This is a genomic window from Nocardia rhizosphaerihabitans (assembly GCF_014646295.1).
GTDB classification, from domain to species: domain Bacteria; phylum Actinomycetota; class Actinomycetes; order Mycobacteriales; family Mycobacteriaceae; genus Nocardia; species Nocardia rhizosphaerihabitans.
In genome coordinates this window covers 977,738-1,093,080 of the sequence record NZ_BMNE01000001.1, presented here as the reverse complement: position 1 = coordinate 1,093,080, position 115,343 = coordinate 977,738, and the positions used below count along the sequence as shown (strand labels likewise).

Here is a 115,343-nt window from a genome sequence, read left to right as displayed (position 1 = left end):
AGGTGGCCCCTGCCGCCTCGTTCACCGAGCTGCTGGCCCGGGTGCGCGAGACCGATCTCGCGGCCTTCGGCCATGCCGACGTGCCGTTCGAGCGGCTCGTCGAGGTGCTGGATCCGGTCCGCTCCACCGCCCGCAATCCGCTGTTCCAGGTGATGCTGTCCCTCAACGAGGACACCCCGCGCACCCTCACCCTGCCCGGTCTCGCGGTGGCAGGATTCGACCTGCCCACCGGCGTCGCCAAGTTCGACCTCGAACTCACCCTCACCGAGCACCGCGACGACAACGGCGCCCCCGCGGGCCTGACCGGTGCTTTCCTCTACGCTACCGATCTGTTCGACGCCACCACCGTCGCCGGTTTCGCCACCCGCCTGCGTCGCCTGCTCGACGGCGTCCTCGCCGACCCGGCCCGTCCGGTCGGCGACATCGACCTGCTGGACCCGCCCGAATCCACCGAGGTCCTGACCACCTGGAACGCCACCGACCTGGCCCTCGACTCCGCGGCCACGCTCGCGTCGCTGTTCACCGACCAGGTCGCCGCGACACCGGATGCCATCGCGGTGGTTGTCGACGTCGACCCGGCGGAGGATCGAGACCAGCACGTCACGGGTGCTCGGCAGACCTCGGGAGACCTGGGGCTCGTCGGTCGTCAGGTCGACGGTGAGCGCCGGTCCGCGGGTGACGGGCAGTCCGTTGGTCATCGGACGGACAAGGGTGCTCAGCCGGCGAGGGATGACCGGCAAACAGCGGGCGAGCGGCGGCCGGACGGACGCGGATTCGCCTCCGCGAGCGACTATGTCCTGGCGCTGACCTATGTCGAGTTCGCCAGTCGGGTCGCCAGACTGGCGCGGCACCTCATCGGTCTCGGCGCCGGACCGGGATCGGTGGTGGCAGTTGCCCTGCGGCGGGGCGTCGACCAGCTGGTCGCGGTGCATGCCGTGCTCGCGGCAGGTGCGGCGTATGTGCCGGTCGATCCGGATCATCCGGCCGACCGGACCGCATATGTGCTGGCGCAGACGGCACCGGTCTGCGTGCTGACCGCTACCGATCACGGTGTGGCCGTGGGTGAGTCGGTCGTCGAGATCGATGCGCTCGACCTGTCGGAGCTGTCGGATCAGCCGATCACCGACGACGAGCGGCTCGCCCCGCTGCGTCCGGATCACCTCGCCTATGTGCTGTTCACCTCCGGTTCGACCGGCAGGCCGAAGGGTGTGGCCGTGCCGCATCGGGCGGCACGGAACCAACTGCTGTGGTTGCAGCGGGAATACGCGCTCACCGGCGACGATGTCGTCCTGCAGAAGACACCGTTCACGTTCGACGCTTCGGTGTGGGAACTGTTGTGGCCGTTGCAGACCGGCGCGCGACTGGTCCTCGCCACCGCCGACGGACACCGCGATCCGGCCTACCTCGCCGCCGCCACGGCGCGGCACGGCGTGAGCGTCGTGCAGTACGTGCCGTCGGTGCTGGCCGCCGTGGTGGCCGAACCGGTGCAGCCGGATTCCCTGCGACTGGTCTTCGCCGGCGGTGAAGCACTGACCACCGAGCTGGCGCAGCGGGCGCGCACGGCCACCGGCGCGAGGGTGGTGAACCTGTACGGCCCCACCGAAACCGCCATCCAGGTCACCACCCACGAGGTGGGCACCGAGCAGACGGCCGCCGCACCGATCGGCTCGCCGGTCGCCAATACCCGCGTGTACGTGCTTGATTCGCGCCTGCGTCCCGTGCCCGCCGAAGTCCCCGGCGAGCTCTATGTCGCGGGGACCCAGCTGGCCGACGGCTACTACGGCCGCGCCGACCTCACCGCCGAACGCTTCGTCGCCGACCCGTTCGGCACCGGCGAGCGTCTCTACCGCACAGGGGACCTCGTCGCCTGGCGCACCAGCCCCGACGGTGCCGCCCTGCACTACCTGGGTCGCACCGACTTCCAGGTGAAGCTGCGCGGCCTCCGGATCGAACCCGCCGAAATCGAGGCCGCCCTCGCCACCGTCCCCGGCGTCGGCCGTGTCGCGGTCCTGGTCCGCTCCGACGACGACCGCCCGGACCAGCTGGTCGCCTACGTCGTCCCCACCACCAGCGGAACTGTTCTCGCCGGCCGTTCTGTCGGCGTGACCGAGTCGTCGGCACGTGTCGTGCCGACGACGCTGTCGCCCGCTGACCTCGATGCCGCTGTCGCGGCGGTGTTGCCGTCGTACATGGTGCCCGGCGCCTACGTCTTCCTGGAGGCGCTGCCGATCAACAGTTCCGGCAAGCTCGATCGGCGGGCACTGCCCGCGCCGGAACTGCCGGAGCGCGACTACCGCGAACCTGTCACCGCCACCGAGCGGATCGTCGCCGCGACGTTTGCCGGAGTCCTCGGTCTCGACCGGGCCGGTGCCGACGACGACTTCTTCGCACTCGGCGGCAACTCACTGCTCGCCACCCAGGTGGCCGCGCGGCTCGGCGCGGCACTGGATGCCAGGGTGCCGGTGCGGGAACTGTTCGAGGCGAGCACTGTCGAGGGGCTCGCGGTGCGGTTGGACGCGCTGCGTGGCACCGGCAGCAGGCGGGGGCCGGTGGCGGGGCAACGGCCGCAGCGCATTCCGTTGTCGCCCGCGCAGCAGCGGATGTGGTTCCTGCACCGGTTCGATCCGGACTCGGCGGCGTATCACATCCCGGTCGCGATCCGGCTCAGCGGCGAGCTCGACACTGCCGCGCTGCGTGGTGCGCTCGGGGATTTGATCGCCCGGCACGAGACGCTGCGCACCACCTATCCCGAATTCGACGGGCAGGCAACGCAACTCGTCGGCACACCGTTCGTGCCTGAACTCGCCGTCACCGACACAGCCCCTGATGAGGTCCACGAAGCGGTAGTCGCCGTCCTCGACGGCGGCTTCGACATCACCTCCGAGGTACCCGTGCGCGCCGCACTGCTGCGGGTCGCGCCGACAGAGCACGTGCTGGTGCTGGTCGTGCACCACATCGCCGCCGACGGCTGGTCGATGGGCCCGCTGACCCGCGATCTGGTCGCCGCCTATGCCGCGCGCGCGGCGGGCACCGAGCCGCAGCTGCCCGCCCTGGCCGTGCACTACGCCGACTACGCGCTGTGGCAGACCGAGGGGCTCGGCAGCGCCGACGACCCCGACGCGCCGCTGGCACACCAGCTCGCCTACTGGACGGACCGTCTCGCCGGTCTCCCCGACGTCCTCACGCTGCCCGCCGACCGCCGCAGGCCCCTGGTCGGCTCGAATCGGGGCGCCACCTTCACCGCCACCCTCGACGCCGAGCTGCACCGGCGGATCGAGGAGCTGGCCCGCGCGCAGCGCGCCACGCCGTTCATGGTGTTGCACGCCGGACTCGCGGTGCTGCTGGCGCGGTTGTCCGCGGGCACCGACATCGTCGTCGGCACACCGGTCGCCGGTCGCGGGCACCGTGAACTCGACGACATCGTCGGCATGTTCGTCAACACCCTCGTGTTGCGCGCGAAGGTGCCGTCGGACGCACGCTTCAGCGAGTTGCTCGACGAGATCCGTGCGGGTGACCTCGACGCCTTCGACCATGCCGACGTGCCGTTCGAAAGCCTCGTCGACGCGCTGAATCCCGCGCGCTCACAAGGATATTCGCCGCTGTACCAGGTGTCGCTGGCCCTGCAGAACCAGCGCACCACCGCGTTCGAACTGCCCGGCCTGACCCTGTCGGGGCTGACTCTTCCGGACGCGCCGATCGAAGTGGATCTGGACTTCACCTTCGTCGATCACTACGCCGCCGACGGCACGGCAGACGGTCTCGACCTCGAACTGCGCTACGCCACCGATCTTTTCGACGCCGACACCATCGCGACCCTGTTCGGGATGCTCGAGCGCGTGCTGCGCGCCGCGGTCACCGAACCGGGAACCGCCGTCGGTGACCTTCCCCTGCTCGACGACACCGCGCGCACGGCGCTGCTGGCAGGCCCGCACGGAGACGTCGAACCGCTCGACTCGGCTCTCGCCGAACTCGGCATCCGCGCCCCGCTGGCCGCGCACCTGCTCGACGCGGCGGCCGCCCGCGATCCACACGCCGTCGCCGCCGTCTTCGAAGGCGAGGAAATCACCTACGGCGCGCTCGCCGCCCGCGCGAACCGCTTCGCGCGCAGGCTCGTCGACTGCGGCGTCGGCCCGGAGACCCCGGTCGCCGTCGCCGTGCCGCGTGGCATCGAGCTGCTGGTCGTGTTGCACGGTGTGCTCGCCGCCGGTGGCGTGTACGTGCCGATCGACCCGGCCCAGCCCGCCGACCGCATCGGGCATGTGCTCGAGACCGCGGCACCGCGACTGGTCGTCGCCGCGTCGGCGGGTGATCTCGACCATGTCGACAGCGGCATCCGATCCGCCACGGCCTCAGTTCATTTCGCGGCCGCCTCGCGGTCCGGTTTCCCGGTACTGACTGTCGCGCAGCTCGAGGACCCGGCCCAGCCGCCCGTCGCGAGCGGCCCGGTCACCGACGCCGAACGACTCGCGCCGCTGCACCCGGCGCACCCGGCCTATGTGCTGTTCACCTCCGGCTCGACCGGCCTGCCCAAGGGCGTGCTGATCTCGCACCTGGCCGTGGTCAACGAACTGTGCTGGCTGCGTGGCGAATACGACCTGACGTCGGAAGACCGGCTGTTGCAGCGCGCGCCGCTGACCTTCGACGTCTCGCTGTGGGAACTGCTGTGCCCGGCACTGCTCGGCGCCACCCTGGTCCTGCTGCGGCCCGGCGGCCACCTCGACCTGGCCTACCAGGCGCGCGTGGTGCGCGAACAGCGCGTCACCGTCGTCGAATTCGTGCCGTCGGTCCTGGCCGCCATGCTCGCCGAAGGGCTCGCCGACGACCTGGCCGGTTTGCGGATGCTGCACCTCGGCGGTGAGGAACTGCCGGCCGCGCTGGCGGCGACCGTGCTCGACACCGTTCCCGCCGAACTGCACAACACCTACGGGCCCACCGAGGTGACGATCACCAGCACCTTCCAGCACATCACCGCGCCGGTCGAGCAGACCGAGCTGCCGATCGGCAGGCCGACCTGGAACGTGCGCGCCTACGTCCTCGACGAACGGCTGCACCCGGTGCCCACCGGTGTCGCGGGTGAGCTGTATCTGGCGGGCGACCAGCTCGCCCGCGGCTACCTGGGCAGGCCGGACCTGACCGCCGACCGCTTCGTCGCCGATCCGTTCGCACCGGAAAGCGATGGTGCGACGGGCGCGCGCTCCGCTGCTGGGGCTGCGGTCGGTGCGCGCATGTACCGCACCGGCGACCTGGTGCGCCGCGACCGCTCGGGCGCGTTGGTGTACCTGGGCCGCAACGACTTCCAGGTCAAGATCCGGGGACTGCGGATCGAGCTGGGTGAGATCGAGGCCGCCCTCGGTGAGGCTCCCGGCGTCACCCACGCGACCGTGGTACCCGCGACCGACGACGCGGGCCGTCAGTGCCTGGTGGCCTACGTCGCCGGTGACGTCGATGCCGCCGTGGTGCGCGCGCACGTCGTGGGCCGGGTGCCCGCGTACATGGTGCCCGCCCACCTCGTGGTGCTCGACACCGTTCCGCTCAACTCCGCGGGCAAACTGGACCGCTCGGCGCTACCGGCCGCCGACCTGTCCGTCACCACCGCCTACTTGGCACCGCGACCGGGCGCGCAGACCGCGCTCGCTGCTGTAGTGGGCGATCTGCTCGGACTGGCGCGGGTCGGCGCCGACGACGATTTCTTCGCGATCGGCGGCAACTCCCTGCTCGCCATGCGACTCGTCGCCCGTGCCAATGCGGCGCTGGGCAGCGCGCTCGACGTGCGCGACGTCTTCGACGCCCCGACCGTCGCCGGTCTCGCCGAACGCGCCGTCGACCGCAGCGAACAGCTGCCGCCACTGACCGTGGCCGACCCGCGCCCGGACCGTATTCCGCTGTCGCTGGCCCAGACCCGCCTGTGGCTGCTGAACCGGATCGACCCCGACTCGGCCGTCTACACCCTGCCGATCGCCCTGCGCCTGACCGGCGAGCTGGACACCGATGCGCTGTGGGCCGCGCTGGGCGATGTGCTCGCGCGGCATGAATCGCTGCGGACCGTCTTCCCGGAAGACGCAGAGGGGCCGACCCAAGTTGTCCTCCCGGTCGACCGGGTACTGCCGGTCGCCGTCGTCCGCGAGGTCGTCGAAGCGGACCTGGCCGACGCGGTGCGCGAGATCGTCGGGGCGGGCTACGACCTGACGAGCCAGCCACCGGTGCGCGCCGCGCTGTTCCGGCGAACGAGCACTGACGGACAGCCGACGGCCGGCCACGTCGCTGCCGTGCGTAACGGTGTTTTCCTCGATGGTGCTGTAGCAGAAGGCGCCCCGCACAACAGCGCCGTGTCCAACGGTGTTGTTCGCGATGTTGCGGTGGCCAGCGGTGTCGTGCCCGAGGATGCGGCGGCCGATGGTGTCGTGCCGGATCACGCAGTGGCCGATCGTGTCGTAACCGGACTGCGCAACGGTGCTGTGCCCAGCGGTGTCCTTCGCGACGATGCGGTAGCCGAAAGCGTTGCGATGCGTGACGTGCGCGGCGCAGGGTTGCGGTCCGGTGAGGCGGTGCAGGACGTCGAGCACGTGCTGGTGCTCGCGGTGCATCACATTGCGGCCGATGGTGTGTCGACGACGCCGTTGGCCCGGGATCTGATCACGGCGTATGCCGCTCGGAGTGCCGGCCGTGCGCCGGTGTGGGAGCCGTTGCCGGTGCAGTATCCCGACTTCACGTTGTGGCAGCACGCGGTGCTCGGTGATGCCGCGGATCCGTCGTCGCGGCTGGCGCGGCAGCTGGCGCATTGGCGGGACGAATTGGCCGGGCTTGCACCGGCTTTGGAGCTGGCGACTGATCGGCCGCGGCTTGCTGTGCGTACGGGTGTGGGCGGGTCCGTCGGGTTCGAGGTGCCTGCCGGTGTGGTGGCCGGGATCGAGGAGCTGGCGCGTCGCCATGGCGTGTCCACGTTCATGGTGGTGCACGCGGCGTTCGCGGTGCTGCTGTCGCGGCAGGGTGCGGGTGCCGACATCGTGGTGGGTACACCGGTGGCGGGACGGGCCGATGCCGCGCTGGACGATCTCGTCGGCATGTTCGTCAACACGCTGGTGCTGCGGACCACGGTCGACGGTGGTGCCGGGTTCGCCGATCTGCTCGCGCGGGTGCGGGCCGCCGATCTGCGGGCGTTCGCGCATGCCGATCTGCCGTTCGAGCGGCTGGTCGACGAACTGAATCCGGTGCGGTCGACGGCGTATTCGCCGATCGTGCAGGTGATGCTGGCGTTCGAGCACCGCGACGACACCACCATCGAGCTACCCCGTCTGCGGATCGGCGAGTTCGCTCTGCCCGCCGCCACGACCCAGTTCGATCTGTCGCTGGCGATCAACGAGATCGCCGGTGCGGCAGGCGAACCCGGTCTGCGTGGCTGGCTGCGTTACGCCACCGATCTGTTCGACGCCGACACGGTCACCGCGTTCGGCGAGCGCTTCGTGCGCATTCTCGTGGCAGTCGTCGCCGACGACACCACGCCCGTCGGCGAGATCGACCTGCTCGATGCCGCCGAGACCGCCCAGCTGGCGGCGTGGAACGACACCGCGGCGCCGCTGGACACCGAGGCGACGCTCGTCTCGATGTTCGCCGCGCAGGCCCGGCGCACACCTGACGCCGTCGCTCTCGAATTCGAGGGTGAGCGGATCACATACGGCCAGTTCGCTGTTCGGGTCGCCAGGCTGGCGCGGATGCTGATCGCCGAAGGGGTCGGCCCCGGCGCCCTCGTCGGTGTCGGACTGCGCCGCAGCATCGACCTGCTGGTCGCCGTCTACGCGGTGCAGGCCGCGGGCGCGGCCTATCTGCCGCTGGACCCCGACCATCCGGCCGACCGGATCGCCGACGTCCTCGCCACCGCCGAGCCGGTGTGCGTGTTGGCAGCGGACGATTTCCCGGCCATCGATACCCGCACTGTCGACCCCGCCGGTCTGGACCTCTCCAGGTTCGCCGGCGGTCCGGTCACCGACGCCGACCGGATCCGGCCGCTGCGTGGCGCCGACCTGGCCTACGTCCTGTTCACCTCGGGCTCGACGGGCAAGCCGAAGGGTGTCGCGGTCAGCCACACCGCGATCGTCAACCGCCTGGTCTGGATGCAGGACACCTATCGGCTCGACGCCGCCGACACGGTGCTGCAGAAGACGCCGATCACCTTCGACGTGTCGGTGTGGGAACTGTTCTGGCCCTTGCAGATCGGCGCCACCCTGGTGATCGCCCGTCCCGACGGCCACCGCGACCCCGCCTACCTGGCCGAGGTGATCACCCGCACCGGCGTCGGAGTCGCGCACTTCGTGCCGTCGATGCTGGCCGCGTTCCTCGCCGAACCCCTCGCCGCCGACTGTGTGTCGCTGCGGCAGGTGTTCGCCTCCGGTGAGGCGCTGCCTGCCGCCGACGCGCAACGGTTGCGCGCGCTGGTGCCCGGGGTGGCCGTGCACAACCTGTACGGACCGACCGAGGCCGCCGTCGACGTGACCTTCCATGAGGTCACCGACGCCGACACCGTCACCGTGCCGATCGGCGCGCCCGTCGCCAACACCGCCCTGCACGTGCTCGACGCCCGCCTGCGGCCCGTGCCGGTCGGCACACCCGGCGAGCTCTACCTCGCCGGTGTCCAGCTGGCCCGCGGCTACCTGGCCCGCCCCGACCTCTCGGCGGATCGCTTCGTCGCCAACCCGTACGGCACACCCGGCGCACGCATGTACCGCACCGGCGACCTCGTCGTCCGCACCCGCACCGGCGAACTGGAATACCTGGGCCGCACCGACTTCCAGGTCAAACTGCGCGGCCTGCGCATCGAACTCGGCGAGATCGAAGCCGTCCTCGCCGGCCTCGACACCGTCGACCGTGCGGTGGTCACCGTCCGCGACGACGGCACCGGCGACTACCTCACCGCCTACCTCGTCCCCGCCAGCGCGGACGGCACCCACCACTTGCCCGCCGCCGCCACTGCGGTAGCTGTCGGCACCGTTGCTGTAGCGGTTGACGATGTGGCCAGCCGGTCGGACGCGGCGGCGACTGCGGCTGCTGTGGCACCCGACGCTGCCTACGCCGAGGTGGTTACCCAGTCGGACACTGTCGGGGGGATGGCCGCTGGGGTGGCCACCGCCACCACTGGTCGCGTGATCGATCTCGACGTGGTGAAAGCTGCTCTGCAGCAAGCGCTTCCGGCGTACATGGTGCCGACTGCCTTCGTGGTTCTCGATGCGCTGCCGGTGAACGCCTCCGGCAAGCTCGATCGGCGCGCACTGCCTGCGCCGGAGCTGGCGGTTCGCGAATTCCGTGCTCCCGCAACGCCGTCGGAGCAGGTGGTGGCCGGTGTTCTTGCCGAGGTGCTCGGGCTCGACCAGGTCGGCGCGGACGACGACTTCTTCGATCTCGGTGGTAACTCGCTCATCGCGACTCGCGTTGCCGCTCGGCTCGGGGCGGCGCTAAATCGGCAGGTGCCGGTGGCGCGGATCTTCGAGGCGCCCGTGGTGGCTGCACTGGCTGCGGCTCTCGACAGTGCCGAGGGCGTGGCCCGGCTGGCGCTCGTGGCGGGGGAGCGGCCCGCAGCCATCCCGCTCTCGCCCGCGCAGCAGCGCATGTGGTTCCTCAACCGGTTCGATCCCGACTCGGCCGGGTACAACGTGCCGATCGCGGTGCGCCTGAGCGGTGCGCTCGATATCGATGCCCTCGCCGCGGCTGTCGGCGATCTCGTCGAGCGGCACGAAGTGCTGCGGACGTATTACCCGGAGACCGCCGACGGCCCGGTGCAGCAGATCCTGCCCGCTGCCGAAGCCGGTGTCGCCCTTCGGGTTCGCGAGACCTCGGCCGATCAGGTCGTGGCGGCGGTGACCGCATTGGCCGCCACGACGTTCGATGTCACCGCCGGGGTGCCGTGGCAGGTCGTGCTCTACCGGATCACCGACGAAGAAGCCGTCCTGGCCATGGTCGTGCACCACATCAGCGCCGACGGTTCGTCCGTGCCGCCGCTGGTGCGCGACCTGATGACCGCCTACCTGGCCCGCCGCGACGGCACCGCGCCGCGGTGGACACCGCTGCCGGTGCAGTACGCCGACTACGCACTGTGGCAGCGAGCCGTGCTCGGTGACGAAGCCGACCCCACCTCGGTGGCCGCCCGCCAGCTCGACTTCTGGCGTGGCGAACTCGCCGACCTGCCGGACGAGCTCGCCCTGCCGCTGGACCGGCCGCGTCCGGCCGTGCGCACTCTCGCGGGTGCCACGGTGCCGGTCACCCTGGATGCCGCCACCCATGCCCGGCTCAGCGAGCTGGCCAGGGAATCCGGCGCCACGCTGTTCATGGTCGTGCACACCGCGTTCGCGGCACTGCTCGGACGGCTCTCGGGCAGCGCCGACATCACCGTCGGCACCCCGGTCGCCGGGCGCGGTGAGGCGGCGCTGGAAGACCTGATCGGCATGTTCGTCAACACGCTGGTGTTCCGTACCCGCCTGGTCGAGGGGGAGACGTTCGCGCAGTTGCTGGCCCGTCAGCGCGCCACCGACCTCGCGGTCTACGCCAATGCCGACGTGCCTTTCGAGCGGCTCGTGGAGGTGCTGGACCCGGCCCGCTCCACCGCCCGGCACCCGCTGTTCCAGGTCGGCTTCTCCTTCCAGAACTTCGAGCGCGCCGAACTGGCGCTGCCCGGAATCACCGTGTCCGGTCTGGACACCGACACCGAGCTGTCCCAGTTCGACCTGCACCTGATCGTCAGCGACGAGTACACCGACGGTGTCGCCGCGGGTGTCACGGGCGTGCTCACCTACGCCCACGACGTGTTCGACACCGAGACCGCCGTGGCGATCGCGGGCCGGCTGGAGCGACTGCTCACCGCCGTCGCCGCCGCGCCGCACACGCCGCTGGACACCGTGGACGTGCTCGAGCCCGCCGAGCGGACCCGCATCCTCACCGAGTGGAACGCCACCACACACGAGATCGACCGCACCGCGACCCTGCTCACCCCGTTCCGCGCGCAGGTGCGCTCGAACCCCGAGGCGACGGCGCTCGTCTTCGAGGGCACCGAGCTGACCTACGCCGAGCTCGACGCCCAGGTCAACCGCCTCGCGCGGTTCCTGATCGCCGACGGTGTCGGCCCCGATGTGCTGGTCGCGCTGGCCATCCGGCGCTCCGTCGACCTCGTCGTCGCCATGTACGCGGTACTCACCGCGGGCGGCGCCTACGTCCCGGTCGACCCGGATCATCCGGCCGACCGCATCGCCCAGGTGCTCGACACCGCACGACCGCACCTGGTTCTCACCACCGCCGGGGACGAGTTCGCTGTGCCGATGGTCGCAGGAGACGCGCCGGACGAGCCGGCCGCCGACCTCGGCTCGGCGACGGCGACGATGTCGGGTTCCGCTCCTCCTTCGGCAACGATCGGTGAGTCGGGCGCGCCGTCTACGGCGGCGACCGTCGGTGCCGGATCGCCGATCGCGAATGAGTTCGTGGGATCCGGTGCAGGCCACAGCTCGACAGGCGCTCGTCCTACGTCCACCGGTTCGCCGGCGCCCAGGATTGTCGTGCTCGACACCGTCGATTCGGCCGCCTACCCAGACCACGCGGTGGCCGACGCCGAACTCCGTGGCCCCCTGCGGGATTCGAACCTCGCCTATGTCCTGTTCACCTCCGGCTCGACTGGCAGGCCCAAGGGCGTGGCGATGAGTCACGCGGGTATCCGCAACCAGATCGCATGGCTGATCGCGCAGTACCGGATCGGCGAAGGCGATGCGTATCTGCAGAAGTCCGCCGCCGGATTCGACCTGTCGGTGTGGGGCTTCTTCGCGCCGCTGGCCGTAGGCGCGACGCTGGTGCTCGCGACACCCGACGGGCACCGCGACCCGCTGTACCTGGCCGAACTCGTTGCCGCGCAGCGGATTACCATCGCCGACTTCGTGCCGTCCATGCTGGCGATGTTCGCCGCGCACGCCGAGACCGACCAGCTGACGAGTCTGCGTCTGGTCTTCGCGATCGGGGAGGCACTCACCGCGGACACCGTGGCCGCGCTGAGCGCGAAATCGGATGCGGCAGTGCACAACCTGTACGGGCCCACCGAGGCCGCCGTATCGGTCACCGCCTGGCCCGCCGACGGCGCGACCGGGCAGACCGTGCCGATCGGTGTGCCCGAGTGGAACACCAGGGCCTATGTCCTCGACGAGCGGCTGCGGCCGGTGGCGCCGGGTGTCGCCGGCGAGCTGTATCTGGCGGGCGAGCAGCTGGCCCGCGGTTACCTCGGTCGCCCCGACCTCTCGGCCGATCGGTTCGTCGCCGATCCGTTCGGGGCGGCGGGCGAGCGCATGTACCGCACCGGCGACCTCGTGCGCTGGACCCGCGACGGCGTCCTGATCTATTTGGCGCGCAGCGACTTCCAGGTGAAGTTCCGCGGCCAGCGCATCGAACTCGGTGAGATCGAGACCGCGCTGGGCGGGCTGCCGATGGTCAGTCAGGCCGCGGCGGTGGTGTCGGCGAGCCCGACCGGTGACCGGCTCGTCGGGTACGCGGTGCCGGTGCCCGGCGCCGAACTCGATCCGGCGCAGCTGCGTTCGGCGGTGGGCGCGATGCTGCCGTCGTACATGGTGCCGTCGGTGATCGTCGTGCTCGACGCGTTCCCGCTCAACACCTCCGGCAAGCTCGACCGCAAGGCGCTGCCCGCACCGGAATTCGTGGTCAGGCCGTTCCGTGCGCCGATCACCCCGGCTCAGCGGGCGGTCGCCGAGGTCTTCGGTGAGGTGCTCGGGCGCGAGCAGGTCGGCCTCGACGACGACTTCTTCGAGCTCGGCGGCAACTCGCTCATCGCGACCCGCGTCGCGGCCCGCCTCGGCGCGGCACTGTCGACCCGGGTGCCCGTGCGCACCCTGTTCGAGGCGACCACCGTTGCCGATCTGGCGGCCGCGCTCGCCGCGCAGATGGGCAGCGGCGCCGGAGTCGCGCTGACCGCAGGTCCACGGCCGCACCGGGTTCCGCTCTCGGCGGCGCAGCAGCGGATGTGGCTGCTCAACCGGCTCGATCCGGCTTCGGCGGCCTACAACATCCCGATCGCGGTGCGTCTGCGCGGCGACGTGGACGCCGCGGCGCTGGCCGCCGCCGTCACCGATGTGCTCGACCGGCACGAGGTGCTGCGCACCGCGTACCCGGCGATCGACGGCATCGGCCATCAGGCGGTGTGGCAGTTCGTGCCGACCCCGGTCGTCGAGACCGTCGACCCGATCGCGGTGCCCGCCATGGTGGCCGCCGAGATCGGCCGCGGCTTCGACGTCACCGTCGCACCGCCCGTGCGGGTGCGGGTGCTGCGTTCGGCGCCCGACGAGGTGGTGCTGGTCGTGGTGATCCACCACATCAGCGCCGACGGATTCTCCGCGGGCCCGCTGCTGCGCGACACGACCGCCGCCTACCTGGCCCGGCGTGCCGGAGTCGAACCCGGCTGGGCGCCGCTGGAAGTCCAGTACGCCGACTACACGCTGTGGCAGCGCGCCGTGCTGGGCGGCGAGGACGACGCCGAGTCGGTCGCCGCCCAGCAGGTGCGGTTCTGGCGCGACGAGCTGGCCGGGCTGCCCGGACTACTCGAACTGCCCGCCGACCGGCCGCGGCCCGCGGTCGCCTCGCAGCGGGGCGCGAGTGTGGAAACCGTGGTGCCGCAGGAGATCTGGCAGCGGGTGGGGCGGCTGTCCCGGCGTGCGGATGCCAGTGCGTTCATGGTCGCCCATGCGGCGCTGGCCGCGCTGCTGGCCCGGCTCAGCGGAACCGGCGATATCGCCATCGGCACGCCCGTCGCGGGTCGTGGTGAGGCGGCGCTGGACGACCTGGTCGGCATGTTCGTCAACACCCTGGTGCTGCGGACCGCCGTCGACCCGGGCGCATCCTTCACCGACCTGCTGCGCCAGGCCCGGCGCGTCGACCTCGACGCGTTCGAGAACGCGGATGTGCCGTTCGAACGGCTCGTCGACGTGCTCGATCCGGTCCGCTCGACGGCGCACAGCCCGCTGTTCCAGGTGATGCTCGCCTTCCAGAACCTGGACGCGGCGCCGGCCGCGGTCAGCCTGCCCGATCTCACCGTGACCGGGCTCGACACCGACACCGCCGTCGCCAAGTTCGACCTGGACCTGGTGCTCGCCGACACGGCCGACGGTGGCTGCGTGGTGAGCCTCACCTACGCCACCGACCTGTTCGACGCCGCCACCGCGGCCAGGATCGCCGACGGGTATGTGCGGGTGCTCGATGCCGTCACCACCGACCCGGCCGGTGCGATCGGCGATGTCGACCTGCTGACCGATGACGACCGCAGGCTGCTCGAAAGCTGGTGCGGCACCGCACACCCGGTGTCCGCCGAGGTACTGCCCGTCGCGCTAGACCGTCAGGCCGCCGCGACACCGTCGGCGATCGCGCTCACCGACGGCGACACCTCGCTCACCTACGCCGAGTTCGCGGCGCGGGTGAACCGGCTCGCCCGGCACCTCGTCGACCAGGGCGTCGGGCCGGACACGGCGGTGGCTGTCGCCGCGCGCCGGTCGCCGGAGTTGCTGGTCGCGGTGCACGCCGTGCTCGCCGCCGGTGGCATCTACGTGCCGATCGACCCGGATCATCCCGCCGAGCGGGTCAGCCGCATCCTGCGGATCGCGCAGCCGGTGTGCGTGGTCACCACCTCCGGCGACCGCGCGGACCTGCCGGTCATCGGTACCCCGCTGGACGGGGTCGATGTGGTCGTGGCCGACACCGTCGACCTCACCGCGTACCCGGCCGGGCCGCTCTCCGATGCCGAACGGGTGCAGCCGCTGCTGCCCGAGCACACCGCCTACGTGATCTTCACCTCCGGATCCACCGGTCTGCCCAAGGGCGTCGGCGTGCCACATCGCGCCATCGTCAACCAGCTCGACTGGATGGCAGCCGAATTCGGGTTCACCGCGGGCGACACCGTGCTGCACAAGACACCGGTCACGTTCGACGCGTCGATCTGGGAACTGCTGCTCCCGCCGCGCGTCGGCGCCCGCACCGTCCTCGCCCGCCCCGGCGGCCACGGCGACCCCGCCTACCTGGCGGCACTGATCGCCGACCACGGCATCGACACAGTGCAGTTCGCGCCCACGCTGCTCGCGGCCTATGTCGCCGAGTCCACGGTTGCCGAGGCAGAGCGACAGACGAGGCAGCTTGTGGCGGCGCCGTCCGGGTTGCGGCGTGTGTTCGCCGGTGGCGAGGCGCTGCCTGCCGCCTTGGCGCAGCGGGCGCGGGAGCTGACCGGCGCCCAGGTGATCAACCTGTACGGGCCCACCGAGACCGCGGTGCAGGTGAGCAGCCACGTGGTGCGCGACGCCGACACGGCGTCGGTGCCGATCGGTGCGCCCGTGTGGAACACCGGGCTCTATGTGCTCGACGCGCGACTGCGGCCGGTGCCGCCGGGGGTTACCGGCGAACTGTACGTCGGCGGTGCGCAACTCGCGCACGGCTATGTCGGCGCGCCCGAGCTCACCGCCGAGCGATTCGTGTCCGATCCGTTCGCCGGTCCCGGTGCGCGGATGTACCGGACCGGTGACCTCGTCCGGCTGCGTACAGCCGAAAACGGCTCCGCCGCACTCGACTACGTCGGTCGCGGTGACCTGCAGGTCAAGCTGAACGGTCAGCGCGTCGAACTCGGCGAGGTGGAAGCCGTGCTGCTGCGGCAGCCCGGCGTCGCCCAGGCCGCGGCCGCGGTGGTGTCGGATGCGGGTGCGGATCGGCTCGTCGGATACATCGTCGCGGATTCGGCTGGAGCGCAGGATGATCCTGCCGCGGTGCGGGCCGCGCTGGCCGCGGAACTGCCCGCGTACCTGGTGCCTGCCGTGGTGCTCGTCCTCGACGAGTTCCCGGTCAACACCTCCGGCAAGCTCGACCGCGCCGCCCTGCCACGTCCGGAGCTGCGCCAGGCCGCCTACCGTGGTCCGGTCACCGAGACCGAACGGGTCGTCGCCGGCGAATTCGCCCGGGTGCTCGGGCTGGATCGGATCGGCATGGACGACAACTTCTTCGACCTCGGCGGCAACTCGCTGACCGCGGTCCAGTTGTCCTCGCGGCTCGGCGCGGCACTGGGCATCGTGGTGCCGGTCGCGTGGTTCTTCACCGACCCGACACCCGCCGTCGTGGTGCAACGGCTGCGCGCCCAGGACGATTCGGCCGACGACGCGTTCGCGGTGCTGCTGCCGCTGCGCGCGGGCGGCACCGGCGCACCGCTGTTCTGCATCCATCCCGTGGGTGGCGTGTCCTGGTCGTTCGCCGGCCTCACCCGCCACCTCGACCCGCAGCGCCCGATCTACGGTCTGCAGTCGCCCGCCCTCACCGCCGACGAACCGCTGCCCGCCACCATCGAGGCCTGGGCGCAGCGGTACGTCACTGCGATTCGCGAAGTACAGCCCGAGGGGCCGTACCACCTGCTCGGCTGGTCGCTGGGTGGTCTGCTGGCGCACGCGGTCGCGACCCGGTTGCAGGCCGAGGGCGCGGACGTGGCGCAGCTGGCGATGATGGACAGCTGGCTCGGCGACGAACCGGAGCAGACCCCGATGCCGACCGTCGGCGACCTGCTCGGCGGCCTGGCCGGTGACGCTCTCGACGTGGTCTTCGACGCCGCCGGACTCGCCGCCGCCGCGGCGGAGATCGGCGGCCCGCTGGCCGCGCTCGACCGGACCCGCATCGCCCGCATCATCGACGCCGCCACCGCCTCGATGAGCATGGTCGACGCCTACCGGCCCGACCGGTTCGACGGCGATCTCGTCTACTTCGCGGCCACCGTCGACGACCCCACCGGCGCGCGCGGCGCGGCGAGCTGGGCGACGGCGATCGGCGGCGACGTGCACCGCTACGGCATCGACGCCACGCACTGGGCGATGGCGGGCGAGGCCGCGCTGGCCCGGATCGCCACCGTGCTCGACGCCGCCGAACCGGCGCACGGCCGCATCGACGCCGCGAGGCCCGATGCGCGGGCGGGGGCGCCGGGCGCATAGAATCGCGGAGCCGGCCGTCGAGCCTGCTGCCTGCCCGCCCCAGGCATCCGCGCACGTCGCCAGCACCCGTTTCGAGAGGTTGGGAACCCCATGTCAGTACAGCCGTCCGGTGGGATCGGGTGACAGAGCCACAGTTGACCGAGTCGAGTACCGAAACCGCCGACGACGTCTTCACCGACGGTGGTGTGCGGCGCACCGTGCTCCCCGGCGGACTGCGCGTGGTCACCGAACACGTCCCCGGCGTGCGCTCGGCCTCCATCGGCGTGTGGGTCGGCGTGGGGTCCCGCGACGAAGGCCCCACCGTCGCCGGCGCGGCGCATTTCCTCGAACACCTGCTGTTCAAGGCGACACCCACCCGCTCGGCGCTCGACATCGCCCAGACGATGGACGCCGTCGGCGGCGAACTCAACGCGTTCACCGCCAAGGAACAGACCTGCTACTACGCCCACGTCATCGACGAGGACCTGCCGCTGGCGGTCGAACTCGTCTCCGACGTGGTGCTCAACGGGCTGTGCCGGGCCGTCGACGTCGACATCGAACGCCAGGTGGTGCTCGAGGAGATCGCCATGCGCGACGACGACCCCGAAGACCTGGTCGCCGACTCCTTCCTCACCGCCCTGTTCGGCGACCACCCGATCGGGCGACCCGTGATCGGCACCGTCGAATCCGTCGAAGGCATGCAGGCCGCGCAGCTGCGCGGATTCCACCAGCGCCGCTACCGGCCCGACCGGATGGTCGTCGCCGTGGCCGGCAATGTCGACCACGACCGCACGGTCGAACTCGTGCACCGCGCCTTCGCCGCGCACCTGGACTCCGCGGTCGAACCGGCGCCGCGCCGCGAGGGCAAGTTCCGCGCGCATGTCGCGCCAAGCCTGGTCCGGATCAACCGCGACAGCGAACAGACCCATCTCGTCTTCGGGGTGCGCGCGTTCGGCAGGCACGAAGGACAGCAGCGCTGGCCGCTGTCGGTGCTCAACACCATCGTCGGCGGCGGCCTGAGTTCCCGGCTGTTCCAGCGCATCCGGGAAGAACGCGGCCTGGCGTACTCGGTGTACTCGAGCGTGGACACCTTCGCCGACACCGGCGCGTTCTCCGTCTACCTCGGCTGCCAGCCCGAAAACCTCTCCCAGGTGGCGACTTTGGCGCGCGATGTGCTCGTCGACGTGGCGACCAACGGGGTCACCGACGCCGAATGCGCGCGCGCCAAAGGCGCGTTGCGCGGCGGTCTGGTCCTCGGGCTCGAGGACTCCGCCTCCCGGATGAACCGCATCGGCCGCAGCGAACTCAGCTACGGCAACCATCGCAGCGTCTCGGCGACCCTGGCCCGCATCGACGCCGTCACCACCGAGGAGGTCAGCGCGATCGCCCGGACCTTGCTCGCCCGGCCCTACGGCGCGGCCGTGGCTGGCCCGTACCGGCGCACCCGCGACCTGCCCGCCTCGGTGCGAAAACTGGTGGAGCACTGATCCTTTCGACCCCGACAGGGGAGGGGCGAGGTCGTGCCGGTACAGGCGGCGATCGAATGATGGCGTGGCTGCTCGCCTACCGGCCCGAACCCGACGAGACGCGGGCGCGGGCGGCGCTGGCCGAAGCGGCCGCCCTCCTGCCCGACGACGCCGATGTCCACTGCTCAGCGGCCGAGATCTACCAGCATCTGACCGATCGTGCCGGCCACCGACGACCACCGATCGCTGAGCGAACGCTCTATTCCTCGTGATGCGCGCGGTTGGCGGCTTCGACGATCGAGGTGAGCAGGCCGGGGACGGCGGCGTTCACTTCGGCGGTGCGCAGGCGCTGGTAGGTCTGGCCGTCGATGGTCAGGCGCTCGATCAGGCCCGCCTCGCGCAGGATCTTGAAGTGGTGGGTCGCCGTGGATTTGTTGATCGCGTCGTAGAGCGCCGCGCAGCGCAGCGGCTCGGCCGCGTTGCTGAGGCGGCGCACCATCTCCAGCCGCACCGGATCGTGCAGCGCACCCAGGACAGCGGGCAGCGCCGCGACCGGTAGGGTCGTCGCCGCGGAGAGGCCGTTAGCCTGAGTCATGATCTACCTCACTCCGGGGTTTGATAGCCATCATACTCGGCGTAGTGTCGAAGCCGTTCGATGGTTATCAAACTCACCTGATGGGGGCCGCCATGGCAGCGACAACGATGGCGCCGGTCGAATCCGGGCAGCGCTGGGCGTACGGGCTGGTGCTCGCCGCGACCGGCGTGGCGCTCGGCGTCTCGGGGGCGCCCGCCCCGCTCTACGGCATCTACGAGACCGAGTGGCATCTCTCGCCGCTCACCACGACCATGGTGTTCGCCGTGTACGCGGTGGCCGCCCTCGGCGCGGTGCTGGTCTCGGGCCGGGTGTCGGATGTGGTGGGGCGCAAGCCGGTGATCGTCGGCGCGTTCGCCACCATGATCCTCGGGCTGGTCGCGTTCCTGCTCGCCGATTCGGTGCCGATGCTGCTGCTGGCCAGGGCGCTGCACGGGGCGGCGGTCGGCGCCACCGTGGTGGCGGGCGCCGCGGCCCTGCTCGATCTGCGGCCCGAACGCGGTGCGCGCTCCGGGCAGCTCAGCGGTGTGGCGTTCAATGTCGGCATGGCGGTCGCGGTGCTGGGTTCGGCCGCGCTGGCGCAGTACGCGCCCTCACCGTTGCGCACGCCGTATGTGGTGATCGCGGTGGTCTGCCTGGCCGTCGCCGCGGGAATGCTCGCGCTGCGTGAACCGCACACCGCCCGGGTGAAGGGCCGCATAACCATTGCGAAACCGGCTGTGCCGCAAGAGATCAGGGCCGATTTCTGGTTCTCCGCGATCGGCGTGATGGCGGCCTGGTCGGTGCTGGGTGTGCTGCTGTCGCTGTATCCGTCGCTGGCCGCGGCCGAGACCGGGGTGCACAATCTGCTGTTCGGCGGGGTCGTGGTGGCCAGCACCGCGTTCGCCGCCGCCATGGTCCAGCTCTTCGCCACCCGGATTCCGGCGCGGCGGGCCGCGATCATCGGCGACCTCGGGATGGCGGCCGCGCTGCTGGCCACGGTGCCCGCTCTGGCCACCAGGCAACCGGTCGCGGTGCTGATCGCCGGGCTGGTGCTCGGCGCCACCTTCGGGCTCGGTTTCGGCGGTTCGCTGCGTCACCTGTCGGAGGTCGTGCCGCCGCACCGGCGCGGGGAGACCATGTCGGCCTACTATCTGCTCGCCTATTCCGCGATGGCGTTGCCGACGCTGGCAGCGGGGTGGGCGGCGACCACCTGGGGATTGTCGACGGTGTTCCCCTGGTTCATCGTGATCGTCGCGGTGGCCTGCCTGCTGGCCGCATTGCTCGGCGTGCGCGGAAGCCGTTCCTCGACAGCGCGATAACGACAACACCGGCCGGTCCGCGGGCTGCGGACCGGCCGGTGTCGTGGCGTCTTACGTGGGCCAGCCACCGTACGGAACGGTGAGCATCTCCAGGAAGTGCCCGTTGGGGTCGAGGAAATAGACTCCGCGACCGCCGTCGTTGTGGTTGATCTCGTTCACCCCGTGCTGCTGCGGATCAGCCCAATGGTCCAGTTTGTAGCGCTGGATCTTGGCGTAGGCCGCGTCGAACTCGGCCTCCGAGACGAGGAACGCGTAATGCTGCGGCTGGATTTCGGAAATGTGCGGCGGCACCCGAGCGAAATCGAACGTGACGCCGTTGTCGAGGGGGATCGGAATGAACGGACCCCACTCCTTTCCTATGTCCAACCCGAGGATGTCCGCCCAGAATTCGGCGGTTTCCCTATTATCGCGGCAACCGACAATGGTGTGATTGAACTGTACTGACAGGGGATTTCTCCTAGGTTCGTGATGGCGCCGACCCTGGGCACGGTACGAGGCGGCCGACAGGAGCACCATCACCGCGAACGAATTTAGCGCCGAATCCGCGGTCCCGCAACGGTCGTTTCGCGGTAGGTTCGCGCCATGAGGATTCGTGGAGCCGTCCTGGAACGCATCGCCGACCCGGCGCCGTTCGCCGCGTCGCAGCCGATCAGCGTGTGTGAGCTGGAATTGGCCGAGCCGGGTGCGGGTGAACTGCTGGTCCGGATCGAGGCGGCGGGACTGTGCCATTCGGATCTGTCGGTGGTCGACGGCAATCGGGTGCGCCCGGTGCCGATGCTGCTGGGGCACGAAGCGGCGGGCATCGTCGAGTCCGTCGGGACCGGTGTCGACGATGTGGCGGTGGGGCAGCGGGTCGTGATGACGTTCCTGCCGCGCTGCGGTGACTGCGCGGGCTGTGCGAGCAACGGGCGTACGCCGTGCGGGCCGGGCAGCGTCGCCAACAACGCGGGCGAACTCCTCGGCGGCGGGCGCAGGCTGCGCCGTGACGGCGAGGAGGTGCACCATCACCTCGGTGTCTCCGGATTCGCCACCCATGCCGTCGTCGACCGGCGTTCGGTGGTTCCCGTCGACGACGACGTGCCGCCGGAGGTCGCCGCGGTACTCGGCTGCGCGGTGCTCACCGGTGGTGGCGCGCTGCTCAATGCGGCGAAACCGGCGAAGGGTGACCGGATCATGGTCGTCGGGCTCGGCGGTGTCGGCATGGCCGCGGTGCTCGTCGCGGTCTCACTCGGACTCGGTGAGGTCGTCGCCGTCGACACCGTCGGCGAAAAGCTCTCGCTGGCACGGGAATTCGGCGCCACCGCGGTGTTCACGCCGGGCGAGATCGCCGAGCAGGGCGTGCAGGCCGACGTGGTGATCGAGGCCGCCGGCAATGTGCGCGCCTTCGAAACCGCCGTCGCCGCAACAGCTCCCGGTGGCGTCACCGTGACGGTCGGCCTGCCCGCTCCGACCGCCACCGCCACGATCTCCCCTCTGGCGCTGGTCGCCCAGGGTCGCACCATCATCGGCAGCTACCTCGGCTCGGCCGTGCCCGACCGCGACATCCCCGAATACGTGCGCCGGTGGCGCGCCGGCACGCTGCCGCTGGAGCGGCTCGTCTCGTCCCGGATCGGCCTCGACCAGGTCAACCAGGCGATGGACGAGCTCGCGGCGGGCGCGGCACTGCGGCAGGTGATCGTCTTCGACTGACCTCGCGCCGGGTCGCCCGCCGCTGCTCGATAGGCTTGCCGACAAGTGAGCAGCGAGACGAGGAGATGCGGGTGACCATTCGGGTCGGAGTGCTCGGAGCACACGGCAAGGTCGGACAGGCGATCTGCGCGGCCGTGGAGGCGGCGGCCGATCTGGAGCTGGTCGCCCAGGTCGACAAGGGTGACGCGCTCGAGACGTTCACCGAGACCGGCACCCAGGTGGTCGTCGACTTCACCCACCCCGATGTGGTGATGGGGAACCTGAAGTTCCTGGTCGAGAACGGGATCCACGCGGTCGTCGGCACCACCGGTTTCGACGAGGCCCGCCTGGCCGAGGTCCGGTCCTGGCTGGCGCAGCGTCCCGAGGTCGGCGTGCTGATCGCGCCGAACTTCGCCATCGGCGCGGTGCTGTCGATGCGGTTCGCCGAGCAGGCGGCGCGGTTCTTCGAATCGGTCGAGGTCATCGAGCTGCACCACCCGAACAAGGCCGACGCGCCCTCGGGCACCGCCTACCGCACCGCCGCGCTGATCGCCGCGGCCCGCGCCGAGGCCGGCGTCGGGCTCAGCCCCGATGCCACCACCACCGAACTCGAGGGTGCCCGCGGCGCCGACGTCGACGGTGTGCGGGTGCACTCGGTGCGCCTGGCCGGGCTCGTCGCCCACCAGGAAGTGCTGTTCGGCACCCAGGGCGAGACCCTGACCATCCGCCACGACTCCATCGACCGGAACTCCTTCGCGCCGGGCGTGCTGCTCGGCGTGCGTGAGATCGCCGGGCGCCCCGGCCTGACCGTGGGACTCGACCCCTTCCTGGATCTGTGAGCGCACCCGAACCCGCCGCGCGGCGACCTGATCGTCAGGTCGTGAAAATCGTTGCGCTGGTGGCGTTCCTGGTGCTGGCGCTGATCTACTACTTCATCCGCCTGGGCGGGCTCGCCATCGCCTACATCGCCGACGGCGGCTTCGCCGGCATCGCGATCGGCATCGGCATGCTGCTGCTGCCGACGGTCGGCGTGTGGATCGTGTGGACGACGCTGCAGGCGGCACTGGCCCATCAGCACCTGGCCCGCCGCATCCACGACGAGGGACTCGAGGTCGACACCTCGCAGCTGCCGCACCGCCCCTCCGGCCGCATCGAACGCGCGGCGGCCGACGCGTTGTTCGCGCAGATCAAGACCGAATGGGAAGCCGACCCGGACAATTGGCGGTCCTCCTACCGGTTGGCCCGCGCCTACGACTACGCGGGTGACCGCACCCGCGCCCGCGAGACCATGCGCCGCGCGGTGGCACTGGAGAAGCTGGAACGGGAGGCCTAGTGGCCCGGTTGCTCGTCGTCCACCACACGCCGTCGCCGCACACGCAGGCGATGTTCGAGGCGGTGCTCGCCGGGGCGACCGACCCCGAGATCGAGGGTGTGGAGGTGGTCCGCCGGGCCGCGCTCGCGGTCACCGCCGTCGACGTGCTCGAGGCCGACGGCTACCTGCTCGGCACCCCGGCCAACCTCGGGTACATGAGCGGTGCGCTCAAGCACGCGTTCGACACCATCTACTACCCGTGCCTCGACTCGACCCGCGGCCGCCCTTATGGCCTCTACCTGCACGGTAACGAGGGCACCGAGGGTGCCGAGGCGAGCGTGGAGCGGATCACCACCGGGCTGGGCTGGCAGCGGGCAGCCGCCGCGGTCGTCGTCTCGGGGCCGCCGAGCAAGGCCGATCTGGAGCGGTGCTGGGAACTCGGCGCGACCGTCGCGGCCCAGTTGATGGACTGAGCGGACGGCGGGAGCCCCGCCCGATTCCAGGATGCGGCCAGGCCGCGATCACCGGTGTTTCGGCTGCCTGGCGTGATCGCTTCGGTGCGAAGATGTGTGGTGTGCGGATCCTTGGCTCGATCCCCGTCAGCGCTCGTCCGGCGCGCTCCGTGCGCCGCGAGTGGACAGTCTGTCTCGCCCTGGCTTCGACCGTCCTGATGGCGGCCTGCGGTCCCTCTAGTTCGCCGCCGGACACCGCACAGTCTGCGACCATGCCGACGACAGCGGCCCACGCGCCGGCGAAACTGGAGCCGCGTGACTGCCCGGATCTGCCGGAACTGGCCGACGCGCAGTGCTGGACCATGGAGGTGCGGGCGAATCGCATCACCGGCCAGGGCACCGTCCGATTGCCGGTGGCGAGAATTCCGGCGGAAATCCAGCCGGCGGAGCCGGATCCGATCGTGCTTCTCACCGGCGGGCCGGGTAACGATGCGATCCTGGACCCGCCGATTCCGAATGGTGTGGGCCGAAATCGCGATCTGATCCTGATGTCGGCCCGGGGCACGCTCTCCGCGGAACCGGCGCTGACGTGCCCGGAAATCGATGCGTTCTACGCCGAACGGGTAGGTCTGGTGTTCGGCTCGCCCAGCACCGGCAGCAAGAATGCGGACGCGGCCAAGGCGTGCTACGACCGACTTTCGGATAGCGCGGACTTGGCGGCATTCAACACCGTGGAAATGAGCTACGACCTGGCGGAGTTGCGGGCGGCGCTGGAGATCGACCGGTGGAATATCTATTCGCATTCCTACGGCACCGACCTCGCGCTGGTCTACATGCGTCAGGACCCGCAGGCTATCCGGTCGGTGACCCTGGATGGGGTGACGCCGCCGTCGGTCGCCGCCCTCGGGTGGACCTGGGCCAGTGCGCGGGAAGCCTTCGACAACATGACCGCGGCATGCGAGGCGCAACCGCAGTGCGAAGCTGCCTACCCCGACCTCGCGGACAAGTTCGTCGACATGGTGAACAAGCTCGAGGCGCAGCCGATCACGACCACCGTCGACGTCCACGGTAGGAACACCACCGTGGTCCTCGACGGTGGCACGCTGCTGAACTGGTTCGTCCCGATGGCCACCCATTTTCCCGCGGAGTTTCCCGCAGCGATCTACGAACTGGCCGAGGGCAAGCCGGAGCGCATCGCCCAGGTCTGGGCAACGGTCTGGACGGATCCGGCCAAGGCCGGGAAGTTCGGCTGGGGCCTGGCGTTGAGTGTGTGGTGCAGCGAATGGGTGCCGTTCGAGACCCGCGAGGACGAACTCCGGATGGCGGCGGAGGCCTTCCCCGCGTTTCCCGATTCGGTGCGCGAGCAGGCGCCGCAATTGCCGTTCCTTCGCGAAGTATGTGCGGTGTGGCGGGTGCCGAAAGGGCCCGACGCCATCCGCGACGTCACGACAAGCGATATTCCGACGCTGGTGCTGTCCGGTAGCTACGACGGGCAGACCGGGGCCCGATGGGGACACTATGTCGCCGCGGACCTTTCGCGTTCCACGGAGGTGACCGTGCCGGGCGTCGCACACGGCATCTACACCGATCCCTGCGCGGCCCAGATCGCGGTCTCGTTCTACGAGAATCCGCTCGAGCCCGACACCGGTTGCGTCAGCGCGGTACAACCGCCCCCGTACGCCGTCAACCCGCCGCCGCCGTGACCCGGTCCGGTCCCGGCCCCGCCGCTACCGCGGTGTCGCGGCGTTCGGTGCTCGGTGGTGCCGTCGGCGGTGCGGCGCTGCTCGCGCTGCCGTCCTGTTCGCCGACGCCCTCGCCCGCCCCGGAAGCGACCGCAAAGGACTCCGCGTTCGGCGAACTCGACGCCAAGATCGAAGCGGGCATGCAGTCCTACGGGATACCGGGCGTGGCCGTCGGCGTCCTGGCAGGCGGACAGGAATACATCAAAGGGTATGGCGTCACCAATGTCGACCACCCGGTGCCGGTCGACGCCGACACGGTGTTCCGGATCGGTTCCACCACCAAGACATTCACGGGCACCGCCATGATGCGGTTGGTCGACGATGGCACGGCGGAGCTGGACGCGCCGGTGCGCCGCTACCTGCCGGACTTCGCTGTCGCCGATCCGGCGGTCGGCGCCGAGGTCACCGTGCGCCAGCTGCTGAACCACACCGCCGGCTGGCTGGGCGACGATCTGCAGGACTTCGGACGCGGCGACGACGCGCTGGCTCGCTATGTGGCCTCGATGACCCGCTTGCCGCAGCTCACGCCGCCGGGCAGCGTATTCGCCTACAACAACGCCGGACTGGTGGTCGCTGGGCGGATCATCGAGGTCGTCACCGGATCGACGTACGAGGCAGCGGTGCAGAATCTGCTGCTCGACCCCCTGGAGTTGAGCCGTACCCGATTCTTCTCGGACCAGATCATCGGCTTGAACATCGCCGCCTCCCATACCGTGGTCGACGGCAAACCGGTGGTGGACACGGGGTTCTGGGAATTCCCGCGCAGCTGCAACCCCACCGGGTCGTTGATCTCGAGCGTCCGGGATCAAGTGCGCTACGCGCGTTTTCACCTCGGCGACGGCACCGCGCCCGACGGCCTCCGCCTCCTGAGCAGGCAGGCCGTCGAGGCCATGCGCTCCGACCCGGGGGCGGGCGGGACGCTGCAGGTCGAGCTCACCGGCATGGGCGTGACCTGGATGCTGCGGCCCTCCGCCGAGAACGAGACGATCGTCCAGCACGGCGGGACCTGGTCGGGGCAACGCTCCGGCTTCTTCCTGGTGCCCGGCCGCGACTTCGCCATGACCGCGCTCACCAACTCCGAGGGTGGCGCGCAACTGCTCACCGACCTGTTCGCCGACGACTGGGCACTGCGCCGTTTCGCCGGGATCGGCAACCTGCCCGCGACGCCGCAGGTCCTCGGCGCGGGCGAGCTCGCACCCTACGAAGGGCGTTACGCGACCCAGCAGGTCGTCGAAACGGGCAGCCTCGAATCGGTCGTGATCGACTTCGTCGCCAGGGACGGCCGCCTGCACGGCACCATGAGCGACGGGGCAGACCCCAGCACGAATCCCGATGAGAACGGCGGCGCACAACTCGGACTCGCGTTCTACAAGGCCGACTACGGTCTCGACCTCGGGCCGGACGGCACACCGGTCGGCACCCGATCCGACTTCGTGCGCGGCGACGACGGGAAGATCGCCTGGTTCCGCAGTCACGGACGCCTGTACCGACGGCAATGACCGCGGCGGCCCCGAATTCTGGTGGGCTGACATGCCGGCCCCCGATGCGGTAGAACTCGACTCCGAGGTGTTGCGGGCTGGCCGCGGATGGGTGTTCGAGGATTGGGGAGTGGTCGGTGAGCGAGTTGCAGCAGACTCCGGCGGTACGGCGGATCGGACTGGTCGAGGACCACGAGTCCGTGGCGATCGGGCTGGCGGCCATGCTCGGGCCCGAACCCGACCTGGATCTCGTCGCGACCGCCGACACCGTGTCCGGGCTGCTCGCCGCCGACGCCGCCCTGGACCTGGTGGTGCTCGACCTGCGCCTGCCCGACGGCTCCACTCCCGAGGACAATGTCACCGCGCTGCGCGAACGCGGTATCGAGGTGCTGGTGTTCACCGGCGCCGACAACGCGTTCCTGGTCCGCTCGGCCGCCAAGGCCGGTGTGCTCGGGGTGCTGCGGAAGTCCGAGAGCGTGGCGACGGTGGTCGAGGCGGTCCGCCGGGCCGCCTCCGGGGAACAGGTCGTCACCACCGACTGGGCCGCCGCGATCGACGGCGACCCGCAGCTCTCCGACGTCGGGCTCAGCCCGCGCCAGGAGGAAGTGCTCATGCTGTACGCCTCGGGGGAGAAGGCGTCGCGGGTGGCCAGGCTGACCGGCCTGTCCGAACAGACCGTCAACGACTACCTGGGCCGCATCCGGCAGAAATACGCCGACGCGGGCCGTCCGGCCCCCACCAAGACCGATCTGTACAAACGGGCCGTCGAGGACGGATGGCTGCCCGTGCCGGAACGGCAGCAGCGCACGTGACCACCACCGCGGCCCGCGCGCAGGCGCCGGTGCCCGCCGCGGTGGACACCGAGCTCTCGCGGGCGGCGACCGATCAGATCCTGCGCAGGCTCGGGGTGGTGATCGGCGTCGGCGCGATGATCGTGATGACCCTCGAACTGCCCGCGGTGCTGATCCAGCCCGCCAACCGCTCGGTGTGGCCCGAAGTGCACCTGGTGGGGGCGTACCTGTTGTTCGCGCCGCTGGCGATCGTGTCGGCGCGCGGAGCGGTCACCGCGATCCGCCGGGTCGCCGGGGCGGCCGCGATCTGCTATCTCGTGGCGACGGTGACGACGCCGCTGGTGTACTCGGTGGTGACGATCGGTTCGTTCGCGTCCTGGCCGTATCGCGGGCTGGTCCTCGGGGTGATGGCGGGTGGACTCGCCTGGTCGGGCCAGGTGGCGGTGGCCTTCGCGGCGGTGCTCGCCGTGGCGACCAGTGCCTCCAATGCCGCTGTCGTCCCGGACAGTTCGGCGTGGGCGATGTTCGGTGACGTCACCAGGGCGCTCGGGGTAGCCGCCCTGTTCCTGTGGTGTGTGGTCTACGCGCGGACCGCCGCCGAACGCGTCGACCGGGAAGCGGTCCGGCAGCGTTCGCGGGCGGCGACGGTCGCGGCGACCGCGGCCCGCGAGCGCGAGGGCGCCCGGTTCGCCGCGCTGATCCACGACGCGGTCCTGTCGACGCTGCTGGAGGCCTCCCGCGAGCAGCAACCCTCCCAGGTCCTGCGCAAGCAGGCCGCGCGCACGCTCGAACAGCTCGAACAGGCCCGCAGCGCACCGGAACTCGACCATCTCGACGCGGCCGCCGCCGTGGATTTCGTGCGCGCCGCCGTGCGCGAGGTCGATCCCGAGCTGCCGGTCCAGGCCTCGCGGCGCGGCGCGGATCTGTGCCTGCCGCTGGAAGCCGCACAGGTGCTCGGCGCCGCACTCAGCGAAGCGGTGCGCAACAGCGTGCGCCACGCCGACGTCGCGGGCAGACAGGTGCGGCGCGAGGTCGCCGTCACCATCGCCACCGGCGGCATCCGGGTGGTGCTCACCGACGACGGCGCCGGCTTCGACCCGGCCCGGGTACCGGCCGACCGGATGGGGATTGCGGGCAGCATCCTCGGCCGGATGCGCACGCTGGCAGGCGGCGCGGCCTTCGTGGAGTCGGCGCCCGGCGCGGGCACCGTCGTCACCTTGGTGTGGGGCAGTCATGGCTGAGCGCGATCTGCCGTTCGGCATCCGCGATCTGTTCGGCCTCAGCGACGGCATGGCCTGGCTGTTCGTGGTGATCTTCGAGGCCACCATCATCATGTACCTGCGGGTGAACTTCGACATCGTGCCGCCGGTACCGGCCGCCGCGGCCCTCGTGCTGATGGCCGTGGCCGCGCTGGTGGTGCTGGTCTTCCCGGTGGACCCGCTGCCGTGGCCCGCCACCGCCTACGTCGCCTGCGCCGGTCCCGCCGCGATGGCACTGACCGTGCCGTGGGTCGAGAACCCCACCGGCTTCTCGCATCAGCTGTGGACCGCCTACCCGACGTCGTACCTGCTGGCGATGCTGGTGCTGCGCGGGCGGATCCTGTCGGCCTGGCTCGGTGTCGCCGCGGCCGCGACCGTGCTCGTCACCATGGGCGTGTTCACCACCTGGCACCCGGAGACCGTGGTGCGTGCCCTGACTCCGGTGGCCACCGTCGGCGTGGTGACGGTGTTCATGGCGATCGTACGGCCCACCCAGCGCTCGCTGCGGGAACTGCGCGACCAGGCCAACCGGCGCGCGGCCACCGAGGCGGCGCTGACCGCGGCCACCGCCGAACGCGACCGGCAGCTGACCAGGCTCGACCAGGTCGCCGGGCCGATCCTCGCGCGCATCGCCGAGGGCGCCCAGCTCACCGCCGACGAACGCGAACAGTGCAGACTGCTCGAAGCCGAACTGCGCGACGGACTGCGCGCCCCGGAACTGGTGACCGAACGGCTCAGCGCCGCCGCCCGCGGCGCCCGCTCCCGCGGTGTGGAGGTGACCCTGCTCGACGACGGCGGCTTCCGCGGCGTCCCGACCTGGGTGCGCCACAACGTGATCGACGCCGCCGTCGGCGAACTCGACACCGCCGAGGCGGGCACCGTCACCGTGCGCGTGCTGCCGATCGGGCGGCGATGGGTCGCGACCGTGCTGGCGGCGGCGCCGACCGGGGACCGGCGCACCGAGATCGACACCGCGGGGGTCGTGCGGGTCTCGACCTGAGCCCACATCACTTGTCGTACCCCTGTGCCAGGGTGAGGGGATGCAGCGGATGAATGCGGCGACGGCCCGGCGGATCGCGCTGGCCGCGCAGGGTTTCGGGAAACGCCGGCCGGCCAAGCCGAATCGACGGGCCGTCCTCGATGTCGTCGCCAGAACCCGTCTGCTGCAACTGGATTCGGTGTCGGCGGTGGTGCGCGCGCATTACGCGCCGGTGTTCAGCCGGATCGGCCCCTACGATCGCAGTCTGCTCGAGAGCGCGGCGTGGAGCGACAGCCCGCGGGCCCGCCGCGGCCTGGTCGAGTACTGGGCGCACGAGGCCGCGCTCATCCCGGTCGCGGACTGGCCGCTGATGCGCTGGCGGATGGCCGAGTACCGGAACGGGCGCTGGTCGGGCATGCGCAAGGTCGTCGAGCGCAACCCGACTCTGGGCAAGGACATCCTCGATGTCGTCACCGAGGTCGGCGCCGCGAGCGCGGGCGAGATCGAACGTCATCTGGAGCTGGACAAGCCGCGCCCCAAAGGCACCTGGTGGAACCTCAGCGACACCAAGATGATCTGTGAACAGCTCTTCGCCGCGGGGGAGCTGTCCATCGCGCGCCGGGCCGGTTTCACCCGCCTCTACGACCTCACCGAACGCGTCGTCCCGGCCGACGTCCGCGACCGCGAGGTCACCGAGGACGACGCCGTGCGCGAACTGCTGCGCCGCTCCAGCCGAGCGCTGGGTATCGGCACCGAGACCGACCTGCGCGACTACTACCGCCTGAACCGCCGCCAGACCGCGCCCGCGATCGCCGACCTGGTCGACGCGGGCGAACTGATCCCGGTCGACGTCGACGGCTGGGACGCACCGGCCTACCTGCACCCGGAGGCGAGCACCCCGCGCACGATCACCGGCGCCGCCCTGCTGTGCCCGTTCGATCCGCTGATCTTCTTCCGGCCGCGCACCCAGCGGATCTTCGACTTCCACTACCGCATCGAGATCTACACGCCCGAACCCAAACGGGTGCACGGCTATTACGTCTTCCCGTTCCTGCTCGACGGCCGCCTGGTCGGCCGCGTCGACCTGCGCGCCGAGCGCGGCAGCGGCAGGTTGCTGGCACCCGGCGCGTTCGCCGAACCCGGCTACGCCACCGCCGAGACCGCGGACGCACTGCGTGGTGCGCTGCGGGAGATGGCGGACTGGCTCGAACTCGACGACGTCGTCGTCGGCGAGCGCGGTGACCTCGCGCCGCTGCTGTGAGGGTGCCCGGCTACCAGCCCTTCGGGCCCTGGCCGCGCATCTGATCACGCAGCGCCCCGGTGACCGCGCCCGAGAGCCACGAGTTGAGCGATTGCCCGTTCTGCGCCGCCGCCTCCTCGGCCTTGGACTTGAGCTGTTCGACCAGGCGCAGGGTGACCCGGCTGATGTCGCCGGTCATCTCCTCGAAGGTCGGCGGTTCCTCGGAGCCCGACGGCGTGTTCTTGCGCACGTCGGCCACCGCCTCGGTGCCCTCCAGACGGACGTGCACGGTGCGGTCGCCGAGCTCGGTGCTGATCTCGGCGGCCAGTTCCGACAGCGCCGACAACAGCACGAGCCGGCTCGAACTCTCCACCGCCGCGGCCAGGGCGGCGGCGGTGGCCTGCGTTTTCTCGTCGCCGAGCGCAGCGGCGGCGATCAGTTCCTCGCGCAGCCGCGCGGTATGAGCGTTCAGATCCATGACATCAGTGTGCTGTCATATCTGACATCACGCAAGGGCGGCGGTGATGTCACCCTCGGGGCAGGCAGGCGGCGAAAGACACCCACCGGCAGATGGATCGGGCGCTAGGGTGTCGAGGCTCAACTGGGGACCGGGTAGCCTTTCTGACCATGACGAACGGTGAATCGACGCCAACGGAGCTGCACGCGTCCGGCACGGTGGGTGTCGCGATGGTGACCCCCTTCAGCGCTGCGGGCAAGGTCGACATCGATGCCGGTGTGGCCCTGGCGGCGCGCCTGGTCGACCGCGGCGTCGATCTGCTGGCCATCTCGGGCACCACCGGTGAGTCGCCGACCACCACCGAATCGGAGAAGTCCGACCTGCTGCGCGCCGTCGTCGACGCTGTGGGCGAGCGCGCCACCGTGATCGCGGGCGCGGGCACCTACGACACCGCGCACTCGCTCGAGCTGGCGCGCGCCGCCGAGAACGCGGGCGCGCACGGCCTGCTGGTCGTGACCCCGTACTACTCGCGGCCCACGCAGGAGGGCCTGATCGCGCACTTCACCGCGGTCGCCGACGCCACCTCGCTGCCGGTGACCCTCTACGACATTCCACCGCGGTCGGTGGTGCCCATCGCCATCGACACGATCCGCCGGCTCGCCGACCACCCGAACATCGTCGCGGTGAAGGACGCCAAGGGCGATCTGGTCTCCGGCGCCGATCTCATCGCGACCACCGGTCTGGCCTTCTACTCCGGCGACGACGGGCTCAACCTGCCCTGGCTCTCCGTCGGCGCCACCGGATTCATCAGCGTGATCGGTCATCTCGTGCCCGAACGCCTGCGCGAGATCCACCAGGCGTACACCGCCGGTGACGTTGCCCGGGCCAGGGAGATCAACGCGACACTGTTGCCGCTGTTCGCGGCCATGACCCGCCTGGGAGGTGTGGCGATGTGCAAGGGAGCTCTTCGATTGCTCGGTGTCGAGGTGGGTGAACCCCGGTTGCCCCAGCTGATGCCCACGCCGGCGCAGCTCGACGCGCTGGCGCTGGATCTGCAGGCCGCGGGGGTGTCGGCATGACCGAACCGGCCGCTCGCAAGCCCCGTCGCCGTTCCGCCAGCCGCGCTGCAGGCGCGCCCGAACCCACTCCGGTCGCACCGCCGCAGGCCGCCCCGAAGCAGCCCGAACCGGCCGCGACGCCGGTCGCCGAGATCGTCGCCGAGGCGAACCTGGTCGGCGAGGCCGAGGTGGGCACCGACCTGATCAGCGTCGCCGAGGAGCAGGTCACCGTGCCGAAGAAGGCCGGTTCGCGCCGCGCCAAGAGCAAGCCCGCCGCCGAGCAGGCGCCGCAGCAGCAGTCCCGTGGCGGTGGTGGTCGTGGCCGCCAGGGCGGTGGCCGCGGTCGTGGCGCAGCACCGGCCGCCGAACCCCGCGAGAAGGCGGCCCAGGACCGGCTCGGCGCCCCGCCGAAGCTGCCGAAGAACGGCCTGCGCGTGTTCGCGCTCGGCGGCATCGGCGAAATCGGCCGCAACATGACCGTTTTCGAGTACAACGGCAAGCTGCTGATCGTCGACTGTGGTGTGCTGTTCCCCGAGGATCAGCAGCCCGGCGTCGACCTGATCCTGCCCGACTTCCAGCCCATCGAGGACCGGATGGACGACATCGTCGCCATCGTGCTCACCCACGGTCACGAGGACCACATCGGCGCGGTGCCGTTCCTGCTGCGCAACCGCCCCGACATCCCCGTGATCGGCGCGAAGTTCACCCTCGCGCTGGTCGCCGCCAAGTGCCGTGAGCACCGGCTGCAGCCCAAGCTCATGGAGGTCGCCGAGGGCGAGACCACCGTGCACGGCCCGTTCGAGTGCGAGTACTTCGCGGTCAACCACTCGATCCCCGACGCCATCGCGGTCGCCATCCGCACTCCGGCGGGCGTCGTGCTGCACACCGGTGACATCAAGCTCGACCAGCTGCCGCTCGACGGCCGCCTCACCGACCTGGCCGGCTTCTCCCGCCTCGGCGACGAGGGTGTCGACCTGTTCCTGGTCGACTCCACCAATGCCGAGGTCCCCGGCTTCGTCACCCCCGAGCGCGAGATCGGTGGTGTGCTCGACAATGTCATCGGCAAGGCGCGCAACCGCGTCATCGTCGCCTCCTTCGCCAGCCACGTGCACCGCATCCAGCAGGTCGTCGACGTGGCGCAGAAGTACAACCGCAAGATCTGCTTCGTCGGCCGCTCGATGGTGCGCAACATGCAGATCGCGCAGGACCTGGGCTACCTGACGGTGCCCGACAATGTGGTCGTCGACCTGGATCAGGCCGCGAACCTGCCCGGCAACCGACTGGTGCTGATCTCCACCGGCTCCCAGGGCGAGCCGCTCTCGGCGCTGGCCCGGATGGCCCGCGGCGACCACCGCCAGATCAACATCCGCGCCGACGATCTGATCGTGCTGGCCTCCTCGCTGATCCCCGGCAACGAGAACTCGGTGTTCGCGGTGGTCAACGGGCTGGCCCGGCTCGGCGCGACGGTCATCACCCAGCAGAACGCGAAGGTGCACGTCTCCGGCCACGCCTCGGCCGGTGAGCTGCTGTACCTGTACAACGCGGTGCGCCCGACCAATGCCATGCCGGTGCACGGCGAATGGCGGCACCTGCGCGCCAACGCCGCGCTCGCGGTGGCGACCGGCGTTCCCGAGGAGCGGGTCGTGCTGGCCGAGGACGGCGTGGTGGTCGACCTGGTCGACGGCATCGCCTCCATCGTCGGCCGGGTGCCGGTCGGGCACGTCTACGTCGACGGCCTCTCGGTCGGTGACGTCGGCGAGTCGACTCTGTCGGACCGCCTTGTCCTCGGCGAGGGCGGCTTCATCTCGATCACCGTCGTCATCGACGCGACCACCGGCAAGGCGGTCAGCACCGAGATCAACGGACGCGGCTTCTCCGACGACCCGGCCGCGCTCAACGGCGCGAACGAACTGGTGGAGGCCGAGCTGCTGCGGCTGGCCGGCGAGGGCATCACCGACACCCACCGCATCGCCCAGGGCGTGCGGCGCGTGGTCGGGCGCTGGGTCGCCGACACCTACCGTCGCCGCCCGATGATCGTGCCGACGGTCATCGGCGTCTGACCTAGGCGAAACACGAAACCGCCGGGTGACAGTGTCGCCCGGCGGTTTTCGTTGTCTCGCGTCAGGCCTGGCAGGCCGCGGAGTCGAGCTTGGCCGACTTCACGATGTTGCAGGTGAACACGTGCGACACGCGCCAGCCGCCCTCGGAGGCCACGAATTCCACGGTCGCGCCCTGGACCGGGGTGCCGTCGATGGTGACGTCGGCGGGTGCCTTCACCTTGCCGTCGGCGGGCGTGCCGACACTGGTGATCTTGGCCTTGACGTTGTTCTTCTTCGCCGCCTCGACGAACTTGTCGACCAGGTTCGGGTCGCGCTCGGCGTCCTCGATGAAGGTCGCCTTCTCCTCGGCGGTCAGCTGACCCGCCATGGCCTTGTCCAAGCGGGCGTTGAGCTCGTCGACCGTCGGCGCGGGCAGTACCGGCACGGCGGTGGTCATCGGCGCGTCACCCTCCTGGGTGCCCTCCACCTTCTTGCCGTCCTCGAACGCGGCCCCCGCGGTGGTCGTCGGGGCCCCGGCGGAGGGCTCGCTGCTGCTGCTGCACGCGGTCAAGCCGAGCGCGGCGGCGGCCGCCGTCACGGCGACCGCCGTCTTGAACATGCGGTTGTTCACTGATCTCCCCAATTGAGATATGCCGCCGGAGTGAGTTTCCGGCGGGTCGTGCGCGACTCAGACCTCGTAGCCCGAAGTGCAGTTCCAGTTGATGATGGTGGCCGCGCCGCGGTTGGCGTTGAGCGCGCCGCGCTTGGCCGCCCGCAGCGAGGAGGCCGAGGCCCAGCTGTAGGAGCGGCTCGACTCGGCGAGCGCGCCGCATCCGTTGCGCCACGAGATCTTCACGTCGCACCCGGCGCCGCCCCCGCTACGCTGGCAGCCGGCGATGGCGGCCGACTCGGCCGCGGCGTAGCTGCCGTAATTGGCGGTGATGCTGGACGCGCCGTTACGCGAGAGCGCGAGCGCGCCGTAGTTGCTGGCCTGCGCCTGCGCCGGCGCGATGTGGCCGCCCAGTAGCGCGCCGATGGTCGCGGTCATGACCACCGCGCCGGTGAAAACTCTTTTCACTTGATTCCCCTCGTATTCCTGGCCACAACCTGGTGGACCGGGTGACAACGTACCGACCGTTGCGTCCTCCGCGCCACCCTGCGGCGCCCGGATTCGAGCCGATCACAAGGGATCTGAAAGGTTTTGCTCAGGTCGCGCCGGCGCCGAAACACCGCGAAACGCGGTCGCCGGCGAGATTTCCCCGCGCTGACCGGGGCCCCGCGACCTGCGCATCCAGGTGAGATCACGGTCGCAACCGGGGTGGGACCAGTGTTGCGGATGGTCCGGGCGGTGCTCGAGCGGCTAGCCTGATGGTCATGGCAGGTAAGTCCCGCAGCACCACGACCTCTCGGGCGCGGGCGGGATCGAGCAGGGGGCAGACGCCGTCGGCGCGATCTCGTTCGACGACTCCGCGAGCGTCGGCGGCGCCACGCGGGCGAACCGCACCCGCGCGCAGGCCGGTCAAGCGCGCGTCGGACACGGCGCCGCTGGCGGTGATCGGTCGCGGCGTCGGCAGCGGCTGGACCATGCTGGCGCGCGGCGTCGGCGCCACCACCCGCACCCTGAGCCGCGCGGGCGAGATCGAGCACGGGCACCGGCGCGACGGGATCGGCTTGGCGCTCATCGCGGTCAGCGCGATCATCGCCGCCGCCATGTGGATGTCGGCGGGCGGTCCGGTCGGGCGCTTCCTCGAAGACGTCGTGCGCGCGATCGCGGGAACGGCGGGTGGGCTGGCACCGCTGCTGTTCATCGCGCTCGCCGTACTGCTCATGCGCACCGAGCCGCATCCGGAGATCCGGCCGCGGCTGGTGCTGGGCGGGCTGCTCGTCGTGCTGCCCGCGCTGGGCGTGTGGCATCTGGCCGCCGGGTCACCCACCGACGCCCATGGCCGTTCGCGGGCGGCGGGCGCGCTCGGTTACGCCATCGGCGGTCCGCTCGGGCAGGGGCTCACGCCGTGGCTGGCGTTGCCGATCCTGCTGCTGGCCATGGTGTTCGGCGTGCTGCTGCTCACCGGGACCACGGTGCGTGAGGTGCCGGCGGCCCTGAGCGAGTACTTCGGCCTCGGCGAGCACGCAGGCGACGACGACCCGTACGACCCGGCCGACTACGACGCCGACGGATTCCCGGTGCACCGCAACCGGACCCGCCGCCGTGGCCAGACCCCCGACGACAACTATCCGCCCGACGAGTTCGGCGGCTCCGACGCGCTCACCGAGTCCCTCGGCGAACCGCCGCTGCGCGACGCCAAGCCGATCGTCGACGAACCGCCCGCGCCCGCACCGAAACCGGCGCGGAAACGCCCGCCCGCCAAGGTCGTCGACCAGACCCCGCCCGCGCCGCCGGAGCCGGAGTTCGTCACCGACCGCGTCGTCGACGGCGACTACACGCTGCCCCCGCTGACCCTGCTGCTCGACGGCGATCCGCCCAAGAAGCGTTCGGCCGCCAACGAATCGATGATCGAGGCGATCACCGAGGTGCTGGTGCAGTTCAAGATCGACGCCGCCGTCACCGGTTTCGTGCGCGGCCCGACCGTCACCCGCTACGAGGTGGAACTGGGTCCCGGCGTCAAGGTCGAGAAGATCACCGCGCTGGCCCGTAACCTCGCCTACGCCGTCGCCACCGAGAACGTGCGCCTGCTCGCGCCGATCCCCGGCAAGTCGGCCGTCGGTATCGAGGTGCCCAACGCCGACCGCGAATTGGTGCGCCTGGCCGACGTGCTCAAGTCGCCACACACCCGCAACGACCACCATCCGCTGGTGATCGGCCTCGGCAAGAACATCGAGGGCGAGTTCGTCTCGGCGAACCTGGCCAAGATGCCGCACCTGCTGGTGGCGGGCTCCACCGGTTCCGGTAAGTCCAGCTTCGTCAACTCGATGCTGATCTCGCTGCTGCACCGGGCCACGCCGGAAGAGGTCAGGATGATCCTGATCGACCCGAAGATGGTGGAACTCACCCCGTACGAAGGCATTCCGCACCTGATCACGCCCATCATCACCCAGCCGAAGAAGGCCGCCGCCGCGCTGGCCTGGCTGGTCGAGGAGATGGAACAGCGCTATCAGGACATGCAGGCCAACAAGGTCCGCCACATAGACGACTTCAACAAGAAGGTGAAGTCGGGTCAGATCACCGCGCCGCTGGGCAGCGAGCGCGTCTACCGGCCCTACCCGTACATCCTGGCCATTGTCGACGAGCTCGCCGATCTGATGATGACCGCGCCGCGCGACGTCGAGGACGCGATCGTGCGGATCACCCAGAAGGCGCGTGCGGCGGGCATCCACCTGGTGCTGGCCACCCAGCGTCCGTCGGTGGACGTGGTCACCGGCCTGATCAAGACCAATGTGCCCTCGCGCCTTGCCTTCGCGACCTCCTCGCTCACCGACTCGCGCGTCATCCTGGACCAGCCGGGCGCGGAGAAGCTGATCGGCATGGGCGACGGCCTGTTCCTGCCGATGGGCGCGGGCAAGCCGACCCGTCTGCAGGGGGCGTTCATCTCCGACGAGGAGATCCACGCGGTCGTCGAGTTCAGCAAGACCCAGGCCGAACCCGAGTATCAGGAGGGCGTCACCGCCGCCAAGGCCGGTGAGGTCAAGGACGTCGATCCCGATATCGGCGACGACATGGACGTGCTGCTGCAGGCCGTGGAACTCGTGGTCACCTCGCAGTTCGGCTCCACCTCCATGCTGCAGCGCAAGCTGCGGGTCGGCTTCGCCAAGGCGGGCCGGTTGATGGACCTGATGGAGACCCGCGGCGTCGTCGGGCCCAGCGAGGGCTCCAAGGCGCGCGATGTGCTGATCAAGCCCGACGAGCTGGACGGGTTGCTGTGGTCGATTCGTGGCGGCGACCCCGGCGGTGCCGAGGACGAATAGGTCGGTGCGCGTTGCTGGTTTGCTCTGACCGTGCCGGAAGCAGACGGCGACGAACGAGGAGGGACCGGAGGCGCGGAGGCGTACGGGTGTGGGAGAGGTGCCTGGATCAGGCCGGTGTGCAGCCGGTCAGCAGGCGCTACGAACGCGCGAAAGGCGTTGTGGCAGCCCGGCACCCAAGGGGTAGCCGGTGCATATCGACACGGCGTTCGTACTGCGCGGTGGATCCGTTCACGGCTAGCTCCTCTCGTGGTGCGGGGGTCTTGCGACGATGCGTCGACGGTAGCAGCGCGGGATGCGCCGCGAAACGGATTTTTCCGACGCGCCGACCGGGGCACGTGCAGGTCAGGCCGCGTGTGTGTGAAATCATGGCGGGCAATCGTTCCGCAAAGCCGACTGAAACGGACATTTCGGGCATGATGGGTCGCATGAACTTCATCGATCGGACCACCACATGCAGGTGACCACGCTCGAGTGGGTGATCACCGGTCTGGTGATCCTCGGCCTGTTCGTCTTCGACTTCTTCGCCCACGTGCGGACACCGCACGAACCGACGTTCAAGGAATCCGGCTTCTGGTCGGCCGTCTACATCAGCCTGGCCCTGTTGTTCGGCCTGTTCGTCGCCTGGAAATGGGGCGGCACCTACGCGGGGGAGTACTACGCGGGCTTCGTCACCGAGAAGGCGCTCTCGGTGGACAACCTGTTCATCTTCCTGATCATCATGAGCACCTTCGCCGTACCGCGGATCTACCAGCAGAAGGTGCTGCTGATCGGCATCGTGCTGGCGCTGGTGATGCGCGGTGTTTTCATCGCCGTCGGCGCGGCCGCGATCAGCGCGTTCAGCTGGGTGTTCTACCTGTTCGGCGCGTTCCTGATCTACACCGCGATCAATCTGCTGCGCGAGAGCGGGCACGAGGTCGAGCACGAGCAGCAACGTGACAGCCGGATCGTCGCGCTGGCCAAGCGGATCCTGCCGACCACCGACCAGTACGACGGCGACAAACTCGTCACCCGGATCGACGGCAAACGTGTGGTGACCCCGCTGCTGCTGGCGCTGCTGGCCATCGGCTTCGCCGACCTGCTCTTCGCGCTGGACTCGATTCCGGCCATCTACGGCCTCACGGAGCAGCCCTATCTTGTGTTCACGGCCAATGCCTTCGCGCTGATGGGCCTGCGGCAGCTGTACTTCCTCATCGGCGGTCTGCTCGACCGCCTGGTGTACCTGTCCTACGGTCTGGCCGCGATTCTGGCGTTCATCGGCATCAAGCTGGTCCTGCACGCCCTGCACGAGAACACGCTGCCGTTCATCAACGGCGGTGAGCACGTGAGCGTGCCGGAGATCTCCACCCCGGTGTCGCTGAGCGTGATCATCGGCATTCTGATCGTCGCCACGGTGGCGAGCCTGCTGAAGACCCGCAACACCACCTCCTCCTGAACACGCACTGCCCGGAACCATCGTGGTTCCGGGCAGTGCTGTGTCAGCGGCCGGTCACTCGGCGAAGGCGCCCATCACGGGCAGCCATTCGACGACGCGCACGGCGTCGATCAGGCCCAGCTTCGCGAACGGGTCGTCGGCGAGCAGCGTGGTCAGCGACGGCGCGTCCTCGGCGCGGAAGATCAGCAGCGCGCCGGTACCGTCCGGGTACGGGCCGCTGGTGAGCACCGTGCCCGCGTCGACGAGCGCGTTGAGCCAGCCGCGGTGCTCGGGGCGGTTGGTCGCCCGGTCGGCCGCGGTGGCCTCGGAATAGGTGTAGTGGACGGCGAAGATCGGCACGGTCGATCACTTTCTCGCGGTGGACTTGCGGAAATTCAGAGAGTCAGCAGCATGCGGGTGTTGCCGAGGGTGTTCGGCTTGACGTAGCTCAGATCGAGGAACTCGGCGACACCGGTGTCGTAGGACCGGCACATCTCGGCGTACACCTCGGCGGTGACGGGCGTGCCGTCGATCTCGACGAAACCGTGCCTGCCGAAGAAGTCCACCTCGAAGGTCAGCACGAACAACCGCTGCAACTGCAGCTCACGCGCGACCGCGACCAGCCGCTCGACGACGGCGCCACCGACACCGCGGCCCTTCACCACCGGATCGACGGCGACGGTGCGCACCTCGCCCAGATCGGCCCACAGCACGTGCAGCGCACCACAGCCGACGACCTGGCCGTCGAGCTCGGCGACCCAGAATTCCTGGACGGATTCGTACAGGGTGACCAGGTTCTTCTCCAGCAGGATGCGGCCCGCGTACTCGTCGACCAGGCGCTTGATCTCGGGGACATCCGAGGTTCGGGCTCGTCGGACGACCACGCCGGAAACAGGCGCCGCGGAGGGCGCGACGGGATGCGCGTCGCTGGTCGAACCACCCAGTGGTCCCCGTGAGGTCATGGGGTGCACAGTAGTCGGCCCGCTTACCGATAGTCTGAACGTGTGCCGCACATCCTGTCGATCCGCTCACCGCATCGCGCCGGGCTCGACGACCGGATCGGACGGCACTGTCCGCGCGAGCAAACCGCGCGCAAAACGTGTGGATTTCGGCGCAGTGCCGGTGAGTGCCGAGAGGGCAGGGCATGAGCGTGCGACCTGAAGAGATCGACCGCGGGTGGGAGGCGGCCGCGCCGCCGCGGGCGGTGCCGGACCGCGCCGAGGCGCAGGTTCCCGTGCTCAATATCGCGAACGTGCTGACCGTCGCGCGCATCGTGCTTGTCCCGTTGTTCGTGCTGGCGTTGTTCGTCGACGGCGGGCACGACACGCGCTGGCGCGTCATCGCCGCCGCGGTGTTCGGGCTGGCGGCGATCACTGATCGCTTCGATGGGCAACTGGCCCGCAAATACGGTTTGGTGACCGATTTCGGCAAACTGGCCGACCCCATCGCGGACAAGGCGCTGATCGGATCTGCGCTGATCGGGCTGTCGATCCTGGGTGATCTGCCCTGGTGGATCACCGTGGTCATCGTCGGACGCGAGATCGGCATCACACTGCTGCGGCTGGTGGTGGTCCGCCGTGGCGTGATCCCGGCGGGCCGCGGCGGCAAGCTCAAGACGCTGGTGCAGTCGATCGCCATCGCGCTGCTGCTGCTGCCGCTGTCGGGCGCCTTCGCGACCGCGGGCATGGTGTTGATGTACGCGGCCGTGGCGCTGACCGTGATCACCGGCCTGGACTACGTCGGCCAGGCGGCCCGGGTGTGGCTGGCAGGGGGACGCGGACGCGGCGAGTCCCGCTCGTGAGCGATCCGCTCGTCGACGGCGCTCCGGTCGCCGAACTGGTCCAGGCGCTGACCGCGGCCGGTCAGACCGTCGCCACCGCCGAATCGCTGACCGCGGGTCTGCTGGCGGCCACGGTGGCCGGTGTACCCGGCGCCAGCGTGGTGCTGCGCGGCGGTCTCATCGTCTACGCCACCGACCTGAAAAACCGGCTGGCCTGCGTCGACGACGACATCCTTCGGGTCGACGGGCCGGTCGCCGCGTCGACCGCCGAGCAGCTCGCGGTGGGCGCGCGGGAACGCTGTGGCGCCGACTGGGGTGTCGGCCTGACCGGGGTCGCCGGACCCGATTCCCAGGACGAGCACCCGGTCGGGACGGTATACCTCGGATTGGCCGGTCCGAGTCACAGCGAAGTGGTCCGGTTGAAACTGCACGGCGACCGGTGGACGATCAGAATCGGTGCGGTGCACAGCGCGGTGCGGGAGTTGCTGCGCTGTGTGACGACGAACTGACCGTGTCCGGGAACCACCGGCCGATGCTCGACGTTGTGCCAGAAAGAGGTGAGCACCGCTACGGCGGTGACACGAGGTGGAGGAGAACGAGATGACGCTGCTGCGGGAGGCAATCGGGGACAGTCTGCGGCGTGCGCGTCTCGCCCAGCATCGAACGCTGCGCGAGGTGTCGACCTCGGCGCGCGTGAGCCTCGGCTATCTGTCGGAAGTGGAGCGCGGCCGCAAGGAAGCCTCCAGTGAACTGCTCGCCGCTATCTGCGAGGCACTCGACGTGCCGCTGTCGCGGGTGCTGTGGGACGTGAGCACCATCATGGCGGGCGCGGACGGTTCCGCGCCGCGCGAGCCCGCGCTGACCGGCCCCGCCACCGAGCGCGAGCCCGTCGCGGCCGAGCCCGTCGCCGAACCGGCCGCCGCGCCCGAGTCGGCCGCCGCGAGCATGTCGGCCGACCAGGGCCCGCGAATCGGCATCGCCGAGGACACCCGCATCGTCATCCCGGCGCCGAGGGCCGAGATGCTGGTACTGGTGAAGGGAATGTGACGCGGCGAACCACGTGCCGGACACGCGAGACGCTGCACACCGCTGGTGAGAACGGATAGATTCTCATCAGGCGTCGATGGGGCCGGTCTCACCGGCTCGGGTGCCGCATGGTGAAGGATAAGCACATATCTGGTGCGTGACGGTCGCGCACCACCAGTCGCACGAGCGACGCACAGATGGAGGCGGGATCAATCGATGGCTAATCCGTTCGTGAAGGCCTGGAAGTACATGATGGCCCTCTTCGACTCCAAGATCGAAGAGCATGCGGATCCGAAGGTCCAGATTCAGCAGGCTATCGAGGAGGCGCAGCGTCAGCATCAGGCGCTGTCGCAGCAGGCGGCGTCGGTGATCGGTAACCAGCGTCAGCTGGAGATGAAGCTGAACCGCCAGCTCGACGAGGTCGAGAAGCTCAACGCCAATGCCCGTCAGGCCGTCACGCTGGCCGATCAGGCTGCCGCCGCGGGCGACACCGAGAAGGCGATCCAGTACACCAACGCCGCCGAGGCGTTCGCCGCCCAGCTGGTCACCGCCGAGCAGTCGGTGGAAGACCTCAAGGTGCTGCACGACCAGTCCCTGCAGGCCGCCGCACAGGCCAAGAAGGCGGTCGAGCAGAACGCGATGATGTTGCAGCAGAAGGTGGCCGAGCGCACCAAGCTGCTCAGCCAGCTCGAGCAGGCCAAGATGCAAGAGCAGGTCTCGGCCTCGCTGCAGCAGATGGACTCCACCCTGTCCGCACCCGGTTCCACCCCCAGCCTCGACGCGGTGCGCGACAAGATCGAGCGGCGCTACGCCAACGCGCTCGGTGCCGCCGAGCTGGCGCAGAACACGGTGCAGGGTCGCATGATGGAGGTCCAGCAGGCCAGCATCCAGATGGCCGGGCACAGCAAGCTCGAGCAGATCCGCGCCTCGATGCGTGGTGACGCCCTGCCGACCGGCAACAACGCCCAGGCGATCGACCCGGCCAAGCAGCAGCCCGCCCAGGCACCGCAGATCAACAAAGGACAGACCGCGCAGCAGTAATATCGGAGCGCTGGCGCGCTCGAGTCGCGGCCCCTTGTGTCCCGGCGATCAGGCACCGTTGCTTGCTCCTTCGTCGCCTACGCAACGGCGCCTGATCGCCGGGACGGCCGCGACCGCCGCTGCGCGGCGGACCCTTCTCGAGGTCGGGTCGTGCGGGGCTGGTCCGGCGGCTGTGGGCTTGTCAGGGGTAGGTGGTAGACCTGGGACGCTGCGGAGCTGGCCGGTGCGGCGGAAGGATGAGGGCATGAGCGGGAGAACACGGCGTGAGCGAGCCGAGATCGTCGATCCGGCGGCGTTGACGCGCCCCACCGCGACCGGTGGTGTGCCCGCGACCCTGCGGGAGGTCGGCGAGCAGGCGATGGTCGCCGTGCGGCGCTGGGCCGATCCGCGTGAACGCGAACTACGCCGTCGTCGGCGGGCGCGCAGGCGCAGTTTTCAGCTCGGCACCGCCTCGGGCATCACCACCGTCGGTGCGGTGGGTCTGGCCGTGGTGTCGGCGCCGGCCTGGGCGGTCGTCGTGATCGGTGGCGGCGCTGTCGCTTTCGTGACCGGTACCGCGTTGAGCGCCCGGCGGTATCTGCAGCTGCGCGGTCAGCCGTTGCCGCAGGCGGCCTTCGTCGCGCGCAAGTCACCCGGGCTGCGGTCGGTGGCCCGCGGTCCGATCCAGCGGTTGATCCGCGCCGAACGTGCCCTGCACGGTCTCGGCGCCCAGATCGCCCGTACCCGTCGCCTGCCCGAGGACGAGCTGCGCGACCTGCTCGAGACGGCCCGCTCCGGCGCGGCCGCGCTGCACGCGCTGGCCACCGACATCGTGGCGATGGAACAGGCCGCCGACACCGTCGGCCGCGCCAACCCCGAGACGGTGACCGCGTTGAAGACCACCGTCACCGGCGTGCTCGCGCGACTGGAGACCGGCGTCGTCGAGTACGAGCAGCTGGTCGCCGCCGCGGCCCGCATTCTCGCCGTTCCCGAGGACACCGTGGTCGCCTACCAGTTCAACGGCATCGTCGCCGACCTGCGCGAGGCCGCCGACCGCCTCGACGGCTGGGCCCAGGCACTGGCCGATCTGGCCGACCGTCCCGTCGGCCCGCGATAACCGGAGACGGACAACGACTTACGGCCCCGGCGACGGGGCCGTTTCTCGTCAGGCGATGGTCTGGCGCAGCGCGTCGAGTTCGGCCGATCGAAGGTCCTCGACCGTCGACGATTCCGGGGTGTCGAAGATGCGCACCCGCTTGGTCTCGCCGTCGAAGGCGGCCCACCCGGGATCGCCGCTGGTCGCGAATGCCACCCAGGCCGCGTGGATTTCGTCGGCCAGCGACTGCGGCGGGTTCGGTCCGGTGAGGGAATGCGCGTCGTCGATGGCGTCGAAGACGAACGGCACCTCGAGCACGTGGCACGCGCCGAGCCCGGGAAGACCGGTGGGCCAAGCGAATTCGTAGACGTGCGTCGGCGCGCCCGCGGCATTGGCCTCGGCGAAGTCGACGGTGCCGGCGCGGAAGCACCAGTCGGTGAGGATCGCGTTGAAGATCTCGTCGGGCGTCGCGTCCGGGCGCTGGGCCGAATAGGTCTGCGCGACAGCCGGATCGATGCCGTAGCGGGTGAGCACGAACGGCAGGGTGTCGGCGGTGACGGCGGCGGTGATGCCGGTCGGGACGGTGAAGAAGCGGAATTCTTCGGCGGTGGTGCCCGCGATGAGCGGGACAGCGCGCTCCGGATGCTCGGCCAGGACCGCGGTGGGCGCGCCGGGCACGATGTCGTCGTCGATCACCGGGAACAGGCTCATGATGCCCATGCCCTGCCCGATCACCGAGGTGCCCCAGCGCTGCGGATCCGGGTCGGTCATCATCGCGAGCGCGACCGCGTTCTGCGCGGTGCGCAGCTCGTCCGGCCCGAGCTTGCCGAAATCGGCCGCGGTCGGCGCGATGCCGAGCTCGTCGGCCAGCGCGACCGCGACCCTTCGGGCGTCCTCGGCGTCGGCGGCCACAGACCCGTTGCCGCTCTGCATGATCGCCCGCCGGAACAGCCCGGTCGACTGTGGCGCGGCGATCAGCGCCGCCACGCTCATCCCGCCCGCCGACTCGCCGAAGATGGTCACATTGTCCGGGTCGCCACCGAAGGCGGCGATGTTCTCGCGGACCCAGCGCAGCGCGAAGATCTGGTCGTGCAGGCCACGATTGAGCGGCGCTCCCTCGATCGCGGCGAACCCGGAGACCCCGAGCCGGTAGTTGATCGACACCATCACCACGCCGTCGCGCGCGAACGCCGCGCCGTTGTAGATCGCGCGCGCGTTGGACCCGCGCACGAACGCGCCACCGTGAATCCACACCAGCACCGGCAGCCCGCTCGCCGCCGGATCCGGGGTCCACACGTTCGCGTTGAGGTACTCGTCGCCGGGAATCCCGTCGCTGCCGATCAGGGCGTGGATCGGCGCCGGATACGGCGACTGCGCGCAGGTGGCGCCCATGTCCGTGGCCTCGCGCACCCCGTCCCACGCGGGCGCCGCCTCGGGCAGCTGGAAGCGTTTCGCGCCGACCGGCGCCGCCGCGTAGGGCACCCCGAGGAAACGGGTGACGCCTGCCTCGGTCCGGCCGCGCACCGTGCCGCTCGCGATCGTGACGATGGGTTCCATGGGCTCCTCCTCGCGCTGAGGCCCCGATTATGGACGTCCGCCCGGCTCGACGTGGTCGTTTGACGGGGACACGGTCTCGGGGTGAACCCTGAAATCGCCCCCGATATCGGTGCTGACCTGGTGATTTATCGGTTCGCCGGTGGCAGCATCGACAGTGTCGGATCGCCGGTCGGCGGTCGCGGAACTGGCGAGGAGCACATCATGGTCTGGAAAGTCATCGGCATCGTCGTGGTCGCACTGATCGCGTTCTGGATCCTCGGGGCGCTGATCGAGGCGCTGCTGCCGGTTCTGGTCATCGCGGCGATCGGTACCGGGTTGTACCTGTTGTACAAGGCGGTGTCCGGAGCCGACGACAAGGCCCCGCTCATCAAGCCGTAGTCCGGGCGTCTGCGCTTAGCATGGGCCGGGTGGATCAGGTACCTGAAGACTGGCAGCGCGGACTGGTGATCGTCGCGCATCCCGACGACATCGAATACGGCGCGGCCGCGGCCGTGGCGCGGTGGACCGCGCAGGGCAAGGACATTCGCTATCTGCTCGTCACCCGTGGCGAAGCGGGAATCGCGGGGATGCCGCCCGCGCAGGCCGGGCCGCTGCGTGAGGTCGAGGAGATCGCGGGCGCTCGCGAAGTCGGCGTGCACACCGTCGAATTCCTCGACCATCCCGACGGCCGGATCGAAGAGGGGCTCGCGTTGCGGCGCGAACTGGCCGCCGCGCTGCGCAGGCACCGCCCGGAGATGGTGGTGCTGTTCAACTTCGGCGACACCTGGGCGCCCGGGTTCGTCAACAGCGCCGATCACCGCGCGGTGGGCCGCTCGGCGATGGACGCCATCTCCGACGCGGGCAACGAGTGGATCTTCCCCGAGATCGCCGATCTGGCACCGTGGTCGGCGCGCTGGGCCGCCGTGGTCGGGCCGGTCATGACCCACGCCGTCGATGTCGGCGCCCACCTGGAGCAGGCGCGGGCTTCACTGTCCGCGCACCGGCGTTATCTGCAGGTACTCAGCTCGGTGCCGGTCGAGCAGCAGGTGGACGAGATCATTACGCGCGCAACGGGTCCCAAGGGCGGGTTCCCCGCAGCGCACGCGGTCGGCTTCGAGTTGTTCACCTTCGCCGGCTGATCGCGCCGCGCACCACCGGCCCGGTCGTCACACGCCGATTCCGCTGCGGCGCGGTGGACCATGTCGAGGGATATGGCAGTCTGGCGGCATGCGAGTAGCTGTGGTGGCCGGGCCCGATCCGGGGCATGCGTTTCCCGCGATCGCGCTGTGCCTGCGATTGCTGGACGCGGGAGACGAGCCGGTGCTGTTCACCGGTCCACGCTGGCTGGACGCGGCCAGAGCCGCCGGAATCAGCGTGCGCAGGCTCAAAGGGCTGGCCCCACGCCCCACCGACGACGACACCGACGCGGGCGCCCGGATCCACGAGCGCGCCGCCCACATCGCGACCGAGAACCTGCCCGAACTCAGCGCGATGCTGCCGGACCTTGTCGTCTCCGACGTGCTCACCGCGGGTGGCGGGATGGCGGCCGAACGGCTGACGCTGCCCTGGGTGGAACTGTCCCCGCATCCGCTGTACCTGCCTTCGAAATCCTTGCCGCCCATCGGCAGTGGGCTCGCGCCGGGGGAGGGCGTGCGCGGCCGGGTGCGCGACGGAGTGCTGCGCACGATGACCGCGCGCGCGGTCCGGGTGGGCACCCGGCAGCGTTCGGCCGCACGCGAGAGCATCGGCCTGCCCGCCGAGGATCCCGGTCCGACCGCGCGGCTGGTCGCCACGCTGCCCGCGCTGGAGCTGGACCGCCCGGACTGGCCCGCTGACACCCACGTTGTCGGACCGCTGCTGTGGGAACCGACCGACGCGATCCTGCCGGTGCCGCCGGGCGAGGCGCCCCTGGTGATGGTGGCGCCCTCGACCGCGCACACCGGCGTGGCCGCGATGGCCGAGACCGTGCTGGCAGGCTTGGCCGGACTCGGTGTGCGCGCGGCCGTCTCGATGCTCGACACCCCACCGGCCGACCTGCCCGACTGGGCCACCGCAGGCTTGGGCCGCCAGGACGAACTGCTCACCAAGGCCGCGGTGGTCGTCGGCGGCGGCGGACACGGACTGCTCGCCAAATCCCTGGCCGCCGGGGTGCCGGTGGTGACTGTCCCCGGCGGTGGCGACCAGTGGGAGCTGGCCAATCGCGCGGTGCGGCAGGGCAGTTCGGTGCTGGTGCGGCCGCTGACCCCCGAGGCGGTCGGTGCCGCGGTGCGCAAGGTGCTCGACGACCCGGCCTACGCCGCCGCGGCCCGCGAGGCCGCCGCGGGGCTGTCGCGGGTCGAGGATCCGGTCGACATCTGTCACGACGCCGCGAAGCGGTAGCGCGCACGCCGGGTCGGCCTGCCTTCCGATGGCCCTGTCGGGTGTCACCGAGCGCGAGTATCTTGGGCTTCGTGCGGTTGACCGAATTCCAGGAGCTGATGCACACCGAGTTCGGCGTGGCGCGCGCCGACGCCATGCTGGCCGATCACGTGATACCGGCGCTGGGGCGAACCGGCGCTGCCGCGATCGAGTCCGGTGTCGATCCGCGTGATGTGTGGCGCGCCCTCTGCGCCGACTTCGATGTTCCCCGAACCAGATGGTGAGCAGGTCATGGCAGTGACAGCGCAGAACCCGGACACCCGGCCGTATCGATTCGACGAGCGGCTGCGAATGATTCCCGCGGATCCCGAGACGCTCGCGGCCAGGGTCGCGGTCGCCGACCCCCACGATTTCGGCGGCCTCCGCAGGCTCGGCATCGCGCTGATGCTGCTCGGCCGCCACGACGAGGCCCTGGACCGGCTCGATCAGGCGCTGGAACTGGCCGACACCGAGCAGCGGCGGATCACCGTCTGGATCAATCTCGCCGACGTGTACCGCTACCAGGGCGAACCCACCCACGCCGAGACCCTGTACCGGCGTGCCCTCGAGGCCAGCCGCGCCCTCGATCCCGATCTCGTCTCCTTCGCCGCCCACCACCTGGGCAAATCGCTGGCCGAACAGCACCGCCCGCAGGAGGCGCGGGAGCTGCTCAACGAGGCGATGCGGTTGCGGGTGGCCGACGGCGACTCCGAACTCATCGAGTCCACCCGCGCGGCGCTGGACCACCTCGACGAGCTGGCCCTGCCGCTGCCGCCCGAGATCGCCGAGCTGCTCGGGCCGGTGCCGGCGTGGTCGGACGAGCACGAGGGCCGCGGGGGCAATCTCGTCCGCTCGGGCGGGTACTGGATCAAACGCGGACCGCGGGCCGTCGCCGAACACGATCGCTTGAACTGGTTGCGCGACAAGGGTATCGCGGTGCCCACGGTGGCGGCGTTCGCCGAGGACATCCTGGTGCTCGCCGACGCCGAAGCCAGGTCGCTCACCGACCTCGCCGGTGACGCGGCCGAGGTCGGCGCGCTGATGGGGCAGACCCTGCGCGCGCTGCACGCGCTGCCGGTCTGCGATTGCCCGTTCGACGGGGGCCTCGAGGTGACGCTGGCGCAGGCACGCCGCAATGTCGTCGAGGGTTTCGTCGACACCGCCGATTTCGACGCCGACCATCGTGAGCTCACCCCCGCCGCCATCCACGAGCACCTGGTGGCGCAGCGCCCCTCCGACGAGGATCTCGTCGTCGCGCACGGTGACTTCACCCCGGGCAATGTGCTCGCCGGTGGCGTGCTGATCGACGTCGCGGCGCTGGGCGTGGCCGACCGCTATCGCGACCTCGCCCTCGCCGAACGCGATCTGGCCGAGGACTTCGGCATCGACGCGGTGGTGGCGTTCTTCACCGCCTACGGGCTGACCGGCCCCGATCGCGCGAAACTCGAGTACTACCGGCTGCTCGACGAATTGTTCTGAGCTCGGCGCTCAGCTGCTCTTGGCGTAGTGGCGGGCGGCCTTGGTGCGGTTGCCGCAGGTCGCCATGGAATGCCAGCGGCGGGTGCCGTTCTTGGACGTGTCGTAGAAGAACAGCACGCAGTCGGGATGGGCGCACTGGCGGATCCGGTGCGGAGCCTCGGCGATGAGGTGCAGCAGGTTGTCGGCGGCGAGCCAGCCGGGCAGCCAGGCCGGGTCGGCGACCTCCGGGGTATCGCGCGGGCCGTCGTCGGTGAGCTCACGGCGGAGACGGCCGCGGTCGAGCACCCGGTTCAGGGCGGCGTGGTCGGCGGTCGTGACGGCCGCGTGGACGGCATCGCGGGCCGCGTGCAGCGCGGTCAGCGTGTGCTCGTCGACGGGGACGCGATCGGCGAGCCCGGTGAGCTCGAGCCACAACCGCAGACCGTCGAGATCGGTGAGCAGATCACCCGGGGTCGCGCCCGCCCAGCGGGTGTTGAGCAGGTCCAGGGCAGGTGGTTCGCCGGTGTGCGGACGGGGATCGCGCATGCCTGAGGTTACCAACTCCGCTCCTAACCACTGTCACGATTTCACGGGTTGACGGTGCTGCCCGGTCACCCTACTGTCTAACCTGTCAACATCGAATAGATAGTTATCATTCCGGGAGAGGTTCCACCATGCGACCGCCACTGCCACCCTTCGACCTCGAATCCGCCCGCGCCAAGGTCCTTGCCGCCGAAAACGCCTGGAACACCCGCGATCCCGAGCGGGTCGCCGCCGCCTACACCGAGGATTCGGTGTGGCGTAACCGTGACGAGTTCTTCGCCGGCCATGCCGCGATCGTCGACTTCCTCACCCGCAAATGGTCGACCGAGAACGGCTACGTCCTGCGCAAGGATCTGTGGGCCTTCCACGACAACCGCATCGCGGTGCGCTTCCAGTACGAATGGCACGACGAGACCGGACAGTGGTGGCGCAGCTACGGCAACGAGCAGTGGGAATTCGCGCCGGACGGGCGGATGTCGCGGCGCGAGGCCAGCATCAACGACGTGCGCATCGATGAATCGGACCGGCGGATCTTCGGGCCGCGCGCCGAGGGTGACGACTCGGTGCTGCCGCAGCGATAGGCGCCGGGCCTGCGGATGTGCGCCGGGTTTGCGGGTCCTCGCGTGTTGGGTGGGCGCGTCGCTTGACTCGAATGGGTGTTCGACTAATCTGGGCGCCAGAACTTGTCGGTGCCGGCCTCTACTGTGGGCGCCAACCAGAGAGACACTCACCTCGAGAAGGGGACCACATCATGGCACCGCAGGCCTACGATCGCGACAAAGCGCTGGAGCTGGCACTGGCGCAGGTGGAGAAGAGCTTCGGCAAGGGCGCGGTCATGCGTCTGGGCGAGGAGGCCCGCCAGCCCATCTCCGTCATCCCGACCGGCTCCATCGCGCTCGACGTCGCGCTCGGCATCGGCGGATTGCCGCGCGGTCGCGTCGTCGAGATCTACGGCCCGGAATCCTCGGGTAAGACCACCGTCGCGCTGCACGCGGTGGCCAATGCCCAGGCAGCGGGCGGTGTCGCCGCGTTCATCGACGCCGAGCACGCCCTGGATCCCGACTACGCCCGCAAGCTGGGCGTCGACACCGACGCGCTGCTGGTCTCCCAGCCCGACACCGGTGAGCAGGCCCTCGAGATCGCCGACATGCTGGTGCGTTCCGGCGCCATCGACATCATCGTCATCGACTCCGTCGCCGCCCTGGTGCCGCGCGCCGAGATCGAGGGCGAGATGGGCGACAGCCACGTCGGCCTGCAGGCCCGCCTCATGAGCCAGGCGCTGCGCAAGATGACCGGTGCGCTCAACACCTCGGGCACCACCGCCATCTTCATCAACCAGCTGCGCGAGAAGATCGGCGTCATGTTCGGCTCGCCGGAGACCACCACCGGTGGTAAGGCGCTGAAGTTCTACGCCTCCGTGCGCCTGGACGTGCGCCGCATCGAGACCCTCAAGGACGGCTCCGACGCGGTCGGCAACCGCACCCGCGTGAAGGTCGTCAAGAACAAGGTGAGCCCGCCGTTCAAGCAGGCCGAGTTCGACATCCTCTACGGCCAGGGCATCTCCAAGGAGGGCTCGCTCATCGACATGGGCGTCGAGCACGGCTTCATCCGCAAGTCCGGCTCCTGGTACACCTACGAGGGCGACCAGCTGGGCCAGGGCAAGGAGAACGCCCGCAAGTTCCTGCTGGAGAACACCGATGTGCGCGACGAGATCGAGAAGAAGATCAAGGAGAAGCTGGGCATCGGCGCCGACCTGACCGCCGAGGCCGACGCGCCCGCCGACTTCTGAGCCGATGCGCACGCCGAACCCCGGCCGCGCACCCCGCGACTCGACCGATCCGGTCGAGGACATGCGACGGCAGCTGGCTCGCCTCGGCATCGAGGTCGAGCCGCAGACGCTGACGTCGTCCGCGGATCGTGGGCGGGGAGCGGCCGCTGAACTCGTCCGATCGGCTCGTGACGAACGAGTCGATCCGGACGCGCAGGGAATTCGGTCGGGTGCGGGCGATCCGCAGCGCGCGCACCCGACCGGATTCGCCGATGGTGACAATCCACCCAATTCCGCTGCGCGGATCGGGGATGATCATGAAGAGTGGGGGAGCGGGGCACGACCCCGCCGCGCCCGGCGTGGACGCAGGTCCGCCCGGCGCGACGAAGACTCCCTGTCGACCGGCGTCGGTGGTGACAATGGACGACAGGCGGATCCGGTGGCGGCCGGATCCCAGCCGGGAGAGCCCGACCGGCGGGCCGGCACACGCCGGCTCGCCCCGGGCGACCGTCCCAAGGCCACCGTCGACCAGGCCAAAGACGCCTGCCTGAACCTGCTGGCCGTGCGCGCCCGCAGCCGTGCCGAGCTGGAGAAGCGCCTCGGGGAGAAGGGTTTCCGGCTCGAGGTGACCGCGGCCGCACTCGATCGGCTCACCGAGGTCGGCCTCATCGACGACAGCTCCTTCGCCGAACAGTGGGTGCACGAGCGCCACACCTACTCCGGCCGGGGAAAGCGGGCGCTGCAGCGCGAACTCCGGGACAAAGGCGTCGCCCCCGCCGACGCCGAGAACGCGCTGGCCATCGTCACCGACGATGCCGAGCGCGCCCGCGCCACCGACCTGGTCCGCCGCAAACTCCAGACCCTGCCGCGAGACCTGGACCGCGACAAGGCGGTCCGCCGTCTCGTCGGCATGCTCGCCCGCCGCGGTTACGACCAGTCCACCGCCTTCGCCGTCGTCACCTCCGCCCTCGACGAGGCCGGGTTAGACCGCACCCCGGCCGCACCGCGCAGCGCGGGCCGATCTCGCGCGGCGGTGGAAGCGATGACCCCGGCGGACACCGTCGACGAGACGACCGGCGACACACCGGAGCCGGAGACGGCGACCCTCCGATCTCCCCGCAGACCGGTCCCCGGCGACGACCAAGCCGCCGTCGACCTGGTCCGGCGCAAACTCCGCTCCATGTCCGCCGATCTCGACCGCGCCAAAGCCACCCGCCGCCTGGTCGACATGCTCGCCCGCCGCGGTTACAGCCCCTCCACTGCCTATGCCGTGGTGAAAGCCGAGCTGGCCGAAGCTGATCGGTGAGCGGGGGGACGAACCATGGTGCTGTCCGTCTCCTTCGAGGACGAGCCGCCGGTGGTTCGGCGACCGGCGGCCGATCTATCCGCTCGCGGGAATGGTCGTGGCGCGCTGATCTCGTCGGAGTGAGGTAGCGCCGTCGGCGAGGACGGCTCGAACCGCCACACAGCAGATGTGCGGCGCGTAGGATGATTCGTCGCCGGTGAAACGTGGTTTCGCGCAGGCGGATTCGTGCGTCGCAAGCTGCGGCGGGGTGTGGGAACGGGGTGTTTCACCCGATCTCGGGGTGGGCATCCCGGGGGACAGGGCCTGGTGTGGCTGCCGAACTAGGGGGAGGTGGACCCTGGACGCGTTGTGGTCGTTCGTGGTGAACCGGCGTGAGCAGTTGCTGGTCGATTCGTATCTGCATGTGTCGGCAGTGGTGCAGTCGCTGGCGCTGGCGACGATCGTGGCGGTGGTCGTCGGGGTGCTGGTGTACCGGAGCCCGCTCGGTTCCGCCGCCGCGACCGCGACGGCGGGGGCGATCCTCACCGTGCCCTCGTTCGCGCTGCTCGGGTTGTTGATTCCGATCCTCGGGCTCGGGGTCGGGCCGACGATCGTGGCGCTGGTGCTGTACGCGCTGCTGCCTATCCTGCGCAACACCGTGCTCGGGCTGTCGGCGGTGGATCCGGCGGTGGTCGATGCCGCGCGCGGGGTCGGGATGAACCGGCTGCGGCTGCTGACCGCGATCGAACTGCCGCTGGCATGGCCGTCGATCCTGGCCGGGATGCGGGTCAGCACCCAGATGATCATGGGCATCCTGGCCCTGGCCGCCTATGCGAAGGGTCCCGGCCTCGGCAATCTCATCTTCTCCGGGCTCTCGCGCCTCGGCAGCCCGAACGCGGTGCCCCAGGCGCTGACCGGGACCGTCCTCATCGTCGTGCTCGCACTCGCACTCGACGGCATCCTGATGCTGCTCGGCCGGCTCACCATCTCGAGGGGAATTCGTGACTGACACCGCAACCAGCACCGACACCGCGGCCGCCGCGGTGTCCGGGGTCGAGATCGTGCTCGACCGGGTCACCAAACGCTATCCCGACCAGCATGATCCGGCGGTCGAGGAGGTCAGCATGACCATCCCGGCCGGGGAGATCGTGGTCCTGGTCGGGCCGTCGGGCTGCGGCAAGACCACCACCATGCGGATGATCAACCGGCTGATCGAACCCACCTCGGGCACCGTCACCATCGGCGGCCGCGACGCCGCCGCCATCGACGCCGACGAATTGCGCCGCGGCATCGGCTATTCCATCCAGCAGGCTGGCCTGTTCCCGCACCTGACCGTGGCCAAGAACATCGCCACGGTCCCGGGCCTGCTCGGCTGGGACCGCCGCCGCACCAGCGCCCGCGTCGACGAGATGCTCTCCCTCGTCGGCCTCGACCCCGCCACGTACCGCAACCGCTTCCCGCGCCAGCTCTCCGGCGGTCAGCAGCAGCGCGTCGGCGTCGCCAGAGCGCTGGCGGCCGACCCGCCGGTCCTGTTGATGGACGAGCCGTTCGGCGCCGTCGACCCGATCACCCGCGCCCTGCTGCAAGACGAATTGCTGCGCCTGCAGGGCGAACTCGGCAAGACCATCGTCTTCGTCACCCACGACTTCGGCGAAGCCGTGAAACTGGGCGACCGGATCGCGGTGCTGGGCGATCGGTCCCGCATCCTTCAGTACGACACCCCCGCGGCGATCCTGGCCGCCCCCGCCGACGAGACGGTCGCCGGCTTCGTCGGCGCCACCGCCACCATCGATCGTCTCGGCCTCGCCGTCCTCGCCGACCTCGACCTGGACCAGGGCATCGCCGTCGCCGAGGACACCGCACCGGCCGACCTGACCGACCGCCTGCACACCGCGAAACAGGATTGGGGCATCGTCCTCGACACCCAGCGCAGACCGGTGCGCCGGGTCCCGGCGAGCGATCTCGCCCACGCGGATTCGCTGCGCGACCTCGGCGCGCCGATCCAGGCCACGCTGCCCGACGAAGCGACCCTGCAGGACGCGCTCGCGATCCTGCTGACCGAACGCACGGCCTCCGCGGTCGTCGTCGACGGCGCGGGCGCGTTCGTGGGAGTGGTCACTGTCGACACGCTGATCAGCCACCTGGCCGCCGCCGGCGCTGCCGAGACGGTGCAGGCATGACCACTCTGGACAGACCCGCAGTGGTCGCCGCGCCCGCCGCGCAGCGGCGCGCCGAATTCCTGCGGCTGCTCGTGCAACCGGTGATCGTGCTGTGCCTCTCCGTCGGCGTGCTGGTGTGGGCATTCCGGCGCGACCTCACGCTCACCCAGCAGGCCAGCGTCAACGTCGGCAATATCGCCGAGGTCACCTGGCAGCACATCCTGATCACCGCGGCGGTGGTGTTGATCGTGGTCGCGGTCGCCGTGCCGCTGGGCACCCTGCTCACCCGGCCCCGATTCCGCCGCCTCGCCCCGATTTTCGTCGGCATCGCCAATATCGGAGCGTCGGCGCCCGCCATCGGCCTGATCGTGCTGTGCTACCTGGTCACCCGCACCACCGGATTCTGGGTGGGTGTCGCGCCCATCGCGTTCTGTTCGCTGCTGCCGGTGCTGCGCAACACGATCCTCGGCTACCAGGAAGTGGAACCGACCCTCATCGACGCCGGGCGCGGGCAGGGCATGTCGGCGGTACAGGTGTTGCGGCGCATCGAGTTTCCGCTCGCGGTGCCCTACATCCTGGCGGGCCTGCGCACCTCGCTGGTGCTGGCCGTCGGCACCGCGACGCTGTCGTTCCTGGTCAGCGCGGGCGGGCTCGGCATCCTCATCGACACCGGCTACAAACTGCGCGACACCGTCACCTTGACGGTGGGCGCGGTGCTCGCGGTCGCCCTGGCTTTGTTCGTCGACTGGCTGGGCGCGCTGGCCGAACAGTTCCTCGGACCGAGGGGGTTGCGGTGAGGATCACCCGATGGCTGCGCGGGTTCGCGCCCGTGGCCGGTGTGCTGCTGCTCGCGAGTTGCGGTCTGCAGTCGGGCAGTTCGGTGCCGCTGCCGGTGGGGCCGGGCAGCATCGTGGCCGTGCCCGCCCTCGACGGGGTCGCGGTCACCGTGGGCTCCAAGGACTTCACCGAGGCCAACATCCTCGGCTATCTCATCGAGTTCGCGCTCACCGCGGCGGGCGCGAATGTGCGCGACCTGACCAATATCCAGGGTTCCAACAGCCTGCGTGACGCCCAGCTGCACGGACAGGTCGACATCGCCTACGACTACACCGGCACCGGCTGGATCAACTACCTGGGTAACGAGACACCCGAGCCGGACGAGGTGCGTCAATTCGAGCTCGTCCGCGACGCCGATCGCGCCGAGCACGACATGGTGTGGGCCGCGATGGCGCCGATGAACAACACCTACGCCCTGGTCGCGAGCAGGCGCACCGCCGAGGAGACCGGCGTGCGCACGCTGTCGGACTACGCGGCCCTGATCGCGAAGGACCCGGCCGCTGCCGCCACCTGCGTGGGCACCGAGTTCAATGTCCGCCAGGACGGCTACCCGGGGATGGCCCGCAAGTACGGCATCGATGTCGGCGCGGTGCGCAAACAGATCGTCCAGGACGCGCTGGTCTACCAGGCGACCGCCGACGCCGAGCAATGCCGGTTCGGCTCGGTCGCCGCCACCGACGGCCGCATCCCCGCGCTGGATCTGGTGCTGCTCGACGACGACCGCGGCTTCTTCCCGAAGTACAACGCCGCGCTCGTCATGCACGGCCCGTTCGCCGACGCCCACCCCGAGGTCGTCTCGATCATGGCGCCTATCTCCGCGCGCCTGACCAACGAGGTGATCACCGAGCTCAATCGTCAGGTCGACATCGGCGGTCGCGAACCGGCCGACGTCGCCCGCGACTGGATGGTCGCCGAGGGTCTGGTCACCGCCGGCTGATCCACCCGCGGTGGTTTGCCGAACTGTTACCGGCCTCTCGCCCGAGATGTCCGAAACGCGTGGGTCGTTCACATCGCGGGCTCAGCTTCCCGGGCCATGATGGACGGCGGTGGTGACACCGGAAACCGACTGGGAGGATGACGAATGACCATGGAATTCCGCAGGGTAACCGTTTTGGGTACGGGGGTGCTCGGATCCCAGATCGCTTTCCAGACCGCATTCCACGGGTTCGACGTGACCGCCTACGACATCGACGACAAGGCGCTCACTGCCGCCCGCACCCGCTTCGACGAGCTCGCCAAGGTGTACCAGCAGGACGTGGCCGGTGCCGATGCGAGCAACACCGCGGCGACCGCGGCGGGCATCACGCTGACCGCCGATCTGGCCGCCGCGGCCGCCGAGGCGGACCTGATCATCGAGGCGGTGCCGGAGGTACTCGAGATCAAGCGCGACCTGTACGGCAAGCTCGGCGCCCTCGCGCCCGAACGCACCGTGTTCGCGACGAACTCCTCGACGCTGCTGCCCAGCGACATCGTCGACTACACCGGCCGCGCCGACCGGTTCCTGGCGCTGCACTTCGCCAACCACGTCTGGAAGTTCAACACCGCCGAGGTCATGGGCACCGAGCAGACCGATCCGGCGGTGTTCCGCGCGGTCGCCGAGTTCGCGAAGGCCATCGGCATGGTGCCGATCGAATTGCACAAGGAGAAGGCCGGTTACGTCCTCAACTCGCTGCTGGTGCCGTTCCTCAACTCCGGAATCGAGCTCGCCGCAGGCGGCTACGCCGAGCCCGCCGCCGTGGACGAGACCTGGCGCATCGCCACCGGCGCCCCCATGGGCCCCTTCCAGATCCTCGACATCATCGGCCTGACCACCCCGTACAACATCCTGATCAACGGCAGAGACTCCGACAAGAAGCTCGCGGCCTGGCTCAAGGAGAACTACATCGACAAGGGCAAGCTCGGCGCCGCCACGGGCGAGGGGTTCTACCGCTACACCGCGTAGTCCCGCTCGTATGCCGGATCGGACAGACGAAAACACCGCGGGGCCCGATCGGTATCGGGCCCCGCGGTGTTCGCCGAACTAATTCTTGGTGATGTCGACGCCCGGAGCGGCGTCGGTGACGATCGAATCGGCGGCAAGGACGGTGCCGCCGCCCTTCTTGCGCCGGGAACGCAGTCGCTTCTCCAGCGTCGTCGCCAGGAAGGTCAGTGCCAGGTTCAGCGAGATCATGATCAGCGCGACGACCATCAGCGCGGGGATCGTGTTCTGCTGTGACGCACCCTCCTGCTGACCGGCGCGCACCAGCTCCACATAGGTGATCTGGTAGCCCAGCGCGGTGTCCTTGAGCACGACCACCATCTGCGAGACCAGGGCGGGCAGCATCGCCGTGATCGCCTGCGGCAGCAGGATCAGGCGCATCAGCTGGGTCTTGCGCAGGCCCAGCGCCACCGCGGCCTCGGTCTGGCCCTTGGGCAGCGACCGGATACCCGCGCGCACGATCTCGGCGATGACCGAGGCGTTGTAGATGACCAGCGCGATGACCACCGCGGCCAGCGCCAGGTCGTCGGACCGGAAGATCTTGTACTCGCCGAACACGGCGAACAGGAAGATCATCAGGATCAGCACCGGGATCGCCCTGGCCAGCTCGACGATCGCGCCCGCGGTCCAGCGGATCCACCGGTGATCCGACAACCGCAGGATGCCGAAGATCATGCCGAAGATCAGCGCGAACACGATCGAGATGGCCGCCGCGGTCAACGTGCCCCGCAGACCGGGCAGCAGGTAGGTCTCCCAGACTCCCGCTTCCAGGAACGGCTTCCACTTGGCCGCGGTGAACTGGCCCTGCTCGGCGAACGCGTCGAACAGCAGCCAGCCGAAAACGGCCAGCGCGAGGACGACCAGCACCGAGTAGAGGTGATGCCGGACGCGCGCGCGGGGGCCCGGCGCGTCGAACAGGACCGAAGGTGCGCTCATCGGGCTACCTCGTATCGCTTGGCCAGCCAGCCGAAGAACAGGCCGGTCGGCAGGGTGAGAATGACGAAGCCGAGGGCGAAGATCGCGCCGATCGCGAGCAGCGCTGCCTCGTTCTCGTTCATCTCGCTCATCAGGAACGCGGCCTCGCCGACGCCGATCACCGAGGCGATCGTCGAGTTCTTCGTCAACGCGATCAGCACACTGCCCAGCGGGGCGATGACCGCGCGAAACGCCTGCGGCAGCACCACCAGGCGCAGGTTCTGCGCGAAACCGAAGCCGAGCGAACGGCCCGCCTCGGACTGGCCGAGCGGCACCGTGTTGATTCCCGAGCGCAGCGACTCGCACACGAAAGCCGCCGTGTAGACGCTCAAGCCGACGATCGCCCAGCGATAGTTGTTGTCCGACAGCGAATCACCGGCCAGCTTCCAGCCCAGGGTGGTGTAGAGGCCGAGCGAGCAGAACACGATGATCAGGGTCAGCGGGGTGTTGCGGAAGATCGAGACGTAGACGGAGCCGATCCAGCGCGCGACCGGGATGGGAGACACGCGCATGGCGGCGACGAGGGTGCCCAGGATCAGCGCGCCGATCGCGGAGAAGAACGTCAGCTTGATGGTCACCCAGAAGGCGTCGAGGATTTGGGAGTCATACCTCGAGATCAGGTCGAACACGGACGCGCGTCCTCCGATCGGTGTGTAAGGGCCAGCAGGACATCAACCGTGACGGGTGGCCCGGAGCTTCCGGGCCACCCGCGGCGGAGGCGATCAGTAGCGGTCGACGGTGGGCGGCTGCGGGATCTCGAAACCGGTGCCGGGGAAGGACTTCTCCAGCGCGGCCTTCCACGAACCGTCGGCGATCATCGCTTCGATCGCGTCGTTGACCTTGGTGCGGGCCTCGGTCTCGCCCTTCTTGATACCGATGCCGTACTTCTCGGTGGTGAAGGGCTTGTTGACCAGCTTGTAGGAACCCGGCGACTGCGCGGCGTAGCCGGCGAGGATGACGTTGTCGGTGGTGACCGCGTCCATCGCGCCGCCACGCAGCGCCTCGATGCACAACGAGTAGGTGTCGTAGGTCTGCAGCTGCGCCTGCGGGTACTTGTCCTTGATGTTCTGGGCCGGGGTGGAACCCTTCACCGAGCACACCTTCTTGCCCGCCAGCGAGTCCGGGCCGGTGATGTCGGTGTTGTCGGCGCGCACCAGCAGATCCTGACCGGCGACGTAGTACGGGCCGGCGAAATCGACCTTCTCCTTGCGCTTGTCGGTGATCGAGTAGGTCGCGACGACGAGGTCGACCTGACCGTTCTCGAGCAGCGTCTCCCGCTGCGCCGACGGCGCTTCCTTGAAGGTGATGTTCTCCGGCTTCACACCCAGCTTGTCGCCGACGTACTTGGCCACCTCGACGTCGAAACCGCTGTAGGTGCCGTCGGTGTTGCGCAGGCCGAGGCCCGGCTGGTCGAACTTGATGCCGACGGTCAGCTTGCCGTCCTTGGCGTGGTCGAGCACCGACCCCTCGTCACCGCCGCCACAGCCCGCGGTGAGCGTGGCAGCCAATGCCAGTGCCGCGGCGCCGATTCCGACCCGCATCGCACGATTGATCCTCATCGAGTGTCCTTCTCCTGGTGATGTGGTGGGTGGGCTCAGTGACTGAGAATTTTGCCGAGGAAGTCCTTGGCGCGGTCCGAGGCGGGCGCGGTGAAGAAGGTCTCGGGTGCGGTGTCCTCGACGATCTCGCCGTCGGCCATGAACAGCACCCGGTCGCCGGCACGGCGGGCGAAGCCCATCTCGTGGGTGACGACGAGCATCGTCATGCCCTCCTTGGCGAGCGAGACCATCACCTCGAGCACCTCGTTGACCATCTCCGGGTCCAGCGCCGAGGTGGGCTCGTCGAACAGCATCACCTTCGGATCCATCGCCAGCGACCTGGCGATGGCGACGCGCTGTTGCTGGCCGCCCGAGAGCTGCGCCGGGTACTTCTCGGCCTGGTTGGCGATGCCCACCCGGTCGAGCAGGGCGAGGGCGTGCTTGCGCGCCTCGTCCTTCTTGATGCCGCGCACCTTCAGCGGCGCCAGCATCACGTTCTCGAGAATCGTCTTGTGCGCGAACAGATTGAACGACTGGAACACCATGCCGACCTCGGCGCGCAGCGCGGCCAGCGCCTTGCCTTCGGCGGGCAGGGCGACACCGTCGATGGCGATGTCGCCGGAGTCGATCGGTTCGAGGCGGTTGATGGTGCGGCACAGGGTGGACTTCCCCGAACCCGAGGGGCCGAGGACGATCACGACCTGCCCGCGCGGGACTTCCAGGTTGATGTGGCGCAGAACGTGGAGCTCACCGAAGTGTTTGTCCACGTTGCGCATCGAGATCATCGGCGGCGCGCCAGCAGTGGCGGCGGCGTCGGCTTTCCCGGTCGCGGGTGCGGCGTCGTCGGTCATGGTCAGAAACCTTAGGCGTTCTTCGGAGATTTGCCCGGGTTTCCGTGACTCGCCGTCGCGGCACGCCGAAACGACACCGGCCGGTAACCTGCCGGTACCGCGGGCGACTCCCGACCGCGACGCAGACCACATCAGGTGCGGCCCGTACCCTGGACGGGTGGATTCGAACGGACAGAACGCGACGGAGCGCGCGGCGACGCAGGCGCGCAGTTACGAGGTCCGCACCTTCGGCTGCCAGATGAACGTACACGACTCCGAACGCTTGTCCGGCCTGCTCGAAGACGCGGGCTATGTGAAGGCCGCGCCCACCGACACCCCCGACCTGGTGGTGTTCAACACCTGCGCGGTGCGCGAGAACGCCGACAACAAGCTCTACGGCACCCTCGGCCATCTGGCGCCGGTGAAGCAGGGCCGTCCCGGCATGCAGATCGCCGTCGGCGGCTGTTTGGCGCAGAAGGACCGCGAGACGGTCGTGCGCAAGGCGCCGTGGGTCGACGTGGTGTTCGGCACGCACAACATCGGCTCGCTGCCGGTCCTGCTGGAGCGGGCCCGCCACAACGAAGAGGCCCAGGTCGAGATCCTCGAATCGCTCGAGGCCTTCCCGTCCACGCTGCCCGCCAAGCGGGAATCGGCGTACGCAGGCTGGGTGTCGATCTCGGTGGGCTGCAACAACACCTGCACCTTCTGCATCGTGCCCGCGCTGCGCGGCAAAGAGGTCGACCGCCGCCCCGGTGACGTGCTCGCCGAGGTGCAGGCACTGGTCGATCAGGGCGTGCTCGAGGTGACGCTGCTCGGCCAGAACGTCAACTCCTACGGCGTGAACTTCGTCGACCCGGAGCAGCCGCGTGATCGTGGCGCCTTCGCCCAGCTGCTGCGCGCGACCGGGCAGATCGAGGGCCTCGAGCGGGTGCGGTTCACCTCGCCGCATCCGGCCGAGTTCACCGACGACGTCATCGAGGCGATGGCGCAGACCCCCAACGTCTGCCCGCAGCTGCACATGCCGCTGCAGTCCGGCTCCGACCGGGTGCTCAAGGCGATGCGCCGTTCCTACCGCAAGGAACGTTTCCTCGGCATCATCGAGAAGGTGCGCGCCGCGATGCCGCACGCCTCGATCACCACCGACATCATCGTCGGCTTCCCCGGCGAGACCGAAGAGGACTTCCAGGAGACCCTCGACGTCGTGCGCCGGGCGCGGTTCACCAGCGCGTACACCTTCCAGTACTCCAAGCGGCCTGGCACGCCCGCCGCCGAATTGCCCGACCAGCTGCCCAAGGCGGTCGTGCAGGAACGCTACGACCGGCTGATCGCCCTGCAGGAGCAGGTGTCGCTGGAGGCCAATCAGGCGCTGATCGGTACCGAGGTGGAACTGCTCGTCGCCGAGGGTGCGGGCAAGAAGAACGCGGTCACCGCCCGGATGAGTGGTCGCGCGCGTGACGGCAGGCTGGTGCACTTCCGGCCCGGCACCGACGCGGGGATCCGGCCCGGCGACATCGTCACCGTGGACATCACCGAGGCGGCGCCGCATCACCTGATCGCCGACGGTGTGGTCAAGTCGCACCGGCGCACCAGGGCAGGCGACGCGCACGAGCGTGGTGTCACGCCCAAGACCGAGCCGATCGGTGTCGGCCTCGGGCTGCCGCGGATCGGCGCGCCGGTCGTCGAGCCGGTGGACAGTGGCTGCTCGACCGGGTGCTCGTGACCTCCCCGGCCGAGGATCCCGAACCTACTACCGGTCGTAGTGGGTCGGGTGCGGGTGACTCATCCGGGGATGGCACAGTAGAGCCCGGCGCACACGAGCCCAGCAACGATCAGCCTGCGAACAGGAGTGACGACGCGGTGAACCGGGTGGACGACAAGGAATTCGAACAGTTCCGCGGCGAACTCGACGCGGTGGAACGCCGCATCGCCGGCGAGATCGATCCCGGCGCGCGGGCGCTGGTCGTGGCGGGCGCGGTCTTCGCGCTGCTGATCTCGCTGGTGCTGCCGACCGCGGGCACCGCGCGCGGCTTCGACGTGCTGCTCGACACCGATGCCGCCGGGGTCGAGCACATCGGTCTGCCGTCGCGGATCTTCGTCTGGCTGGTCATCGTCTTCGGTGTCGGCTTCTCGCTGCTCGCCCTGACCACCCGTCGCTGGGTACTGGCCTGGCTGGCGTGCGCGGGTTCGGCCGTCGGCAGCGTGTTCGGCGTGTTGTCGATCTGGCACCGCCAGACGCCGGGCCTCGGCAACTACGAGGGCGCGGGCCCCGGTATCGGCCTGATCCTGGGCACCATCGCGATCATGGTGCTCACCTTCCACTGGGTTCGCGTCGTCTGGAGCCGCACCGCCGTGCAGCTCGCTGCCGAAGAGCAGCGCCGCAACGCCGCCCGCGAAGCCGAGGAGCGCGACCGCAAGCGCCTGACCGGCGAGTAGGACCACGAACGAAAGAAACCCCCGACCGGTGGTCGGGGGTTTCTGCTGTTCTATCGGTTGCTGACCGCGCCCTCGGCGGCCTCGGCCCACTCGCGCCACTGCTTGGCCTGCTCGAGTGCCTTTTCCGCGTCGCGCTTCTTGCCCGCCGCGGTGGCCTTGGCGGCCTGCTCCTCGAACTGGGCGACCCGCTCGCGGAACTGCGCGGCACGGGCGACGGCCTCCGGATCGGTGCGGCGCCACTGCTGGTCGGCGGCGTCGCGCACGCGCTTCTCGATGGCGCGCAGCTTGCCTTCCAGCTCCTGCATGCGCTCGCGCGGGACCTTGCCGATGGCGTCCCACTTGTCCTGCAGTTCGCGCAGCGCGTTGCGGGCGGCGTCGAGCCCGGCGGCCGGGTCGATGTGCTCGTAGGCGCGCAGCAGTTCCTGCTTGGCGGTGGCGTTGTGCTCGAACTCGGCGTCGCGCTCGGACACCGCCGCGTTGCGGGCGGCGAAGAACACGTCCTGGGCGCTCTTGAAGCGGCGCCACAGTGCCTCGTCGGCCTCGCGCGGCGCGCGGCCCGCTGCCTTCCACTCGGTGAGCAGATCGCGGAACACCGCGGCCGTGCCGGTCCAGTCGGTGGACCCGGCCAGTTCCTCGGCGCGCACGCACAGCTCTTCCTTGCGGGTCTTCGCCGAGGCGCGTTCCCGGTCGAGCTCGGCGAAGTGCGCGCCGCGGCGGCGGTTGAACGCCTCGCGGGCCTTGGAGTAGCGCTTCCACAGCGCGTCGTCGACCTTGCGGTCGACTCCGCGGATGGACTTCCACTCGTCGAGGATCTCGCGCAGCCGGTCGCCCGCGGCCTTCCACTGGGTGGACTCGGCGGCGATCTGCTCGGCCTCGGCGGCGAGAGCTTCCTTGCGCTCGGTGTGCTCGTGCCGGGCGCGCTCCTTCTCCTCCTTGGCGTGCGCGGCGGCTTCCTCGGAGTGCTCGGTGATGGCCTGCAGGCGCGTGGCCAGGCCGTCGATGTCACCGATGACGGCCGCGGTGGGCAGCGTCTCGGCGATCGCGAGCGCGGCGGCCTTGGTCTTGCGGGCGTCGGCGCCCGCGGCCAGCCTGGCCTCGAGCAGCGCGACCTCGGTCGCCAGGTCGTCGAAGCGGCGGCCGAAGTGTTCGAGCCCCTCGGCGGCATCGCCCGCCTGCCAGGAGCCGATGACGCGCTCGCCGTCGGCGGTCTTCACCCAGGCGGTGCCGTCCTCGTCGACGCGGCCCCACTTGCTCGGGTCGGTGACGGTCGGCACGACCACGGGATGCGGATGGGGTTGATCGGGTCCCGGCGCCGGTTTGACGGCGTGCGGCTTCGGCGGACGCGGAGACTTTCCGCCGGGCTTGGGGGTAGCGGAGGGTCGCGGGCCCGGACCGGGGGTGGGCTTCGCGGTTCCGTTGCTGTCGGTCATTGCTCTCCGTCCCTGCCGCGCGTCACGGCTGCCTGGTTACGCCCTAGCACATCCCATTGAACCCGGTTCGAGCCGAGGAAACCATCGATCCCAGGGATCGGATGCCGGATTTCCTGGGATTTCGTCCCGGACGACGTGGGTAGTCGCACCTGAAAACACTAGCAATCTCGGTGCGCATCACCGCGCCGGACACTCGCAGACCGCAGCCGCGTCGCGGTGCGGTGGGTGCCGGACCGCCCACGCGGTACGGCTACGGTTACAACGTGTTCTCGATAGCGGCCCTGGTCCCGTCGCCGCCGATGCTGGTGCCCGAACTGTGCGGGCGGCCCGTCGCGTCCGGCAGCGATCCCGACGACCCGATCGCGGTGCTGCGCGCCGCGGCCGTCGACGCCGCGGCCACGCTCGCCGCGTCCGCCGACCGGTGGACCGTCCTCGGCGTCGGCGCGCACGACCAGAACTTCCCGGCCACGACCAGAGGGACCTTCCGTGGTTTCGGCGCCGACGTGGTCGTCGGCCTCGGTCCCGCCGGCGAGGAGCCGGGCCCAGCAGACGCCCAGCTTCCCCTGCCCGTGCTGGTCGCCGGGTGGTTGCGCGAGCAGGTGGCGCCGGGGATCTCGGTGCGGGCGCGGCTGCTCGCCGCCGACTCGGCACCGTCGGAGTGCGCGCGCGCCGGCGCCGCGTTGCGGGCCGAACTGGACGCCGATCCGGCCCCGCACGCGGTGCTCGTCGTCGCCGACGGCGCGGCGACGCTGACCGTCACGGCGCCGGGCTATCTGGACGAGCGGGCGGCGCCGGTGCAGCAGGCCCTCGACACCGCGCTGCGATCCGGCTCGCGGTCGGGACTGGCCGTGCTCGACCCCGCGCTGTGTGCAGAACTGCTGCTCGACGGACGCGCCGCCTACCAGGTACTCGGCGGTCTGTTCGCCGCCGATCCGGCCGATCCGCGGGTGCGTACCCTCTATCAGGGCGCACCCTATGGCGTCGGCTACGACGTGAGCGTGTGGCAACCGTGTGGACAGGAAGGTATCGACGAGTGACGAGCAGGCCAGGGCGCCCGATCGCGGTCGTCGGCCCCACCGCCACCGGCAAATCCGATCTCGCGCTCGATCTCGCCGAACAGCTCGGCGGCGAGATCGTCAATATCGACGCGATGCAGCTCTATCGCGGAATGGACGTCGGCACCGCGAAACTGCCGCCCGAGCAGCGTCGCGGTATCCCGCACCACCTGCTCGACGTCCTCGACGTCACCGAGACCGCGACGGTCGCGGCCTATCAGAGCGCCGCGAGCGCGGTCGTCGAGGACATCATGGATCGCGGACTCGTCCCGGTGATCGTGGGCGGTTCGATGATGTACGTGCAGGCGCTGCTCGACCAGTGGGATTTCCCGGCCACCGACCCCGAGATCCGCGCGCGCTGGGAGGCGCTGCTCGCCGAGGGCGGGGTGCACGCGGTGCACGCCGCCCTGAAGGAAGCCGACCCGGTGGCGGCCTCGACCATCCTGCCCACCGATGGCAGGCGGATGGTGCGCGCCCTCGAGGTCGTCGAGTTGACCGGGCAGCCCTTCGCCGCCTCGGCGCCGACGATCGGCACGCCACGCTGGGACACCGCCATCCTCGGCGTCGACCGGGAGACCGCGGCTCTGGATGCCCGGATCGAGGCACGCACCGCCCACATGTTCGACACCGGCCTGGTCGAGGAGGTGCGCGGTCTCGTCGAGGTGGGGCTGCGTGCGGGCCAGACCGCCCGCCGCGCGATCGGCTACGCCCAGGTGCTGGCCCATCTCGACGGCGAATACGACCTCGCCCACGCCCGCGAGCGCACCCTGATCGGCACCCGCCGGTATGTGCGCAGGCAGCGGTCGTGGTTCCGCCGCGATCCCAGGGTGACCTGGGTCGACGGCGCCGACCCCGAGCTCGCCGCGACCACGCTGGCACTGCTCTCCCATCACCGATCAGACCCGACAGGACGGACAGCGCAGTGACGCGTCGAGTGAGTACCCGCAACGCCTCGGTGCAGGTGTGGCAGGCCTACCTCAACAACCGGACAAAACGTCATCGTGACGGCCGGTTCCTCGTGCAAGGCGTGCGCCCGCTCACCCAGGCGCTGGCCAACGACTGGCCGCTGGAAACACTGCTCTACCGGCTCGGCACCCCCGAGCTGTCGAGCTGGGCGCGCGAGGTGCTCGACACCGCCGACGTGCCGCAGGTCGGGCTGGTGCCCGAGCTCATGGCCGAGCTGGGGGAGAAGGCGGCGAGCGTGCCGGAGATCGTCGCGGTCGCGGTGTCCCAGCAGCCGGACCTGGCCGACTACGCGCCCGGCGAACCGGGGGAGGACGCGCCGGTCGTCGTCGTGTTCGACCGCCCGAACTCGCCGGGCAACCTCGGCACGCTGATCCGGTCCGCCGACGCCTTCGGCGCGTCCGGGGTGATCGTCACCGGGCACGGCGCCGATCAGTTCGATCCGCAGGCCGTGCGCGCCTCCACCGGTTCGCTGTTCGCCGTCCCGGTCCTGCGCGCCGCCGGACCCGCGCAGGTCCTGGAATTCCGGGACCGCCAGGTGGCGCGCGGCATCCCCACCCGCATCGTCGGCACCGACGAGGCCGCGCCGAGCACCATCTACGACTACGACTTCACCGAGGCCACGATCCTGGTCGTCGGCAACGAGACCACCGGGATGAGCTCGGCCTGGGCCGAGGCCTGCGACGACCTGGTCACCATCCCGATGGGCGGCACCGCCAGCTCGCTGGGTGCGCCGTCGGCGGGCGCGATCAGCCTCTACGAGATCGCCCGCCAGCGGCGCACCTTCGCCCGGTAGCGCGGTGCTCGGCGGCGAAGAGGACAATGACGACCGTGTCCGACATCGAATTCAGCAAGGGCAACGGCACCCAGAACGATTTCGTCGTGCTGCCCGACCCGCAGGCCCGGCTCGACCTGACCGCCGACCGCGTCGCCGCGCTGTGTGACCGGCAGCGTGGCCTCGGCGCCGACGGCGTGCTGCGGGTCGCCACGGCGAGCGCGCTCGTCGACGCGGGTGTGCTCGATGCGCTGCCCGACGGCGTCGGCGGCGACGACTGGTTCATGGACTACCGCAATGCCGACGGCTCGATCGCCGAGATGTGCGGCAACGGCGTGCGGGTGTTCGCGCACTATCTGAACGCGTCCGGGATGGAATCGCGCACCGAGTACGTCGTCGGCAGCCGCGCGGGCGCCCGGCCCGTGGTGGTCCACGCGGCGGGACCGGTCGACGGCGAGGTCACCGTCGACATGGGTGTCGTGCGTGAACTCGGGCCGTCCACCGCGACCCTGGGCGGCTGGGCGCTGCCGGGGATCGGCATCGATGTCGGCAATCCGCATCTGGCCTGCGTCGACGAGGGGCTCACGGCCGACGCGCTGGCCAAGCTCGATCTGGCCGTGTCGCCCGGCTTCGATCCCGACCTGTTCCCGCACGGGGTCAATGTCGAGATCCTCACCGCGCTGGGTGCCGACAATGCCGTCGACATGCGGGTCTACGAACGTGGCGTCGGTGAAACACGGTCCTGCGGAACGGGAACCGTCGCCGCGGCGGCCGCGGCACTGACCGCCGCCGGTGTCGCGGTCGGGACCGGTTCCGGCGCGGTGACGGTGCGGGTACCCGGCGGACAGGTGCGCGTCACGATCGACCAGGGCCGGGCCTGGCTGCGCGGCCCGTCGGTGCTGCTGGCCTCCGGCACGTTGTCCCGGGAGTGGTGGGACGCGCAGTAGCCGGATAACCGGATGCGCACTGTCACCGTGACGTGGCAGCATGGAGGGCGTATGACGAAACCAGAAACCCCCACAGAGCCCACCTCGGCCGAGCACACCACCGCGGCCGATCCCGACGTGGCCGCCGACCGCGGCGACGTCGACGACGCGCTCGCCCGCCACGCGGCCCGCATGCAGCGTCCCGGCTGGGCGCCCGAACCCACCGTCGGCGAGATGCAGCTCGACGAGCGCTCCTCGCTGCGCCGGGTCGCCGGGCTGTCCACCGAACTCACCGACATCACCGAGGTCGAATACCGGCAGCTGCGCCTGGAACGGGTCGTGCTGGTCGGTGTGTGGACCACCGGCAGCTCCGCCCAGGCCGAGGCGAGCATGGTCGAGCTGGCCGCCCTCGCCGAGACCGCGGGCTCCGAGGTGCTCGAAGGCCTGATCCAGCGCCGCGACAAGCCAGACCCGGCCACCTACATCGGTTCCGGCAAGGCCGAGGAACTGCGCACCGTGGTTCTCGACACCGGCGCCGACACCGTGATCTGCGACGGTGAACTCACCCCGGCGCAGCTGACCGCGCTGGAGAAGGTCGTCAAGGTCAAGGTCATCGACCGCACCGCGCTGATCCTCGACATCTTCGCCCAGCACGCCACCTCCCGCGAGGGCAAGGCCCAGGTCGCGCTCGCGCAGATGGAATACATGCTGCCGCGACTGCGTGGCTGGGGTGAGTCGATGTCCCGGCAGGCCGGTGGCCGCGCCGGCGGCAACGGTGGTGGTGTTGGTCTGCGTGGTCCCGGTGAGACCAAGATCGAGACCGACCGCCGCCGCATCCGCGAGCGGATGGCCAAGCTGCGTCGCGAGATCAGGGAGATGAAGACCGCCCGCGACACCATGCGCGCCCGTCGCGCGGGCAGCGGCGTCCCCGCGATCGCCATCGTCGGCTACACCAACGCGGGCAAGTCCAGCCTGATGAACGCGCTCACCGGTGCGGGCCTGCTGGTCCAGGACGCGCTGTTCGCCACCCTGGATCCGACCACCCGCAGGGCCGCGCTCGACGACGGCCGCGAGATGGTGTTCACCGACACCGTCGGCTTCGTCCGCCACCTGCCGACCCAGCTGGTCGAGGCGTTCCGCTCGACTCTGGAAGAGGTCACCGGCGCCGATCTGCTGCTGCACGTCGTCGACGGCTCCGATCCGCTGCCGCTCGAACAGATCAGGGCGGTCCGCGAGGTGATCACCGACGTGATCAAGGAGCAGGGCACCGCCGCGCCGCCGGAACTGCTGGTGGTCAACAAGATCGACGCTGCCGACCCGAACGAGCTCACCCGGCTGCGCGGGCTGCTGCCCGACGCGGCCTTCGTCTCCGCCCAGACCGGCGCCGGGGTCGAGGAGTTGCGTGAGCGGCTCTCGGAGGTGCTCGGCGGGCTCGATGTCGACATCAGCGTGCTGCTGCCCTACAGCCGCGGCGATCTGCTCGCGCGCATCCACGCCGACGGCCGGATCATCTCCGCCGAGCACGAGGAAGGCGGCACCCGGGTCAGGGCGCGCGTGCCCCAGGCACTGGCCGCCGCCCTGTCGGAATACGCCCATTCGGGTCCGGCCGAAGTCGTGCCGAGCTGATCCGACCAGCCGGGTTTGCCGCGGTGTAGCGGCCAACATCGATGCGACACAGCCTTTTTCGGGCGCTATGGTCGATTGTCGACAGCAGGAGGGTGTTATGTCGAATGACCAGCGGGGTCCAGAGATTGTGAACGAGAACAGGACAGGATCGGTCGAGCAGGGCGACCGGATCCTCTCCGACAACGCGCCGTTGAACCCGACGCCGAGCGAGTGGGAGATCCGCGCGTTCGAGGCGGTGTTCGCGCCGGTGAGCGCGTGGGCCAGCCCGCGGTTCTACGGCCTGGAGAACATTCCGGCCGAGGGCCCCGTGCTGATCGTGGCCAACCACAACCTGCTCGGCGGGATCGATGCGCCGCTGCTGATGCCGGCGATCCTGCGGGCACGCGGGCGGCTGGTGCGCGGGCTGGCCGAGCATGTGCTGATGGTGCCGGGCGTGCGCCATATCCTGCACCGCTTCGGCGCGGTGCGCGGGACGCGCAACAACTGCCTGGCGCTGCTAGAGCAGGGGGAAGCGGTTGTCGTGTTCCCCGGTGGCGGCCGCGAGGCGATCCGCCGCAAGGGCGAGAAGTACGTGCTCAAGTGGGAGGGCCGGACCGGCTTCGCGCGGATGGCGATCCAGGCAGGGGTGCCGGTCGTGCCGCTGGCGATGATCGGCGTCGACGACGCGTTCGACATCGTCTTCGACGGCCAGCATCCGGTGATGCGTCCGCTGCGCTGGACGTGCAGCCTGCTCGGCATCAACCCCGAGCTGAACCCGCCGATGGTCAAGGGCATCGGCCCGACGCCGCTGCCGCGACCGGAACGGTTCTACTACTCCGCGGGTGTGCCGATCGACCCGACGCCGTGGCTCGAGGCCGAGGATCTCGATGCCGCGGCCGCCGACCTGCGCGATGTGGTCCGCAAGGGGCTCGAGGAGGAACTGCAGTTCCTGTTCAACGAGCGCGACCGCGATTCCGGCCGCACCCTGGTCGGCCGCCTGCGCGGCGCCCTGCCGTTCTGAGCCGGTCCGGCGCTGCGGAATGCCCGCGGCGCCGCCCGCGTTACCCGCTATACGGACCCAAGTCCGGATAGCGGAAGGTGGCGACGATGGTGACGGCCCAGGTTCAGGTGGTGCCCGGCGCGGACCGCGCGCACTGGTGGAACGAGTGGCTCGACTCGCGGCAGTCGTTCCCGGCGACCGGCAACTTCACGCTCGAGGACCATGCGCACGGTCTGCTCCTGGTGCACAACGAGGACACCGTCGGCCCGGGTGAGGGCTTCGACACCCATCAGCACCGTGACACCGAGATCCTCACCTGGGTCTTGGAAGGCGCGGTCGTCCATCAGGATTCGGCGGGCCATTCGGGCATGATCCATCCAGGCCTGGCGCAGCGGATGAGCGCGGGCACCGGCATCCGGCATTCCGAACGCAACGGCGCGGGGTATCGGGAACGCGAACGCCTCCATGTCGTGCAGATGTGGATTCCGCCGGATACTCCCGGCGTCACACCGGGCTATCAGGAACTCGACATCGAGGGCGACCTGCGCCGCAACACCCTGGTGCCCGTGGCCTCCGGCATGCCGAAGTACCGCGGCGAGGCCGCGATCGGCATCGGCAACCGCCACGCCACCTTCCATGTCGCGCGACTGGATCCCGGACAGGCGATCACCGTCCCCGACGCGCCGTACGGCCATGTGTTCGTCGCGCGCGGCTCCGTCGACTTCGAGGACAACGGCACCCTGGAACAGGGCGACGCCGTGCGCCTGACCGCCGCGGGCGGCCATCGCGTCACCGCGCTGACCGCCGCCGAGCTGCTGATCTGGGAGATGGACGCGTCCGTGCGCCGCTGAGCGAAATGCTCAGATCTTGCGGATGACGGTGACGACCTTGCCGAGGATTTGCGCGTCGTTGCCCGGGATCGGTTCGAAGTGCGGGTTGTGTGGCATCAGCCACACGTCCTTGCCGGTGCGCTTGAACGTCTTCACGGTCGCCTCGCCGTCGATCATGGCGGCCACGATGTCGCCGCCCTCGGCGACGTTCTGCTGCCGCACCACGACCCAGTCGCCGTCGCAGATGGCCGCGTCGACCATCGACTGGCCGACGACCTTCAGCAGGAACAGCGATCCGTCGCCGACGAGCTCGCGGGGCAGCGGGAAGACGTCTTCCACGGCCTGCTCGGCCAGGATCGGCCCACCGGCGGCGATCCGGCCGAGGACCGGGACGAAGGTCGGTGTCGGCCGGTTCGCGTCGACGTCGTCGGCCGGTTCGGCGGGCAGCGTGGTCACCGAGCGGACCGCCTCGTCGAGACCGCGGACGTTCACCGCGCGCGGGCGATTCGGGTCGCGGCGTAGATAGCCCTTGCGCTCGAGCGCCCGGAGCTGATGGGCCACCGAGGAGGTGGACGTGAGGCCGACCGCGTCGCCGATCTCGCGGATGCTGGGGGGATAGCCGCGCTCGGTCACCGAGGTGCGGATGACGTCGAGGACCGTGCGCTGACGCACGGTGAGATCCGCACCGGATCCCGATGTGACGGTGCCGGTAGCGCTTTCGTCACCCGTGTCGTCTGTGTGGGTCACCGTATCCCGCCCTTTCGCTGGTCGATTTCGCCTTTCCGAGGCTAGTCGTGCCACGCCGAAGTATCAAACATCTGTTCGAGCATGTCGGGCGTTTCGTGCTGACATCGCGGTTGCGGCATGGTAGAAATCGAACATCAGTTCGTCGCACACATGTTCGAACAATGTGTGACACAGCCGCTTCACCAGCGATTCCTTCAGCAGCGGAGCACACCACCCCGGAGGTTCTTCCGATGAGCACAGCGACCAGCGCCCTGCAGTCCTACGCCCCCGCCGCCTACCCCGAGCCGATCACCCGGCGTCGCCGCAACGCCCGTGCGCGGCGGCCGTTCTCACTCGTGCGCGGCGCGGGTGGCAGCCCGGTGGTGCGTCGTACCGCGCAGCCCGCGCCCGCCCGCCAGGAGGTGTCGCGCGGGCCCGCCGCGGAGGTTTTCGCCGCCTACGGAACGGACGGGCTGGCCGCCGCGCGTGGAGTGCTCGCGGCGGCGTCGACGCGGCCCGTCGACGCGGCGCTCGACATCGCCTTCGCCACGGTGCCGCAGACGGATTCGCCGCGGCCGCGGGTCGCACGCCCGGCTCGCGTCGATCGCGGTCCGCGAGCGACCGGACCGCGCAACGAGGCGGCGCTGTACGCCCGCGTCGGTGGTGTGCGGCCCGCCCGCGGCGTGCACCCGGTGCGCCGGGTCGAGCAGGCGCAACTCGGGTTCGCGGCGCTGGCCGTGACGGCGCTGGTGACCGCGCTGATCGTCGTCGCGTTCCTCGGCCTGGCGCACATGCGTGCGGGCAGTTTCGGCGACCGGTTCGATCCGGCAGGCTCGGGGATTTCCGGGCAGGTCGACGCCCCGTCGGGCGGACTGTCCGGGACAGTTCGATAGTACGAAAAGGCCTGTACAGGAACGGTTTCCGTGTGCGATGCAGGCCTGACCGGTCGGCGGCCTGAACGAAAAGCACACCAAAACTAGAACGTGTTGCTACGGTGACGTGCATCCTGAGCCGGGGCGGGTACGGCCCCTCGGCCGAATCCGGATGCGAGGTCACGTGCGCCGCTGCTCGATCGCCCTGCTGCTCAGTCTCGTTCTCGGCGCGGTGCTGGCGCCCGCCGCCCACGCGACCCCCGCGTACGCGGACTACCTCGATCTCCCGGCGGTCAATGCCGAGGGCGAATTCGGCGGTGGCCTGCATCCGGCGCTGCCACTGAGCGAACCACCGCTGCGAGCCGCGCTGACCCAGGCGAGGGCCGACGGCATCGCGCCGTCGCGCTATGGCACGCTGCTGCACCAGTATTGGCTCGTCGTCTCCACCGGCAACGCGGCCATCGACCTCGCCACCTGGGATCCCGCTCGCGGCACCGCCGCCAATGCGGCGACCTTCGCCCAGGTGTACGTCAACTACTTCCGCATTGCCGCCGCCCGCCCCGACTTCTACTGGGCGGGCCTGGCCGGCATCGCGGGCGGCTCCTTCGCCTCCGGCTTCTTCGACGTCGGCGACATCGGCACGGTGCTGTCCGTGGGGGGAATCCACGAACTCGGCACCGCCGTCGCCGACCTGCTGCGGGCCACCCCACCCGAACTCGTCGCGGCGATACCGGCCGATATCGCGGGCCTGGCTGCCAACGGGCCGCGACTGACCGCCGCCGACCTGGCCTGGTACCAGCACCGGCTGATGATCATGCAGAAGCACATCTTCACCGACCTGGTCCCGATGCACGAGGCCTATCTCGCCGAGGGGATGGCGGCCATCGACGAGATGTTCGCGGCGGGTGTGATCGACGACGACGTCCGCACCGCCTGGGCGGGCATCGACGGCGGCACCGCGGCGGGCCGCGCGGACGCGCTGGTCCGGATGACCGACCGGGAGCAGAACCACATCGTCGCCGATCAATGGGACGTGACCGCGGCCGGTCGCGACGGCATGGGCCGGGTCCTCACCTACGTCACCACGGTGGCGGGCAAACCCGCGGTTCCCGGTGTCCGCGCGCCCGGGGTGTACGCCCCCGTGACGGTGCGCGCCGGCGGGCTCGGCCTGCGAATGCCGCTGCCCGACTTCAACTGGGCCGACCGCGACGCGCGCTGGGCCTACATCACCACCGACCTGGTTCCCCGTCATCTCGATCTCGCCGCCGACATGGCGCACGCGGTGACGGTGTACGCCGAGCCCTTCCCCGCCAAGCTCACCCGCGGCCGGATGCTGGGCCGCCTGCCGGAGCTGATCGCGGACCTGACCACGCAGTGGCAGGTGGTGCACCAGTGACAGGTATTCTGTCAAGTGCCATGGAGTAGACGTCGCATCGACGAAGGAACCCTCGGATGCATTGCCCGTATTGCCGACACCCTGACTCGCGAGTCGTCGACTCGCGTGAAGTCGAGGAGGGCACGGCGATCCGCCGTCGGCGGTCGTGTCCGACCTGCGGTCGCCGGTTCACCACCGTCGAGACCGCGATCCTGTCGGTGGTCAAGCGCAGCGGCGTCACCGAGCCGTTCAGCCGCGAGAAGGTGATCGTCGGTGTCCGGCGGGCGTGCCAGGGCCGCGAGGTCGACGACGACGCGCTGAACCTGCTCGCCCAGCAGGTCGAAGACGCGGTGCGTGCCAAGGGATCTCCCGAAGTGCCGAGCCACGAGGTCGGTCTGGCCATCCTCGGTCCGCTGCGCGATCTGGACGAGGTGGCCTACCTGCGCTTTGCCTCGGTGTACCGATCCTTCACCAGCGCAGCCGATTTCGAACGCGAGATCACCGAGATGCGCAAGGCGCGCGCCGCCGCGGTCGCCGCGACCGACTGACGATCAGCGCCGGATCGCGCCGATCGCCTTCTCGATCCGCTTGGCCGACACGGGATATGGCGTGCCGATCTTCTGCGCGAACAGGCTGACCCGCAGTTCCTCGATCATCCACCAGATCTCGGTGACGTCGCGCGCGTTCCGACGGCCCTCGGGCAGGCTGCGCACCAGCTTGTCGTAGGCGGCCAGCATCCGGTCGACCTCGACCATGCCCTGGCGATCACGCAAGGCCGAGCCGGGCAGCGATTCCAGCCGTTGCGCCGCGGCGAGCAGATAGCGGGGGAGTTCGCGCAGCCGGGCGCGGCCCCACTCGGCGACGAAGCCAGGGAACAGCAGGTCGTCGAGCTGCTGGCGGACATCGTCGGCGATATCGGTCTCGGCGGTGTCGGCCAGGGCGGCCCGCGCCTGGTGCGCCGCCGACAGCACGGGCGCCACCGCGCGGATCAGGCCGGTGACCGCGGTCGCCAGCTGAGGGCGGACCGCGGCGACCAGCTTGTCGAACGCCTCGGGGGTGCGGACGGGACCACCGGCGGCTGCGATGAGCTCGTCGGCGGCCGCGACCCGGCAGTCCTCGACCAGCTTGTCCAGGGAACCGTCGGGATTCTGGCTCAGAGCCAGCCGGTCGGCGGCGGGCAGTCCGGCGGTGACCGCGCGGGTGGAGGTCGGGATCGCGGCCAGCAACAGGGTGCGCACCCCGGCGCGCATGGCGGCCGCCTGCTCGGCGGGGGAACTGAGCACGCGCACGGCCACCCCCTCGCCCTCGGGCACCAGCGCCGGGTATCCGGTCACCGTCTGACCGGCCACCTCGCGCCGCACCGTCGGGGCCACCGCGCCGAGGGATTCGGAGGTCCAGACCGTCGCGGGCGCGCGTTCGGCGCCCGCGGTGGCGCGGGCGACCGAGGCGGAAACCTGCTCGGCCAGGGTCGATTTCAGCTGTGCCAGGTTCTTGCTCTTGGCCAGTACCGTGCCGCGCTGGTCGACGGCGGCGAAGGTCATCCGCAGGTGATCCGGCAGCGCCGTGGGGGACAGGTCGTCGGCGGAGATGGTGACCGAGCCCAGTCGCGAGAGTTCCCTGGACAGGCCGGTGCGCAACGGCTCGGCGCGCGGGGTCAGCTCGCGCAGCGCCGCCGCGGCGAAGTCGGGCGCGGGAACGACGGTGCGACGCAAGGCCTTCGGGAGGGTCTTGATGTAGGCGGCGGCCAGTTCCTCGCGCATGCCCGGCACCAGCCAGTCGAAGCCGACGGCCCGTACGTGCGCGAGTTGTTCGACCGGGATCCGCACGGTCACGCCGTCGTCGTCCTGGCCGGGCTCGAATTGATAGGTCAGCGGGAAGCTGAGCTCGCCCTGGCGCCAGGCGTCGGGGAAGTCGGTCGGGTCGAGCGCGGCGGCGCCGGCGTTGACCACGGTGTCGGTCGAGAAGTCCAGCAGCGCCGGGTCGGTGCGTTCGGCCTTGCGCCACCAGCTGTCGAAATGGCGCACCGAGACGATGTCGGCGGGCAGGCGCTGGTCGTAGAACTCGAACAGCACTTCGTCGTCGACCAGGATGTCGCGGCGGCGGGCGCGGTGTTCGAGATCGGCGACGTCGTCGATCAGGGCGCGGTTGCGCACGAAGAAGCCGTGCCTGGTCTGCCACTCGCCCTGGACCAGGGCGTGGCGGATGAACAGTTCGCGGGAGAGTTCGGGATCGATGCGGCCGTAGTCGACCGGTCTGCCTGTCACCAACGGCACCCCGTAGAGCGTGGCCCGCTCGTAGGCGCGCGCCGCTCCGCGCTTGGACGACCAATGTGGCTCGGAATAGGTGCGTTTCACCAGATCGCCCGCGAGCCGCTCGGCCCACTCGGGTTCCACCTTCGCCGCGATCCGGCCCCACAGCCGGGACGTCTCCACCAGCTCGGCCGCCATCACCCAGCGCGGCGGTTTCTTCGCCAGCGAGGACCCGGGGAAGATCATGAACTTGGCGTTGCGCGCGCCGAGGAATTCTCGCGACTCCGCCTCGCGCACACCGATATGCGACAGCATGCCAGCCAGCAGCGACTGATGGATCTGCGCGCTGGGCCACGGCATCGCCGCCTCGGCGTCCGCGGCCGAATCCGCCGCGCCCCGACCGGCTTTCGCCGTGCCCGGACCGGCCTTCGCCGCGGCCTGCCCACGGCGGTCGGCCTGTTGGGCGCGCTGCGCTCCGGCACCACCGCGTCCCCGGGAGCGGCCACCGGACTGCCGTGAGCCGTCTCCGGCGTCGGTCGCACCGTCGGTGGCGGACGCCCGTTCGATATTCGCCCTGCCGCGGCGTCGACGATGGTCACCGGCCGTGGCGTCGTCGGGCGAAGCGTGGACGGCCTGGCCGCCCGCGTCGTTCCAGCCGAGCCCGCGGGTGATGGTGCGCAGCTGACCGTGCAGATCCTGCCACTCCCTGATTCGCAGGTAGTGCAGGAACTCGTCGCGGCACATCCGGCGGAACTGGTTGGACGACAGCGACTTCCGCTGTTCGGTCAGGTAGTCCCACAGCCGCAGATAGGCCAGGAAGTCCGAGCCGTCCACGGTGAAGCGGGCGTGTTGGGTGTCGGCGGCCTGCTGATGGTCGACGGGTCGTTCGCGCACATCCTGGATCGACAGCGCCGCCACGATCACCAGCACCTCGTCCAGGCACCCGTTGCGATGCGCTTCCACGAGCATGCGCGCCATCCGCGGGTCGACCGGCAGCTGCGCCATCTCCCGGCCGATCGGGGTGAGCGTGAGGTGCCCGCCCGAATGCGCTTCGCCGTCCACGGCTTTCGCGCTGCCGTGCGCCAGCGCGCCGAGTTCCTCGAGCAGCGCGATGCCGTCGCGGATGGCGCGGCGATCGGGGGCCTCGACGAACGGGAAGCTCTCGATGTCCCCCAGGCCGAGTGCGGTCATCTGCAGGATGACCGCGGCCAGATTGGTGCGCAGGATCTCCGGTTCGGTGAACGCGGGCCGCGACTCGAAATCGTCCTCGGAGTACAGCCGGATACAGATGCCGTCGGCGACACGACCACAACGACCCGACCGCTGCCGGGCCGAGGCCTGCGAGACCGGTTCGATCGGCAGCCGCTGCACCTTGGTGCGCATCGAATACCGGGAGATGCGCGCCGTGCCGGGGTCGATGACGTAGCGGATGCCCGGCACCGTCAGCGAGGTCTCGGCGACATTGGTGGCCAGCACCACCCGCCGGCCGGTGTGCGGGGCGAACACCTTGTGCTGCTCGGCGGCGGACAGGCGCGCATACAGCGGCACGATCTCGGTGCGGGGCAGTTTCAGGTCGCGCAGCGCGTCGGCGGTGTCGCGGATCTCGCGCTCGCCGGACAGGAACACCAGCACGTCGCCGTCGCCCTCGGCGAACAGCTCGGTGACGGCGTCGGCGATGGCGTCGGTGGGATCGCGGTCGACGACGCGGGTGTCCTCCTCGTCCTCGTCTTCGGAACCGGGCAGCTCCAGCGACAGCGGGCGATACCGCAACTCCACCGGATACGACCGGCCCGACACCTCGACGATCGGCGCGGGCGTGCCCTGCGCGTCGGCGAAATGGCGGGCGAACAGTTCGGGATCGATGGTTGCCGAGGTGATGATCACCTTGAGATCGGGGCGCTTGGGCAGCAGTTGCTTCAGGTACCCGAGCAGGAAGTCGATATTGAGGCTGCGTTCATGCGCCTCGTCGATGATGATCGTGTCGTAGCGGCGCAGCATCCGGTCGCGCTGGATCTCGGCGAGCAGGATGCCGTCGGTCATCAGCTTGACCAGGGTGCGGTCCGAGGCCTGATCGGTGAAGCGGACGGTGTAGCCGACCACGTCACCCAGTTCGGTGCCCAGTTCCTCGGCGATGCGTTCGGCGACGGTGCGCGCGGCCAGACGGCGCGGCTGGGTGTGGCCGATGGTGCCGCGGATCCCGCGCCCGAGTTCGAGGCAGATCTTCGGGATCTGGGTGGTCTTGCCGGAGCCGGTCTCACCGGCCACGATCACCACCTGGTGCTCGGCGATCGCGGCGGCGATGTCGTCGCGGCGCGCGGAGACGGGCAGTTGTTCCGGATACCGGATCGACGGAACCGCCGCGCGGCGATGGGCCACGCGGGTCGCGGCGGCGGCGATCTCGGCGTCCAGCGCGGGCAGATCGTCGGGGCGCGCCCGATCGAGCTTGCGCCGGAGCCGGTGTTCGTCGCGCAGCGAGACCTCCGCCAGGCGGGTGCGCAGCGCGCGGGTTCCGGTGCTAGCTGTCCTGGTCATTGCGCTTACCAGCGTAGCGAAGCCCGCCACCGGTTTTCCGCTCGCGCTCCCCGTGCGCGGGACGGCCGAGACCAACGACACACCGTGACGCTGTTTGGTCGCGCCCACGCGTCCACGACGCGGAGATCCGGCGCCGGTCATCTCCGCGTCCACGACGGTGGCGCGTGCGAAGATCCGGACATGAGCACAGCAGCGGGGACGGCGTGGTGGATCAGGGCCTACCGGATCGGGTTCGCCGCGCTGGGCGTGCTCGCGCTGCTGTGGATTCCCCTGCGCAACATCGACTCCGCGACGTTCTCGCTCACGAACTACCTCAGCTACTTCACCATCGAGTCGAACATCGCCAGTGTCGTGGTGCTGCTGGTCGGCGGTGTGCTCGCGCCGCAGAGTCCGCGCTGGCAGGCGGTGCGCGGCGCCGTCACGCTGTACATGGTGATCACGATGGTCGTGTACGCGGTCCTGCTGGCCAAGGTCGACGTGATGCTCAACGACAAGTGGATCAACGATGTGCTGCACCGCATCCTGCCGCTGGTGCTGCTGCTGGACTGGGTGCTGGTGGCCATGCCGCAGCGGTTGCGGCCCAGCCCCGCCCTGATCGGGCAGTGGCTGATCTTCCCGCTGATCTACGGCATCTACAGCCTGATCCGCGGCCCCATCGTCGACTGGTACCCGTACCCGTTCCTCGACCCGCGCCAGCAGGGGTACGTCTCGCTGGCCATCGGGCTCGTTGTGCTCACCGTCGTGTTCGCGATCCTGGCCGTTGCCATGGCGTCGCTGGGTGACCTGCTCGGCCGGTGGCGGGACCGCGCGCTCGCGGAATGAGACTTCCCGGCGCTGGAACGAGCGAGAACCGGCGGGGTCGGGTAAAGGTGTAGCCATGGATGCGCTCTGGCATGGATTCGCGGATATGGGCGCCGTCACTCGTGACGGTGCGTTCGTCGTCGCCCGCGGCGACGGTGCCTACGTCTACGACACCGCGGGCAGACAGTATCTCGACGCCACGGCCGGACTCTGGTTCGCCAATGTCGGGCACGGTCGCGCGGAGATCGCCGACGCCGTCGCCGAGCAGTTGCGCACCATCGCCCACTACTCGAACTTCGGTGACCTCACCGAACCGCCGACGCAGGAACTCGCCGAGAAGCTGTCGTCCATCGCGCCGGTCCCCGGCAGCAAGATCTTCTTCACCTCCGGCGGCTCGGACTCGGTGGAGACCGCGGCCAAACTGGCGCGCCGGTACTGGCACGAACTGGGCCGCACCGACAAGAAGATCCTGGTCGGCCGTCGCCTGGCCTACCACGGCATGCATTACGCGGGCACCTCGATCGGTGGGCTCGCGGGCAACACCGAGGGCTACGGCGAGCTCGTCGCCGACAGCCGCACCGTCGAATGGAACGACGCGAAATCGCTGCTCGCCCTGATCGAGGAGATCGGCGCCGAACAGATCGCGGCGTTCTTCTGCGAGCCGATCATCGGCGCGGGCGGGGTGTACCTGCCGCCGCAGGGCTACCTGGCCGAGGTGCGCCAGATCTGCCGCGACCACGACATCCTGTTCGTCGCCGACGAGGTGGTGACCGGCTTCGGCCGGATCGGCGGCACCTGGTTCGCCTCCACCCGGTTCGACCTCGAACCCGACCTGGTCACCACCGCCAAGGGCCTGACCTCGGGCTACCTGCCGATGGGCGCGGTGTTCATCGCCCCGCACCTGGCCGAACCGTTCTTCGCCGGTGGCGTGTGGTGGCGGCACGGCTACACCTACGGCGGGCACGCGGGCGCGGCCGCCGCGGCCCTGGCCAACCTCGCCATCATCGAACGCGAAGGACTGCTCGAGGAAGCGGCCCGGCTGGAGAGCACGCTGCACACCCTGCTCGCGCCGCTGGCCGAGCATCCCCGCGTCGCCGAAGTCCGCAGTGGGCTCGGTGCCGCGGCCGCGGTCCAGCTGGCCGACCCGTCCGAGGGACCCGCGCTGGTGAAAACCCTGCGCGAACACGGCATCTCGGGTCGCGCCGCCGGACAGGGCGCGATGCAGATCTCGCCGTCGTTCGTGATGACCGACGCCCAGGTCGCCGACCTGGTCGAGGGTTTCACCCGCGCACTGGGCTGACCCTCACGCGAGCGCGAGCGTGAAGAACTGGCTGTACGGGTCGAGGACGTAGTCGGCGAAGGGCTCGCACTCGGTGAAACCGTGGCGCAGGTAGAGGCGGCGAGCGGGCGCGAAGTACTCCTGTGAACCGGTCTCCAGGCTCAGGCGGGTGTATCCGCGTCGGCGCGCCTCGTCGACGAGGTGGTTCAGCACGGTCGCGGCGACCCCGCGGCCGGTGAATCCGTCGGCGGTGCGCATGGACTTGATCTCGCCGTGGTGTTGGTCGAGTTCCTTCAGCGCACCGCAGCCTGCCAGGTCGTCGCCTGCCCAGGCGCTCCACACCGTGACCGCCGGATCGCGCAGGCCGGTCAGGTCGAGGGCGTGCATGCTGCAGGCGGGGGAGTTGGCGGCCATCTCGGTGTGGTGGCCGGTCAACAGGTCGCGGATCGGGGCGCCGGTCAGGTCGTCGACCGTCACGCGCATCGCCTGGATCGAGGTGACGGACTGTGCATCGGACATCGGTCCATGATCCGTCATCGCTATGACGACGACGTTGCCCGGGGGGAAACGCGCCCGCGGGCGCCGCGTCGATGCGAGCATGGTGAGGCGGGGTGGCGACTCGAAGGTGGTGGGGTGTGGCCGAATTCGTTGAGCACTATGCACTCGTACGCTGGCCGGTGGTCGCCGCGTTCGTCCTCGCGGCCCTGATCGTCTCGGCCCGATTGACGAGGCGGCCACCACCCACCCACCGTGTCGACGCCGCGGTCGACAGCGCGCACCTGCTCATGTGCCTGGTGATGCTGGCCATGCTGGTGTTTCCCGCCGCGACCGACCCGCACGCCATGCGTGGCGTGCTCACCGCGCTCACCGTCGCCTTCGGGATCCTGCTGGCCGAGCGCGTCGTGGGGTGGCGCACGGGTGCGACGGCGGCCCCCGACGGGGTCATGGCGATCGGCTACCACACCGTGGCCGCGGCGGCCATGCTCTACGCGATGGCCGGTCACGGCGCTGACCATGCGACCGGACCGGCGCCCTGGGCTGCCCTGGCGCTGGCCGCCCTGTTCACGCTGGACGCGTTGGTCGCGCTCGGTACCGTCGGTCACGGCCCCCGCTGGCATCGGTTCGTTCACCCCGCAGGCGCCCACCCGCTGACCTCGGCGCTGGTGCCCCATGTGGTGATGGATATCGGTACCGCGTTCATGTTGATCGCCGCGATCGGCCGGTGAATACCGATCCACAACCGCTCGCGCTGCGAATTGCCGTTGTGTGGACAGGAATTCGACGATGAACCGGCAGCGCGGTCCCGACCCGGCGCCGGGTGGCGTCGCGCTGCCCGATCCCGAGATCCCGTCCGGCGCCGACGATCGCGACGCGCTGCGTGAGCTGTACCGCGCCACCGGCGCCGCCGCCTTCGGGCTCGCGCTGCGCGTCCTGCATCGCCGTGGATCGGCCGAAGACGTTGTCCGCGAGGGATATCGGCGCCTGCGTGCCGCGCCGTGGCCGATCGACACCGGCGCTACCACCCGCGCGGCCACGGCGCCGGTCGTCGATGCCCCGCCGGTCCCCGACCTCGGGACACCATGGGGCCGTTCGGCATTCGCTGCCCGCCTGGGGACCGAGCCCGACATCACCTTCGGCCGCGACGCCGTCTACGACCGCGACGGTGCCCGGACCGGACCGGACACCGAGCATCCCGGCGAATCACCGGCGGCCTCCTCGTGTGCGGGCCGCGACGACGCGGTGTTCAGCGCCGACCAGACGTGGCTGCTCGCCCAGATCCATCGGCTCGCGGTGCAGCGGCTACGGCTGGACCGCCACGACGGCGACGACATGCCCTGGCTCGCGGCCTCGGCTCGCCTCGGCTTCGCCGATCCGCTCGACAGTCACTGCGAAGTGTTCGTGCTCGCCTACTACGGCGGGCGTACCTACCGGGCGATCAGCCGGGAACTGGGCCTGCGCTTGCCCGTCGTCACCCGGCTGCTCGCCGAGGGCGTCGAACGGCTCGCCGAGCAGCGGATCGTCCGCGTCGGCAGCACCCAGACCTGGTGCCGGCCGGGCTCGATACTGGCCCTCGCCGACGCGTACGCCCTGGACGCGGTCGCCGAGCTCGAATATCACCACATCGAGAGCAAGCTCGCCGCGATCGCCCCGCACCGGCTCGCCCAGTTCGCCGCCCGGGTCCGCGGCGTGCATGCCATGCTCGCCCGCCTGGCCGTCGACGACCGGCGCACCCCGCCGCGGCATCTGGAGACCCGCATCCTCGCCGATCTGAGCACCGCCGCGCCGCGGCGCGGAAACTGGACCACCCGGCCGCCGTGGCTGCGCCGCTTCGGCGGGCAGCTCGGACCCTGAGCTCAGAGCACCACCACGTGGTCCTCGGTGACCCGGCCGCCCAGGCGCACCCAGCCGTCGGAATCCCATTCGGTGTAGAGCTGCGAACCCTGACCCTGGGTCACCACCAGCCCGCGCCGCAGCTGCGCGGTGAGCGCGACCGCGGCAGCCCCGGTCGCCTCGTCCTCGGCGATGCCCATCGCAGGCGCGAACATCCGTGACCGCAGCGCCCCCCGCGTTTCGTCGGTCCACACCCAGAAGAAGTGCTGGCCCTCGGTGAAGTCGTCGGGCCGCAGCAGCGCCAGCTCCTCGACCGAATCCAGTTGATGGAAGGTGAATTCCGGCGCCCACTCGGCGCGGGCGGTGATCCAGGTGATGCCGTCGGTCTGGTCGACCGCGACCGGGCCCGCGTGCTCCTGCAGGGTGTGCACCGGAGTGCGCTGCAGGGCCAGCCACCACGCGGTGCCCACGCTGGGGTGGCCGGCGAACGGCAGTTCCACGGTGGGAGTGAAGATGCGGATCCTGGCCACACCGTCGACGGGATCCTCGACGATGGTGGTCTCGCTGAAGCCGAGGCGCGCGGCCAGCTCCTGCTTGTCGAGCGCGACGACATCGCCCGCGCGGGCGATACCGAGCGCGTTGCCGAGCTGTCCGGCAGGGTCGGTGAACACTCTGACGACCTCGACCTGGATATCCGGGGCTTCGGGCACCTCGTGTGCGTTCATGATCGCGAGCCTACCGGCCTGCTGACGGGCCCGACAGGACCGCGCGAGCCCGGTCGTGTCCTAGGGAAACGACCGCGGCCCCCGACCGGAGAAGTCCGATCGGGGGCCGCGGCGACACGGTGCATCAGACGGCAGCGGCCGCCAGCGCCTCGGTGGACGCCACCGCCTGGCCGACACCGGCGACGATGGCCGCCGCGCGCAGCGACTCGAAGATCACCTCGCGCGACACACCGGCCTCGCGCAGCGTCTTCTCGTGCGCCTCCAGGCAGTGGGCACAGCCGTTGATCGAGGACACCGCGAACGACCACAGCTCGAAATCGGCCTTGTCGACGCCAGGGTTGCCGATGATGTTCATCCGCAGGCCCGCGCGCAGGTCGTCGTAGCGACCGTCCAGGAACGCCTTACCGCGGTAGAACACGTTGTTCATGCCCATGATCGACGCGGCGCCCAGCGCGGCCTCGTAGGCCTCGGCGGACAGCACATCGGCGGCTTCCTCGGCGATCTCGCGCAGCGTGGTCGCCGAGCGGGTCGCGGCGGCCGAGGCCAGCAGGGTGCCCCACAGCTGCTGCTCGTTGAGCACCGTGGTGCGGGCCAGCGAGGACAGGTTGAGCTTGAGGTCCTTGGCGTACTCGGGAAGGGAGTTCTTCAGGTTCTCGATGCTCATGACAGTCTCCTTTTCAGACGCTGGCCGAGAGCAGCTCGCCCGCGTTGATGGTCGGGTCGCCCTTCTTCCAGTTGCAGGCGCACAGCTCGTCGGACTGCAGGGCGTCGAGCACGCGCAGCACCTCGTCGACATTGCGGCCGACCGAACCGGCGGTCACCGAGACGAACTGCACCTCGTTGTTCGGGTCGACGATGAAGGTGGCGCGATCGGCGACACCGTCGGCGTTGAGAACGCCGGTGGCGGTGGCCAGTTCACGCTTGAGGTCCGACAGCATCGGGAAGGGGAGGGTCTTGAGATCCTCGTGCTGGGCGCGCCACTGGAAGTGCACGAACTCGTTGTCGACCGAGGCGCCGAGGACCTGGGTGTCGCGGTCGGCGAACTCGTCGTTCAGCTTGCCGAACGCCGCGATCTCGGTGGGGCACACGAAGGTGAAGTCCTTGGGCCAGAAGAACACCACGCGCCACTTGCCCGCGTAGTCGTCGCTGGTGATCTGGGTGAAGTAGTCGTCGGGCTGCTGCGCGTCGACCTTCGACAGGTCACCTCCGATGACGGCCTTGAGGTTGTATGCCGGGAACTGGTCGCCGATGGTCAGCAGAGCCATTACGCGTCTCCTCATTCGTGGTGTGGGTGCTCATCGTGTGAGCTCGTCGGTGATCTTGCCGAAAGCGTACTGAAAGGTAAAGCCGATTGCTTGCCCTACACTGATAGGCGTGACTGATCAGACTTATCAGCCAACCCTCTCGCAGCTGCGTGCGTTCGTGGCCATCGCCGAATACCGGCATTTCGGCACCGCCGCAGCGCGTTTGACTGTGAGCCAACCCACGTTATCGCAGGCCTTGGTATCACTGGAAAACGGACTGGGGCTCCAGTTGATCGAGCGCAGTACGCGGCGGGTGCTGGTGACCGCGGCCGGAATGCGCCTGCTGCCGCAGGCGATGGCGACGCTGGAAGCCGCCGACCGGTTCGTGGCCTCGGCGACCGGTGACGGCCTCGGCGGCGTGCTGCGTCTGGGCATCATCCCGACCGTCGCGCCGTATGTGCTGCCGGAGCTGCTGCCCGAACTGCGCCGCAAACTGCCCGGTCTGGTTCCGCACGTGGTGGAGGACCAGACCTCCCGGCTGCTCGACGGACTGCGTACGGGCGTGCTCGACGTCGCGCTGCTCGCTTTGCCGACCGGAGCGCCGGGGCTCGTCGAGGTCCCGCTCTACTCGGAGGAATTCGTGCTCGTCACCCCGCGCGGGCACGAATTGGCCGGGCGCACCGACCTGGCCGCGCCGGTCCTGGCCGACGTGCCGCTGCTGTTGCTGGACGAGGGTCACTGCCTGCGCGATCAGACCCTGGAGTTGTGCCGCAGCGCCGAGGTGCATCCCGGCGCGGTCGGCGACACCCGCGCCGCCTCGCTGACGACGGTGGTGCAGTGCGTGGCAGGCGGTCTCGGCGTCACCCTCATTCCGGAGATGGCCGTGGCCACCGAAACCGCGCGCGGCACTCTCGATACCGCCCGCTTCGCAGATCCGGCGCCGGGGCGCACCATCGGTCTGGCCTACCGCGGATCCTCGGCGCGGGCCGAGGATTACGAATACCTTGCGGCAGTGATTCGATCGAAGCGACCCTTCTGATTTCAACTGCACTAACGATTTCATCTGTTCGAACGACGCTATTCGCCTCCGCGAGTGCTGTTCTTGATTACGGTGACGGTCCCGCCACGGGCCCGGCACGACAAGTGTGCAGACAGTCTAAGGAATGGCTATGTACAAAGTTCGTTCAACCATCGCGGTGCTCACTTGTGCGCCGCTGATCGCACTCGGTGCCGGCGTAGCCGGCGCAGCACCCGCGGCGGATCCTGCCCCCGTCCCCGTCGCACCGGTGCCCGTTCAGGTAGAGCCCGTAGTGCTCTCGCCGTTCATCACGATCCCCCTCGCCTTCTTGGGGTGTCTTCCGGTCCTGGTGACGGTTCCGTTCCTCTACCCGGTGTGCGTGGTCTGACACGCTGATGCCGACAACAACAACGAGGAGTAATCGAGCCACTCCCGCACGACAGTGCGGGAGTGACCCTGTGGCATGGGGTAGGTGGTGGGCCATCGCCGCCGCACTCCTGATGCTTTGGGCAACAGCGGGGACGGCCCAGGCGGCCGCCCCGGTGACCCTCGGTGGCGGCTCGGGCATCGTCCTCGACGACGGCTCGACCTGCACACTCTCGACTATCGGCTGGGACGGCGCCGGTCGGCTGGTCGGCTTCACCGCCGGACACTGCGCCACCGCCGGAGCGGGCATGGGGGTGGCCGCCGAGGCCGATCCCGAGGCGGGGTCGGTCGGCACGATCGCCTCCGTGAGCAACGACCTCGACTACGCCGTCATCGGTTTCGACGCGGGCTCGGTGAACCCGGTCAACCGCGTCGGCTCCACCTCGATCACCGGTGTCGGTCTGCCCGCGCAGTTCCCGGCGTTCGCGTGCAAGGAAGGGCGAACAACAGGACAGACCTGTGGCCTGGTCTACGGGGATGTCTTCGGCGGAAACTCCTGGACCTTGACCCAGATCTGCGTGATCTCCGGCGATTCCGGCGCACCCGTCGTCGTCGGATCGACGCTGGTCGCGATCGTCAACGGCTACATCGCGGTGCCCTGCCTCGGCCCACAGGTCGGCGCCAATTTCTCCCTGATTCTGCAAGACGTGAATGCGCGCGGCGGAATCGGCGCGGGATTCCATCCGATGTGATCCGCCGGAATTACGGAGCCGACATCGCGGTGGTCAACAACAACCGGACCAATTCGGCCTGCCGGTGTGTTTTCGTCTTGGCGAAAATATGCTGCAGATGCGTGCGCGCGGTGAATACCGAGACCGAGAGCTGATCGGCGACGGCGGGCAACCCGTCGCCACGCAGAACCGCCATGGCCACCAGTGTTTCCGCCTCGGTCAGGCCGTAGAGGTCGTGCAGCGCTTCCGGTTCCGGTTCGGGATCGCGGTCCGGATCGGCGACCAGCAGCAGAACGGCCCGATGCCATTGACCGTCCCCGTCTCCGGAAATGCCGTCCAGCGGCGAGATCCGCACGATCAGCGGCCGATTGTCGAAAGGGCGCGCGACCGGGACATTCCCGCCACCGTCCGGTGACTCCGCGGCCTGTTCGATCAGCTCGCGCAGGCGCGCATGGGTGGCCGAGGACCTGGCCCGCAGCCGGCCGAAGGCATCCACGCTCAGCCCGTCGGTCTGCCGGATGATGCGCCCGGCCATGGAGTTGGCGAACACCAGTGCCGCGTCCGCGGTGACGATCATGATTCCGTAATGCGCCTGCTCCAGCGTCGCGAGCGCCAAGGCCCGCTCCCGGGACAGCTCGACCAGTCTGGACTGGGTGCGCAGTGCCCCGCGCAGATGCGGAACGAGCGCACGCAGCAGGGCAAGCCCGGCCGAGTGGCCGTTGATCGCGCCGTGGTCGGGCATGGTCAGACAGATCCATGAGGGCGGCAGATCGTCGGTGAGCCGGGCCAGGAAGCTGTTGGTCAGGCCGTTCGCGCTCGTGTGGTCGAACAGCTCGTCACTGGTGGTGGCCGATCCCGCGGGGAGGCGCTGCATGTGTTCGGCGACCCGGTCGAGCGAGGAAGTCAGGTCCGGGGAGCTGCCGTTGCCCGAGGTCTTGATCGCCCACCGTGCGCCTGCCGGTTCTGCGATGACCAAAAAGCCGTGTACCGCCCCGAAGGTGTCGGTGATCTCGCGGATCACTCCGTCCCATCGGTCCGGGTCGTTGCCGGCGCTGTAGATCGCGGCGATCAAGTTCGAAAAACGTTGTAGCGCAATCGACATGATGGCCCTTCCTCGGCCACAGTGGGTCGGCACGATGCCGTTGTGCGGCGAACGCCGTCCGAGAAGCTCCCAACCTTGGGATCCTAGTCGATCTTCGGGCGTGGCGAAATGTTCGTGCTCCACCTGCTACCTTGAACGTCGTTCAATTCCGTTGTGAAGGATGTTTGCCGTGCCCGATGTCGAGAAGTCCCCGAAGCCGGCACTCGGTTTCGCCGCCAGGGACATGGCGCAGATCGCGGTCTTCGCGGCGCTGATCGCCGCCCTTGGTCTGCCGGGCGCGATCACCGTCGGGTTCAGCGGCGTGCCGATCACGCTGCAGACTCTCGGGGTGATCCTCACCGGCGCGATCCTCGGCGCGCGCAAGGGCACGGCCGCGGTCGCGGTCTTCATCACGCTGACCCTGATCGGCCTTCCGCTGCTCTCCGGTGGCCGCACCGGCCTGACAGCCCTGGCCTCGCCGACCGCAGGCTATCTGATCGGCTGGATCCCCGCGACGCTGGTGATCGGCGCGCTGACCGCCGCGATCCTGCCGAAGTATCCGATCGTGCTCGGCCTGCTGATCAACGCCCTCGGCGGGCTCGTGGTCATCTACCTGTTCGGAACCGCCGGGCTGCTGATCCGCACCGATCTCGGGCTGTGGGCCGCGGTGTCGGCCAACTTCGCGTTCGTGCCGGGCGACCTGGCCAAGGTGGTCGTCGCCACGGTCGTCGCCAAGGGTGTGCACCGCGCGTACCCGGGGTTGATCCGTGGCTGAACGCGTGCGGTACCTGTCGTGAGCGAGATCGTCCTCGACTCGGTCGGCCACCGCTTCGGTGACCGGACCGTGCTGCGCGACATCGACCTGCGGATCACCGAACGGCGCGTCGGCCTCATCGGCGCCAACGGATCAGGGAAGTCGACGCTGGCGCGGATGCTCAACGGGCTGCTGAAACCGGCGTCGGGCACCGTCACCGTCGACGGGCTCGACGCTGCCCGCAAGGGCGCGCAGGTCCGGCGCAAGGTCGGCTTCGTGTTCACCGATCCCGACACCCAGATCGTGATGCCGACCGTCGCCGAGGACCTGGCGTTCTCGCTGCGGCGCAGCGGCCTGAGCCGGACCGAGATCGCGGCCAGGGTGGCGCGGATGCTCGACCGCTTCGGGCTCGGCGCGCACGCCGACCATCCGGCGCACCTGCTCTCGGGCGGGCAGAAACAACTCCTCGCGATCGGCTCCGCGCTGATCCGCGAGCCCGAGGTGATCGTCGCCGACGAGCCGACCACGCTGCTCGACCTGCGCAACGCCCGCCGGGTGTCGGAGGCGCTGAACTCCCTCGACCAGCAGGTGATCGTGGTGACCCATCAGCTCGCGCTGCTGGACGGGTTCGATCGAGTCGTGGTGCTGGACAACGGGTCCGTCGCCTTCGACGGCACGCCGGCCGACGCCGTCGGCGCCTATCGGCGACTCGTCGAATGATCGGTCTCTACAGCCCCGGCGACTCGCTGCTGCATCGGCTGCCCGCGGGCGTGAAGCTCGCGCTGCTGGTGCTCGCGATCGTCGCGATGACGGTGTTCGTACGCAGCTCGCTCGGTGTCGCGGGCGCCGTGGTCGTCGTGGGCTGCCTGTTCGCGCTCGCGCGGATCTCCTGGCGGGTGGCGCTGGCCCAGGTGCGCCCGGTGCTGTGGATGACGCTGATCATCGGGGTGTTCCAGCTGCTCACCACCTCGCCCGCGCGGGCGGTCGTCGTCTGCGGCGTGCTGCTCGTCTCGGTGGCGCTGGCGGCGCTGGTGACGGTGACGACCCGGGTCACCGACATGCTCGACGCGCTGACGCGCGCGCTCGGACCGCTGCGCCGCGTCGGGGTGAATCCCGAACGGGTGAGTCTGCTGCTGGCCCTGGCCATCCGGTGTGTTCCGCTGCTGGCGCAGATCGTGCACGAGGTCGCCGAGGCGCGGCGGGCGCGCGGGGTCTCCTGGTCGGCGACGGCGCTGGTCACGCCGGTGCTGGTGCGGGCATTGCGCACGGCCGACGCGATGGGCGAGGCGCTGGCCGCCCGCGGCGTCGACGACGACTGAACGGCCCTCTTGCCATTAGTAGACGACCGGTCGTATAGTTCGGCGCATGGCACGACCACGGCGCAGTGACGACACACGGGCCCTCCTCATCGAGGAGGGTGCGGCGGGCCTGCTGTCCAACGGCTACCACGGCACCGGCATCAAGCAGGTGCTCGACAAGGTCGGTGTGCCGAAAGGGTCGTTCTACAACTACTTCGACAGCAAGGAGGGCTTCGCGCACGCGGTGATCGAGCATCACTCGCTGTGTGTGCAGCGCAACCTGGCCGCGGCGTTCGCCGACGCCCCCGACGCGCTGACCGGACTGCGCCGGTTCTTCGCCGTGCTGACCGACGATTTCGTGGTCGCCGACTACACCGGCGGCTGCCTGATCGCCAACCTCGGCGGCGAGCTGGAGGGCAGCGAGGTGCTGCGGACGGCGCTGTCGGCCGCGTGGGCGTCCTGGCGGGACGGCGTGGCCGATGCGCTGCGCACCGCGCAGTCCGAGGGCTCGGTGCGCACCGACATCGATGCCGTCGAGCTCGCCGATCTGCTGCTCGAATCCTGGGAGGGTGCGGTGATCCGGATGAAGATCGACCGCACGATCGCGCCGCTCGAGAAATGCCTGCGGCGACTACTCGACGACTATTTCCGGCCGTGATCGCGCCGCCGCCCTGACCTGATCGCCTGGCCTGCCCGAAGTCTCGCTGGTTACCCATTTAAAGACGACCGGTCGTATATTTCCCCGAAAGGATCAGCTCATGTCCACACCCAAGACGGTCATCGTGACCGGCGCATCCAGTGGAATCGGACGCGATGTCGCCCGCGCCTTCGTCGCCCGCGGTGACACGGTCGTCCTCGGCGGGCGCGATGCGGACAAGCTCGCTGCCGTCGCCGCTGAACTGGCCACCCCGGACCGGGTGGTCACGGTGGTCGGCGATATCGGTTCGCCCGCAACGGGATCGGCGTATGTGCGGGCGGCGCTGGACCGGTTCGGCCGGGTCGACGCGCTGGTCAACAGCGCGGGCGTGTTCGGCGCGACCCCGTTCGTCGACGTCACCGAGGCCGAGCTCGACCGCTTCCTCGGCGGCAACCTCAAGGGCACCTACTTCACCACCCAGGCCGTGGTGCGACAGCTGCTCGCCCAGGGTGAGGGCGGCAGCATCGTGAACATCGGCACCGTGCTCATCGACCACGCCATGACCGGGTTGCCCGCCTCGGCGGCGCTGATCAGCAAGGGCGGCGTACACGCGCTCACCACCAGTCTCGCCGCCGAACTCGCTCCGGCACGGATCCGGGTGAACGCGGTCGCCCCCGGCATCATCCGCACCCCGCTGTTCGGTGACGGCGATACCCGCGCCGCCGCGAGCGCGGCACTGCTCGGCCGGATCGGCGAGGTCGCCGACACCACCGCGGCCGTGCTGTACCTGGCCGACGCCGAGTTCGTCACCGGCCACATCCTCCCCGTCGACGGCGGGTTCATTTCAGGTAGAGCGGCGTAGAAAGGAAACCAACCATGCCGTATGTCAACATCAAGGTCACCGACGAAGGGGTCACCCCGGAGCAGAAGGGGCAGTTGATCAAGGGCGTCACCGACTTGCTCTTCGACGTCCTCGGCAAGGCGCCCGACAGCACCTATGTCGTGATCGACGAGGTGCCGCTGACGGATTGGGGTGTGGGCGGGGTCAACGTCGCCGAGTACCGCGCTCAACGCGCGGCGCGCGGCTGAAGTCCTTCGGTGAGCCGGGTGCGGGTACTGCGCGCCCGGCTCACCGGCGTGTCAGGCGGGGCCGTCGAGCGGCACCGAGGCGTCGAGTGCGAACCAGCCCAGGGGGATTCGCTTGGCCCGCGTCGTGAAGTAGCTCGGGCCCAGCCACAGGTTCGGCTCGATCTCGCGCAGTTCGTCGTAGATCCGGCGGGCCGGTCGGCGCGATCCCACCCGCGGGTCGTCGTAGTCGAACAGCACCGCGGGCCGCCCGTCGATGACGGAATCACCCACCGTCGCCACGAAATTCAGCGCACGCATGCCACCCAGCAGGCGGAAGACATTGTGGCCGACCGCGACACCGCCGTCCACGTGACGAAACGACTTCGCGACCCAGAAGTACGACGGCCGCGCCATCACCGGCGCGAGCACCCGCTCGCCGGAACCGGGAAACGAGCGCATCGTCACGTCGCCGTCGAGCCGGGCGAAGCCGGCCGCCGTCACGTCGGGCGCGGCGGCGAACAACCGGCCGAACTCGGCGAGGCCTGCCGCGGACAGCGCCTCGAGGCGGGGCCGGTGGCCGGACGGGAAGGGGACCGGCATCAGACCGTCGGCGGACAGCGGTGTCTGTGTCATGGGCGGACTCGATTCTCCTCGGAGCTGCGCACCTCGCATAGTGCCAACATTCGGTGCCGCGCGGCACCGGAATCGAGCGCTCGGCCGCCGAAACGACGAAGGCGGTGACCCGGAGAACCCGGATCACCGCCTTCGGTGTCTGTCGCTCGCGCTCAGCCGCGCAGGGCGTACGGCTCGATCGCGCCGCGCTCGATGGCGCGGGCGTCGATGGTCTCGGCGCGGTAGGGGAGCAGGGCCAGGCGATCGGCCATGCCGCGCACCGGGTCCTCGATCTTCTCGTTCAGGCCGAACAGGAAGGTCCACTCGTGCTCGTCGCTGCCGTAGGGGACCACGGTGGCGAACTGCTCGTGGAACCGGCCCCACGACCGCTTGAGGGTTTCGTTGCGCCACATGGTCGCGCAACCGGCCTGGGCCGACAGCACGCCGCCGGGCGCCAGCAGTGCCTTACATCGGGACAGGAACTCCGACTCGTAGAGGCGGTTGTGCTGGGCGTCCTCGACGCGCTCGTCCGGCAGATCGATGACGATCACGTCGTAGCGGGTGCCCGCCTCCTGCGCCTTGGCCAGGAAGTCCCAGCCGTCGGCGTAGTGCACGTGCACCGGGCCCTCGCCCTTCACTGCGGCGGTGAGCTCTTCGGTGGTGTAGCCGTAGGGCAGGTGCTGCGCGCACAGCTCCACCTCGAGCTGATCGATGTCGACGTGGTCGACGTGGGTCGCCCCGGCCGCCACCGACATCTGCGAGGCGACACCCTCGCCGGACCCGATGATCAGCACCCGGTCGAGCTTCTCCGCGAGCACGAACGCCGGGACCATCATGGCCTCGTGGTAGGTGACCTGGGAGAACTCGGTGGACTGGCGATCGTCGTCGGAGAACAGGGAGATGCCCTGATCGGTCCGCGCGATCACCATGTGCTGGAACGGGGTATTGGTGTCCACGATCACCTCGTGCAGATCCCAGATCCGGGTCAGGCCGTCGCCCACCGGTTCGTAGATCTTCTCGGCGCCGTGGCCGCGCTGGACGACTTGCATCCGAACATTCTTGGGAGACAACTTGTCTCGCAGAAGTTCCACAGCCTTCGTCGCGCCCGCACCGATGCTGCCGCAGGTGAAGACGTCGACGAAGATGTCGCCGGACTCCGGATAAGTGTGAATCGAGGCGTGGGACTCCGACAACAGGGCGAGGACGGTCACCCCCTGCGGTTCGAACTTTTTGTGAACGACATCGCAGATGGTGACGCCCGCCGCGATCAGAGACTCACGCAACGCCGATTCGAGTCGTTCGAGATCGTCACACAGGTCTGTGTCGACACCACCGAACTCGGCCAGCACGTGCCAGCCGGTGAATTCCGCCGTCATGGGCAAACTCACTCTCGCTCAGCGCCCGAGACATGAACGGTCAAGGGCGGAAAACCATTGAAGGACACCGACGAATAACTCGCGGTATAGGCGCCGGTGTCGAGGATCTGGATCTGATCACCGGCTCGCAACGTGGTCGGCAGAAGGACCTTCGTGCGTTGATACAGTACATCGTCGCCGTCGCAGGTCGGACCCGCGACCACCGCCTCGCCCACCGGATCGCCGTCGCGATCGGTGACGAAACGGTAGGCGATGTACTCGTTCTCCGTCTCGGCCATACCGTTGTATCGGCCGATGTCGAGATACACCCAGCGCCGGCCATCCGGCGCGAAACGCACGCCGACGACCTCGGCGTGAATGGTGCCCGCGTTACCCACCAGCGCACGGCCGGGTTCGACGACCAGGCCGGTGGATTCGGGCAGGAACTCCGCGGCCGCGCCGGCCATGGCGGCGGCGATCGCGTCGAGTTCGGGGGCAGCGTCGGCGTAGGAGATCGGCAGACCGCCGCCCACATTGACCGCGGTGACGTGAATGTCCTTGTCCGCCAACGCCGTCACGATCTCACCTGCCTGCTGGATGCCGATCCGCCAGGCGGCGGGGTCCAGCTGCTGGGAGCCGACGTGGAAGTACGGGCCGCCCACCACCAGACCCAGATCGCGGGCGCGCACCAGCAGCCGTAGCGCCTCGGCGGGCGCGCACCCGAACTTGGTGCCGAAGGGGGTGCGCGACTCCGGCGCCGAGGACAGGAATCGGCACTCGACCTCGGAACCGGGGGCGTGCTCGGCGATGCGCAGCAGGTCGTCTTCGGTGTCGAAGGCGTAGCGGCGCACACCGAGGGCGAAGGCGCGCGCGATGTGGGCGCTCTTCTTGATCGGGTTGCCGTAGCAGAGCTTGCCCGGGTCGATGCCGAGGCGCACGGCCTGGTCGATCTCGCCGATGCTGGCGACGTCGAACTCCGCGCCTTCGGCGTCGAGCAGCGTCAGCAACTCGTCGACCGGTGCCGCCTTCACCGCGTACCTGATCCGGGTGCCCCGGGTGCGCCGCGCCGACACGGCGGCTGCGAGAGCTCGGTAATTGGCACGTACCCGTTCGGGGTAGATGACAAGGTACGGGGATTCGGGCATAGTTGAACTTTCGGTCGGCGGCCGGGAGAGACTATCAGCGGCGCCTACCCAACAACGAATCCGTCAAACATTCGTCATTTTTCGTGATAGCGAACAGGTATGGCTCAGCCCGCCGCTACCGTGACCTCGTCGAACACCACTTCCCCCGCGGCGTCGGACTCCTCCAGATCGACGATGGCCGCCAGCGCCCAGCCGTGGTCGCCCGCGGGGTCGTCGAGCACCTGGCGCACATGCCAGAAGCCGGGTCGCTGCTCCACCTGGAACAGCTGCGGGCCGCGCGCGTCAGGGCCGGTGCCGATCGAGGCGTACTCCTCGAAGTAGGGCGCGAAGTCCTGCGCCCAGTCGGGGCCCGGGCTGAGCTCCTCCAGGTCGTACCAGCGTTGCCGGGCGGCCAGCTCGACCCGGCGGAACATGGCGTTGCGCACCATCACCCGGAAGGCGCGCTCGTTGGCCGAGATCGGGCGCACCGACTCCGCGCCGAACGCGATCTGCTCGGCGTCGTTCTCCGCGCCGGGGTTGGTGAGCTGCTCCCATTCGTCGAGCAGGCTCGAATCCACCTGGCGGATCAGCTCGCCGAGCCATTCGGTGAGGTCGTCGAGTTCCTCGGTGCGGGCCGCGTCGGGCACCGTGCGGCGCAGCGCGCGGTAGGCGTCGGCGAGGTAGCGCAGCACCACGCCCTCCGAGCGGGCGAGTTCGTAGAACGAGATCAGTTCGGCGAAGGTCATCGCGCGCTCGATCATGTCGCGCACCACCGATTTCGGTGACGGCGCGAACTCCGAGACCCACGGATGCCCGGCCCGGTAGGTCTCGAAGGCGGGGTCGATCAGCTCGGCCAGTGGCTTGGGCCAGGTGACCTCTTCCAGGAGCTCCATCCGCTCCTCGTATTCGATGCCGTCGGCCTTCATCTCGGCCACCGCGGCGCCGCGGGCCTTGTGCTGCTGGGCCATCAGCAGCTGGCGGGGGTCCTCCAGGGTCGCCTCGATCAGCGAGACGACATCCAGGGTGTAGGTGGGGCTCTCGCGATCGAGCAGCTCGAAGGCGGCCAGCGCGAACGGTGACAGCGGCTGGTCGAGGGCGAAATCACGTTGCAGGTCGACGGTGAGCCGCGCCATCCGGCCCTTGGCGTCGGGTTCGGAGAGCTGTTGCACCACACCGGCATCGCGCAGGGCGCGGTAGAGCCGGATCGCGCGCAGGATGTGCTTGCGCTGGGCGGCGCGCGGCTCGTGGTTGTCCTCGAGCAGGTGCCGCATGGCGACGAAGCAGTTGCCGGGGCGGGCGATCACGTTGAGCAGCATGGCGTTGGTCACCGCGAAGCGCGACACCATCGGCTCCGGCTGCGCGGAGACCAGGCGGTCGAAGGTCTCCTCGCTCCAAGAGACGAAGCCCTCGGGCGGCTTGCGGCGCTGCACCTTTCGCTGCTTCTTCGGGTCGTCGCCCGCCTTGGCGATCAGGCGCGCGTTCTCCACCTCGTGTTCGGGCGCCTGCACGACGACGGTGCCCATGGTGTCGTAGCCGGCGCGGCCCGCGCGTCCGGCGATCTGGTGGAACTCGCGGGCCTTGAGCCTGCGGGTGCGCACACCGTCGAACTTGGTGAGCCCGGTCAGCAGCACCGTGCGGATCGGCACGTTGATGCCGACACCGAGGGTGTCTGTGCCGCACACCACCTTGAGCAGACCGTCCTGGGCGAGTTTCTCCACGAGCCTGCGGTATTTGGGCAGCATGCCCGCGTGGTGCACGCCGATGCCGTGCCGGATCAGGCGCGAGAGGGTCTTGCCGAAGCCCGCGGCGAAGCGGAACTCGCCGATGGCGGTGGCGATCGCGTCCTTCTCGGCGCGGGTGGCGAAATTCACGCTGGTCAGTGCCTGCGCGCGCTCCAGCGCGGCGGCCTGGGTGAAGTGCACGACATACACCGGCGCCTGGTTGGTGGTCACCAGCTCTTCGATGGTCTCGGTGATGGGGGTGCGCACATACGAGAACATCAGCGGGACAGGGCGTTCGGTGCCCGCGACGACCGCCGTGCTCCGGCCGGTGCGGCTTTCGAGATCGGTCGCGAAGAAGTCGACCTCGCCCAGCGTCGCCGACATCAGCAGGAACTGCGCGCGCGGCAGCTCGATGATCGGCACCTGCCAGGCCCAGCCGCGATCGGGGTCGGCGTAGAAGTGGAACTCGTCCATCACGACCTGGCCGACCTCGGCGGCCGCGCCCTCGCGCAGCGCCAGATTCGCGAGGATCTCCGCGGTCGCGCAGATGATCGGGGCGTCGGCGTTGACCGCGGCGTCACCGGTGACCATGCCGACATTCTCGGCGCCGAACACCTCGCACAGTGCGAAGAACTTCTCGCTCACCAGCGCCTTGATGGGCGCGGTGTAGTAGCTGCGCTGCCCGTTGGCCATCGCGAACAGGTGCGCGCCGACCGCGACGAGGGACTTCCCGGAGCCGGTCGGGGTGGCCAGGATGACATTGGACCCCGACGCCAGCTCCATCAGCGCCTCGTCCTGCGCCGGATACAGGGGGGTGCCCTGCTCGGCGGCCCACACCGCGAACGACTCGTAGAGTGCGTCGGCGTCGGTCCCGGGAATTTCGAGCAGGTCGGTCAGATCCACTCCGACCACCCTAGTGGGCGCAGCGGGCGTAGCCCTCGTCAGACCTGCGCACGGCCGGAGCGGAGGCGGAGGTACGCCCCGGGGGTCCCCTGGTCAGGCTTTGTCGTCGCCGGAGGTGTCGTCGTAGCCGCCCTGTTCGGCCAGGAAGCGCTCGAACTCCGCGCCGAGCTCCTCACCGCTGGGCAGTTCGCCGTCGCCTGCCAGCAGGCTGGACTGGCGTTCCTGGGCGGTGACGAAGCTGTCGTACTGGCGTTCCAGCGCCGTGACGACCGTCTCGACTTCCTCGTTGCCCGCGATGTGCTCGGCGACCTGCTCGCGGACGCGCGCCGCGGCCTCGCCCAGCGCCGCCAGCGGCAGTTCCAGGCCCGCGTTGTCGGCGACGTTCTCCAGCAGGGTCTGCGCGGCCTCGGGATAGTCGGTCTGGGCCAGGTAGTGCGGCACGTGCACGGAGAAGCCGAGCGACTCGTGCCCGTGCTGAGCCATCCGGAACTCGAGCAGCGAGGACGCGCTGCCCGGCACCTGCAGCTCACCGGGCCAGCGCTGGTGCTCGCCGATCAGCGAGCGATCCGAGGAATGCGCGGTCACGCCCAGCGGGCGGGTGTGCGGGATCGCCATCGGGATCGCGGACAGGCCGATCGTGCGCCGGACCCCGAGCTGTTCGGCCAGCAGCCGCACCGCGGTCGTGAACTTCTCCCAGCGCAGATCCGGTTCCAGGCCCGCCAGCAGCAGGAACGGGGTACCCGCTGTGTCGCGCAGGGCCCACAGGTTCAGCTCGGGCTCGGCGTAGTCGGAGAAATGATCGGTCTTGAACGTCATCAGCGGACGGCGCGAGCGGTAGTCGAGCAGCTCGTCCACATCGAAGGAGGCGACGAGCTCGGATTCGAGACTCTCGCGCAGATGGGTTGTGGCCAGGCGCACGGCATGACCGGCGTCGGTGAAACCCTCGAGACCGTGCACCAGCACGGGGCCCGCACCGTCGTCCGACGACAGCTGCGGTGCCGGGAACTCCAGCTCGTACATGTGCGACTGATCATCCATCGCGTACTCCTTCCTGCGCGGTCCACCAACGCTCGCGGCGGGGGAGGCGTTCTCCATTGTCCCCCACGCGAGCAGACGCATCGCACACGGCCGGAGGACGGCTCGTCCTGTGCACAACAGCCGCCGCCGCCTCGACATTCCCGCGCGGCGTGGCGGCGGCCCCCGGATCGGCCCGGTGGGGCACAGTGGGTGGTGTGAACGTGGCGGAAACGATACCGACCAGTCCGGTCCCGCGCTCCCGGACGCGGCGCCGGGTGCTCGCCTGCGCGGCGGCGGTCTCGGTCCTGGCGACGGCCGGGTGCGGGCAGAGCATCAGCGGGACGCCGGTCGCCGAGAGCGCGCTGGCGGTGCGGCACATCGACGGCGCGCTGCCTGATCTGTTGCCCGCTGCGCAGCAGTTCCCGGCCCGGTATCCGGCGGTGGTGCTGCCCCCGCAGGCGGCGGCCGCTGCCGCCGGTGATCTCGACGGGGTCGGGGCGGGCGCCACCGTCAGCCCGGCCACCTGCACCCCGCCCGAGCCCGAGGCGGGCGCCGAACCGGCGGCCGTCATGGTCGGATCCGACGACGCGAGCCGTGCGACGCTGACCGTCGAGCTGTCCAGGACCGCCGAACAGCTCGCGCGGCTGCGGGACCGGCTCGGTGGGTGCGAGCAGATCCGTGTCGGCCGGGCCGGCGCGGAGTCGACCGTCACGACCGTGCTCGACAACACCGTCCCGGCCGGCGCCGACGACGCGGTGTCGTTGCGGCGCACCGTGATTCCCGATGTCGGCGGGGCCGGGTTGACGCAGACGATGCAGACCTCGATCGGGCAGATCGGCGACGTTCGGATCACGGTGACGTCGATGACCTTCGGCACCGGGCAGCCCGACGGCGCCGCCGTCGAGGAGATGTTCGCGACCGCCGTTCGCGGCGTGCGTGGCAGCTGAGGGCGTCTACCACGCGGCGGTGACAGATTCGGTCCGGCGGCAGTGCTCGGACCGGGATCGTTCCACAGCCGCGGCATTGTCAACAGGGCAAGAGAAAGCCCAGGTCGCGGGTCGGGCGCGGGAGGAGGCGGCGGGCACGGTGGAGCCATGACACCGTCGACGAACTCCACCCGCCGCGCCAAGCGCACCGGACCCTTCCCCCGAGCGCTCACCTGCGCCGAATCGACCCCCGCCTACCCCGCCGACCTGCCACAGCCGCCCCTGCGAGTGCGGGACCCCGGCGAGCTGATCGCCGCGCTGCCGGCGATGCTCGGCTTCGTTCCCGAACGCTCGCTCGTCGTCGCCGTGCTGCACGAGCCGGGCCGCGGCGGCACCGCCGCGATCGAAGCCGTCGTGCGGTTCGATCTGGACGGGGTTTGCGACCCGGGGCGCATCGACCAGTTCACCGCGTGCGTCGGGTCGATCTGTGTGCGCGAACAGGCGACCGGGGTGCTGGCGATCTTCGTCGACGACCGCACGGAATCCGGTGTGCCGGATGCGCTGCGCGACGTGGCGCTGCTCGATGCGCTCGGCGCGGCGGGCATCGCGGTCCGCGGGGCCTGGTCGGCGCCCGCGATCGTGGCGGGTGCGCGTTTTCGCAGCCTGTTCGACCGGGCAGGCGGAGGTGTCGTCGGTGACCCGGCGGCCTCGCTGGTCGCGCTGTCGCACGTGCTCGACGGCAGGCAGATCCGCCGCTCGCGCAGCGAACTGACCGCTCTGGTCGTGCCCGACCGGCAGCTGCGCGCGCAGGTACTGACCCGGCTCGGCCCCGCAGTGGCGCGGTATCGCGGCGAGCTGTCCGCCGCGCTACGCGCCGGGAACGGCGTGGCGTTCCAGCGTCGTTCGCTGGAATGGGTGCTGTGGCAGATCGCCGACACCGCCTCCGGTGCGCCGCGGGGCGACCGCGACCTCGCGCGACTGGCCGCGACGCTGCGCGACCGGCCGATCCGCGACGCGATGTACGGCCTGGCACTGGGTGATCATGCCGAGGCGGCCGAGCAGCTGTGGGCCCAGCTCGCGCGGGCGACACCCGGCACCGATCGCGCCGAAGCCGCGGCGCTGCTGGGCTTCAGCGCCTACGTGCGCGGCGACGGGCCGTTCGCCGGCGTCGCCCTCACCGCCGCGGTGGAGGCCGATGCCGACCATCCGATGGCGGTGCTGCTGGAGACCTCGCTGCAGAGCGGTCTGCGCCCGGAACGGCTGCGCAAACTCGCCCACTGTGGTCGGCAGATCGCCGCGGACCTCGGGGTCGACATCGGCCCGATCGACCTGTGACGCCGTCGATTTCGCCGCCGGATCAGCGGGCGCTGTGTGCCTTGTCGCCGAGCGAACACAGGAATTCCCAGGCGTCGGTGACGATCTCGTCGAGATCGTTGTGCTCGGGCTGCCAGCCCAGCTCCGCGACAGCACGGTCGCTCGAGGCGATGAGCACCGCCGGATCGCCCGCACGGCGCGGCGCGTCGATCGCCTCGATCGGCAGGCCGGTCACCCGCTCGCACGCCGAGATCACCTCGCGCACCGAGAAACCCGTGCCCGAACCGAGATTGAGGATCCGGTGGCTGCCCGGCTGCGCCGAGGACAGCGCGAGCAGATGCGCCTGCGCCAGATCGCGGATGTGGATGTAGTCACGCACACACGTACCGTCCGGCGTCGGCCAGTCGGTGCCGTACACGGAGATGGCCTTGCGGTGGCCCAGCGCCACCTGCAACACGAGGGGGATCAGATGCGTTTCCACGACCCGGTTCTCGCCGAGACCGCCGTAGGCGCCCGCCACGTTGAAGTAGCGCAGGCTCGTCGCGGCCAGGCCGTGCGCCACCGCATACGAGGTGATGGCGTGATCGATGGCCAGCTTGCTCGCGCCGTAGGGATTGGTGGGGCGAGTGGGCGAGTCCTCGGTGATCGGCACCTGCTCGGGCTCGCCGTACACCGCGGCGGTGGAGGAGAACACCAGGCGCGGCGTCGCGGTCTCGCGGATCGCCTCGAGCAGCGTGAGGGTCTTCACCACATTGCCGTGCCAGTACTTCTCCGGCCGCTCCACCGACTCACCGACCAGCGACTGCGCCGCGAAATGCAGGACACCGTCGAAGGATTCGGCACGCAGCAGCTCCGGCGCCGCGACCGCGATGTCACCGTCGACGAACCGGGCGCCCGCGGGAACACCGTCGGCGTTACCGGTCGAGAGGTCGTCGACGACGACCACCTCGTGGCCTTCCTCGAGCAGGACGGCGGCGCAGACGCCACCCACATAGCCGGCGCCGCCGGTGACCAGAAGTTTCACGAATCAGACCAGCCTCACCTGGACGGCATGCGCCATCTCTTCGGACAGTTCGAAACCGGTGTGCCCCGGCACCGTGATCAGCACCGCACCCGGCTTGGTCTCCACGGTGACACGCGCGTCGGGCACCACACCCGCCTCGCGCAGCCTGCCGATGACCTCCGGGTCGGTCTGGATGTGCTCGGCCAGCCTGCGCACCACCACAGCGTGCAGCGTGCCGTTGGGCAGGTCGGACAGGCGAACGAGCGTCTCCTCGGCGGCGGGGGAATCGCTGAGACCGAGCTCGTCCAGGCCGGGAATGGGATTGCCGTAGGGCGAGGTGGTCGGGTGGTTGAGCACCTCGATCAGGCGCCGCTCCACCTCCTCGCTCATCACGTGCTCCCAGCGGCACGCCTCGGCGTGCACGTTCTCCCAGTCGAGGCCGATGATGTCGACCAGCAACCGCTCGGCGAGCCGGTGCTTGCGCATCACCGCGACCGCCATGGCGCGACCCTTGTCGGTCAGCTCGAGATGGCGGTCGCCCGCGACGAGCAGCAGGCCGTCGCGTTCCATCCGCGCGACCGTCTGGCTCACCGTCGGACCACTCTGCTCGAGCCGCTCGGCGATGCGCGCCCGCAGCGGCACCACGCCCTCTTCCTCGAGGTCGTAGATGGTACGGAGATACATCTCCGTGGTGTCGACCAGATCCTTCACCTGTTACCCCTTCGTCGGCACGAATTCTACCCACGCGCGAACGCCCGTCCGCCCGCCGGACCGGCGGCCCTATTTCTACTGCATGTCAACGCCACACGGGGCCCGCTGCTTCCGGCTAGCGTGGCGAGCATGGTCACGCCGTCGCGCAGCGCAGAGTCCGGGACCGTCGTGTGGACCGAGCGATTCCTCGGCTACACCTGGAGTCCCGAGCATCCGATGAAACCGGCGCGCTTGCAGTTCACCATGTCGCTGGCCGAAAGTCTGGGCGTCCTCGACGGTGTCGAGCCGCTGGCGCCCGACGCGGCGACCCGGACAGACCTGATGCGGGTGCACAGCAGCTCCTATATCGAGGTGGTGCGCCGGGCCGGTGACGGGCCGCCGACGCCCGAGGACACCGTGTACGGCCTGGGCACCGCCGACAATCCGCTCTTTCCGCACATGCACGAGGCGGCCTCGGTCATCGTGGGCGGCACTCTCGCCGCGGCCAGGGAGATCGCGGAAGGACGGACCCGGCGGGCGGTGAGCATCGCCGGTGGAATGCACCACGCCATGCCGGATTCGGCGTCAGGCTTCTGCATCTACAACGATGCCGCGATCGCGATCTCGTGGCTGCTCGATCACGGGTACGACCGCATCGCCTACCTCGATGTCGACGTCCACCACGGCGACGGCGTGCAACGCGCCTTCTACGCCGATCCACGGGTCCTCACGATCTCGCTGCACCAGCACCCGGCGACGTTGTGGCCGAATACCGGCTGGCCGACGGAGACCGGACTCGGCGCGGCGGAAGGCACCTCGATCAACCTTCCGCTACTGCCCGGCACCCGTGATGCCCAGTGGCTGCGCGCGTTCCACGCGGTGGTGCCCGGCGCGGTGGCGGCGTTCCGGCCGCAGATCATCGTCAGCCAATGCGGGGTGGACACCCATCGGGAGGATCCGCTGGCCGATCTCGAACTCACCGTGGACGGCCAGCGCGCGGCTTTCCTGGCCATGCGCGAGCTGGCCGACCGCCATGCCGAAGGGCGGTGGCTGGCCATCGGCGGCGGCGGATACGGCGTGGTGCGGGTGGTCCCGCGCGCCTGGACCCATCTGCTCGCCGCGGCACTGGACAGGCCGCTGGCACCGGAGACACCCGTCCCGGCCGACTGGATCGACCAGGTGCGCGCCGCGTCGCCGCGGGTGCAACCACCGACGAGCATGGGGGACGGGGGCGATACCGCCTACCGGCCGTGGGACGGACCCGGTGGCACCCCCGAGATCGGCGACGCCGGGCAGATCCGTGCCCAGCGGGCGGTCGACACCGCCATCACAGCCACCCGGCGGGCGAGTTTCGGCCTGCTCGGCCTCGATCCGGAGGATCCTCGTGACTGAACCCTTGCTGCCCGACACTCCTGATACACCGGCGAATCCGCCTGAGCCACCGCAACAGTGGTACGGCGATGTGCTCGCCGCCGACGGCGGTGTGGTCCGGGTGCGCCCGATCATGCCCGCCGACGCCGAGTCGCTGGCCGCGTTCCACACCGGACTGTCCGATCGCACGCGCTATCTGCGCTATTTCGGTCCGTACCCGAAGATCTCGCCGAAGGACATGTATCGCACCACCCACGTGGACTATCACGACCGCGTGGGACTGGTCGCGCTGCTCGGCGACGCGATCATCGGCGTCGCCCGCTACGAACTGCTCGACCGGCCCGGCCCGCGCGCGGCCGAGGTGGCCTTCGTCGTCGCCGACGAGCACCAGGGCCGCGGTCTGGGATCGGTACTGCTCGAACACCTCGCCGGCGCGGCGGCCGAGAACGAGGTGGTCGCGTTCGTCGCGGAGGTGCTCGCCGAGAACGAGGCGATGATCACGGTGTTCCGTGATGCCGGCTACCAGCTGCAGCGCAGTCGCGACGGCGCGGAGGTGCACCTGGAATTCGCGATCGACCCCACCGAAGCGCTGCGTACGGTGCGGGACGCGCGCGAGGCCGCCTCGGAGGCACGCAGTGTCGGCAATCTGCTCGCTCCCGGTTCCGTGGCGGTGATCGGCGCGTCGCCGGAGCGGACCAGGGTGGGCGGCGCGGTGCTGGCGAACCTGCTCGCCGGCGGGTTCAGCGGGCCGGTCTTCCCGGTGAACCCGAACCGGCGGTCGGTGCGCGGTGTGCGCGCCTACGCCACCGTGCGCGAGATTCCCGACGAGGTCGACCTGGCGGTGGTAGCGGTGCCGCCGGCGGCGATCGGGTCGGTCCTCGACGACTGCATGGCCAAGGGTGTGAAGGGCCTGGTGGTGCTGACCGCGGGCTTCGGGGAGACCGGTGCGGCCGGTCTGGCCGCCGAACACGACCTGGTCGCCGCGGCCCGCGGCCACGGGATGCGGGTGGTCGGCCCCAGCGCCCTCGGCATCGCCAACACCGACCCCGCGGTCGGCCTCAACGCCACCCTGGCGCCGGTGCTGCCCGAGCGAGGCCGGATCGGCTTCTTCTGCCAATCCGGCCCGCTCGGCGCGGCGATTCTCGGCGAGGCCGCGGCCCGCAACCTGGGCCTGTCGACCTTCGTCTCGGCGGGCAACCGCGCCGATGTCTCCGGCAACGATCTGCTGCAGTTCTGGGACACCGCCGCCGACACCGAGGTGATCCTGCTGTACCTGGAGAGCTTCGGTAACCCGCGCAAGTTCTCCCGGCTGGCCCGGCGGGTGGCGCGGGGCAAGCCGATCGTCGCGGTGAGCAGCGGCAGGCTCGCCGCGGGCGCCGACATGGATCGCACGGTGGTGCGTGACCTGTTCACACAGGCGGGCATCATCCAGGTGGACTCCATCTCCGAACTGTTCGACTGCGCCGCGCTGCTGGCTTGTCAGCCACTGCCGCGGGGCCCTCGGGTCGCCGTGGTCGGCAACAGCGCCGCACTGAACTGGCTGGCCATCGATGCCGCCAACAGCGAGGGCCTCGGCGTGCATCGGCCGGTGACCGCCGTGGACCGCGGGCCGGGCGCCCGGCCGACCGAACGCAGCCTCGGCAACGCGCCGGTCGACGGGCCGGTGGATCTGGGACCCGAGGCCACCCCCGCCGATTACCGCGAAGCGGTCCTGGCCGCGCTGCGCAGCGACCAGGTCGACGCCGTGATCGTCGTCGTCGCCCCGCCGGTACCGGTGCCCATGGGCGGGTTCGCCGACGCGCTGCGCGCGGCAGCGGCGGCCGCACCGGACCGGGACAAGCCGGTCCTGACGACCTTCGTCGCCGAGTCGGGTATCCCGCAGCTCCTGGCGGTCCGCACCACCGGCGGTGCGCCGGCACGTGGCTCGATCCCGTCCTACCCCGACCCGGAACGCGCGGCCAGGGCACTGGCCAGGGTCGAGCGGTACGCGCGCTGGCGCGACCGGCCCGTCTCACCGGTCGTCCGGCCGCCCGGCATCGACACCGCGGCCGCGGCGGCGCTGGTGGAGGGCTGGCTGGCCGAGTCGGGTGGGCGCTGGCTCACCGACGAGGAAGCGGCGCGGCTGCTCGAGTGCTACGGCATCGACGTGGTCGAGTTCCGGGCCGTGCGCGACGCCGAGCAAGCCGTCGCGGCGGCCGAGGAACTCGGGTACCCGGTCGCGGCGAAGGCGACGGGTGAGCTGTGGCGGCGCAGGCCGGATCTGCTCGGCGTGCGCCTGGATCTGTGGGGGCCCGACGCCGTCCGCCAGGCCTACACCGACCTGGTAGCGATCTGTGGCGATCCGCTGCTGCATGTGCAGAAGATGGCGACCAAGGGTGTCGGCTGTGTCCTGCGGGTCACCGACGATCCCTCGTTCGGATCGGTGATCGAATTCGGTCTCTCGGGCATGATCATCGACCTGCTCGGCGACCGCGCCTACCGGGCCCTCCCGCTGACCGCCGAGGAATCCGCCGCGCTGATCGACGCGCCGCGCGCGGCGCCGCTGCTGTCCGGCGGCCCGGCGGGCCCCGCGGTCGACAAGGTGGCGCTGGCCGAACTGGCGCAACGCATTTCGGCCTTGTTCGACGACATCCCGCAGATGCGGGAGCTGTCGTGTGACCCGGTGCTCGCCGCGCCCGCGTCGGCGGAGATCATCTACGCCCGCGCCAGGATCGGCCCGGAACCGAGCCGCTTCGACACCGGTCCGCGCCGGCTGGCCTGAACGAACAACGCCGACCGGCTCGCGGCCACGGAGGGGAGTGGTCGCGGACACCGGTCGGCGTTTCGGCAGACGACCCCTAGGGGGCCGTCGAGTAGGGGATCAGCTGGCGTAGGCGCGCAGCCGGTCGGCGCGCTCACCCTTGCGCAGCTTGGACATGACCTCGCGCTCGATCTGGCGGACCCGCTCGCGGGACAGGCCGAACAGCTTGCCGATCTGGTCCAGGGTGCGCGGCTGGCCGTCGTCGAGGCCGAAGCGCAGGCGGATGACCTGCTGTTCGCGCTCGTCGAGGGTGGCGAGGACGCTGCGCACGTCGTGGTGCAGCAGGCCCGCGATGACGGCGCTCTCGGCGGAGGTGGCCTCGGAATCCTCGATGAAGTCGCCGAGCGGGGCCTCCTCGTCGTTGCCGACGGGCATGTCCAGGCTTACCGGGTCGCGGCTGTGGTCGAGCAGGTCGGCGATCTTCTCCACCGGGATGCCCGACTCGTTGGCGAGCTCGGCGTCGGTGGCCTCGCGACCGAGCTGCTGGTGCAGTTCACGCTTGATCCTGGCGAGCTTGTTGACCTGTTCGACCAGGTGCACAGGCAGGCGGATGGTGCGGCTCTGATCGGCCATACCGCGGGTGATGGCCTGACGGATCCACCAGGTGGCGTAGGTGGAGAACTTGAAGCCCTTGGCGTAATCGAACTTCTCCATCGCGCGGATGAGTCCGAGGTTGCCCTCCTGGATCAGGTCGAGCAACGGCATGCCGCGGCCGGTGTAGCGCTTGGCCAGCGAAACGACCAGGCGCAGGTTGGCCTCGAGCAGATGCGAGCGGGCGGACTGCCCCTCACGGACCAGAATCGCCAGATCACGCTTGCGGGTCGCCGATAACCGCTTACCGGTCTCGAGCAGGTGCTGGGCATACAGGCCCGCCTCGATACGCTTGGCCAGTTCGACCTCGTCGGCCGCCGTGAGCAGTGCCGTGCGGCCGATTCCGTTCAGGTACACGCGTACCAGGTCGGCTGCGGGGCTCTGGGCGTCGATATCGGACTCGCTGGGGCGCACACGAGTAGTGGCGGGGCTTGTCATGACTTGCCTCCTGTCGGTGGTGTCTCACTCCGATCAACGGACCCGACTTAGAGAAAGTTCCCGATCCCGTCGGTGATAAACCGCTCTGAGCTGCGGATTCCTACCCTTACGGCTGAGAAGTTCCTGAGAAGAGCTCCGGGTGCGGAACTCGGCCCCACCGCCGTTCGGCTCAGACGGGCCGCACCAGTCCATGGCGTACCAGTCCGGCGACGACGCCGAGGGCCTGGGCGGCGAATTCAGGGGTCACCTGTTCGGCGCCGTCGGCCAGAGCGAGCAGTTCGAGCAGTTCGTACAACGGCAGACCATCGGGCCGCATTCCCGCGACCAGCGCGACCGTCGACTCGTCGACCTCGTGCTGCCAGCGGGGACCGTCACCGCGATGCAGCCGGGCCACCTCCTCGGTCCAGCCGTGTTCACCGGGCAGATACACCCGTTCGAGCGCGGTCGCCGGGCTCGGCGCGAAACGGGATGTCCAGGCGAGATTGTCGTCGGCGGCGACGGCGCGCAGCCACGCCGACCTGGCGAAATAGGCCGCCGCCTCGTTGCCGAGCGGATCGTCGAAACCGTGCACGAGGTCCTCGGCCATCAGTTCGGTCGGGCCGTCGATGGCGTGCAGGTAGACGAACCCGAAGCCGACGCCCTCGACCTCGGCGGCGTCGAACGCCTCCAGCCACTGCTCGGCGCGGGCCTGCGCGGCCGGATCGCGGGGGTCCAGACCCGCATCACGCAGCCAGGTGCCGACGTAGAGCGCCGGGTCGGCGACATCGCGCTGCACGACCCAGGCGTCGACGCCATGCTCGGGCAGCCACGACGACACCCGCTGCCGCCAGTCCTGGCCCTCGACATGCACCCAGGCGGCCAGCATGGCCGCGGTGCCGCCGGGCGCGAGCAGCTCGGGCGCCTGCCCGATGACCAGCTCGCTGGCGCCGTCGAGCGCGAGCCCGGAGTCGCGATAGGTGTGCTCGATGCGCGCCGGGCCGACGACGAACGGGGGATTGGCCACGATCTGATCGAAACGGCGGCCCGCCACCGGCTCGAACCAGGACCCTTCGAGCAGTTCGATGTCGAGTTCGTTCAGTGCGGCCGTGGCCTGCGCGAGCCACAGCGCCCGCGCGTTGACGTCGGTGGCGGTGACCCGGCCCGCGTATCCCGCGGCGTGCACGGCCTGCACGCCGCAACCGGTCCCCAGATCCAGCACCGTGCCCACCGGGACGGTCGGCGTGGCCCGCAGCAGCGACAGCGACGCGTGCCCGACGCCGAGCACGTGGTCCTCGGTCAGGGTGCGCCTGCGCATCGAATCGTCGAGGTCGGACAGGATCCAGCGGGTGCCCGAACCCGTGTCGAGCGGACGCAGATCCAGTGCGGCGCTGAGCTCGTCGCCGTCGCGGGTCAGCAGACCCGCCGCGACGGCGTCGTCGATGCGCACCGGTGCCAGCGCCGCAGCCACCTCGCGCTCCGGCAGCGCGTCGCCGAGCAGCAGCAGCCGGATCAGCGTGCCCAGCTCACCGGCCGCCCGCGCGGCCCGGCGCACCGGCACCGGCTCCGACCGGCCCAGTGCCGCATGCACATCGGGGCCGAGCGCCTCGACCAGCGTGTCGGCGTCGTAGCCGACCCGGATCAGCGCCGTGCGCAGGGCAGGGCACAGTGCGGTGAGCGGGGAACCGGAGGTGGCGGCGGGGTTCGTAGGCACCCGATTACTGTGCCAGGGCCGCGCACCGGGCGAACGACCCGCTCGGACCGCGTGTCGTGGCGTGGTGTGCGTGCCGGGCTCTCAGCCGGTGTACGGGTCGCGGCCGGTGACGCAGTAGAGCGCGCCGCCGGGATCGCGCAGGACGATCCAGCGCTCGCCGTCGGCGACGCGGTCCGCGCCCAGAGATTCGTGCCAGGCCGCCGTGGCGGCGATGTCGGTGGAGGCCAGATCCACGTGCGCGGCGGCCGGACGGGGGTCGTCGAGGCGCTGGAGCAACAGCTGCAGTGGCTCGTCGTCGCCGCGTAGCCGGGAGAATTCGGGGCGGCGGGACGGCTGGTGGGTCCAGCCGGTCAGCGATCGCCAGAAGGCGGTGTCGGTCGCGATGTCGGCGGGGGCCAGGTCGAGGCAGATCTGGTCGAGGCGGGTCACGGTGCCGTCCGGTGCTGTCGACACGGTGACCGGAGGGGGCACGTCGGTCTTGACCGGGGTGAAGCAGAACGTCTGTCCGGCAGGGGATTCGAGGACGGCGTAGTCGGGAGCGACCAGGACGATGTGTGCGCCGAGCCCGGTCGCGGTCGCCACCGCGGCGGGAATGTCGTCGACGTCGAGATCCAGGTGGATGCCCCCACCGTCACCGACCGCCTGCATCTTGACCCAGGCCGGTCCGGTGGCAGGCAGCAGTGTCACGAATTCGTCGTGCGCGCCGCGCGGCGCCGACACCGTCGAGCCGGTGACGGTCGCCCAGAAGCGGACACAGTCGGCGAATCTGTCGGCAGGCCGATCCAGGAACGCCCACATCCAGCGAATCATGTTGTCTCCCTGCCAGTCCGCCGCCCGCCACGAACGGTAGGCGTCCTTCCGTGCGCTGTCGACTGGATTCCCCCGAGCTACACGAGAAACGAGCGAACTCGATGGGCCCGGAAGATCCGTTGGCAGGATATCGATGAAAGATGGCATACCGGCCACTCGTTCGTGTCGCACAGATCCGGCACCCTGTTTCGGGTGACCGATCTCCGCGCGCCCCTGTCGTCCACCGGCGACGACGACTCGGCCGACCGGGCCGTCCCCGCACCGCATTCCGCCACGGACACCCAGGCCCAGCGACCCGCGGACGCCGTCGACGGCGAGATCGACGCGGCCCCGCGCGGTCGAACGACCCTCCATCCCGCGTGGATCGTGGCGGGCGTCGGCTTCGTCGCCCTGCTCGGCGCCGCCGCCTTCCGCTCGGTGCCCAGCGTCCTGATCGACCCGCTGCACACCGAGTTCGGCTGGTCGCACGCCACCATCTCCACCGCCGTCTCGCTGAATATGCTGCTCTACGGCCTGATCTCGCCGTTCGCCGCCGCCCTGATGGATCGCTTCGGCATCCGGCGGGTGGTGTGCTCGGCGCTGGTGCTGATCGCGGCGGGCAGCGGGCTGACGGTGTTCATGACCCAGGCCTGGCAACTGGTGGCGACCTGGGGGCTGCTGGTCGGGATCGGCGTGGGGTCGATGTCGATGCCGTTCGTCGCCACCATCACCGGGCGCTGGTTCGTGCGCAGCCGCGGGCTGGTCACCGGCGTGCTCACCGCGGCGGGAGCGACCGGTCAGCTGGTATTCCTGCCACTGGTGTCGATGCTGGCGCACGCGCACGGCTGGCGGTTGCCGTCGGTGATCGTGGCCGCGGTCGCGCTGGCCGTGGTGCCCTTGGTGTGGTTGTTCGTGCGCGATTACCCCAGCGATGCCGGGGTGCGGGCTTACGGCGCACCGCCCGGCTCGGACGCCGGGGCGCGGGTCCCGAGTACCGGCGGCGCGGGCCGGGCGCTACAGGTATTGGCCGCGGCCGCGCGCAGGCCCGGATTCTGGCTGCTGGCAGGCGGTTTCGCGGTGTGCGGGGCATCGACGAACGGCCTGGTCGGCACGCATTTCGTCACCGCTGCCCACGATCACGGGATGCCGCCGACCACCGCGGCCGGACTGCTGGCGCTGGTCGGGATCTTCGACGTGGCGGGCACGATCGCCTCGGGCTGGCTCTCGGATCGGGTCGACCCGCGCTACCTGCTGCTGGGCTACTACTCGCTGCGCGGGCTGTCGCTGCTGATCCTGCCCTCGCTGCTGGGCCCGCACACCCAGCCGAGCATGTGGGTGTTCATCGTCTTCTACGGTCTGGACTGGATCGCGACCGTCCCGCCGACGGTGTTGCTGTGCCGGGAACTGTTCGGCGCCGACGGCCCGATCGCCTTCGGCTGGGTGTTCGCCGCCCACCAGGTCGGCGCCGCCGTCGCCGCCACCGGCGCGGGGCTCATCCGCGACCTGCAGGGTTCCTACGACCTGGCCTGGTATCTCGCGGGCGCCCTGTGCGGGCTCGCGGCACTGATGTCGCTGCTCGTGCGCCGACCGGCGAAAACCGCGTAGACCGCTATTCGATCGCCTTGTGCGACCGAGATTCCAGGGCGATCTGGTTGTTACGGCCGTCCCAGCGGCTCGGCTCGTTCTTGGTGCGCGGCGGCCGGTCGTTGGCGATCAGCACGGCGATCCACGGCAGCGGCACCGAGGCGACGATGATCAGGATCGACAGCAACGGGTTCTCGAACGCGCTGTAGGCGATCGCGGCCAGGACCAGGCAGGGGATGCGGAACGCCATGATGATCGTGTAGCGGCGCACCCTGGCGCGATGCTGATCGTCGAGCGAGGGCGCGGCCTCGGTGATGAGCACGGGGTGCTTGGCATCGGCGCCGGGGAAGTAGCCGCGCGAGCTAGGCGCGGCGGGCCTGGTCACCTCCGGGTCCGGGGTCGGCTCGTCGGCGCCGGAGGGCTCGCCGTAGGACTGCATACCCCGAGTCTCCCACTCGGCTCGGGCGAACGCACACGCGGCTGGTCAGCGGAGCACGGCCGGGATGCGGCATCATGGAAGGCGTGAGTACAGACACTCTGGTACGCCCGGAAACCACGACCGACGAGACGACCGGCGACGACGTCCCCAAGTTCTTCCACTACGTGAAGAAGGACCGGATCGCCGAGAGTGCCGTGATGGGCACGATGGTCGTCGCGCTGTGCGGTGAGGTCTTCCCGGTGACGCGCTCGCCCAAGCCCGGATCGCCCGTGTGCCCGGACTGCAAGAAGGTCTACGACGGTCTGCGCAAGGGCGGCGACTGAGCGGGTTCCCCGGCCGGTGTGGCCGGCGCCTCCGGTGAGGCGTCGGCCGATTCGTCGTCGCCGCGCACCTGACTGGTCAGCCACTCCTTGACCTGCTCCATCCTGGTCGCCCGCGCGGGCCAGAACTCCTGCACCGCGGCGTTGAACTCCGCGCCGAGAATCACCGCGAAGCCGAGAAAATAGGTGAACAGCAGGAACGCGA

At 70.1% G+C, this 115,343-nt stretch carries 98 protein-coding genes and 2 pseudogenes (2 of these 100 running past the window's edge); 67 read left to right on the top strand and 33 right to left on the bottom strand.

Going from position 1 to position 115,343, the window contains the following annotated elements:
- From IEY60_RS04870 to IEY60_RS04860, 3 genes are all read left to right on the top strand, one after another.
- A protein-coding gene (locus IEY60_RS04870; protein ID WP_189024193.1) for a non-ribosomal peptide synthase/polyketide synthase crosses the window boundary here: on the top strand, positions 1-16,973 show its 3' portion. The gene continues 6,436 nt to the left of window position 1, outside the view; the window shows 16,973 of its 23,409 coding nt (coding positions 6,437-23,409); its start codon lies beyond the left edge, outside the window; the stop codon is at positions 16,971-16,973.
- A gap of 134 nt (positions 16,974-17,107) precedes the next feature.
- Entirely contained in the window at positions 17,108-18,439 is a 1,332-nt protein-coding gene (locus tag IEY60_RS04865) for a M16 family metallopeptidase (RefSeq protein ID WP_189024946.1), read from the top strand.
- Positions 18,440-18,495: 56 nt separating this feature from the next.
- The gene (locus IEY60_RS04860; RefSeq protein ID WP_189024191.1) at positions 18,496-18,690 is read left to right on the top strand and encodes a hypothetical protein; all 195 of its coding nucleotides are present in this window, start codon (positions 18,496-18,498) and stop codon (positions 18,688-18,690) included.
- Here the strand turns inward: IEY60_RS04860 and IEY60_RS04855 are convergent.
- Entirely contained in the window at positions 18,678-19,013 is a 336-nt protein-coding gene (locus IEY60_RS04855) for an ArsR/SmtB family transcription factor (protein WP_189024189.1), read from the bottom strand. The genes IEY60_RS04860 and IEY60_RS04855 overlap by 13 nt on opposite strands.
- 92 nt (positions 19,014-19,105) lie before the next feature.
- Here IEY60_RS04855 and IEY60_RS04850 point away from each other — a divergent pair, with 92 nt between their 5' ends.
- Positions 19,106-20,311: an MFS transporter gene (locus IEY60_RS04850; RefSeq protein ID WP_189024188.1), complete on the top strand. Its 1,206-nt coding sequence runs from the start codon at positions 19,106-19,108 to the stop codon at positions 20,309-20,311.
- Between the two features lie 51 nt (positions 20,312-20,362).
- On the opposite strand, the gene IEY60_RS04845 is transcribed toward IEY60_RS04850, so the two are convergent.
- The gene (locus IEY60_RS04845) at positions 20,363-20,758 is read right to left on the bottom strand and encodes a VOC family protein (RefSeq protein WP_229739604.1); all 396 of its coding nucleotides are present in this window, start codon (positions 20,756-20,758) and stop codon (positions 20,363-20,365) included.
- A 135-nt stretch (positions 20,759-20,893) separates the two neighbouring features.
- Here IEY60_RS04845 and IEY60_RS04840 point away from each other — a divergent pair, with 135 nt between their 5' ends.
- The 10 genes from IEY60_RS04840 (at position 20,894) to IEY60_RS04795 (ending at position 31,253) form a co-directional block, all read left to right on the top strand.
- Positions 20,894-22,000, top strand: coding sequence for an alcohol dehydrogenase catalytic domain-containing protein (locus tag IEY60_RS04840; protein WP_189024186.1), 1,107 nt, complete (start codon positions 20,894-20,896; stop codon positions 21,998-22,000).
- A gap of 71 nt (positions 22,001-22,071) precedes the next feature.
- Positions 22,072-22,818, top strand: a complete 747-nt coding sequence (gene dapB, locus IEY60_RS04835) for a 4-hydroxy-tetrahydrodipicolinate reductase (protein ID WP_189024184.1) — start codon at positions 22,072-22,074, stop codon at positions 22,816-22,818.
- Positions 22,815-23,312: a hypothetical protein gene (locus IEY60_RS04830; protein ID WP_189024182.1), complete on the top strand. Its 498-nt coding sequence runs from the start codon at positions 22,815-22,817 to the stop codon at positions 23,310-23,312. The genes dapB and IEY60_RS04830 overlap by 4 nt, the downstream gene beginning before the upstream one ends.
- Entirely contained in the window at positions 23,312-23,764 is a 453-nt protein-coding gene (locus tag IEY60_RS04825; RefSeq protein WP_189024180.1) for a flavodoxin family protein, read from the top strand. The genes IEY60_RS04830 and IEY60_RS04825 overlap by 1 nt, the downstream gene beginning before the upstream one ends.
- Before the next feature lie 251 nt (positions 23,765-24,015).
- Positions 24,016-25,446: an alpha/beta fold hydrolase gene (locus IEY60_RS04820; protein WP_189024178.1), complete on the top strand. Its 1,431-nt coding sequence runs from the start codon at positions 24,016-24,018 to the stop codon at positions 25,444-25,446.
- Between the two features lie 86 nt (positions 25,447-25,532).
- Positions 25,533-26,984, top strand: a complete 1,452-nt coding sequence (locus IEY60_RS04815; protein ID WP_229739603.1) for a serine hydrolase domain-containing protein — start codon at positions 25,533-25,535, stop codon at positions 26,982-26,984.
- Between the two features lie 116 nt (positions 26,985-27,100).
- Positions 27,101-27,775, top strand: a complete 675-nt coding sequence (locus IEY60_RS04810; RefSeq protein WP_189024176.1) for a DNA-binding response regulator — start codon at positions 27,101-27,103, stop codon at positions 27,773-27,775.
- Positions 27,772-28,995 carry a sensor histidine kinase gene (locus tag IEY60_RS04805; RefSeq protein WP_189024174.1) on the top strand — a complete coding sequence of 408 codons (1,224 nt, stop codon included), beginning with the start codon at positions 27,772-27,774 and terminating at the stop codon, positions 28,993-28,995. The genes IEY60_RS04810 and IEY60_RS04805 overlap by 4 nt, the downstream gene beginning before the upstream one ends.
- Entirely contained in the window at positions 28,988-30,013 is a 1,026-nt protein-coding gene (locus IEY60_RS04800; protein ID WP_189024172.1) for a DUF8320 family protein, read from the top strand. The genes IEY60_RS04805 and IEY60_RS04800 overlap by 8 nt, the downstream gene beginning before the upstream one ends.
- Before the next feature lie 40 nt (positions 30,014-30,053).
- Entirely contained in the window at positions 30,054-31,253 is a 1,200-nt protein-coding gene (locus tag IEY60_RS04795; RefSeq protein WP_189024169.1) for a winged helix-turn-helix domain-containing protein, read from the top strand.
- A gap of 10 nt (positions 31,254-31,263) precedes the next feature.
- Here IEY60_RS04795 and IEY60_RS04790 read toward each other — a convergent pair whose 3' ends face one another.
- A complete protein-coding gene (locus IEY60_RS04790) occupies positions 31,264-31,710 on the bottom strand; it encodes a toxin-antitoxin system HicB family antitoxin (RefSeq protein ID WP_189024167.1) in 447 nt (148 codons plus the stop codon).
- Between the two features lie 149 nt (positions 31,711-31,859).
- Between IEY60_RS04790 and dapA the strand changes: the two genes are divergently transcribed.
- Both dapA and IEY60_RS04780 read left to right on the top strand, forming a co-directional pair.
- Positions 31,860-32,768 carry a 4-hydroxy-tetrahydrodipicolinate synthase gene (gene dapA / locus IEY60_RS04785; protein WP_189024165.1) on the top strand — a complete coding sequence of 303 codons (909 nt, stop codon included), beginning with the start codon at positions 31,860-31,862 and terminating at the stop codon, positions 32,766-32,768.
- A complete protein-coding gene (locus tag IEY60_RS04780) occupies positions 32,765-34,807 on the top strand; it encodes a ribonuclease J (protein ID WP_229739538.1) in 2,043 nt (680 codons plus the stop codon). The genes dapA and IEY60_RS04780 overlap by 4 nt, the downstream gene beginning before the upstream one ends.
- A gap of 61 nt (positions 34,808-34,868) precedes the next feature.
- On the opposite strand, the gene IEY60_RS04775 is transcribed toward IEY60_RS04780, so the two are convergent.
- Entirely contained in the window at positions 34,869-35,417 is a 549-nt protein-coding gene (locus IEY60_RS04775; protein WP_189024163.1) for a WKL family lipoprotein, read from the bottom strand.
- A 57-nt stretch (positions 35,418-35,474) separates the two neighbouring features.
- The gene (locus IEY60_RS04770; protein ID WP_189024161.1) at positions 35,475-35,864 is read right to left on the bottom strand and encodes a DUF4189 domain-containing protein; all 390 of its coding nucleotides are present in this window, start codon (positions 35,862-35,864) and stop codon (positions 35,475-35,477) included.
- Positions 35,865-36,160: 296 nt separating this feature from the next.
- On the opposite strand from IEY60_RS04770, the gene IEY60_RS04765 reads away from it, so the two are divergent.
- Both IEY60_RS04765 and IEY60_RS04760 read left to right on the top strand, forming a co-directional pair.
- Positions 36,161-38,710: a DNA translocase FtsK gene (locus IEY60_RS04765; RefSeq protein ID WP_189024159.1), complete on the top strand. Its 2,550-nt coding sequence runs from the start codon at positions 36,161-36,163 to the stop codon at positions 38,708-38,710.
- 451 nt (positions 38,711-39,161) lie between these two features.
- On the top strand, positions 39,162-40,142 hold the full coding sequence (locus tag IEY60_RS04760) for a TerC family protein (RefSeq protein ID WP_189024157.1): 981 nt from the start codon (positions 39,162-39,164) through the stop codon (positions 40,140-40,142).
- Between the two features lie 54 nt (positions 40,143-40,196).
- On the opposite strand, the gene IEY60_RS04755 is transcribed toward IEY60_RS04760, so the two are convergent.
- Both IEY60_RS04755 and IEY60_RS04750 read right to left on the bottom strand, forming a co-directional pair.
- Positions 40,197-40,481 carry a YciI family protein gene (locus IEY60_RS04755; protein WP_189024155.1) on the bottom strand — a complete coding sequence of 95 codons (285 nt, stop codon included), beginning with the start codon at positions 40,479-40,481 and terminating at the stop codon, positions 40,197-40,199.
- A gap of 35 nt (positions 40,482-40,516) precedes the next feature.
- The gene (locus IEY60_RS04750; protein WP_189024153.1) at positions 40,517-41,083 is read right to left on the bottom strand and encodes an amino-acid N-acetyltransferase; all 567 of its coding nucleotides are present in this window, start codon (positions 41,081-41,083) and stop codon (positions 40,517-40,519) included.
- 182 nt (positions 41,084-41,265) lie between these two features.
- Between IEY60_RS04750 and pgsA the strand changes: the two genes are divergently transcribed.
- From pgsA to pspM, 5 genes are all read left to right on the top strand, one after another.
- Positions 41,266-41,922 (top strand): CDP-diacylglycerol--glycerol-3-phosphate 3-phosphatidyltransferase, encoded by a 657-nt coding sequence (pgsA, locus tag IEY60_RS04745; RefSeq protein WP_189024151.1) that lies wholly within the window; start codon positions 41,266-41,268, stop codon positions 41,920-41,922.
- Entirely contained in the window at positions 41,919-42,410 is a 492-nt protein-coding gene (locus tag IEY60_RS04740) for a CinA family protein (protein WP_189024149.1), read from the top strand. The genes pgsA and IEY60_RS04740 overlap by 4 nt, the downstream gene beginning before the upstream one ends.
- A gap of 91 nt (positions 42,411-42,501) precedes the next feature.
- Positions 42,502-42,948 carry a helix-turn-helix domain-containing protein gene (locus IEY60_RS04735; RefSeq protein WP_189024147.1) on the top strand — a complete coding sequence of 149 codons (447 nt, stop codon included), beginning with the start codon at positions 42,502-42,504 and terminating at the stop codon, positions 42,946-42,948.
- A gap of 195 nt (positions 42,949-43,143) precedes the next feature.
- On the top strand, positions 43,144-43,968 hold the full coding sequence (locus IEY60_RS04730; RefSeq protein ID WP_189024145.1) for a PspA/IM30 family protein: 825 nt from the start codon (positions 43,144-43,146) through the stop codon (positions 43,966-43,968).
- 244 nt (positions 43,969-44,212) lie between these two features.
- Positions 44,213-45,064, top strand: coding sequence for a phage shock envelope stress response protein PspM (pspM, locus tag IEY60_RS04725; RefSeq protein WP_229739537.1), 852 nt, complete (start codon positions 44,213-44,215; stop codon positions 45,062-45,064).
- 48 nt (positions 45,065-45,112) lie between these two features.
- Here the strand turns inward: pspM and IEY60_RS04720 are convergent, their stop codons facing one another.
- On the bottom strand, positions 45,113-46,600 hold the full coding sequence (locus IEY60_RS04720) for a carboxylesterase/lipase family protein (RefSeq protein ID WP_189024143.1): 1,488 nt from the start codon (positions 46,598-46,600) through the stop codon (positions 45,113-45,115).
- A 201-nt stretch (positions 46,601-46,801) separates the two neighbouring features.
- Between IEY60_RS04720 and IEY60_RS04715 the strand changes: the two genes are divergently transcribed.
- From IEY60_RS04715 to IEY60_RS04695, 5 genes are all read left to right on the top strand, one after another.
- Complete coding sequence (locus tag IEY60_RS04715) at positions 46,802-46,978, top strand: hypothetical protein (protein WP_189024141.1); 177 nt, start codon at positions 46,802-46,804, stop codon at positions 46,976-46,978.
- Positions 46,979-47,007: 29 nt separating this feature from the next.
- Positions 47,008-47,718, top strand: a complete 711-nt coding sequence (locus IEY60_RS04710; protein ID WP_189024138.1) for a PIG-L deacetylase family protein — start codon at positions 47,008-47,010, stop codon at positions 47,716-47,718.
- Between the two features lie 88 nt (positions 47,719-47,806).
- Complete coding sequence (locus IEY60_RS04705) at positions 47,807-48,958, top strand: glycosyltransferase (RefSeq protein WP_189024136.1); 1,152 nt, start codon at positions 47,807-47,809, stop codon at positions 48,956-48,958.
- Positions 48,959-49,029: 71 nt separating this feature from the next.
- Positions 49,030-49,221, top strand: a complete 192-nt coding sequence (locus tag IEY60_RS04700) for a DUF3046 domain-containing protein (protein WP_189024134.1) — start codon at positions 49,030-49,032, stop codon at positions 49,219-49,221.
- Between the two features lie 7 nt (positions 49,222-49,228).
- Positions 49,229-50,455, top strand: coding sequence for a tetratricopeptide repeat protein (locus IEY60_RS04695; RefSeq protein WP_189024132.1), 1,227 nt, complete (start codon positions 49,229-49,231; stop codon positions 50,453-50,455).
- Positions 50,456-50,464: 9 nt separating this feature from the next.
- Here IEY60_RS04695 and IEY60_RS04690 read toward each other — a convergent pair whose 3' ends face one another.
- The gene (locus IEY60_RS04690) at positions 50,465-50,980 is read right to left on the bottom strand and encodes a CGNR zinc finger domain-containing protein (RefSeq protein WP_189024130.1); all 516 of its coding nucleotides are present in this window, start codon (positions 50,978-50,980) and stop codon (positions 50,465-50,467) included.
- A gap of 128 nt (positions 50,981-51,108) precedes the next feature.
- On the opposite strand from IEY60_RS04690, the gene IEY60_RS04685 reads away from it, so the two are divergent.
- The 9 genes and pseudogenes from IEY60_RS04685 to IEY60_RS04650 all read left to right on the top strand — a co-directional run bounded on the left by IEY60_RS04685 (position 51,109) and on the right by IEY60_RS04650 (position 58,968).
- Entirely contained in the window at positions 51,109-51,558 is a 450-nt protein-coding gene (locus IEY60_RS04685) for a nuclear transport factor 2 family protein (RefSeq protein WP_189024128.1), read from the top strand.
- 170 nt (positions 51,559-51,728) lie between these two features.
- A complete protein-coding gene (recA, locus tag IEY60_RS04680) occupies positions 51,729-52,766 on the top strand; it encodes a recombinase RecA (RefSeq protein ID WP_189024126.1) in 1,038 nt (345 codons plus the stop codon).
- Positions 52,767-52,770: 4 nt separating this feature from the next.
- Positions 52,771-53,640, top strand: a pseudogene (locus tag IEY60_RS36450) (regulatory protein RecX); the annotation flags it as partial.
- A 252-nt stretch (positions 53,641-53,892) separates the two neighbouring features.
- A pseudogene (locus IEY60_RS36665) lies at positions 53,893-54,051 on the top strand (recombination regulator RecX); the annotation flags it as partial.
- Between the two features lie 337 nt (positions 54,052-54,388).
- Positions 54,389-55,039 carry an ABC transporter permease gene (locus IEY60_RS04670; RefSeq protein WP_189024936.1) on the top strand — a complete coding sequence of 217 codons (651 nt, stop codon included), beginning with the start codon at positions 54,389-54,391 and terminating at the stop codon, positions 55,037-55,039.
- Entirely contained in the window at positions 55,032-56,210 is a 1,179-nt protein-coding gene (locus IEY60_RS04665; protein ID WP_189024124.1) for an ABC transporter ATP-binding protein, read from the top strand. Before IEY60_RS04670 ends, IEY60_RS04665 begins: the two co-directional genes overlap by 8 nt.
- On the top strand, positions 56,207-56,986 hold the full coding sequence (locus tag IEY60_RS04660) for an ABC transporter permease (RefSeq protein ID WP_189024116.1): 780 nt from the start codon (positions 56,207-56,209) through the stop codon (positions 56,984-56,986). Before IEY60_RS04665 ends, IEY60_RS04660 begins: the two co-directional genes overlap by 4 nt.
- Positions 56,983-57,963, top strand: a complete 981-nt coding sequence (locus IEY60_RS04655; RefSeq protein WP_189024114.1) for a glycine betaine ABC transporter substrate-binding protein — start codon at positions 56,983-56,985, stop codon at positions 57,961-57,963. The genes IEY60_RS04660 and IEY60_RS04655 overlap by 4 nt, the downstream gene beginning before the upstream one ends.
- Positions 57,964-58,107: 144 nt before the next feature.
- Complete coding sequence (locus IEY60_RS04650; RefSeq protein ID WP_189024113.1) at positions 58,108-58,968, top strand: 3-hydroxyacyl-CoA dehydrogenase; 861 nt, start codon at positions 58,108-58,110, stop codon at positions 58,966-58,968.
- A 78-nt stretch (positions 58,969-59,046) separates the two neighbouring features.
- Here the strand turns inward: IEY60_RS04650 and IEY60_RS04645 are convergent, their stop codons facing one another.
- The 4 genes from IEY60_RS04645 to IEY60_RS04630 all read right to left on the bottom strand — a co-directional run bounded on the left by IEY60_RS04645 (position 59,047) and on the right by IEY60_RS04630 (position 62,302).
- A complete protein-coding gene (locus tag IEY60_RS04645) occupies positions 59,047-59,940 on the bottom strand; it encodes an amino acid ABC transporter permease (RefSeq protein WP_189024112.1) in 894 nt (297 codons plus the stop codon).
- Positions 59,937-60,608, bottom strand: coding sequence for an amino acid ABC transporter permease (locus tag IEY60_RS04640; protein WP_189024111.1), 672 nt, complete (start codon positions 60,606-60,608; stop codon positions 59,937-59,939). The genes IEY60_RS04645 and IEY60_RS04640 overlap by 4 nt, the downstream gene beginning before the upstream one ends.
- 93 nt (positions 60,609-60,701) lie before the next feature.
- Complete coding sequence (locus IEY60_RS04635) at positions 60,702-61,538, bottom strand: glutamate ABC transporter substrate-binding protein (protein WP_189024110.1); 837 nt, start codon at positions 61,536-61,538, stop codon at positions 60,702-60,704.
- Positions 61,539-61,573: 35 nt separating this feature from the next.
- Positions 61,574-62,302 (bottom strand): amino acid ABC transporter ATP-binding protein, encoded by a 729-nt coding sequence (locus IEY60_RS04630; protein WP_189024933.1) that lies wholly within the window; start codon positions 62,300-62,302, stop codon positions 61,574-61,576.
- A gap of 223 nt (positions 62,303-62,525) precedes the next feature.
- On the opposite strand from IEY60_RS04630, the gene miaB reads away from it, so the two are divergent.
- Both miaB and IEY60_RS04620 read left to right on the top strand, forming a co-directional pair.
- Positions 62,526-64,067: a tRNA (N6-isopentenyl adenosine(37)-C2)-methylthiotransferase MiaB gene (gene miaB, locus IEY60_RS04625; RefSeq protein ID WP_189024109.1), complete on the top strand. Its 1,542-nt coding sequence runs from the start codon at positions 62,526-62,528 to the stop codon at positions 64,065-64,067.
- A gap of 137 nt (positions 64,068-64,204) precedes the next feature.
- The gene (locus IEY60_RS04620) at positions 64,205-64,780 is read left to right on the top strand and encodes an Rv2732c family membrane protein (RefSeq protein WP_189024108.1); all 576 of its coding nucleotides are present in this window, start codon (positions 64,205-64,207) and stop codon (positions 64,778-64,780) included.
- Positions 64,781-64,830: 50 nt separating this feature from the next.
- On the opposite strand, the gene IEY60_RS04615 is transcribed toward IEY60_RS04620, so the two are convergent.
- Positions 64,831-66,210 (bottom strand): DUF349 domain-containing protein, encoded by a 1,380-nt coding sequence (locus IEY60_RS04615; protein ID WP_189024107.1) that lies wholly within the window; start codon positions 66,208-66,210, stop codon positions 64,831-64,833.
- A 263-nt stretch (positions 66,211-66,473) separates the two neighbouring features.
- Here IEY60_RS04615 and IEY60_RS04610 point away from each other — a divergent pair, with 263 nt between their 5' ends.
- From IEY60_RS04610 to IEY60_RS04580, 7 genes are all read left to right on the top strand, one after another.
- Positions 66,474-67,247, top strand: a complete 774-nt coding sequence (locus IEY60_RS04610) for a class III extradiol ring-cleavage dioxygenase family protein (RefSeq protein WP_189024106.1) — start codon at positions 66,474-66,476, stop codon at positions 67,245-67,247.
- Entirely contained in the window at positions 67,244-68,191 is a 948-nt protein-coding gene (gene miaA / locus IEY60_RS04605; RefSeq protein ID WP_189024105.1) for a tRNA (adenosine(37)-N6)-dimethylallyltransferase MiaA, read from the top strand. Before IEY60_RS04610 ends, miaA begins: the two co-directional genes overlap by 4 nt.
- Before the next feature lie 8 nt (positions 68,192-68,199).
- Entirely contained in the window at positions 68,200-69,024 is an 825-nt protein-coding gene (locus IEY60_RS04600) for a TrmH family RNA methyltransferase (RefSeq protein WP_229739536.1), read from the top strand.
- Between the two features lie 44 nt (positions 69,025-69,068).
- Positions 69,069-69,950, top strand: coding sequence for a diaminopimelate epimerase (dapF, locus tag IEY60_RS04595; protein ID WP_189024931.1), 882 nt, complete (start codon positions 69,069-69,071; stop codon positions 69,948-69,950).
- A gap of 171 nt (positions 69,951-70,121) precedes the next feature.
- Positions 70,122-71,555 (top strand): GTPase HflX, encoded by a 1,434-nt coding sequence (gene hflX / locus IEY60_RS04590; RefSeq protein ID WP_229739601.1) that lies wholly within the window; start codon positions 70,122-70,124, stop codon positions 71,553-71,555.
- Positions 71,556-71,682: 127 nt separating this feature from the next.
- Complete coding sequence (locus IEY60_RS04585; RefSeq protein WP_229739535.1) at positions 71,683-72,555, top strand: lysophospholipid acyltransferase family protein; 873 nt, start codon at positions 71,683-71,685, stop codon at positions 72,553-72,555.
- Positions 72,556-72,632: 77 nt separating this feature from the next.
- Positions 72,633-73,385 (top strand): pirin family protein, encoded by a 753-nt coding sequence (locus IEY60_RS04580; protein WP_189024096.1) that lies wholly within the window; start codon positions 72,633-72,635, stop codon positions 73,383-73,385.
- 9 nt (positions 73,386-73,394) lie between these two features.
- On the opposite strand, the gene lexA is transcribed toward IEY60_RS04580, so the two are convergent.
- A complete protein-coding gene (lexA, locus tag IEY60_RS04575; protein ID WP_452447654.1) occupies positions 73,395-74,036 on the bottom strand; it encodes a transcriptional repressor LexA in 642 nt (213 codons plus the stop codon).
- A 305-nt stretch (positions 74,037-74,341) separates the two neighbouring features.
- Between lexA and IEY60_RS04570 the strand changes: the two genes are divergently transcribed.
- From IEY60_RS04570 to nrdR, 3 genes are all read left to right on the top strand, one after another.
- Positions 74,342-74,983: a hypothetical protein gene (locus IEY60_RS04570; RefSeq protein ID WP_189024086.1), complete on the top strand. Its 642-nt coding sequence runs from the start codon at positions 74,342-74,344 to the stop codon at positions 74,981-74,983.
- A 151-nt stretch (positions 74,984-75,134) separates the two neighbouring features.
- On the top strand, positions 75,135-76,358 hold the full coding sequence (locus IEY60_RS04565) for a hypothetical protein (RefSeq protein WP_189024084.1): 1,224 nt from the start codon (positions 75,135-75,137) through the stop codon (positions 76,356-76,358).
- Positions 76,359-76,414: 56 nt separating this feature from the next.
- Positions 76,415-76,885 carry a transcriptional regulator NrdR gene (nrdR, locus tag IEY60_RS04560; RefSeq protein ID WP_189024082.1) on the top strand — a complete coding sequence of 157 codons (471 nt, stop codon included), beginning with the start codon at positions 76,415-76,417 and terminating at the stop codon, positions 76,883-76,885.
- Between the two features lie 3 nt (positions 76,886-76,888).
- Here nrdR and hrpA read toward each other — a convergent pair whose 3' ends face one another.
- Positions 76,889-81,118 carry an ATP-dependent RNA helicase HrpA gene (gene hrpA / locus IEY60_RS04555; protein WP_189024080.1) on the bottom strand — a complete coding sequence of 1,410 codons (4,230 nt, stop codon included), beginning with the start codon at positions 81,116-81,118 and terminating at the stop codon, positions 76,889-76,891.
- A gap of 180 nt (positions 81,119-81,298) precedes the next feature.
- Between hrpA and IEY60_RS04550 the strand changes: the two genes are divergently transcribed.
- A complete protein-coding gene (locus IEY60_RS04550; protein ID WP_189024070.1) occupies positions 81,299-81,940 on the top strand; it encodes a Pr6Pr family membrane protein in 642 nt (213 codons plus the stop codon).
- Between the two features lie 55 nt (positions 81,941-81,995).
- Positions 81,996-83,219 carry an aminotransferase family protein gene (locus IEY60_RS04545; protein WP_189024068.1) on the top strand — a complete coding sequence of 408 codons (1,224 nt, stop codon included), beginning with the start codon at positions 81,996-81,998 and terminating at the stop codon, positions 83,217-83,219.
- A gap of 3 nt (positions 83,220-83,222) precedes the next feature.
- Here IEY60_RS04545 and IEY60_RS04540 read toward each other — a convergent pair whose 3' ends face one another.
- On the bottom strand, positions 83,223-83,717 hold the full coding sequence (locus IEY60_RS04540) for a GNAT family N-acetyltransferase (protein WP_229739534.1): 495 nt from the start codon (positions 83,715-83,717) through the stop codon (positions 83,223-83,225).
- A gap of 116 nt (positions 83,718-83,833) precedes the next feature.
- Between IEY60_RS04540 and IEY60_RS04535 the strand changes: the two genes are divergently transcribed.
- Both IEY60_RS04535 and IEY60_RS04530 read left to right on the top strand, forming a co-directional pair.
- Positions 83,834-84,424 (top strand): DUF5134 domain-containing protein, encoded by a 591-nt coding sequence (locus tag IEY60_RS04535; RefSeq protein ID WP_189024066.1) that lies wholly within the window; start codon positions 83,834-83,836, stop codon positions 84,422-84,424.
- Positions 84,425-84,482: 58 nt separating this feature from the next.
- Positions 84,483-85,550 (top strand): RskA family anti-sigma factor, encoded by a 1,068-nt coding sequence (locus IEY60_RS04530; RefSeq protein WP_189024064.1) that lies wholly within the window; start codon positions 84,483-84,485, stop codon positions 85,548-85,550.
- Between the two features lie 2 nt (positions 85,551-85,552).
- Here the strand turns inward: IEY60_RS04530 and IEY60_RS04525 are convergent, their stop codons facing one another.
- The 3 genes from IEY60_RS04525 to IEY60_RS04515 form a co-directional block, all read right to left on the bottom strand.
- Complete coding sequence (locus IEY60_RS04525) at positions 85,553-86,254, bottom strand: PhzF family phenazine biosynthesis protein (RefSeq protein ID WP_189024062.1); 702 nt, start codon at positions 86,252-86,254, stop codon at positions 85,553-85,555.
- Between the two features lie 124 nt (positions 86,255-86,378).
- Positions 86,379-86,918 carry an alkylhydroperoxidase, AhpD family gene (gene ahpD / locus IEY60_RS04520; protein ID WP_189024060.1) on the bottom strand — a complete coding sequence of 180 codons (540 nt, stop codon included), beginning with the start codon at positions 86,916-86,918 and terminating at the stop codon, positions 86,379-86,381.
- Positions 86,919-86,931: 13 nt separating this feature from the next.
- The gene (locus tag IEY60_RS04515; protein WP_189024058.1) at positions 86,932-87,519 is read right to left on the bottom strand and encodes a peroxiredoxin; all 588 of its coding nucleotides are present in this window, start codon (positions 87,517-87,519) and stop codon (positions 86,932-86,934) included.
- 109 nt (positions 87,520-87,628) lie between these two features.
- On the opposite strand from IEY60_RS04515, the gene IEY60_RS04510 reads away from it, so the two are divergent.
- A complete protein-coding gene (locus IEY60_RS04510; RefSeq protein WP_189024056.1) occupies positions 87,629-88,537 on the top strand; it encodes a hydrogen peroxide-inducible genes activator in 909 nt (302 codons plus the stop codon).
- 479 nt (positions 88,538-89,016) lie between these two features.
- Entirely contained in the window at positions 89,017-89,634 is a 618-nt protein-coding gene (locus tag IEY60_RS04505) for a chymotrypsin family serine protease (protein WP_189024927.1), read from the top strand.
- A gap of 10 nt (positions 89,635-89,644) precedes the next feature.
- Here IEY60_RS04505 and IEY60_RS04500 read toward each other — a convergent pair whose 3' ends face one another.
- Positions 89,645-90,715, bottom strand: a complete 1,071-nt coding sequence (locus tag IEY60_RS04500; RefSeq protein WP_229739533.1) for a helix-turn-helix transcriptional regulator — start codon at positions 90,713-90,715, stop codon at positions 89,645-89,647.
- A 160-nt stretch (positions 90,716-90,875) separates the two neighbouring features.
- Here IEY60_RS04500 and IEY60_RS04495 point away from each other — a divergent pair, with 160 nt between their 5' ends.
- The 6 genes from IEY60_RS04495 (at position 90,876) to IEY60_RS04470 (ending at position 94,472) form a co-directional block, all read left to right on the top strand.
- A complete protein-coding gene (locus IEY60_RS04495) occupies positions 90,876-91,469 on the top strand; it encodes a biotin transporter BioY (RefSeq protein ID WP_189024054.1) in 594 nt (197 codons plus the stop codon).
- 18 nt (positions 91,470-91,487) lie between these two features.
- Positions 91,488-92,168, top strand: coding sequence for an energy-coupling factor ABC transporter ATP-binding protein (locus IEY60_RS04490; RefSeq protein ID WP_189024052.1), 681 nt, complete (start codon positions 91,488-91,490; stop codon positions 92,166-92,168).
- Complete coding sequence (locus IEY60_RS04485; protein ID WP_189024050.1) at positions 92,165-92,767, top strand: energy-coupling factor transporter transmembrane component T family protein; 603 nt, start codon at positions 92,165-92,167, stop codon at positions 92,765-92,767. The genes IEY60_RS04490 and IEY60_RS04485 overlap by 4 nt, the downstream gene beginning before the upstream one ends.
- A gap of 46 nt (positions 92,768-92,813) precedes the next feature.
- On the top strand, positions 92,814-93,404 hold the full coding sequence (locus IEY60_RS04480) for a TetR/AcrR family transcriptional regulator (protein WP_189024048.1): 591 nt from the start codon (positions 92,814-92,816) through the stop codon (positions 93,402-93,404).
- 100 nt (positions 93,405-93,504) lie between these two features.
- Entirely contained in the window at positions 93,505-94,245 is a 741-nt protein-coding gene (locus IEY60_RS04475) for an SDR family NAD(P)-dependent oxidoreductase (RefSeq protein WP_189024046.1), read from the top strand.
- 14 nt (positions 94,246-94,259) lie between these two features.
- Positions 94,260-94,472, top strand: coding sequence for a tautomerase family protein (locus tag IEY60_RS04470; protein ID WP_189024044.1), 213 nt, complete (start codon positions 94,260-94,262; stop codon positions 94,470-94,472).
- Positions 94,473-94,523: 51 nt separating this feature from the next.
- Here the strand turns inward: IEY60_RS04470 and IEY60_RS04465 are convergent, their stop codons facing one another.
- The 5 genes from IEY60_RS04465 to IEY60_RS04445 all read right to left on the bottom strand — a co-directional run bounded on the left by IEY60_RS04465 (position 94,524) and on the right by IEY60_RS04445 (position 101,204).
- Positions 94,524-95,084: a hypothetical protein gene (locus IEY60_RS04465; RefSeq protein WP_189024042.1), complete on the bottom strand. Its 561-nt coding sequence runs from the start codon at positions 95,082-95,084 to the stop codon at positions 94,524-94,526.
- A 152-nt stretch (positions 95,085-95,236) separates the two neighbouring features.
- The gene (speD, locus tag IEY60_RS04460; protein ID WP_189024040.1) at positions 95,237-96,439 is read right to left on the bottom strand and encodes an adenosylmethionine decarboxylase; all 1,203 of its coding nucleotides are present in this window, start codon (positions 96,437-96,439) and stop codon (positions 95,237-95,239) included.
- A gap of 8 nt (positions 96,440-96,447) precedes the next feature.
- On the bottom strand, positions 96,448-97,563 hold the full coding sequence (locus tag IEY60_RS04455) for a type III PLP-dependent enzyme (RefSeq protein WP_189024039.1): 1,116 nt from the start codon (positions 97,561-97,563) through the stop codon (positions 96,448-96,450).
- Between the two features lie 104 nt (positions 97,564-97,667).
- The gene (locus tag IEY60_RS04450) at positions 97,668-100,166 is read right to left on the bottom strand and encodes a DEAD/DEAH box helicase (protein WP_189024036.1); all 2,499 of its coding nucleotides are present in this window, start codon (positions 100,164-100,166) and stop codon (positions 97,668-97,670) included.
- 93 nt (positions 100,167-100,259) lie between these two features.
- Entirely contained in the window at positions 100,260-101,204 is a 945-nt protein-coding gene (locus IEY60_RS04445; protein ID WP_189024034.1) for a proteasome assembly chaperone family protein, read from the bottom strand.
- 194 nt (positions 101,205-101,398) lie between these two features.
- On the opposite strand from IEY60_RS04445, the gene IEY60_RS04440 reads away from it, so the two are divergent.
- Both IEY60_RS04440 and IEY60_RS04435 read left to right on the top strand, forming a co-directional pair.
- Complete coding sequence (locus IEY60_RS04440) at positions 101,399-102,130, top strand: sensor domain-containing protein (protein WP_229739532.1); 732 nt, start codon at positions 101,399-101,401, stop codon at positions 102,128-102,130.
- A gap of 147 nt (positions 102,131-102,277) precedes the next feature.
- A complete protein-coding gene (locus IEY60_RS04435) occupies positions 102,278-103,444 on the top strand; it encodes a DUF4192 domain-containing protein (RefSeq protein WP_189024030.1) in 1,167 nt (388 codons plus the stop codon).
- A gap of 22 nt (positions 103,445-103,466) precedes the next feature.
- Here IEY60_RS04435 and galE read toward each other — a convergent pair whose 3' ends face one another.
- Positions 103,467-104,447 (bottom strand): UDP-glucose 4-epimerase GalE, encoded by a 981-nt coding sequence (gene galE / locus IEY60_RS04430; protein WP_189024028.1) that lies wholly within the window; start codon positions 104,445-104,447, stop codon positions 103,467-103,469.
- Positions 104,448-104,450: 3 nt separating this feature from the next.
- The gene (locus IEY60_RS04425) at positions 104,451-105,137 is read right to left on the bottom strand and encodes an iron-dependent transcriptional repressor DtxR (RefSeq protein ID WP_189024026.1); all 687 of its coding nucleotides are present in this window, start codon (positions 105,135-105,137) and stop codon (positions 104,451-104,453) included.
- A 129-nt stretch (positions 105,138-105,266) separates the two neighbouring features.
- Here IEY60_RS04425 and IEY60_RS04420 point away from each other — a divergent pair, with 129 nt between their 5' ends.
- Together IEY60_RS04420 and IEY60_RS04415 are read left to right on the top strand one after the other, a co-directional pair.
- Positions 105,267-106,508: an acetoin utilization protein AcuC gene (locus tag IEY60_RS04420; protein ID WP_189024024.1), complete on the top strand. Its 1,242-nt coding sequence runs from the start codon at positions 105,267-105,269 to the stop codon at positions 106,506-106,508.
- Positions 106,501-109,248, top strand: a complete 2,748-nt coding sequence (locus IEY60_RS04415; RefSeq protein ID WP_189024022.1) for a bifunctional acetate--CoA ligase family protein/GNAT family N-acetyltransferase — start codon at positions 106,501-106,503, stop codon at positions 109,246-109,248. Before IEY60_RS04420 ends, IEY60_RS04415 begins: the two co-directional genes overlap by 8 nt.
- 99 nt (positions 109,249-109,347) lie before the next feature.
- On the opposite strand, the gene IEY60_RS04410 is transcribed toward IEY60_RS04415, so the two are convergent.
- The 3 genes from IEY60_RS04410 to IEY60_RS04400 all read right to left on the bottom strand — a co-directional run bounded on the left by IEY60_RS04410 (position 109,348) and on the right by IEY60_RS04400 (position 112,816).
- A complete protein-coding gene (locus IEY60_RS04410; RefSeq protein WP_189024020.1) occupies positions 109,348-110,316 on the bottom strand; it encodes a sigma-70 family RNA polymerase sigma factor in 969 nt (322 codons plus the stop codon).
- Positions 110,317-110,485: 169 nt separating this feature from the next.
- Positions 110,486-112,006 (bottom strand): DUF7782 domain-containing protein, encoded by a 1,521-nt coding sequence (locus tag IEY60_RS04405; RefSeq protein ID WP_189024018.1) that lies wholly within the window; start codon positions 112,004-112,006, stop codon positions 110,486-110,488.
- 81 nt (positions 112,007-112,087) lie between these two features.
- Positions 112,088-112,816 (bottom strand): VOC family protein, encoded by a 729-nt coding sequence (locus IEY60_RS04400; protein ID WP_189024016.1) that lies wholly within the window; start codon positions 112,814-112,816, stop codon positions 112,088-112,090.
- A gap of 318 nt (positions 112,817-113,134) precedes the next feature.
- Between IEY60_RS04400 and IEY60_RS04395 the strand changes: the two genes are divergently transcribed.
- Positions 113,135-114,400, top strand: coding sequence for an MFS transporter (locus tag IEY60_RS04395; RefSeq protein ID WP_189024923.1), 1,266 nt, complete (start codon positions 113,135-113,137; stop codon positions 114,398-114,400).
- Between the two features lie 4 nt (positions 114,401-114,404).
- Here IEY60_RS04395 and IEY60_RS04390 read toward each other — a convergent pair whose 3' ends face one another.
- Positions 114,405-114,818 carry a DUF3099 domain-containing protein gene (locus IEY60_RS04390; protein WP_189024014.1) on the bottom strand — a complete coding sequence of 138 codons (414 nt, stop codon included), beginning with the start codon at positions 114,816-114,818 and terminating at the stop codon, positions 114,405-114,407.
- A gap of 83 nt (positions 114,819-114,901) precedes the next feature.
- Here IEY60_RS04390 and IEY60_RS04385 point away from each other — a divergent pair, with 83 nt between their 5' ends.
- A complete protein-coding gene (locus IEY60_RS04385; RefSeq protein WP_189024012.1) occupies positions 114,902-115,141 on the top strand; it encodes a DUF3039 domain-containing protein in 240 nt (79 codons plus the stop codon).
- Here IEY60_RS04385 and IEY60_RS04380 read toward each other — a convergent pair.
- Positions 115,111-115,343, bottom strand: partial view of a YihY/virulence factor BrkB family protein gene (locus IEY60_RS04380; protein WP_373291675.1) — the 3' end only. The gene runs 736 nt beyond the window's last position; the window shows 233 of its 969 coding nt (coding positions 737-969); its start codon lies beyond the right edge, outside the window; it ends in the stop codon at positions 115,111-115,113. The genes IEY60_RS04385 and IEY60_RS04380 overlap by 31 nt on opposite strands.

Bases quoted from the DNA above. Each gene is read 5' to 3' on its own strand.
- IEY60_RS04505 (WP_189024927.1), top strand. From the start codon at position 89,017: ATGCTTTGGGCAACAGCGGGGACGGCCCAGGCGGCCGCCCCGGTGACC.
- IEY60_RS04635 (WP_189024110.1), bottom strand. From the start codon at position 61,538: ATGAGGATCAATCGTGCGATGCGGGTCGGAATCGGCGCCGCGGCACTG.
- IEY60_RS04550 (WP_189024070.1), top strand. From the start codon at position 81,299: ATGAGCACAGCAGCGGGGACGGCGTGGTGGATCAGGGCCTACCGGATC.
- IEY60_RS04565 (WP_189024084.1), top strand. From the start codon at position 75,135: ATGCGAGGTCACGTGCGCCGCTGCTCGATCGCCCTGCTGCTCAGTCTC.
- IEY60_RS04545 (WP_189024068.1), top strand. From the start codon at position 81,996: ATGGATGCGCTCTGGCATGGATTCGCGGATATGGGCGCCGTCACTCGT.
- IEY60_RS04860 (WP_189024191.1), top strand. From the start codon at position 18,496: ATGATGGCGTGGCTGCTCGCCTACCGGCCCGAACCCGACGAGACGCGG.
- IEY60_RS04800 (WP_189024172.1), top strand. From the start codon at position 28,988: ATGGCTGAGCGCGATCTGCCGTTCGGCATCCGCGATCTGTTCGGCCTC.
- IEY60_RS04765 (WP_189024159.1), top strand. From the start codon at position 36,161: ATGGCAGGTAAGTCCCGCAGCACCACGACCTCTCGGGCGCGGGCGGGA.
- hrpA (WP_189024080.1), bottom strand. From the start codon at position 81,118: ATGACCAGGACAGCTAGCACCGGAACCCGCGCGCTGCGCACCCGCCTG.
- IEY60_RS04500 (WP_229739533.1), bottom strand. From the start codon at position 90,715: ATGTCGATTGCGCTACAACGTTTTTCGAACTTGATCGCCGCGATCTAC.
- IEY60_RS04515 (WP_189024058.1), bottom strand. From the start codon at position 87,519: ATGGCTCTGCTGACCATCGGCGACCAGTTCCCGGCATACAACCTCAAG.
- IEY60_RS04855 (WP_189024189.1), bottom strand. From the start codon at position 19,013: ATGACTCAGGCTAACGGCCTCTCCGCGGCGACGACCCTACCGGTCGCG.
- IEY60_RS04840 (WP_189024186.1), top strand. From the start codon at position 20,894: ATGAGGATTCGTGGAGCCGTCCTGGAACGCATCGCCGACCCGGCGCCG.
- IEY60_RS04390 (WP_189024014.1), bottom strand. From the start codon at position 114,818: ATGCAGTCCTACGGCGAGCCCTCCGGCGCCGACGAGCCGACCCCGGAC.
- IEY60_RS04645 (WP_189024112.1), bottom strand. From the start codon at position 59,940: ATGAGCGCACCTTCGGTCCTGTTCGACGCGCCGGGCCCCCGCGCGCGC.
- pgsA (WP_189024151.1), top strand. From the start codon at position 41,266: ATGAGCGTGCGACCTGAAGAGATCGACCGCGGGTGGGAGGCGGCCGCG.
- IEY60_RS04615 (WP_189024107.1), bottom strand. From the start codon at position 66,210: ATGACCGACAGCAACGGAACCGCGAAGCCCACCCCCGGTCCGGGCCCG.
- pspM (WP_229739537.1), top strand. From the start codon at position 44,213: ATGAGCGGGAGAACACGGCGTGAGCGAGCCGAGATCGTCGATCCGGCG.
- IEY60_RS04435 (WP_189024030.1), top strand. From the start codon at position 102,278: ATGACACCGTCGACGAACTCCACCCGCCGCGCCAAGCGCACCGGACCC.
- IEY60_RS04685 (WP_189024128.1), top strand. From the start codon at position 51,109: ATGCGACCGCCACTGCCACCCTTCGACCTCGAATCCGCCCGCGCCAAG.
- IEY60_RS04630 (WP_189024933.1), bottom strand. From the start codon at position 62,302: ATGATCTCGATGCGCAACGTGGACAAACACTTCGGTGAGCTCCACGTT.
- IEY60_RS04695 (WP_189024132.1), top strand. From the start codon at position 49,229: ATGGCAGTGACAGCGCAGAACCCGGACACCCGGCCGTATCGATTCGAC.
- IEY60_RS04750 (WP_189024153.1), bottom strand. From the start codon at position 41,083: ATGACCTCACGGGGACCACTGGGTGGTTCGACCAGCGACGCGCATCCC.
- IEY60_RS04475 (WP_189024046.1), top strand. From the start codon at position 93,505: ATGTCCACACCCAAGACGGTCATCGTGACCGGCGCATCCAGTGGAATC.
- IEY60_RS04530 (WP_189024064.1), top strand. From the start codon at position 84,483: ATGAACCGGCAGCGCGGTCCCGACCCGGCGCCGGGTGGCGTCGCGCTG.
- IEY60_RS04525 (WP_189024062.1), bottom strand. From the start codon at position 86,254: ATGAACGCACACGAGGTGCCCGAAGCCCCGGATATCCAGGTCGAGGTC.
- IEY60_RS04400 (WP_189024016.1), bottom strand. From the start codon at position 112,816: ATGATTCGCTGGATGTGGGCGTTCCTGGATCGGCCTGCCGACAGATTC.
- IEY60_RS04485 (WP_189024050.1), top strand. From the start codon at position 92,165: ATGATCGGTCTCTACAGCCCCGGCGACTCGCTGCTGCATCGGCTGCCC.
- IEY60_RS04445 (WP_189024034.1), bottom strand. From the start codon at position 101,204: ATGGATGATCAGTCGCACATGTACGAGCTGGAGTTCCCGGCACCGCAG.
- IEY60_RS04780 (WP_229739538.1), top strand. From the start codon at position 32,765: ATGACCGAACCGGCCGCTCGCAAGCCCCGTCGCCGTTCCGCCAGCCGC.
- IEY60_RS04795 (WP_189024169.1), top strand. From the start codon at position 30,054: ATGCAGCGGATGAATGCGGCGACGGCCCGGCGGATCGCGCTGGCCGCG.
- IEY60_RS04495 (WP_189024054.1), top strand. From the start codon at position 90,876: ATGTTTGCCGTGCCCGATGTCGAGAAGTCCCCGAAGCCGGCACTCGGT.
- nrdR (WP_189024082.1), top strand. From the start codon at position 76,415: ATGCATTGCCCGTATTGCCGACACCCTGACTCGCGAGTCGTCGACTCG.
- IEY60_RS04790 (WP_189024167.1), bottom strand. From the start codon at position 31,710: ATGGATCTGAACGCTCATACCGCGCGGCTGCGCGAGGAACTGATCGCC.
- recA (WP_189024126.1), top strand. From the start codon at position 51,729: ATGGCACCGCAGGCCTACGATCGCGACAAAGCGCTGGAGCTGGCACTG.
- IEY60_RS04730 (WP_189024145.1), top strand. From the start codon at position 43,144: ATGGCTAATCCGTTCGTGAAGGCCTGGAAGTACATGATGGCCCTCTTC.
- IEY60_RS04470 (WP_189024044.1), top strand. From the start codon at position 94,260: ATGCCGTATGTCAACATCAAGGTCACCGACGAAGGGGTCACCCCGGAG.
- IEY60_RS04570 (WP_189024086.1), top strand. From the start codon at position 74,342: ATGAGCACAGCGACCAGCGCCCTGCAGTCCTACGCCCCCGCCGCCTAC.
- dapA (WP_189024165.1), top strand. From the start codon at position 31,860: ATGACGAACGGTGAATCGACGCCAACGGAGCTGCACGCGTCCGGCACG.
- IEY60_RS04465 (WP_189024042.1), bottom strand. From the start codon at position 95,084: ATGACACAGACACCGCTGTCCGCCGACGGTCTGATGCCGGTCCCCTTC.
- IEY60_RS04760 (WP_189024157.1), top strand. From the start codon at position 39,162: ATGCAGGTGACCACGCTCGAGTGGGTGATCACCGGTCTGGTGATCCTC.
- hflX (WP_229739601.1), top strand. From the start codon at position 70,122: ATGCAGCGTCCCGGCTGGGCGCCCGAACCCACCGTCGGCGAGATGCAG.
- IEY60_RS04820 (WP_189024178.1), top strand. From the start codon at position 24,016: ATGCCGACGACAGCGGCCCACGCGCCGGCGAAACTGGAGCCGCGTGAC.
- IEY60_RS04735 (WP_189024147.1), top strand. From the start codon at position 42,502: ATGACGCTGCTGCGGGAGGCAATCGGGGACAGTCTGCGGCGTGCGCGT.
- IEY60_RS04660 (WP_189024116.1), top strand. From the start codon at position 56,207: ATGACCACTCTGGACAGACCCGCAGTGGTCGCCGCGCCCGCCGCGCAG.
- IEY60_RS04480 (WP_189024048.1), top strand. From the start codon at position 92,814: ATGGCACGACCACGGCGCAGTGACGACACACGGGCCCTCCTCATCGAG.
- IEY60_RS04690 (WP_189024130.1), bottom strand. From the start codon at position 50,980: ATGCGCGATCCCCGTCCGCACACCGGCGAACCACCTGCCCTGGACCTG.
- ahpD (WP_189024060.1), bottom strand. From the start codon at position 86,918: ATGAGCATCGAGAACCTGAAGAACTCCCTTCCCGAGTACGCCAAGGAC.
- IEY60_RS04410 (WP_189024020.1), bottom strand. From the start codon at position 110,316: ATGACAAGCCCCGCCACTACTCGTGTGCGCCCCAGCGAGTCCGATATC.
- IEY60_RS04715 (WP_189024141.1), top strand. From the start codon at position 46,802: ATGGTCTGGAAAGTCATCGGCATCGTCGTGGTCGCACTGATCGCGTTC.
- IEY60_RS04420 (WP_189024024.1), top strand. From the start codon at position 105,267: ATGGTCACGCCGTCGCGCAGCGCAGAGTCCGGGACCGTCGTGTGGACC.
- IEY60_RS04850 (WP_189024188.1), top strand. From the start codon at position 19,106: ATGGCAGCGACAACGATGGCGCCGGTCGAATCCGGGCAGCGCTGGGCG.
- IEY60_RS04705 (WP_189024136.1), top strand. From the start codon at position 47,807: ATGCGAGTAGCTGTGGTGGCCGGGCCCGATCCGGGGCATGCGTTTCCC.
- speD (WP_189024040.1), bottom strand. From the start codon at position 96,439: ATGACGGCGGAATTCACCGGCTGGCACGTGCTGGCCGAGTTCGGTGGT.
- IEY60_RS04650 (WP_189024113.1), top strand. From the start codon at position 58,108: ATGACCATGGAATTCCGCAGGGTAACCGTTTTGGGTACGGGGGTGCTC.
- IEY60_RS04540 (WP_229739534.1), bottom strand. From the start codon at position 83,717: ATGTCCGATGCACAGTCCGTCACCTCGATCCAGGCGATGCGCGTGACG.
- IEY60_RS04720 (WP_189024143.1), bottom strand. From the start codon at position 46,600: ATGGAACCCATCGTCACGATCGCGAGCGGCACGGTGCGCGGCCGGACC.
- IEY60_RS04455 (WP_189024039.1), bottom strand. From the start codon at position 97,563: ATGCCCGAATCCCCGTACCTTGTCATCTACCCCGAACGGGTACGTGCC.